The 115,343-nt window shown below is 68.5% G+C and carries 104 protein-coding genes and 1 pseudogene (1 of these 105 running past the window's edge); 69 read left to right on the top strand and 36 right to left on the bottom strand.

What is annotated here, in order from left to right:
- The 7 genes and pseudogenes from GC106_RS49950 to GC106_RS07280 form a co-directional block, all read right to left on the bottom strand.
- A pseudogene (locus tag GC106_RS49950) lies at positions 1-429 on the bottom strand (alpha-(1->3)-arabinofuranosyltransferase); its annotated part reaches 2,631 nt to the left of the window's first position; the annotation flags it as partial.
- Positions 430-475: 46 nt separating this feature from the next.
- A complete protein-coding gene (locus GC106_RS07305) occupies positions 476-1,210 on the bottom strand; it encodes a class I SAM-dependent methyltransferase (protein WP_173125800.1) in 735 nt (244 codons plus the stop codon).
- 65 nt (positions 1,211-1,275) lie between these two features.
- Complete coding sequence (locus GC106_RS07300) at positions 1,276-2,997, bottom strand: hypothetical protein (protein WP_173125798.1); 1,722 nt, start codon at positions 2,995-2,997, stop codon at positions 1,276-1,278.
- Positions 2,994-4,505, bottom strand: coding sequence for a substrate-binding and VWA domain-containing protein (locus tag GC106_RS07295; protein WP_173125795.1), 1,512 nt, complete (start codon positions 4,503-4,505; stop codon positions 2,994-2,996). The genes GC106_RS07300 and GC106_RS07295 overlap by 4 nt, the downstream gene beginning before the upstream one ends.
- A gap of 54 nt (positions 4,506-4,559) precedes the next feature.
- On the bottom strand, positions 4,560-5,669 hold the full coding sequence (locus GC106_RS07290) for an HNH endonuclease signature motif containing protein (RefSeq protein ID WP_173125793.1): 1,110 nt from the start codon (positions 5,667-5,669) through the stop codon (positions 4,560-4,562).
- A gap of 141 nt (positions 5,670-5,810) precedes the next feature.
- Positions 5,811-6,209, bottom strand: a complete 399-nt coding sequence (locus GC106_RS07285) for a rhodanese-like domain-containing protein (RefSeq protein ID WP_173125791.1) — start codon at positions 6,207-6,209, stop codon at positions 5,811-5,813.
- Positions 6,206-6,736 carry a cysteine dioxygenase gene (locus GC106_RS07280; protein ID WP_173125789.1) on the bottom strand — a complete coding sequence of 177 codons (531 nt, stop codon included), beginning with the start codon at positions 6,734-6,736 and terminating at the stop codon, positions 6,206-6,208. Before GC106_RS07280 ends, GC106_RS07285 begins: the two co-directional genes overlap by 4 nt.
- Before the next feature lie 173 nt (positions 6,737-6,909).
- Here GC106_RS07280 and GC106_RS07275 point away from each other — a divergent pair, with 173 nt between their 5' ends.
- On the top strand, positions 6,910-7,293 hold the full coding sequence (locus GC106_RS07275; protein WP_173125787.1) for a Na-translocating system protein MpsC family protein: 384 nt from the start codon (positions 6,910-6,912) through the stop codon (positions 7,291-7,293).
- Here the strand turns inward: GC106_RS07275 and GC106_RS07270 are convergent, their stop codons facing one another.
- Both GC106_RS07270 and GC106_RS07265 read right to left on the bottom strand, forming a co-directional pair.
- Positions 7,294-9,126, bottom strand: a complete 1,833-nt coding sequence (locus GC106_RS07270) for a tetratricopeptide repeat protein (RefSeq protein WP_173125785.1) — start codon at positions 9,124-9,126, stop codon at positions 7,294-7,296.
- Positions 9,127-9,614: 488 nt separating this feature from the next.
- A complete protein-coding gene (locus tag GC106_RS07265) occupies positions 9,615-10,775 on the bottom strand; it encodes a cyclase family protein (RefSeq protein ID WP_173125783.1) in 1,161 nt (386 codons plus the stop codon).
- Positions 10,776-10,857: 82 nt separating this feature from the next.
- Here GC106_RS07265 and GC106_RS07260 point away from each other — a divergent pair, with 82 nt between their 5' ends.
- On the top strand, positions 10,858-11,814 hold the full coding sequence (locus tag GC106_RS07260) for a GNAT family N-acetyltransferase (protein ID WP_173125781.1): 957 nt from the start codon (positions 10,858-10,860) through the stop codon (positions 11,812-11,814).
- Here the strand turns inward: GC106_RS07260 and GC106_RS07255 are convergent.
- Complete coding sequence (locus tag GC106_RS07255) at positions 11,745-15,089, bottom strand: EAL domain-containing protein (protein ID WP_173125779.1); 3,345 nt, start codon at positions 15,087-15,089, stop codon at positions 11,745-11,747. The genes GC106_RS07260 and GC106_RS07255 overlap by 70 nt on opposite strands.
- A 184-nt stretch (positions 15,090-15,273) precedes the next feature.
- On the opposite strand from GC106_RS07255, the gene GC106_RS07250 reads away from it, so the two are divergent.
- Positions 15,274-15,768: an SMI1/KNR4 family protein gene (locus GC106_RS07250; RefSeq protein ID WP_173125777.1), complete on the top strand. Its 495-nt coding sequence runs from the start codon at positions 15,274-15,276 to the stop codon at positions 15,766-15,768.
- 11 nt (positions 15,769-15,779) lie between these two features.
- The gene (locus GC106_RS07245) at positions 15,780-16,172 is read left to right on the top strand and encodes an NUDIX hydrolase (RefSeq protein WP_173125775.1); all 393 of its coding nucleotides are present in this window, start codon (positions 15,780-15,782) and stop codon (positions 16,170-16,172) included.
- Between the two features lie 16 nt (positions 16,173-16,188).
- On the opposite strand, the gene ykgO is transcribed toward GC106_RS07245, so the two are convergent.
- A complete protein-coding gene (ykgO, locus tag GC106_RS07240) occupies positions 16,189-16,311 on the bottom strand; it encodes a type B 50S ribosomal protein L36 (RefSeq protein ID WP_173125773.1) in 123 nt (40 codons plus the stop codon).
- A gap of 53 nt (positions 16,312-16,364) precedes the next feature.
- Positions 16,365-16,655 (bottom strand): UBP-type zinc finger domain-containing protein, encoded by a 291-nt coding sequence (locus tag GC106_RS07235; RefSeq protein ID WP_312872513.1) that lies wholly within the window; start codon positions 16,653-16,655, stop codon positions 16,365-16,367.
- A 75-nt stretch (positions 16,656-16,730) separates the two neighbouring features.
- On the opposite strand from GC106_RS07235, the gene GC106_RS07230 reads away from it, so the two are divergent.
- The 3 genes from GC106_RS07230 (at position 16,731) to GC106_RS49230 (ending at position 20,499) form a co-directional block, all read left to right on the top strand.
- Positions 16,731-18,425, top strand: a complete 1,695-nt coding sequence (locus tag GC106_RS07230) for an NAD(P)/FAD-dependent oxidoreductase (protein ID WP_217280182.1) — start codon at positions 16,731-16,733, stop codon at positions 18,423-18,425.
- Positions 18,426-18,427: 2 nt separating this feature from the next.
- Positions 18,428-19,873 carry an ATP-binding protein gene (locus GC106_RS07225; RefSeq protein WP_217280181.1) on the top strand — a complete coding sequence of 482 codons (1,446 nt, stop codon included), beginning with the start codon at positions 18,428-18,430 and terminating at the stop codon, positions 19,871-19,873.
- A gap of 140 nt (positions 19,874-20,013) precedes the next feature.
- On the top strand, positions 20,014-20,499 hold the full coding sequence (locus GC106_RS49230) for a helix-turn-helix transcriptional regulator (protein ID WP_217280180.1): 486 nt from the start codon (positions 20,014-20,016) through the stop codon (positions 20,497-20,499).
- A gap of 345 nt (positions 20,500-20,844) precedes the next feature.
- Here GC106_RS49230 and GC106_RS07215 read toward each other — a convergent pair whose 3' ends face one another.
- The gene (locus GC106_RS07215) at positions 20,845-21,027 is read right to left on the bottom strand and encodes a hypothetical protein (RefSeq protein ID WP_173125768.1); all 183 of its coding nucleotides are present in this window, start codon (positions 21,025-21,027) and stop codon (positions 20,845-20,847) included.
- Positions 21,028-21,044: 17 nt separating this feature from the next.
- Complete coding sequence (locus GC106_RS07210; protein WP_173125766.1) at positions 21,045-21,209, bottom strand: hypothetical protein; 165 nt, start codon at positions 21,207-21,209, stop codon at positions 21,045-21,047.
- A gap of 152 nt (positions 21,210-21,361) precedes the next feature.
- On the opposite strand from GC106_RS07210, the gene GC106_RS07205 reads away from it, so the two are divergent.
- The 5 genes from GC106_RS07205 (at position 21,362) to GC106_RS07185 (ending at position 28,743) form a co-directional block, all read left to right on the top strand.
- A complete protein-coding gene (locus GC106_RS07205; protein WP_173125765.1) occupies positions 21,362-22,750 on the top strand; it encodes a S41 family peptidase in 1,389 nt (462 codons plus the stop codon).
- A 97-nt stretch (positions 22,751-22,847) separates the two neighbouring features.
- Positions 22,848-23,501 carry a response regulator transcription factor gene (locus GC106_RS07200; RefSeq protein WP_173125764.1) on the top strand — a complete coding sequence of 218 codons (654 nt, stop codon included), beginning with the start codon at positions 22,848-22,850 and terminating at the stop codon, positions 23,499-23,501.
- Complete coding sequence (locus tag GC106_RS07195; RefSeq protein ID WP_217280179.1) at positions 23,498-24,619, top strand: HAMP domain-containing sensor histidine kinase; 1,122 nt, start codon at positions 23,498-23,500, stop codon at positions 24,617-24,619. The genes GC106_RS07200 and GC106_RS07195 overlap by 4 nt, the downstream gene beginning before the upstream one ends.
- A gap of 102 nt (positions 24,620-24,721) precedes the next feature.
- A complete protein-coding gene (locus GC106_RS07190) occupies positions 24,722-27,289 on the top strand; it encodes a glycosyltransferase (protein ID WP_173125763.1) in 2,568 nt (855 codons plus the stop codon).
- A complete protein-coding gene (locus tag GC106_RS07185; protein ID WP_173125762.1) occupies positions 27,289-28,743 on the top strand; it encodes a coproporphyrinogen-III oxidase family protein in 1,455 nt (484 codons plus the stop codon). Before GC106_RS07190 ends, GC106_RS07185 begins: the two co-directional genes overlap by 1 nt.
- A gap of 42 nt (positions 28,744-28,785) precedes the next feature.
- Here the strand turns inward: GC106_RS07185 and GC106_RS07180 are convergent, their stop codons facing one another.
- Positions 28,786-30,156 carry an alpha/beta hydrolase gene (locus GC106_RS07180; RefSeq protein ID WP_173125761.1) on the bottom strand — a complete coding sequence of 457 codons (1,371 nt, stop codon included), beginning with the start codon at positions 30,154-30,156 and terminating at the stop codon, positions 28,786-28,788.
- Between the two features lie 96 nt (positions 30,157-30,252).
- On the opposite strand from GC106_RS07180, the gene GC106_RS07175 reads away from it, so the two are divergent.
- On the top strand, positions 30,253-30,642 hold the full coding sequence (locus tag GC106_RS07175; RefSeq protein ID WP_173125760.1) for a CesT family type III secretion system chaperone: 390 nt from the start codon (positions 30,253-30,255) through the stop codon (positions 30,640-30,642).
- A gap of 2 nt (positions 30,643-30,644) precedes the next feature.
- Here GC106_RS07175 and GC106_RS07170 read toward each other — a convergent pair whose 3' ends face one another.
- Positions 30,645-31,385, bottom strand: coding sequence for an ABC transporter permease (locus GC106_RS07170; protein WP_376777717.1), 741 nt, complete (start codon positions 31,383-31,385; stop codon positions 30,645-30,647).
- Between the two features lie 204 nt (positions 31,386-31,589).
- Here GC106_RS07170 and GC106_RS07165 point away from each other — a divergent pair, with 204 nt between their 5' ends.
- The 3 genes from GC106_RS07165 (at position 31,590) to GC106_RS07155 (ending at position 35,430) form a co-directional block, all read left to right on the top strand.
- Positions 31,590-32,333 (top strand): carbonic anhydrase family protein, encoded by a 744-nt coding sequence (locus GC106_RS07165; RefSeq protein ID WP_173125758.1) that lies wholly within the window; start codon positions 31,590-31,592, stop codon positions 32,331-32,333.
- Between the two features lie 173 nt (positions 32,334-32,506).
- A complete protein-coding gene (locus tag GC106_RS07160) occupies positions 32,507-33,184 on the top strand; it encodes an ABC transporter ATP-binding protein (protein WP_312872507.1) in 678 nt (225 codons plus the stop codon).
- The gene (locus GC106_RS07155; protein ID WP_173125756.1) at positions 33,181-35,430 is read left to right on the top strand and encodes an FtsX-like permease family protein; all 2,250 of its coding nucleotides are present in this window, start codon (positions 33,181-33,183) and stop codon (positions 35,428-35,430) included. The genes GC106_RS07160 and GC106_RS07155 overlap by 4 nt, the downstream gene beginning before the upstream one ends.
- 58 nt (positions 35,431-35,488) lie before the next feature.
- On the opposite strand, the gene GC106_RS07150 is transcribed toward GC106_RS07155, so the two are convergent.
- Positions 35,489-36,526 (bottom strand): LacI family DNA-binding transcriptional regulator, encoded by a 1,038-nt coding sequence (locus GC106_RS07150; protein WP_173125754.1) that lies wholly within the window; start codon positions 36,524-36,526, stop codon positions 35,489-35,491.
- A 128-nt stretch (positions 36,527-36,654) separates the two neighbouring features.
- Here GC106_RS07150 and GC106_RS07145 point away from each other — a divergent pair, with 128 nt between their 5' ends.
- Complete coding sequence (locus GC106_RS07145) at positions 36,655-39,408, top strand: AfsR/SARP family transcriptional regulator (RefSeq protein ID WP_173125751.1); 2,754 nt, start codon at positions 36,655-36,657, stop codon at positions 39,406-39,408.
- 114 nt (positions 39,409-39,522) lie between these two features.
- Here the strand turns inward: GC106_RS07145 and GC106_RS07140 are convergent, their stop codons facing one another.
- Positions 39,523-40,212 (bottom strand): TetR/AcrR family transcriptional regulator, encoded by a 690-nt coding sequence (locus tag GC106_RS07140; protein WP_173125749.1) that lies wholly within the window; start codon positions 40,210-40,212, stop codon positions 39,523-39,525.
- A gap of 148 nt (positions 40,213-40,360) precedes the next feature.
- Between GC106_RS07140 and GC106_RS07135 the strand changes: the two genes are divergently transcribed.
- The 11 genes from GC106_RS07135 to GC106_RS07085 all read left to right on the top strand — a co-directional run bounded on the left by GC106_RS07135 (position 40,361) and on the right by GC106_RS07085 (position 53,841).
- Entirely contained in the window at positions 40,361-41,089 is a 729-nt protein-coding gene (locus GC106_RS07135; RefSeq protein ID WP_173125747.1) for an SDR family oxidoreductase, read from the top strand.
- 30 nt (positions 41,090-41,119) lie between these two features.
- Entirely contained in the window at positions 41,120-41,998 is an 879-nt protein-coding gene (locus GC106_RS07130; RefSeq protein WP_173125745.1) for an SDR family oxidoreductase, read from the top strand.
- A gap of 19 nt (positions 41,999-42,017) precedes the next feature.
- On the top strand, positions 42,018-42,602 hold the full coding sequence (locus GC106_RS07125; RefSeq protein ID WP_173125743.1) for a DUF1707 SHOCT-like domain-containing protein: 585 nt from the start codon (positions 42,018-42,020) through the stop codon (positions 42,600-42,602).
- 91 nt (positions 42,603-42,693) lie between these two features.
- Complete coding sequence (locus GC106_RS07120) at positions 42,694-45,639, top strand: DEAD/DEAH box helicase (protein WP_173125741.1); 2,946 nt, start codon at positions 42,694-42,696, stop codon at positions 45,637-45,639.
- On the top strand, positions 45,639-46,433 hold the full coding sequence (locus GC106_RS07115; RefSeq protein ID WP_173125739.1) for an SWIM zinc finger family protein: 795 nt from the start codon (positions 45,639-45,641) through the stop codon (positions 46,431-46,433). The genes GC106_RS07120 and GC106_RS07115 overlap by 1 nt, the downstream gene beginning before the upstream one ends.
- A gap of 237 nt (positions 46,434-46,670) precedes the next feature.
- Positions 46,671-47,159: a DUF1062 domain-containing protein gene (locus GC106_RS07110; RefSeq protein ID WP_312872504.1), complete on the top strand. Its 489-nt coding sequence runs from the start codon at positions 46,671-46,673 to the stop codon at positions 47,157-47,159.
- A 51-nt stretch (positions 47,160-47,210) separates the two neighbouring features.
- Positions 47,211-47,831 (top strand): phosphatase PAP2 family protein, encoded by a 621-nt coding sequence (locus tag GC106_RS07105; RefSeq protein WP_312872503.1) that lies wholly within the window; start codon positions 47,211-47,213, stop codon positions 47,829-47,831.
- Positions 47,832-47,911: 80 nt separating this feature from the next.
- Positions 47,912-51,160 carry a fused isobutyryl-CoA mutase/GTPase IcmF gene (gene icmF / locus GC106_RS07100; protein WP_173125735.1) on the top strand — a complete coding sequence of 1,083 codons (3,249 nt, stop codon included), beginning with the start codon at positions 47,912-47,914 and terminating at the stop codon, positions 51,158-51,160.
- Between the two features lie 57 nt (positions 51,161-51,217).
- Positions 51,218-52,075 carry a 3-hydroxybutyryl-CoA dehydrogenase gene (locus tag GC106_RS07095; RefSeq protein ID WP_173126554.1) on the top strand — a complete coding sequence of 286 codons (858 nt, stop codon included), beginning with the start codon at positions 51,218-51,220 and terminating at the stop codon, positions 52,073-52,075.
- Between the two features lie 79 nt (positions 52,076-52,154).
- The gene (locus GC106_RS07090; RefSeq protein ID WP_217280175.1) at positions 52,155-52,805 is read left to right on the top strand and encodes a TetR/AcrR family transcriptional regulator; all 651 of its coding nucleotides are present in this window, start codon (positions 52,155-52,157) and stop codon (positions 52,803-52,805) included.
- Positions 52,806-52,869: 64 nt separating this feature from the next.
- Complete coding sequence (locus GC106_RS07085) at positions 52,870-53,841, top strand: beta-ketoacyl-ACP synthase III (protein WP_312872501.1); 972 nt, start codon at positions 52,870-52,872, stop codon at positions 53,839-53,841.
- On the opposite strand, the gene GC106_RS07080 is transcribed toward GC106_RS07085, so the two are convergent.
- From GC106_RS07080 to GC106_RS07065, 4 genes are all read right to left on the bottom strand, one after another.
- Positions 53,828-54,442, bottom strand: a complete 615-nt coding sequence (locus tag GC106_RS07080; protein WP_173125731.1) for a TetR/AcrR family transcriptional regulator — start codon at positions 54,440-54,442, stop codon at positions 53,828-53,830. The two genes, GC106_RS07085 and GC106_RS07080, sit on opposite strands and share 14 nt — an antisense overlap.
- Before the next feature lie 64 nt (positions 54,443-54,506).
- Positions 54,507-55,346, bottom strand: coding sequence for a non-homologous end joining protein Ku (ku, locus tag GC106_RS07075; protein ID WP_173125729.1), 840 nt, complete (start codon positions 55,344-55,346; stop codon positions 54,507-54,509).
- A gap of 60 nt (positions 55,347-55,406) precedes the next feature.
- Positions 55,407-56,174: an RNA polymerase sigma factor SigF gene (locus tag GC106_RS07070; RefSeq protein WP_173125727.1), complete on the bottom strand. Its 768-nt coding sequence runs from the start codon at positions 56,172-56,174 to the stop codon at positions 55,407-55,409.
- Complete coding sequence (locus tag GC106_RS07065; protein ID WP_173125725.1) at positions 56,171-56,593, bottom strand: ATP-binding protein; 423 nt, start codon at positions 56,591-56,593, stop codon at positions 56,171-56,173. Before GC106_RS07065 ends, GC106_RS07070 begins: the two co-directional genes overlap by 4 nt.
- A 41-nt stretch (positions 56,594-56,634) precedes the next feature.
- Here GC106_RS07065 and GC106_RS07060 point away from each other — a divergent pair, with 41 nt between their 5' ends.
- From GC106_RS07060 to GC106_RS07015, 10 genes are all read left to right on the top strand, one after another.
- Complete coding sequence (locus tag GC106_RS07060) at positions 56,635-57,294, top strand: TetR/AcrR family transcriptional regulator (protein WP_173125723.1); 660 nt, start codon at positions 56,635-56,637, stop codon at positions 57,292-57,294.
- A 375-nt stretch (positions 57,295-57,669) separates the two neighbouring features.
- Positions 57,670-58,527, top strand: coding sequence for a fumarylacetoacetate hydrolase family protein (locus GC106_RS07055; protein WP_173125721.1), 858 nt, complete (start codon positions 57,670-57,672; stop codon positions 58,525-58,527).
- A gap of 1 nt (position 58,528) precedes the next feature.
- The gene (locus GC106_RS07050; protein ID WP_173125719.1) at positions 58,529-59,830 is read left to right on the top strand and encodes an enolase C-terminal domain-like protein; all 1,302 of its coding nucleotides are present in this window, start codon (positions 58,529-58,531) and stop codon (positions 59,828-59,830) included.
- Entirely contained in the window at positions 59,827-60,588 is a 762-nt protein-coding gene (locus GC106_RS07045; protein WP_173125717.1) for an SDR family NAD(P)-dependent oxidoreductase, read from the top strand. The genes GC106_RS07050 and GC106_RS07045 overlap by 4 nt, the downstream gene beginning before the upstream one ends.
- 48 nt (positions 60,589-60,636) lie before the next feature.
- A complete protein-coding gene (locus tag GC106_RS07040) occupies positions 60,637-61,692 on the top strand; it encodes a sugar ABC transporter substrate-binding protein (protein WP_312872498.1) in 1,056 nt (351 codons plus the stop codon).
- Complete coding sequence (locus tag GC106_RS07035) at positions 61,692-63,209, top strand: sugar ABC transporter ATP-binding protein (protein ID WP_173125715.1); 1,518 nt, start codon at positions 61,692-61,694, stop codon at positions 63,207-63,209. The genes GC106_RS07040 and GC106_RS07035 overlap by 1 nt, the downstream gene beginning before the upstream one ends.
- Entirely contained in the window at positions 63,209-64,240 is a 1,032-nt protein-coding gene (locus GC106_RS07030) for an ABC transporter permease (protein WP_173125713.1), read from the top strand. The genes GC106_RS07035 and GC106_RS07030 overlap by 1 nt, the downstream gene beginning before the upstream one ends.
- Positions 64,241-64,247: 7 nt before the next feature.
- Positions 64,248-64,559: an L-rhamnose mutarotase gene (locus GC106_RS07025; RefSeq protein WP_173125711.1), complete on the top strand. Its 312-nt coding sequence runs from the start codon at positions 64,248-64,250 to the stop codon at positions 64,557-64,559.
- On the top strand, positions 64,556-65,500 hold the full coding sequence (locus tag GC106_RS07020) for an aldo/keto reductase (protein ID WP_173125709.1): 945 nt from the start codon (positions 64,556-64,558) through the stop codon (positions 65,498-65,500). The genes GC106_RS07025 and GC106_RS07020 overlap by 4 nt, the downstream gene beginning before the upstream one ends.
- Positions 65,497-66,330 (top strand): amidohydrolase family protein, encoded by an 834-nt coding sequence (locus tag GC106_RS07015; protein ID WP_173125707.1) that lies wholly within the window; start codon positions 65,497-65,499, stop codon positions 66,328-66,330. The genes GC106_RS07020 and GC106_RS07015 overlap by 4 nt, the downstream gene beginning before the upstream one ends.
- On the opposite strand, the gene GC106_RS07010 is transcribed toward GC106_RS07015, so the two are convergent.
- The 3 genes from GC106_RS07010 to GC106_RS07000 all read right to left on the bottom strand — a co-directional run bounded on the left by GC106_RS07010 (position 66,318) and on the right by GC106_RS07000 (position 68,645).
- Entirely contained in the window at positions 66,318-67,484 is a 1,167-nt protein-coding gene (locus GC106_RS07010) for an MFS transporter (protein ID WP_173125705.1), read from the bottom strand. The two genes, GC106_RS07015 and GC106_RS07010, sit on opposite strands and share 13 nt — an antisense overlap.
- 162 nt (positions 67,485-67,646) lie before the next feature.
- Positions 67,647-67,829: a DUF397 domain-containing protein gene (locus GC106_RS07005; RefSeq protein ID WP_173125703.1), complete on the bottom strand. Its 183-nt coding sequence runs from the start codon at positions 67,827-67,829 to the stop codon at positions 67,647-67,649.
- 18 nt (positions 67,830-67,847) lie between these two features.
- On the bottom strand, positions 67,848-68,645 hold the full coding sequence (locus GC106_RS07000; RefSeq protein WP_173125701.1) for a helix-turn-helix domain-containing protein: 798 nt from the start codon (positions 68,643-68,645) through the stop codon (positions 67,848-67,850).
- 100 nt (positions 68,646-68,745) lie between these two features.
- Between GC106_RS07000 and GC106_RS06995 the strand changes: the two genes are divergently transcribed.
- Both GC106_RS06995 and GC106_RS06990 read left to right on the top strand, forming a co-directional pair.
- Positions 68,746-69,009, top strand: a complete 264-nt coding sequence (locus GC106_RS06995) for a hypothetical protein (protein ID WP_173125698.1) — start codon at positions 68,746-68,748, stop codon at positions 69,007-69,009.
- A gap of 212 nt (positions 69,010-69,221) precedes the next feature.
- Positions 69,222-69,680 carry a MarR family winged helix-turn-helix transcriptional regulator gene (locus tag GC106_RS06990; protein ID WP_173126546.1) on the top strand — a complete coding sequence of 153 codons (459 nt, stop codon included), beginning with the start codon at positions 69,222-69,224 and terminating at the stop codon, positions 69,678-69,680.
- A gap of 10 nt (positions 69,681-69,690) precedes the next feature.
- Here the strand turns inward: GC106_RS06990 and GC106_RS06985 are convergent, their stop codons facing one another.
- On the bottom strand, positions 69,691-70,299 hold the full coding sequence (locus GC106_RS06985; RefSeq protein WP_173125696.1) for a nitroreductase family protein: 609 nt from the start codon (positions 70,297-70,299) through the stop codon (positions 69,691-69,693).
- Between the two features lie 42 nt (positions 70,300-70,341).
- On the opposite strand from GC106_RS06985, the gene GC106_RS06980 reads away from it, so the two are divergent.
- From GC106_RS06980 to GC106_RS06970, 4 genes are all read left to right on the top strand, one after another.
- Entirely contained in the window at positions 70,342-70,497 is a 156-nt protein-coding gene (locus GC106_RS06980; RefSeq protein WP_173125694.1) for a hypothetical protein, read from the top strand.
- 76 nt (positions 70,498-70,573) lie between these two features.
- Positions 70,574-70,696 (top strand): hypothetical protein, encoded by a 123-nt coding sequence (locus tag GC106_RS48700; protein WP_281368395.1) that lies wholly within the window; start codon positions 70,574-70,576, stop codon positions 70,694-70,696.
- Positions 70,693-71,322 carry a UdgX family uracil-DNA binding protein gene (locus GC106_RS06975; RefSeq protein WP_173125692.1) on the top strand — a complete coding sequence of 210 codons (630 nt, stop codon included), beginning with the start codon at positions 70,693-70,695 and terminating at the stop codon, positions 71,320-71,322. The genes GC106_RS48700 and GC106_RS06975 overlap by 4 nt, the downstream gene beginning before the upstream one ends.
- Before the next feature lie 600 nt (positions 71,323-71,922).
- Complete coding sequence (locus tag GC106_RS06970; RefSeq protein ID WP_173125690.1) at positions 71,923-72,414, top strand: DUF4383 domain-containing protein; 492 nt, start codon at positions 71,923-71,925, stop codon at positions 72,412-72,414.
- A gap of 107 nt (positions 72,415-72,521) precedes the next feature.
- On the opposite strand, the gene GC106_RS06965 is transcribed toward GC106_RS06970, so the two are convergent.
- Genes GC106_RS06965 through GC106_RS06955 form a run of 3 tightly spaced genes read right to left on the bottom strand, consistent with a single transcriptional unit; the run spans position 72,522 to position 76,187 of the window.
- Positions 72,522-74,378: a CheR family methyltransferase gene (locus tag GC106_RS06965; protein WP_173126543.1), complete on the bottom strand. Its 1,857-nt coding sequence runs from the start codon at positions 74,376-74,378 to the stop codon at positions 72,522-72,524.
- 49 nt (positions 74,379-74,427) lie between these two features.
- On the bottom strand, positions 74,428-75,174 hold the full coding sequence (locus tag GC106_RS06960; protein WP_173125688.1) for a hypothetical protein: 747 nt from the start codon (positions 75,172-75,174) through the stop codon (positions 74,428-74,430).
- Positions 75,171-76,187 (bottom strand): chemotaxis protein CheB, encoded by a 1,017-nt coding sequence (locus tag GC106_RS06955; protein WP_173125686.1) that lies wholly within the window; start codon positions 76,185-76,187, stop codon positions 75,171-75,173. Before GC106_RS06955 ends, GC106_RS06960 begins: the two co-directional genes overlap by 4 nt.
- 186 nt (positions 76,188-76,373) lie before the next feature.
- Here GC106_RS06955 and GC106_RS06950 point away from each other — a divergent pair, with 186 nt between their 5' ends.
- The 3 genes from GC106_RS06950 (at position 76,374) to GC106_RS06940 (ending at position 80,733) form a co-directional block, all read left to right on the top strand.
- Positions 76,374-77,966: a DUF4331 domain-containing protein gene (locus GC106_RS06950; RefSeq protein ID WP_173125684.1), complete on the top strand. Its 1,593-nt coding sequence runs from the start codon at positions 76,374-76,376 to the stop codon at positions 77,964-77,966.
- Positions 77,967-78,031: 65 nt separating this feature from the next.
- A complete protein-coding gene (locus GC106_RS49225) occupies positions 78,032-79,354 on the top strand; it encodes a tetratricopeptide repeat protein (protein ID WP_173125682.1) in 1,323 nt (440 codons plus the stop codon).
- Complete coding sequence (locus tag GC106_RS06940) at positions 79,351-80,733, top strand: nickel/cobalt transporter (RefSeq protein WP_173125680.1); 1,383 nt, start codon at positions 79,351-79,353, stop codon at positions 80,731-80,733. The genes GC106_RS49225 and GC106_RS06940 overlap by 4 nt, the downstream gene beginning before the upstream one ends.
- On the opposite strand, the gene GC106_RS06935 is transcribed toward GC106_RS06940, so the two are convergent.
- Together GC106_RS06935 and GC106_RS06930 are read right to left on the bottom strand one after the other, a co-directional pair.
- Positions 80,734-81,864, bottom strand: coding sequence for a cytochrome P450 (locus GC106_RS06935; protein WP_173125678.1), 1,131 nt, complete (start codon positions 81,862-81,864; stop codon positions 80,734-80,736).
- A 68-nt stretch (positions 81,865-81,932) separates the two neighbouring features.
- Positions 81,933-82,751, bottom strand: coding sequence for an SAM-dependent methyltransferase (locus tag GC106_RS06930; RefSeq protein ID WP_173125676.1), 819 nt, complete (start codon positions 82,749-82,751; stop codon positions 81,933-81,935).
- 189 nt (positions 82,752-82,940) lie between these two features.
- Between GC106_RS06930 and GC106_RS06925 the strand changes: the two genes are divergently transcribed.
- The 20 genes from GC106_RS06925 (at position 82,941) to GC106_RS06835 (ending at position 102,643) form a co-directional block, all read left to right on the top strand.
- Positions 82,941-83,846 (top strand): Sco1979 family transcriptional regulator, encoded by a 906-nt coding sequence (locus tag GC106_RS06925; RefSeq protein WP_173125674.1) that lies wholly within the window; start codon positions 82,941-82,943, stop codon positions 83,844-83,846.
- A gap of 101 nt (positions 83,847-83,947) precedes the next feature.
- A complete protein-coding gene (locus tag GC106_RS06920) occupies positions 83,948-84,154 on the top strand; it encodes a DUF397 domain-containing protein (protein WP_173125672.1) in 207 nt (68 codons plus the stop codon).
- Positions 84,154-84,528, top strand: coding sequence for a hypothetical protein (locus GC106_RS06915; RefSeq protein WP_173125670.1), 375 nt, complete (start codon positions 84,154-84,156; stop codon positions 84,526-84,528). The genes GC106_RS06920 and GC106_RS06915 overlap by 1 nt, the downstream gene beginning before the upstream one ends.
- 147 nt (positions 84,529-84,675) lie before the next feature.
- On the top strand, positions 84,676-85,494 hold the full coding sequence (locus GC106_RS06910) for a class I SAM-dependent methyltransferase (protein ID WP_312872494.1): 819 nt from the start codon (positions 84,676-84,678) through the stop codon (positions 85,492-85,494).
- 124 nt (positions 85,495-85,618) lie between these two features.
- Positions 85,619-86,314: a helix-turn-helix transcriptional regulator gene (locus GC106_RS06905; RefSeq protein ID WP_173125668.1), complete on the top strand. Its 696-nt coding sequence runs from the start codon at positions 85,619-85,621 to the stop codon at positions 86,312-86,314.
- Positions 86,315-86,415: 101 nt separating this feature from the next.
- Positions 86,416-86,955 (top strand): DUF6228 family protein, encoded by a 540-nt coding sequence (locus tag GC106_RS06900; protein ID WP_217280174.1) that lies wholly within the window; start codon positions 86,416-86,418, stop codon positions 86,953-86,955.
- A 369-nt stretch (positions 86,956-87,324) separates the two neighbouring features.
- The gene (locus GC106_RS06895; protein WP_173125666.1) at positions 87,325-87,675 is read left to right on the top strand and encodes a hypothetical protein; all 351 of its coding nucleotides are present in this window, start codon (positions 87,325-87,327) and stop codon (positions 87,673-87,675) included.
- A gap of 8 nt (positions 87,676-87,683) precedes the next feature.
- Positions 87,684-91,568, top strand: coding sequence for a hypothetical protein (locus GC106_RS06890; protein ID WP_173125664.1), 3,885 nt, complete (start codon positions 87,684-87,686; stop codon positions 91,566-91,568).
- Between the two features lie 122 nt (positions 91,569-91,690).
- Positions 91,691-93,280: a phage tail sheath family protein gene (locus GC106_RS06885; protein ID WP_173125662.1), complete on the top strand. Its 1,590-nt coding sequence runs from the start codon at positions 91,691-91,693 to the stop codon at positions 93,278-93,280.
- Between the two features lie 32 nt (positions 93,281-93,312).
- Positions 93,313-93,744, top strand: a complete 432-nt coding sequence (locus GC106_RS06880) for a phage tail protein (RefSeq protein ID WP_033380928.1) — start codon at positions 93,313-93,315, stop codon at positions 93,742-93,744.
- Positions 93,741-94,097, top strand: coding sequence for a hypothetical protein (locus GC106_RS06875; protein WP_173125660.1), 357 nt, complete (start codon positions 93,741-93,743; stop codon positions 94,095-94,097). The genes GC106_RS06880 and GC106_RS06875 overlap by 4 nt, the downstream gene beginning before the upstream one ends.
- A 20-nt stretch (positions 94,098-94,117) precedes the next feature.
- Complete coding sequence (locus tag GC106_RS49220) at positions 94,118-94,270, top strand: DUF6760 family protein (protein ID WP_312872493.1); 153 nt, start codon at positions 94,118-94,120, stop codon at positions 94,268-94,270.
- Complete coding sequence (locus tag GC106_RS06870) at positions 94,260-94,724, top strand: phage tail protein (RefSeq protein ID WP_173125658.1); 465 nt, start codon at positions 94,260-94,262, stop codon at positions 94,722-94,724. The genes GC106_RS49220 and GC106_RS06870 overlap by 11 nt, the downstream gene beginning before the upstream one ends.
- Positions 94,702-96,831, top strand: coding sequence for an eCIS core domain-containing protein (locus GC106_RS49215; RefSeq protein WP_173125656.1), 2,130 nt, complete (start codon positions 94,702-94,704; stop codon positions 96,829-96,831). Before GC106_RS06870 ends, GC106_RS49215 begins: the two co-directional genes overlap by 23 nt.
- The gene (locus GC106_RS06860) at positions 96,832-97,506 is read left to right on the top strand and encodes a CIS tube protein (protein WP_173125654.1); all 675 of its coding nucleotides are present in this window, start codon (positions 96,832-96,834) and stop codon (positions 97,504-97,506) included.
- Positions 97,499-99,154, top strand: coding sequence for a VgrG-related protein (locus tag GC106_RS06855; protein WP_173125652.1), 1,656 nt, complete (start codon positions 97,499-97,501; stop codon positions 99,152-99,154). Before GC106_RS06860 ends, GC106_RS06855 begins: the two co-directional genes overlap by 8 nt.
- Positions 99,155-99,170: 16 nt before the next feature.
- Positions 99,171-99,587: a gp25 family contractile injection system sheath assembly initiator gene (locus GC106_RS06850; RefSeq protein WP_173125650.1), complete on the top strand. Its 417-nt coding sequence runs from the start codon at positions 99,171-99,173 to the stop codon at positions 99,585-99,587.
- Between the two features lie 76 nt (positions 99,588-99,663).
- A complete protein-coding gene (locus tag GC106_RS06845; protein WP_173125648.1) occupies positions 99,664-101,625 on the top strand; it encodes a putative baseplate assembly protein in 1,962 nt (653 codons plus the stop codon).
- Positions 101,622-102,152: a hypothetical protein gene (locus tag GC106_RS06840; protein WP_173125646.1), complete on the top strand. Its 531-nt coding sequence runs from the start codon at positions 101,622-101,624 to the stop codon at positions 102,150-102,152. The genes GC106_RS06845 and GC106_RS06840 overlap by 4 nt, the downstream gene beginning before the upstream one ends.
- Positions 102,152-102,643, top strand: a complete 492-nt coding sequence (locus tag GC106_RS06835) for a zinc-ribbon domain-containing protein (protein WP_173125643.1) — start codon at positions 102,152-102,154, stop codon at positions 102,641-102,643. The genes GC106_RS06840 and GC106_RS06835 overlap by 1 nt, the downstream gene beginning before the upstream one ends.
- Before the next feature lie 87 nt (positions 102,644-102,730).
- Here GC106_RS06835 and GC106_RS06830 read toward each other — a convergent pair whose 3' ends face one another.
- From GC106_RS06830 to GC106_RS06810, 5 genes are read right to left on the bottom strand one after another with little or no spacing between them, the layout of a single operon-like run.
- A complete protein-coding gene (locus GC106_RS06830) occupies positions 102,731-104,242 on the bottom strand; it encodes a COG1470 family protein (protein WP_173125641.1) in 1,512 nt (503 codons plus the stop codon).
- A gap of 6 nt (positions 104,243-104,248) precedes the next feature.
- On the bottom strand, positions 104,249-106,594 hold the full coding sequence (locus tag GC106_RS06825) for a PASTA domain-containing protein (protein WP_173125639.1): 2,346 nt from the start codon (positions 106,592-106,594) through the stop codon (positions 104,249-104,251).
- 13 nt (positions 106,595-106,607) lie between these two features.
- A complete protein-coding gene (locus GC106_RS06820; protein ID WP_173125637.1) occupies positions 106,608-108,995 on the bottom strand; it encodes a transglutaminase TgpA family protein in 2,388 nt (795 codons plus the stop codon).
- A complete protein-coding gene (locus GC106_RS06815; protein ID WP_173125635.1) occupies positions 108,992-110,137 on the bottom strand; it encodes a DUF58 domain-containing protein in 1,146 nt (381 codons plus the stop codon). Before GC106_RS06815 ends, GC106_RS06820 begins: the two co-directional genes overlap by 4 nt.
- 1 nt (position 110,138) lies before the next feature.
- The gene (locus tag GC106_RS06810) at positions 110,139-111,119 is read right to left on the bottom strand and encodes an AAA family ATPase (RefSeq protein WP_173125633.1); all 981 of its coding nucleotides are present in this window, start codon (positions 111,117-111,119) and stop codon (positions 110,139-110,141) included.
- 165 nt (positions 111,120-111,284) lie between these two features.
- On the opposite strand from GC106_RS06810, the gene GC106_RS06805 reads away from it, so the two are divergent.
- Positions 111,285-113,795, top strand: a complete 2,511-nt coding sequence (locus tag GC106_RS06805) for an Hsp70 family protein (RefSeq protein ID WP_173125631.1) — start codon at positions 111,285-111,287, stop codon at positions 113,793-113,795.
- A gap of 146 nt (positions 113,796-113,941) precedes the next feature.
- Entirely contained in the window at positions 113,942-115,324 is a 1,383-nt protein-coding gene (locus GC106_RS06800) for an IS1380 family transposase (protein WP_312872492.1), read from the top strand.
- Positions 115,325-115,343: the final 19 nt, after the last annotated feature.

Raw genomic sequence — 115,343 nt, 5'->3', positions numbered from 1 at the left:
CGGGAGAAGCACCCACGGCAACATCGTCGGCGCGAGCATCTCCGCGGACAGCGGGCCGATCTCGGTGAGCATGCGCGGCGCGAGCGCGTACGCCACCGCACCGGTGTACTGCGCGGGCTGATTCCCGATCCTCAGCGTGCGCGCGATGGCCAGAACACCGTAGAACGCCAGGCACAGCAACAAGGCGCACCACAGCCGCTGTGCGATCCACGGCGGGACTCCGAGCAGCTGGCACGCCGCGAAGTACGGCCCCATCGGGAAGAGGTAGCCGTACGCCTGGTTCTGCAGCTCGCCGCCGGTCGCCTCCGGATTCCACAGATGCAGTGCGCGGCCGAGGAACGCGAGCGGGTCGACCGCGAGGTCGAGCTTGGTGTCGAAAGTGGTCCGGCCGGGCCGCTGCAGGAACGAGACCAGGGTGAGGCCGAGCATCACCCAGGGGGTGGGGCTCCGCAGCTTGGTCGGCACGCCGATGACATTAACCCTTGCGTACGACATATCGTGTCGACTGCCAGTGTGCCTCCGGGATGTCCTCGGTCCTGCTGTCCACGACCTCGCCGCCATGCGCGGCGATCACCGATCTGAAATGGTGCGGCGACACGGCTGTCATCCGCATGGGAGCGGGATAACGCAACACAACCCGCTGTCCCAGCGCGAGCAGCCGGTATGGGGCGAACCGCCACAACGTGCCCTTGACAGTCCACAATGGACGAGTGGTGCACTGGAGCACGCCGACGCCGCCGGAATTCAGCACACGCATGAACTCGGCCAGATACCGGTCGATCAGGTCGGCGGGCAGGTGTTGCAGCACGAGTTCGGTGTAGACCAGGTCGAAGTACCCGTCGTCGAACTGGCTCAGATCAGGGCTGTCGTTGTGCACGAACCGGCACTTCCCAGCCGTCCGGTCGAGCCTGCGGGCGGTGTCGAGCATCGGCTCGGACACGTCGACGCCCGTCACCTCGTCGGCGTACTCGGCCAGTGCCTGTGACAGCCGGCCGGCGCCGCAGCCGAAGTCCAGCACCCGTTTCCACGTGACCGGCAGGGCGAGGCGGCCGAGCCAGGCCCGCGCCCTGGCCACGTCCGCACGACCCAGGTCGAGGAACTGGTCGACGTCCCACTTGCCGCCGCGCTTGTCCGGCGCCATGTGCACCGCCCAGAGCGGATCCTGCTCGCCGAGCGTCGTCCAGTCCCGCCGTACCTCGTCGAAACTCACCCGAGCCATCCTAGAGAAGTATGAACGATTTTCAGGTTGCCTGTTATCGCAGTGGTATGCGCAGGTCAGGTGACCGGAGTGCCGATCCGGACGTCGACCACACACATCGGGTCGACCTGGGTGGCGCGGTTGATGTCGACCCGGTCGAAACTGCCGTCCACCACCAGGTAGAGCACGTGCAGGCCGTCGTCCAGCAGGACTTCGTGCGTCGTTCGGCCCAGCCGGATGGTGACCGGGCCCTTGCCGGACGTGTAGTACTCCATTCGCAGCAACCGCCTGCCGTCGACCCGCCCGCTCAGCGGGATCGTCGCGGTGTCGTAGCCGACGGCGTATCCGCACTTCGGGTACGGGCCCGGACGGCCGACCACCGCGTCACGGACGTTCTCGATCTTGCGGGGCGAGCCGTTGTCGTCCAGCAGGTACATGTGCTCGGCCGGCTGATCGAACTTCGGCGGCCCGGGCAACAGGCCGATCACCCGCGATGCCTTGCCGTCCTGGAAGAACCACGTGTTCATGATCGGGTCCGGCACGCGCGTGTCGTACAGGACGATCGACGGGTCCGCCTGCAACGCGGCCCGCGCCGTGGCCACGTACTGCCGGGACTTCTCGAACCGCAGGCCCGGGGCCAGCCACAGGTAACTGAGTGTCGCGCTGGCCCCCAGCAGGACCACCAGCAGACCGGCCGCGGCCCGTTGCAGCCGCAGTGACGAGTACGCGAAAGCCCCGCACAGCACCGTGATCGGCACGGCGTCCGCTGTGTACCGAGGGTCGTTACCAATCAGGGGACCGATTTCCGGCAGCCGGGTGACGATCACCAGCGCCAGGTCGACCACCACATAGGCGCCGAGCAGGCCCCACGCCAGCACGGCCTTCCGGCCGCCGACCAGGACGCCGCCGACAACGACCGCCACGGCGACCACGGCGGCGGCGACGCGCAGGCCCAACGGCGGTGTGGCGATCGCCGCGCCCATCGCGGGATCGGTCCAGGGCCCGCCGAACAGGCCCGGCAGGAAGACGTCCACCACGGATCGCCGGAGGAACTCCAGCATCACGTCCCCGGACGGCAGGCCTTCCTTGACCCGGCTGACCGTCAGACCCACGTACAGCCCGACGAACCCGGCAAGCAGAGCCCCGTGCGCCAGCCAGACGCGCCACGGCACACGTTCGCCGAGCAGCAACGTGAAACCGAACAGCAGCGGCAAGAACAACGCGGCCTTCTCGTAGAACGCCATGCCTGCGACTGTCCACAGCAAGGTGGTCACGACGTGCTTGGGCGCTCGTGTCCGCAGATAGGTCAGGTGCGTGTTGAACGCACCGAACATCGTCAGCAGCAACGGGAACAGCTGCACGCTGTACGCCCACCACATGGTGGAGAACAGGATCAGCGACGAGAACGTGTACATCGCGTACGGCAGCAACAAACCCCAGCGGTGCCCGAAAACCCGGACCAGCAGGCGCCACAACAGGATCGACGTCCCGGCCTGCATCAGCAACGCGGGAATCACCGCGACCGGGTAGCTCAACGGCGCCAAGGCCGTGACGAACCAGGCGAGCAGGAACATCCCGGGCGCGATGTGACCGCTGTAGTCCTGGAACAGGTAACCCGGGTCGAACGGGCCGCTCTGCCCGGCCCGGTACAGGATCACGAAGTCGTCCTGGCCGAAGTAGCCCCCGAACGTGGCGACGGCGTGCACGACGAACGGGATGGCCGCGACCAGCGCCGCGGCGATGGTCAGCGATTTGGGTATCGCCAGCGTCGGAGCCGGTCTGGTGGCGGTGGCTGTCACTGCTCCAGCAACCTGCCTAACGCGGCGTAGAACGTGTCGACGATCTTGGTCGGATCCGGCGTCGGGTACGCCTCGCCGCCGGTCGCGTGGCTGATCGTGCGCAACTCGGCCGCGTCGACGTCCGGGCCGATACCGATCGCGATGATCTGCAGCGGCCGCTTGGGGTCCTGCAGTTTGCCGAGTTCGGCGAGCAGTTGCCGCTGGTTCAGCCCGCGGCCGTCGTCGTCGTTGCGGCCGTCGGTCAGCAGCACCACCAGGTTGATCCGGCCGGGTTCCCAGTTCTGCCGCGCCGACTGGTACGCCGCGAGCAAGCTGTCGTACAGCCCGGTTCCGCCGTTGCTGATCGCCTTGACCGACCGCAGCCGCTCCAGCCCGCCGTTGGCCAGTTGCTCGCTGACCGGCCGCACGGGCAGCACTTCCTGGTAGTCCTTGTCGCCGTCGAGCTTGGTGGAGAACCGCCACAGCCCGATCTTCGTGATCGGTTTGAACAGCCTGATCCCCAGCTCCGCGGCCCGGATGGTGAGCGTCATCCGGTCCGCCCGCGCCTTGGGCACCGCGGCGGCCATCGAGCCGGACACGTCCAGCAGCACCTGGATCCGCGCGCTGCGGTTGACCGCGGCCCACTCGTTGAGCAGCTGGTCAGGGTCGTCGGGCAGGCCAGCGAGCGTGCCCTGCGGTGACCGGAACCCGGCCGCGGTCAGCACCGCGGACCCGGACGGCTCAAGCAGTTTGCCCAGGAACTGTTGGGCCACCGCGCGTTGGGCGTCCGATGTTCCCGGAAGCACCACATAGGGGTAGTCCAGCGACGGGATCGCCGGATCGGCGTACACGCCCACGAGGTTGTGCGCCTTCAACGACACCTCGGAGGTGATCGCGCCGTCCAGTTCCGGGTCGAACAGAGCCGATTGCTCCTGGACGGTGTGCTTGGTGAGCTTGCGCAGCGTCAAGGCGTAGGCACCGGCCGGATCCCGCGCGGTCTTGCTCAGCTCACCCGTCCCGACCAACGCCGCCAGCCCGACCGGGTCGACGGCGGGGTCGACGAAGGCGATCGCGGGATCACCCCGGAAGACGTCCGCCCATGTCGGCGTTTTGTCCGGCCAGCCGTACCTGCGCGCCGCGGTTTCGGTCAGGCCGACGACGATCGGCGACGAGGCCACCGAAGTCCCGCTCACCGGCAGGTTCCACTGGCCGCGTTCCTGCGCCCGCCGCAACCATAACGAGGATTCGGGCAGCCACACGTCCGGCTTCGTGATGCCCAGGGTCTCCATCGCCTTGCCGGACTCGACCGGGATCGCCTCGACCCGGTAACACGCCGACGTGTCCTGGTGGGAGACCGCTGCCAGCGACGACGCGATGTCCGGCGCCGCCGAGATCCGCAAGGTGGTGACGGTGTCACAGCTGGACGCGGCCAAGCGGGTGCGTAGGTAGTCGTAACCGAACCAGCCCGCGAGCGTCAGCACGAGCAGGACGCTCAGGATCACCACGGGCGAGCCGGACCGCCTTGCCATCCGCCTGAACCTCCCGTCGCTGGGGGCAGTTGGGCCTCAGCGTAGGCGAAAAGGCTACTGAGCGGTAATAGGCTCGTAGGGCTCGGGCTTCGTGACGACGATGCGCTTTGTCGGCGTGGTGAAGACGAGCGTGCCTGGTTCCGGTTGCCGGAGTCGCCACTTCGTCCGCTGCCGCATGAGGTTGTGCCGCTTGCAGAACATGGCGATGTTGCCAGGGCTGGTGGGGCCGCCTGTCACGTAGCTCTTGGTGTGGTCGGTCTCGCAGCGGTGGGCGGGGACGTTGCAGCCCGGTTGGCGGCAGGTACGGTCGCGCAACTGGAGGTGGCGCCGCAACGCCGGTGAGGCGAACCGGCGCCTGCTGACTTCGAGCACCTGCCCGGTGGGGTCGGTGATGAGGCGGCGCCAGGTGGCGTGCCGCGCCAGTTCGCGGGCGTGCTCCGCGGTGATCGGGCCGACGCCGCTGATCTCGCCGGGTTCACGGTTGAGGCCCAGGAGCGTGGTCATCGGCACGACGACGTGCACCGCCGCCGGTGTTCGCTCGGACTTCTTGCCGCACACCAGGTCCATGAACACGTCGGCGCGGTTGACCTTGGCTTGCCTGGCGAGCAGGTCGATGTGGTTGTAGGCCTGTTCGGCTTCGTCCGGTCGCAGGGTGACGCTCAGCTTCGCCGTGCCGTCGGGTTTGTGCCATTTGGTCACGCCCCGCCGGGCCTTGGCGAGGCGGCGGCGTTCCTCGGCGGCTTCGGGGTCGACCCGGATGACTTCGCGGTTGAGGGCGTACTTGAACTTCGTCAGGCTTTCGCGGGGTCCGCCAGCCAGGATACGTTTCTCCACTTCCGCGACCTGGTCGCCGGCCAGGTCCTTGGTGTAGTCACGCACGGCTTTGGCGCGCATGTAGTCGATCTCGCCCGCTTCCAGCGCGTTTACCGTCATCGGCAGGCGCGAGACCATATCCTGGGCTTCGGCCAGGTGCTTGGCTGTGGTCGCCGGGCTCAGGTGGAGTTCCAGCGCGACTTCTTCCGCCACGCCGTCACCGACACTGATGCCGTCGCGATCCGGTGGATGACCGGCGGCATAGCCGGCCAAGCCACGAATGTATTGCGCTTCGGCTCGGCTCCGGGCTTGGTAGAGCTCCCTGATGTGATCGAGTGCTGATTCGCTCATATGTTCAAGATAGCGGCATCTCTCTGTCGTGACGTCACTCGATCGTGTGGTGTTTTGCGTTTCTGTCGCGCTGGTTGCCCTGTGTAGGTTATGGTCCCAGCCATTGCCACAGGGCAACTTCCAGCGTCTCCCTGGTCCTTTTCAGTTCGCCAGCCGCTTCATCACGGGGTATCCGGCTTCTTTCCACGCGGCGAACCCGCCCAGCACGTCGCTGACCCTGGTCAGGCCCAGCTGGGTCATCACCTGGTGTGCGGCCAGGCTTGACGTGTAACCCTCGTTGCAGATCAGGATGATCTCCTGGTCCGGGTCTCCGTGCCGCAGTTCCTTGATGTGCCACGGGCTTGTCACGTCCAGGCGCCATTCCAGGACGTGCCTCGACACCGGGACCGCGCCGGGGATCTCGCCGAAGCGCCAGCGGTACTCGGTCGGCCTGAGGTCCACCAGGGTCGCACCTGCGCGCAGTGCCTCCGCTGCTTGTGCCGGGGTGTGGCGCACGATTGTCCGCCGTGCCTCTGCCAGCAGGCGTGCGATCGTGTTCATGATCGTGCCACGCGGAGTGCGATGGCTTCGGATTCCAGCGCGCTGGTGTCCGGTTCCGGGGTGTCACACGGTATCGCTCTCAGGTGGTGTGTTCCGGAAGGGAGCCAGCAGTAGAAGTTCATCACCTTCAGCGGTGGTGAATAGGCGTGGATCGAGACCGTCGGTTCCATTCCGACGTTGACCAGATTGTGCAGGTAGTCCGCGCCGAATGCGACCGATGTGCCTGCGTTGTGCCTTCTCGTCCGCAGTTGTGGGTGGGTGGTCGTGCCGTAGTCCTCCACCAGGGAGCCCTTGGCCACCGCGAAGGCTCCGACGCTTCCGCCGTGGTCGTGCAGGAGGGTGTCCTGGCCGATGTCCCAGCAGATCAGCCACACTTCGTGGTCTTCTTCGCGGTGCAGCCGGGTGCAATACCTGTTCGTCAGGTCGAAGTGGACTTGCGGCCGCCAGTGTTCCGGTGAATTCGCGATTCTTTCGACGATTTCTCGCAACTGCCCGACGGGCAGCACGGCGTCGCTTGTGAACTCCACGAGACATGCCCTTTCGCCATGAACCACGGTGTCCTGGTCCGCCGGGTCGGGGGTCCCGTCGCTCCAGGCCAGCGTGGATCGGTATCTCGCTCGAGCCGCTGCCGCCGTCGACCACGCCGCTGTCCGGTGTGGTCACCACGGCACAGCCCGAAAAGCCACTATATGGTGGCCAAGTGCGGATAACCAGAGCACAGCGCAACGCGGTGGCCGAGAAGATCACCAGCCTTGAGCGGTCGTTCTACGGGCGCGGTCCGCGCAACGTCAAGGTGTCGGTCAGCGACGACGACCCGATCAGCCTCGTGGTGTTGTCGGTCGACAGCCTGACTGTCGCGGACTCCGTGCTCAGCGCGCGCGGGCACAAAGAGGACGTGATCCGGCACCACGAGGCGTTGCACGAGGCCACGAAGGCGGACTTCCTCGAGGCGATCGAGGAGATCGTGGGCAGCCCGGTGTCCGCGTACCTCGCCCAGGTCCACCCCAGCACCGGGTACGCCGTGCGGGTCTTCGTCTTCTCCGACCTCGGCGACTTCGACGACCCCGACACGGACGGTTCGTGATCACAACACCGGCGGGATCTTCGGGTGCACGCCGAGTTCGGCGAACACCGCCGCGGCGGCCGACCAGGTCTGCTCCGCGGCTTCCTGGTCACCGCGGGTGCGCTGGACGTGCGCGAGCACGAGCAGCGCGCGGGCTTCGACAAGGCGCTGTTTGCCCTTACGCGCCAAGGCAAGCGCTTGTTCAACGCTGGTCGCCGCGTCATCCGTCCGGCCCGCCTGGACCTGGCAGAGCGCGAGCACGGTGACGACCTGGGCCTCCAGCACCCGCATCCCGGTGTCCTGGATCCTGGCGAGTGCTTCGCCGATGTGCCTCAGGCCGTTCTCCGGCTCGCCGAGACCGGCGTACGCCTGCGCCAGGCCGATCAGGATGGAAATCTCGCCGTAGCCGAAGTCGATCCGGCGCGCCAGGGCGAGCGCCTTGGTGTAGCCGCGGATCGCGCCTTCGTGGTCGCCGAGCCGTTGCCGGACCGTCGCGGCGAGCTCGATGCCGCTGGCCTCGTTGCGGCGCTCGCCCAGCTGCAGGCTCAGGGCGAGCGCGTCCTGGGCGATCTCGGCGGCCTCGGCGTATCGCTCCGCGTCGCAGTACGTCTCCGCCAGACACACCATGGAGATCAGTTCACCGTGCCGGTACCCGAGCCGCCGGCAGGCTTGGACGTTCTCCCGGTGGTGCCGGGCGGCGTCGGCCAGCCTGCCGAGGGTCCAGCACGCGAGGCCCAGGCCGTTGATCGCGCGCAGCTCGGTGGACCGGTTGCCGATCCGCCTGCTGAGGTCCCTGGCCCGCTCGTGCCAGTCGATCGCTTCGACGGCCTCGCCGAACGACAGGTACGCGGCGCCGACGTAGTTCAGCGCCAACGCTTCCGCGTTCTGGTTGCCGGACGCACGGCTGATCTCCAGCGCCTGCTTGTGGTGACGCATCGCCGGTCCGGGCCGGCCGAGTTGCGCGTAGACGCGGCCGAGGTTGTGCAGTGAGTCGGCGATGGCGTCCTTGTCACCGGTCCGCTCGGCGACTTCGAGCGCGGCCGTGTGCTCGGTGATCGCCTTCCGGTAGTCGCTGAGGTTGAAGTAGATGACGCCGCGCAGGTCGACAATGGACGCCTCGGCGAGCGCGTCCCCCGACTGGCGGGCGGCCTCCAACGCGGCCACGCAGACGGCCAGGCCGTCGGTGGCGTACCCCTGCGCCTGGAAGTAACCGCGCAGCGCGTCGGCGAGCTGGCAGGCGTACAGGTGGTAGTCGGCCGCGGCGTACTTCACCGCGGTCAGCAGATTGGCTCGCTCCTGATCCAGCCATCGCAGGGCGGCCGCGTCGGTCTCGAACGGGTCGGCGGGCACGGCCGCGGGCACCGGCCTCAACCGTCGGGTCGACGGGTACAGCGTGGTCGCGGCCTGGTCGGCGGTCTGCAGGTAGTGGTCCAACAGCGCGAGGTCGGACGTGCGCCGGTCCGCCCATGAGTCCTCATCATCGGACTGCCTCGCGGCGAACTCCCTGATCAGGTCATGGAAGTGGTACCGGTTGCCGCGTTGCGTCAGCAGGTTCGCCGTGACCAGCCGGTCGAGCGACCGCCGGGTCTCACGCACGGGCAGGCCCGCCGCCGAGGCCGCCGACCTCGCCGTGAAATCCAGCCCGGGAGCGCCGCCGAGCAGCCGGAACACCCGCGCGGTGACGGCGTCCAAGGCCCGGTAGGACAGGTGGAAGGTGGCACGGACCGCGACGCTGGGATCGCCTTCGATGGCCAGTTCGGTCATCCGGTCGCCCTCGCACAAGGCGGTGACGTAGTCCCGCACGCCGGCGTGCCCACCGCCCAGCAGGTTCGCCGCGGCGATCCGTAGCGCCAACGGCAGGTAACCGCACAGGCGCGCCAGTTCGTCGATGGTGTCCGGCTCGGCGTCGCCGAGCAGCTCAGCCAGCAGGTCGTGTGCCTGTCGGCATCGCTTTTGACTTCGAGCGGCCCCAGCACCCGGTACCGCATGCCCGCGCCCCCCGTATGCCCAGTCGGCCGGATGGCCGCCAGGAATGATACCTGTCGCCTCTTTGTCTGAAATGTCCGATCGGTTGCCGGTGTGGGCCGGTGACTTCGGACTTCGGTGGTTTTCGTGCACAAGCTTGTAGGGCGTTTTGTGTAGCGCGGCGGGTCAGGATGTTCTTCGTGGGGGAACGTCCCCGGCAAGGCGGTGGGGACGTCGCCGGGGCCGGGCTGGGGGCCGGCTCCGGCGGCAACGGTGGGCGCGGTGATCCACGACTCGTGGGGTGTCGTGGCGAAGCGGAACGCCAGGTGCCGCACTGCTGGGCACGGCACCTGGCACCGTTGACGCGATGCGGCGTGTCAGGGCTGGCCGAGTGCGGCCGGAGGCGTGTTGCCGCACGTCGCGCCCTCGACGTACTGGGGCGTCACGATGAACACGAACTCGTGCACGCCGTCGGCCGCCAACTGGTCCAGCGCGTAGGATTCCGCGATCCGGATACCGTGCCGCATGAGCAGTTCCTGGTGCACGGGGATGACCGACCCGTCGTTGTTGACCGGATTGCCCATCACTTCGAGAGTCCACGTGTCGCTGCCGATCAGCACCGGCCGGAACTTGGCGAGGAACCGGGCCTCTCGCAGGTAGATCCCGGGTACGCCACCGGATCCGCCCCACCGGGCGATGTCGCCGGGATCGCGTCGCGCGAGCAGCTGGTTCCAGCCGGTCCGCAGCAGGACCGCGTCGCCCGGGTCGATCCGGTCGATCCGGCCGAACTCCATGGCCTGCTTGATGTCCTCGACCGTGACCCGGTAGTTCTCCTTCAGCACCGGCCCGCCGCCGGACGCGGGCGCGCCGAGGTCGTCGTGCTGCCCGGTGGCCACCTTGACGCCGACGATGTCCAGCAGGACACCCCTGGTGACGATCGGCCCGACGTGTTCGGCGCCGAGCTTCGCGGTGCCGTGGTCACGCGCGATGTCCGGGCCGCGCAGGCCGTTGTAGAAGAACTCGGCCGCGCCGACGTGGTTCAGACCGTCCAGCTGGGACCCGATCTGGAACGTCGTCGACCCGGCGAACCGTTCCTCGTGCACGCTGAGTTTGTTGGCGCCGAACGGATCGGTGAACGCGACGTGGCCACCGAAACCGGCGGGCGCGGGGTAGCCGCCGAGCAGCAGCCGCAGCTCGTGCCGTCGCTCCGGCGGATACGGCTGGATCGCCGGGAACCCGTTCCACATCAGGGCACCGAGGTTGTACGTCCGCACGGGACGGTTCGGATCCAAGGTCTGCCGCAGCACCCGGGCGGTCTTGGCCGGAGTCACCTCGTTGAGCGTGCCGCGTTGATCGTGCGGGCCGTACCGGCTCGGCGCCCAGTCGCGCAGGTTGGCCGGGTCGGCGTAGTCGAACGGCACATCATCCGGCGCGGCGGCGTGCCCTGGCGCGGGGAGTGTGGCCAGCAGAGTGCCGGCGGCGCCGGCCGTCAGCACACCTCGGCGGGACAGGAAAACACGCAACAGGTCGACGTTCATGCTTGTACTGACCCGTTCGGGGCCCGGAAGTCATCGGAAACTGCTCGACGGCTTCGGGCGGTCCCTGACACAGTGGCCCACCATGGCGAACGTCGAGCTTCTGACCGCCGCGGACGTGCGGCTCATGCGGGATCTGGCGCAGCGGGTCACCGCCACCCGTCCGGAGCTGGTGAACAGCGACGCGTCGTTCGGTGAGCTGGCCTGGAACTGGGGCAAGGGACACGCCGCCGAAGGCGCCGGCTGGCCGCGCCGGTTGTGGTTCTCGGGCGGGGATCTGGTGGCGTGGGGCTGGGCGCAGCTTCCGCACCGGGTGCGCCGGAGCGACGGGTCGGTGAAGGACGTCACCGGCGCCTACCTGGCGTACCAGGTCCATCCCGGCCACGCCGGGCTGATCGACGAGGTGATCGACTGGTTCGACGACACGGCGGGCGACGTCGACCGACGGGTGACGCCGGGCGCCGCCGACGGGTTCGCCCTGAGGCGGTGGGCGGCGCACGGCTACGAGACCGACCCGGCCTCGCTCGGCGACACCGGGTACTGGACCCAGCTCAACGAGCGCGACCTCACCGACGTGGAAAATCCGGTGCTGCCACCCGGATTCCGGTTCCGCACCGCCGACGAGGCCGGGCCCGGGGCCGCCGTCCAGGCTCATGTGGACGCGTGGGCGCCCTCGACGTACACGGCCGAGGCCTACGAGGGCGTCCGGCAGACGCCGGGGTACCGCGGTGACCTGCACCTGCTGGTGGAGGCGCCGGACGGGACGATGGCGTCCTCGACGATCATGTGGCTCGACGAGGTGAACAAGACCGCGGAGTTCGAGCCGGTCGGGACGCATCCTGGTTACCGGCGCCGGGGTTTGGCCAGGGCGATGCTGCTGCACGGGATGCGGCTGGCGCGGGCGGCGGGGGCCGCTCACATGACGGTCGCCTGCCTGGGTGCGCCGGGGCACCCCCAGGCGCGCGAGCTGTACTACAGCGTCGGGTTCCGGGAGCTGTCGCGGGACGTGCCGCTCATCAGGACCGAGACCGTGGGCGGCTGAGCCTGCGGACGGCCGAGCAGGTAGCCCTGCGCCTGGTCGCAGCCCAGTTCCTGGAGCATGGAGAACTGTTCGGCGTCCTCGACGCCTTCGGCGATGGTGGTCAGGCCGAGCGCCTGGCCGAGGCGGATCACCGCGGTCACGATCTCCCGGTCGGACGGGTCGGTGACCAGCCCGGCCACAAACGAGCGGTCCACCTTGATGATGCTGACCGGCAGCCGTTTGAGATAGCTCAGCGACGAGTAGCCGGTGCCGAAGTCGTCGATGCCCAGTTCGACGCCCATCTCCCTGAGCTCCTCGAACTGCCGCAGGGTGGACGTGTCCGCGTCCATCAGCACGGTCTCGGTCAGCTCCAGCGCCAGCGCGGCCGGCTCGATCCCGGCGCGGGCCAGCGCCCGGCCGACCGTCTTGGCCAGATCCGGCTGCGTGGCCTGACGGGCCGAAAGGTTGACCGCGGCCCGGAAGTCCGGCGGCACGATCCCCGCCGCACGCCAGGCCGCGAGCCGGCGGCACGCCTCCTGCAGCACGTAGGTGCCGATCGGCACGATCAGCCCGCTGTCCTCGGCGACCTGGATGAACGCGGCGGGCGGCAGCAGGCCGTAGTGCGGGTCGTCCAGCCGGACCAGCGACTCGACCGCGACCGCTTTGCCGGTGCCCAGGTCGATCACCGGCTGGAAGTGCAGGACGAACCGGTCGTCGCGTAACGCCTGGCGCAGGGTGGCGGCCACCGCGACCCGGTCGACGGCCCGTGCCCTGCGGTTCTCGTCAAAGATCTCCCAGCGGTTCTTGCCCTGTGTCTTGGCGCCGTACATCGCCGCGTCGGCGTTGCGCAGCATGTCCTCCGGCGTCAGCGAGTCGTTGTCGGACAACGCGATCCCGATGCTCGCGGTGACCTCGACCTCGACCGCGTAGCCGGGCAGTGCCACGGGTCTGCCCACCGCCGCGGTCAGCCGTTCGGCGATCTCCACCGCGTTCTGCTCGGTCCGCAGGTCCGAACACAGCACGACGAACTCGTCACCGCCCAGCCGCGCCACCGTGTCGGACGGCCGGACCTGGGCGCTGATCCGGTGCGCGATCTCCCGCAGGACCTGGTCGCCGATGTCGTGGCCGAGGCTGTCGTTGATGTCCTTGAACCCGTCGAGGTCGAGGAACATCACGGCGGTCAGCGTGGGATGGCGGTCGGCGCGAGCGAGCACCTGCTTGAGCCGGTCCATCAGCAGCGCGCGGTTGGGCAGGCCGGTCAGCGAGTCGTGCAAGGCCTGGTGCACCAGGCGGGCCTCGGCCTCCCGGCGTTCGGTGATGTCCTCGATCTGCGTGACCAGGTAGACCGGTGCGTCGCCGCCGGGCCGGACCGGCGACACGGTGACCTGGCCCCACACGATCCGGCCGTCGGCGTGGAAGTACCGCTTGACGCCATGGAACGGCTCGTTGCTGCCCGCCTTCATCGCCGCGATCGCCGCGCCGCCGACCGCGAAGTCGTCGGGGTGCGTGACGTCGGACATCCGCATGGCCAGCAGTTCGGCCTCGGTCCGCCCGAGCATCTCGCACAGCGCCTTGTTGACCTGCAGGAAGGTCGCGCCCTCGCCGACCAGGCACATTCCGATGGACGCGTGGTCGAACGCCTGCCGGAACCGTTCCTCGGCGTCCCGCAGATCCCGTTCGGCGGCTCGGCGCGCGGTCACGTCGATGCCGGTCGAGATCACGTGCGTGACCTCGCCGTGCTCGTCCACCATCGCGCCGTTGGACCAGGACACCTCGAACCGCACGCCGTCGCGGCGAACCCACGTGTGCTCGTAGTAGGAGGGCAGGTCGGACGGTTTGAGCTCGCGGTAGTACTCCTGGGTGGCCGCCCGTTCCTCCTCGGGCAGGAAGAGGTCCCAGAACGGCTTGCCCGCCACCTCGGCGAACGTGTACCCGGTGACGACCTCGCAGGCCCGGTTGAACCGGACGATCCGGCCGCCGCGGTCGAACACCACGATCAGGCTGCCCGCGACGTTGAGCACCGCGTCGACGAAGTCGTGCTCGTTGCGCAGCCGCAGCTCCGAGCGCTGCTGCTCCTCGACCATCTCCTGGAGGCGCTGGGCCATCCCGTTGAACGCTGTCGCCATGTCACCGATCTCGTCACGGCTGCGCACCCGTACGCGCTCCGCCAGGTTGCCTTTCGCGAGGCTGGTCGCTCCCCGGGCGACCGCCCCGACGTCCGTACTCATCCGCCGCGCCAGCCACACCGTGAGCACCATTGTGATCGCGAACGCCACGAGCACGCCCAGCAGTGCGAAGGTGCGGTCCTCCACGTCGCCGGCCTGCCGGGTGTGCAGCATCCGGCTTTCCTGATCCAGGATCGTCGCCCAGAGGGTCGCCATCGCCGCCGCCGCGTCGTCGACCGCGCGGGCGTACGCGGTCCGGTCGACCCTAACGGTGGTCGCCTCGACGAAGTCGCGTGTGGTCATGGTGGCCAGGTCGGTCACCGCCTGGTACGCCGTGCGTAGCTGGGGCGCGAGTTCATCGCGCATCGCCCGCCCGTCGGCCGTGCCGCCGGTGGCGCGGAACGCGGTGAACAGGCTGTCCTGCAGCACGTCCGCGTGCCGTAACAGCATCGCCACGTCGCCGGCCACCTTGGTCCGGTCCGGTAACGAGTTCTGGCCGCTGGTCAGCAGGTCGTCGACGGTGTTGCCGAGTCTGCTGACGCGGATCACCAGTTCTGGCGAGCACACCACCATGGCGTCGGCGAGGTGGTACGTGCCCAGCTCCGGGTCGAGGACCAGGTTGGACGTCGCGCCGACGTACCCGATCAGCGTGCGGACGTCGCCGATCAGCATCGCGTGCGCCGCGTCGGTGCCCGCCTGGTCGTACTGCCCGGACCGGACGGTTCGCCAGTTCTGGATCTGTGTCGCCGGCAACGCGCTGACGTTGAGGTCCGAGCCGGTGGTCCGCAGATCGTCCCGCAGCCGGCCGTCCACTTCGGCCAGCGTGGCGTATCCGCTGTCGATCCGGTCCTGGAGCGGTTTCAGGTCGGCGGCGGGCCGGACACCGGCATCAACCTGACGGACGTACGTTTTGTGCGCCGCCAGGTCGGGCAACAGTGTGGTGAGCGGACGCAGATATTCCAGGCCGCGTAGTTCGTTGGCGGTCAGGTCGATCCGCCGTGAGTTCGCGTCGAGCAACAGATATGTGGCACCGGCGAGCAGCGCGGTGAACGCCAGGCTGACAATCGCGAGCTTGTGCCATATCCGCCAACGTCTCCCAGTGTTCGCGTGCCCGTCGGCCGGCGCGTACATCGGCAGGGCCACCACCCAGGAGTCGCCAGTTGTCAGCTGTGCTCGGCAATCATCTGCCGCGCTCGTTCCATAACGCAACCATCACTATGCGAAGGGCGCGAAGCGTTCCGTGGGAAATGTGAAACCGTGATCAGTTCGAAAGACATCCGATGATGGCTGTCGGCCGCGGGCTGTAGGCTGCGGCGTGGACTTGGCGAACCTCGAGACCCGGTTCCGGGCCATCGCACGGGCGGTGGTGGCGAACGCCCAGTGGCCACCCGGCACCAACGAAGTCGTGAAGTCGGCCGGGATCGGTGAGGTGACCGCGCGGTTCGGCGGCCGGCTGCCCGCGGAGGTGGCCGGGTTCTTCTCCGTGATCGGCGAAGTCAGCCTGCCCGATCTGTGGAACGGCTACTTCATCGGTCCGCTGGGCTGGTCGGCCGACCTGTACCGCGACAGTTCGCCGCGTGAGGTACGCGGCCACGGCGAAGTCGTGGTGGTCGCGAGCAACGGCGGCGGGACCCTGTACGCCATCCCGAACACTGGCGAAGTCCTTGCCCTGCCCCCTGGTGGCATCGACGACGGGGTCTACACCGGACCGGCACGCGAAGTCGCGGAGTCGTTCGGCGAGTTCCTCGAACGCCTGACGCTCGCCGCGACATCCGGCGAACGCGACCCGTTCGACCCGTACAAGTCCTAGCATCACTTCGCATGACTGCCGAGAAGAACCTCGCGTACGGCTGGATCACCCGGGCCGGCCGAATCCTGTTCATCCGGCGTGAGCCGGGCACGTTCCTCGGTGGACGGTGGGAACTGCCCGGCGGGACAGTCGAACCGGGGGAGCCGTCGGCCGAGACGGCGGTCCGGGAGATCGCCGAGGAGACCGGCCTGACGGTCCGGGTGACCGGCGAGCGGGCCACGTCGAGCTGGCCGGACATCACCGGGAAACCGGTGACGATCAACGCGACCGTGTTCGATGTCGTGGAGGACGGCCAGGGCGAGGTGACCCTCAACCCTGGCGAGCACGACGGGTACGCGTGGCTGACCCCGGCCGAGGCGGCGGAGCGGGACCTGCCGGATCACGTCCGGCGGATCCTGTCCTAGAGACGGCGGAGAGCGCTCAGCCCTGGCGGGCCTTGGCCCGGGGGTCCCTCTTGTTCAGGACGAACACCCGGCCGTCCCGCCGGACCACCTGGGCGCCCGGCTTGGATTTCAACGACCTCAACGAGTTCCTGACCTTCATGTCCGCTTCAACCACCTCGGCCGGTGGTTGATTCCCGGTGCGCGCGTGAGCGTTCAGGCGGCGGTCCGGTGCACGAAGCACCAGCGCCACGACTCACCCGGCTCGAACGACCGGATCACCGGGTGCCCGGTCTCGGCGGCGTGCCTGCCGGCGTGCTTCGCGGGCGACGAGTCACAACAGCCGACGTGGCCGCAGGCCAAGCACAGGCGCAGGTGCACCCAGGTGCCGCCGTCGGCCAGGCAGTCCTCACAGCCCTCCCGGGTGTGCGGCTCCGGGTCGGGCCCCAGATCGGCGATGTCCTGGCAAACGCTCACGGTGTCGTCCTTCACGGTGCCGTCCTTCACGCTGCTAACTCCCTGCTCGGCGACTGTCAGACGTGAAAGTACGCCTCCGTGCGAACGGGTGCTTCACTATGCACCATGACAACAGCTCTGCCTGATTCCAGCCGAGCCGCACGCCCGTCGATCCTCACTGTGGACGACGACCCAGGCGTGTCCCGGGCGGTCGCACGCGACCTGCGCAGGCAGTACGGCGAGTCCTACCGGATCGTGCGTGCCGAGTCCGGCGCGCAGGCCCTGGAGGCGTTACGGGAGATCAAGTTGCGCGGCGAGGAAGTCGCGGCGCTGCTGGCGGACTACCGGATGCCGGAGATGAGCGGGATCGAGTTCCTCGAGCAGGCGATGGACCTCTTCCCGGTGGCCAAGCGGGTGCTGCTGACCGCGTACGCCGACACCGACGCCGCGATCCAGGCGATCAACGTGGTGGACCTGGACCACTACCTGCTCAAACCGTGGGACCCGCCGGAGGAGAAGCTCTACCCGGTGCTGGACGAGCTGCTCACGTCCTGGGAGGCGGCCGACCGGCAACCGGTGCGGCAGGTCAAGGTCGTCGGGCACCGATGGTCGGCACGGTCCTATGAGGTCCGTGACTTCCTGGCCCGCAACGCGGTCCCGTTCCGCTGGTACGAGCTCGACGAGACCGACTGCGAGGCCAAGCGCCTGCTCACCGCGTCGGGATGTGCGGATGCCGACATCCCCGTCGTGGTGACGACCAGCGGCGAGGCCCTGGTCCAGCCGACCGACGCCGAACTCGCCGCCCGGGTAGGCCTGACAACGACACCCTCCACGGACTTCTACGACCTGATCGTGATCGGAGCGGGCCCGGCCGGGCTGGGCGCGGCCGTCTACGGCGGTTCCGAGGGACTGCGGACCGTGCTGGTCGAGCGGCTGGCCGCGGGTGGCCAGGCGGGGACGAGCAGCAGGATCGAGAACTACCTCGGTTTCCCGGACGGGGTGTCGGGCGAGCAGCTCACCGAGCGGGCCCGCAGGCAGGCGTTGAAGTTCGACGTCGAGATGCTGACCACCAGGAAGGTGGTGTCGCTCGAACCGAGGGGAGCGGCGCGGGTGGTCCGGTTCGACGACGGCTCCGAACTCTCGGCGCACACGGTGATCCTCGCGACCGGTGTCTCGTACCGGACGCTCGAGGCCCCGGGCCTCGGGGAGCTGACCGGCCGTGGCGTGTACTACGGGGCGTCCACGACGGAGGGACCGAGCTGTGCGGGTCAGGACGTGTATCTGGTCGGCGGCGCGAACTCGGCGGGCCAGGCCGCGATGTACTTCTCGAAGCACGCCAAGCGGGTCGTGCTGATCGTGCGGGGTGATTCGCTGGAGCGCTCGATGTCGCGCTATTTGATCGACCAGCTGCCTGGTCCCGGCAACATCGAGGTGCTGACGTGCACCGAGGTCGTCGGCGGGTCCGGGAAGGACCATCTGGAGACGTTGACGCTGCGGCACAACAAGACGGGCGAGACGACCACCGTCGAGGCCTCGTGGCTGTTCGCGTTCATCGGCGCGGCACCGCGCACGGAGTGGCTGGACGGCACCCTCGCGCGGGACGACCGGGGGTTCGTCCTGGCCGGCCCGGACCTGCTGACCGACGGCGCCACACCGGCGGGCTGGCAGCTCGACCGGCCGCCGTACCACCTGGAGACCAGTCTTCCCGGTGTGTTCGTGGCCGGGGACGTGCGTTCGGACTCGGTGAAACGGGTGGCGTCGGCGGTCGGTGAAGGCGCGATGGCCGTGACCCTGGTCCACCGGTACTTGGAAAGGTCATGACGATGGCTGACAAGCCGACCGCCGAGAAGCTGACCGCCGAGGAACTGCGTGAACTGTTCCTGTTCGAGCGCCTGGACGACTCGCAGCTGGCGTGGCTGGTCGAGCACGGGCACGTGGAGCACCGGACCGCGGGCACGCCGATCCTGACCGAGGGTGAACCGGCGACGTGTTTTTTCGTCCTGCTGGACGGCACGGTGGCGTTGAGCCGCAACATCGGCGGGGAGATCGTCGAGACGAACCGGACGGACCACCGGGGCTCGTACTTCGGGGCGACCCAGTCGTACCTGGAAGCGGACACCCCGTCGAAGACGCACTACCAGATGACGGTGCGGTCGATCACCGACACGCGGATGTTCCAGTTGCCCGCGGAGGATTTCGGGCCGATCGTGCGTGAGTGGTTCCCGATGGCGCTGCACCTGCTCGAAGGCCTGTTCTTCGGTCTGCAGAACACGCAGCGGGCGACCAGCCAACGGGAACGTCTGCTCGCGCTCGGTTCGTTGTCCGCGGGGCTGACCCACGAACTGAACAACCCGGCCGCGGCCGCGGTCCGTGCGACGGCCGCGTTGCGGGAACGCGTCGCGGGCATGCGGCACAAGCTGGCCATGCTCGCCAGCGGCGCGATCGACCCGGTGACCCTGCCGTCCTTGGTGCTGCTGCAGGAGGAAGCGGTGGAACGGGTCGCCAAGGCCCCGAAGCTGGCGCCGATGCAGGCCAGCGACCGTGAGGACGAGGTCGCGGACTGGCTGGCCGAGCGGGGAATCCAGGCAAGCTGGGACCTCGCGCCGGTGCTGGTGGCCGGTGGCCTGGACGTGGAGTGGCTGTCCGGAGCGGTCGCGAAATGTCCACAAGCGACAACCGAGGCGGCGATCCGCTGGATCGCCTACACGGTCGAGACCGAGTCGCTGATGAACGAGATCGAGGACGCGACCACCCGGGTGTCCACTTTGGTGGGAGCGGCCAAGCAGTACTCCCAGATGGACCGCGCGCCCTTCCAGGTGGTCGACGTCCACGAACTGCTCGACTCGACCCTGGTGATGCTCAACAGCAAGTTCGGCGACGGTGTCCAGGTCGTGAAGGACTACGACCGTTCCCTGCCGCTCATCTCCGCGTACGCGGCGGAGCTGAACCAGGTGTGGACGAATTTGATCGACAACGCCATCGCGGCGATGAACGGCAAGGGCACGCTGACGGTCCGCACGTACCGGGACGACGTGTGCGTGGTCGTGGAGATCACCGACACCGGCGTGGGCGTCCCGCCCGAGATCAGGGACCGCATCTTCGAACCGTTCTTCACGACCAAGGCCGTGGGGGAGGGAACCGGCCTCGGCCTCGACATCACGTGGCGGATCGTGGTGAACAAGCATCACGGTGACGTGCGCGTGGAATCCCGGCCGGGCAGGACGACCTTCCAGGTCCGGATCCCGCTGAACCCGCTGAAGGCTCAGTAGCGCGCTCGGCGAACCCACTCAAAAGCACGGCAAGCAACACCGCTCCACGCCGGAACCCTTGCGAAGCCACACGGCCGTGGTTAGTCTCGGCCGTGGACGTGCGGAGGGACCTGGTCTCGGGGGTGGAGGTGGGTCGTCCTGTGGACAACGATGTTTTCCGGAGTTTCACCACGGTTCCGGGCGTGTATGCCGCGCAGGTGGACGCCCGGGGTGTGCTGGTGCGGGCCAGTCAGCAGCTCTACCGGCGACTCGGCTGTCAGCCTGACGACCTGCACGGACGCTACCTGCACGACGTGGTCCAGCGGGACGGGCTGCGCGGCGAGACGATCATCGTGATGGTCGCGCCCGACCAGCAGCGGACCCAGCGGCCGGACGCGATCAAGTACCGCAAGATCCTCACCAAGATGGATTCCCGGATCCTCGAGGGCGTGGCCGCGGGCGTGCCCACCGCGAAACTCGCCGGCATGGTCGAGCTGAGCCGCGGTGGGGTGGAGTACCACGTCACGAACCTGCTGCGGAAGTTGCGCGCGCCCAACAGGACTTCGCTGGTGTCCAAGGCCTACGCGGAAGGCATCCTCGCGGCCGGGACGTGGCCGCCGAAGGTGGTACCCGACTTCGTGAAGTAGGGTCCGCGGTTTGCCGTGACCTGTTGCGGTGACGGTGAATCAGTGCGTCGAGGTCCGGTCGTCGAGCTCCGCGTAGCGGCACCCGGGTTGACCGTAGTTGTGCACGGCGCGGCCACCGGAGAACGCACGGCAGGTGCACGCCCCCGGATACTCGAAGTCACCGCCGGCACGTCGCCGTCGTCGTCCGGCTGTAGGGTGAACCAATCGGCGAGTCATGGCGCAACACTCCCTTCGGCGACGAGGTGGATAGCGGTGCCTATTACCTGCCCGTGCCAACCGGTCCGGAAACACGAATCCGCTGGTAGTCCCCCGATTGGCCTACGCTGTCCGGTCAGGCGGCGGTCGTCATCGCGCACCCCGCGACGACGCGAGCAACCGAAGTGCTTGCGCATGCACGGTTTCCGCGTTCCGGCGGTACTTCGTCGCGCGTGCGATCCCCGGTATCGCCAGTGCGAGGAGACCGGCGAACAGCAGGCATACCCGGGTGATCAGCGGTTCGTCGTCGATGGCGAAGATGACGGCCGCCAAGAGCAGCGTTGTGATCGTCAGGCCGAGCGCCTTCGCGCGCGGGCGAATCCACCGATCACGAGCACCGCCACGGACGGCCGGAATCCGCCCTCGTCGATCACGTCAACCGCCACCACGACGATCGGCATGAGCAGGCCGGTCACCACTGCCGTCCGCGCCGGATGGGCGATCTGTTGGCTCATCGGCCATTCCGTCATCGCGACTCGTCCCCCTGCCGTGTCCCGTGACACCACCATCCGGAGCACGGTCGACAGGCGTTACCGGGTCACGGTTTACACGGGCGTTAACGACAACGTTCGCGCCCTCGCAACACCGGGCCGAGCACAGTCGGCTCGTGAAATCCTTGAAGCTGCTCGCCATCGTCGCCGTCGCCGCGACGTTCGCGGGCACCGCGACAGTCAGCGCCAGTCCGGAGAGCTCAAGACCGGCTTCCTGCCAGCGGCCCCCGGAGGAACCACCGCCGCTGAAGCCGACCACGGTCACCACGATCGGCCAGGTGTATCACTGCGTTTTCGACAACTACTTCAGCGGTCCGGTCCTGGACAGCCGGGCCCTCCTGCAGCCGGCGTTCGCCGCGCTCACCCAGGAACTGCAGCGCCGCGGACTGGACCAGGCGACCGCGGGCGCACCCGTGCTGACCGGCAAACGGGACGCGGACTGGCGTTCCTTCAGCCGGGCGTACCAGGACATCATCGCCAAGCTGCCGCAGGACGTGCACCAGGCCATCGCCGAGGTGACTATCAACGCGATGGTGGGCAGCCTCAACGACAACCACGCGCGGTGGATGCGTCCGACGGAACGCGACACCGTCCCGGTCGGGTTCATGCCCTCGCACGCCCGCGGCCCGGGCCGGACAGATCCGGCGACGAGCGGACCGGCGTTCGTGGTCGATGTGCTGCCGGGCAGCGCCGCGGCGAACGCGGGCATCAAGCTGGGGGACGAGATCCTCGCGGTCAACGACGTGCCGTTGTTCATCAACGGTGTCGCGGTGCCGCAGGTGGTCGAGTGGCTGATGGAGGCCCGGGACGGGCAGCAGGTCAAGCTGACCACGCGCAGGCCGTCCACGGGCGAGACCAAGACCTACACCGTGACCGCGACCAAACCGGCCGGGCCGCCGCCGCAGCGCGAGGTGGTCGAGTCGAAGCTGCTGCCCGGTGACGTGGCCTACGTGCGGCTGCGCGGCTTCGAACCCGGCTCGGCCGACAAGGTGCTCAAGGCCATCGCGGACCTGGGCGAGGACCGCGAACTGCGCGGCGTCGTGCTCGATCTGCGGGGCAACGGCGGCGGCTCGCCGGACGAGGTCAAGAAGCTGGTCAGCTCGTGGGTGCACAACAAGACGTACAGTTACTGGTGCGACGTGAAGGACAAGTGCACGCCCAACAAGACCGACGACTCGGTGCCTCTGGTCGGCCTGCCGCTGGTCACGCTCACCGATCGCGGATGTGCCTCGGCGTGCGACGCGTTCTCCAGTGCCGTCAAGGACCTGAAGTTCGGCACGCTGGTCGGTGCCCGGACCGCGGGTGCGGTGTCCGGCCCCGGCTCGGGGTGGGTGCTGGACGACGGCAGCATGATCGGCCTGCCGAAGATCCACGAGATCGGTCCCAACCGTCAGAAGGTCGACACCGTCGGTGTGCCGCCCGACCACTTCGCGCCGATCACCGCCGCGGACCTCTCCGCCGGGCGCGACCCGGGTGTCGGCAAGGCCCTCGCCTTGCTGCGCTGAAGACTCTGCGCTGAAGATTCTGCGCTGAGGATCCTGGGCCGAAGATCCTGGGCCGACGTTCACGTGGGGGCAACGTCCGATCCGCTAGGACCGATGGATGCGAGTACTGGTGGCTGAGGACGAACGGGACCTGGCAGATCTGGTCGCCACGGGGTTGCGCAGGCACGCGATGGCCGTCGACGTGGCCTACGACGGGGCAACCGCGTCCGAGCGGTTGGCGGTCAACGACTACGACGTGCTGGTGCTGGATCGGGACTTACCCGAGGTGCACGGCGACGAGATCTGCCAGGACCTGGTCACGGCCGGGGCCCGGACCAGAATCCTGATGCTCACCGCGGCCGCGTCGGTGCCCGAACGGGTCGCCGGTCTCGGCCTCGGCGCGGACGACTACCTGCCGAAACCTTTCGACTACAGCGAACTGGTGGCACGGGTGCAAGCGCTGGGCAGGCGCAGTCAGGCGCCCGTGCCGCCGACGTTGCGGCGGCACGGGATCGTGATGGACACGCAGCGCATGCAGGTGACGCGGGACGGCCGGTTCCTCCGCCTGTCACTGAAGGAATACGCGGTCCTGGAGGTGCTGATGCGGGCCGATGGGGCGGTCGTCAGCGCCGAACGGCTGCTGGAGTCGGCCTGGGACGAGCACACCGATCCGTTCACGACCGTCGTGCGTGTGATCATCAGCAGACTGCGGGCCAAACTCGGTGACCCGGCGTGCATCCAGACCGTGCCGGGCGCTGGATACGTGCTGTGAGGCGACGGACGATGCGGGTCCGGCTGACCGTGCTCTACACCGGTATCTTCCTGGTCACCTCCACGGTCCTGGTGATCGTGGTGAACATGGTGTTCAGCGACAGGCTGAACACCGAGGTCGCGCAGATCGCGCCGGACCGGCCGGTGCGCCTGGAATTCCCCCCGCCGCCACCACCGGGACTGCGGGTCGAGAACGTCCGGGAGCTGCCGGAGGAGGTGCTGCGGGACCAGTGGATCGCGACCCTGATCACCATCGCCGTTCTCGCGGCGCTGTCGATCGCCGCCGGGTGGTGGATGGCGGGCCGGATGCTGCGGCCGCTGCGCCGGATCACCGCGACCGCGCAGCGGCTCTCGTTCTCCAACCTGGACGAGCGGATCGCGTTGACCGGACCGAACGACGAGCTGAAAGACCTCGCCGACACGTTCGACGCGATGCTGGAACGGCTGGAGCGCTCCGCGGAGAGCCAGCGTCAGTTCATCGCCAACGCCGCACACGAGCTGCGAACGCCGCTGGCCACCCAGCGCGCCGCGATCCAAATAGGACTCGAAGACGCCGGTGACCTGCCCGCGGTCCGGGCGAAACTGCTCACCCACAACCGGCGTACCGAACAGATCATCGATTCGCTGCTGGTGCTCGCCGAGGCCGAGCACGGCCTGGACGCCATGCGGCCGGTGGAACTGGCGACCCTGGTGCGGCAGACGGCCACGGAGTCCACAACGGACGGAATCACCATCACGGTCGCCACCGAACCGGTCATGGTGCGTGGTGATCCAGTACTACTGCACCGGCTGCTTGTCAACGTGGTGAGCAATGCCGTGCGGTACAACCACCCGGGTGGATCAGTGCACATCGGACTCAGCGCGTCCGGGGTGCTGACCGTCCGCAACACCGGGCCGCACGTCGCCCCGGAACGGATTCCCGAGCTGTTCCAGCCGTTCCGCCGGTTGCACACGCGGACCCGCACGGACGGCGCCGGCCTCGGGCTGTCCATAGCGGCTTCGATCGCGCGGGCGCACCATGCCGAGATCACGGCGCGGCCCAACCCGGACGGCGGCTTGGAACTGACCGTCGTGTTCGGTATCCCGTCACCGTCACTGGTGTCACTGCCGCGCCGATGAGGTGCCGATGAGGTGCCGGTGGCGACAACTTGCCACTTCTCACGTCGGCAAATGGTCGTTCTCGTCACCCGCGCCACAGGTTCAGGCGTTAACTTCGGAAGAATGACGGCGCTTTGGGGCATCTCCTTCGACGCCACGCCGATCTCCGGTGTCGTTGTGGAGTTCGTGAAGACGGCGAGGCACTTCGCCGACCGGGGCACGCGGGTCGTGCTGGACCTCGGCTACGACATCAAGGCCGACAAGGACGCGTTCTTCCGGCCGTACGAGCACGAATCCCGGCTGCTGCCGGACTGGGTCCGGCTCGGCCGGATCGCGGGCATCGAGGGGATTGCCGGATACGACAGGCAGTTCGTCGCCGACGTGCTGCGCGAAGTGGTCGGTCGCGGCGAGGGAACACATCTGCTGCCCAGGATCGACGCGATCGCGCACACGCTGAGCGAGCTCATCGTCGCCACCTGGGAAGCGCACGACGTGGCGTATGTGCTGGTCGAGAACGGAACGCTGCCCGAGAACATCACGTACACCAAGGCTTTGCACCTCGCCATCGACAAGTACGGTGCCCGCCGCGGCCTGGGCCGGTACGTCCTGTGGCGTGACCACGACCTGATGTGGCAAAGTGAACCGAGCTCGGGGAAGTACGGCGAGTATCCCTACCCGGCGACCCCCAAACCGCCGAACTCCCCGCACATCCACTACCTGGCGCTGCACGACCAGGCCCGCCGCAGGACCCTGGAATGGGCGCCGCACCTGCGTACGATCGACGTCCTGCCGAACACGTTCACGCACCGCAAGGCGATCGTCCACTCCGGTAACGCCGATTTCCGCCGTGAGCACGGCATTCCGGCCGGCGCCCCGCTGATCGCCCGGTGCACGCGGATCATCAGGCAGAAGCGCATCGACCGGGATCTGCACCTGCTGGCCGGAATCCCGGAGGCGTACCTGTTCGTGGCGGGTGACACCGGCGAGTCGCCGGAGGAGTACCGCAGGCTCACCGCACTGGCGCAGGAGCTGGGCGTCACCGATCGGGTCGTGTTCGGCGGCTGGCTCGCCCCGCACGAGGACGACATCGGCCGCTCGACAGGCTGCCGGTACTCGGTGCGGGATCTGCTGGCCCACGCGGACTTGGTGTCGTTCTTGACATCGTATGACTACGAGAGTTATGGAAACCCGGTGGGGGAGGCCATCGCTTCCGGTGTGCCTTACGTGGCCACCCGGTACGAGCTGTACGACACGGTGTACGGCAGCAAGGGCTTCCGTGCGCCGCTGCTCACCGAGGACATCCCTGACCCTGGTTTCGTCCGGCGGGTACGGGACCTGCTCACCGACGAGGAGAAGCGAGCGGCGATGGCGGAGCACAACTTCAGGCTGGGCGAGCGTGATTTCAGCACGGCACGGGACCTGCTGGACCGGTTGGTGCTCACGCCGATGGACGAGCGGATCCGGCTCAGCGTGGTGCTGCCCGTGTACAACGAGGCCGCGAACCTGCCCGCCGTCCTCGATTCGCTCTACCACCAGCGCGGAATGGACCGATCGACCTACGAAGTCGTCCTGGTGGACAACAACTCCACCGACGACACCGTGGACATCGCCGAGAAGTTCGCCTCGGACCACCCCGACCTGGCGATCCACGTCGTTCCCGAGCCTGAGCAAGGCGTGTCGTGCGCACGCCGGACCGGCATGCGGTTCGCCAGCGTGCGCAGCCGGGGCCGGGTCAACGCGGAGGAGCGTTTCTACCTCGTGTCCGCGGACGCCGACTGCCGCGTCGACCAGGACTGGTTGTCCGAGTTGTTCGTGGCCATGGAATCCGGCAAGGCGGCGATCGGGGTGTGCGACTACTACTACTCCGCCGAACACTTCGCCGGACGGCCCCGGCTGTGGGACGCGATCACCAGAACCTTGCGCTGCCGGGCGGTGACGTTCGCGTTGTTCGGCGGATTCCCGGACGGCAAGGGGTTCGCCGTCGACCGCGACGTGCACGACCGGGTCGGCGGCATCGAGATCTTCTACCAGTTGCAGGACGGGAGGTTCGTCAACCACCTGTCCGACGACTGGGACTTCGGCATCAAGGTCCGGGGCAGCGGCGAGGACATCGGCTACGTTCCCCGGTCACGGGTGGAGATCAACCCGCGCAGGGTCGACCACGCGATCGACGAGGTGATCGCCGGCCGTGCGTACGGTTCGGACGGCATCATCGTGATGCGGGACATCCGGCCGGAGTCCACAGCGGTGAGCGAGGACCTGACCGAGGAGCAGGCACAGCAGGCGTGGGAGTACTCCATCAAGGACTTCACCCCGAAGAACACCATCCTCCCGGTCCTGCTCACGCCGTCCTTGCTGGACGACGACGCGGTGATCGAGTTCTTCACCCCGGCACTGGCCGAACGGCTCGGCAGGCGGATCGCGGAGATCAAGGACGAGATGCGGATGACGGACTTCACGCCGATCCACTCGTACAAGACTCCGTCCTACCGGCTCTACTTCGAGTTCGCCGACGAGATCTTCGCCCGGCTGCGGGCGACCGTGGGGCAGGACATCGGCCACCCGCCGCCACTCCCGCCGTGCTTCGAGGACGTGCCGCCGGACCGCTTTGTCGAGTTCGTCAAGTACTACTGCGAGGACAGGGAATCCGGCGAGGCACACAACTACTTCGGCAACGGAGGCGTGTTCTGATGGACTACGCGTCAGCGCTGGCGTCCCTGCGCGTGCTCGACCCGTCCCACCCCAAGCCCGCGGTGGCGGATGTCCTTGCCGCACCGGAGAACCGGCACCTGCTGGAGTACGTCGTCGAGGACCCGTTCGGCGCCCATGTGTTCCCCGGCAACGAAGTCGGCTACGCGGTGCCGGACTTCCTGGCCGACCTCAACACGCAACTGGAAGACACCGCGCCGATCCACCTGTGGTCCTACATTCCGACCTGCGCGTACCGCTGCCGCTTCTGCCAGTATCCCGTCGTGCTGGCCAAGGGCGAGAACGCCGACGCCAAGGCGAACCAGTGGGTGGACTGGAACATCAGGGAAGCCCGGTCGTGGCTGCGCGAAGTGCCCGCCCTGCGGACCGCGCCGATCGGCGAGTTCAACGTTTTCGGGGGCACGCCTTCGCTGCTGCCGCCCGACGCGATCCGCAGGCTGCTGGACTTCTACCGGGAGAACTTCGCGTTCGGCCCGGACACGGCGATCCGCTTCGAGGGCGACCCGAGCACGTTCACCCCGCCGAAGCTGGAACTGCTGGCGTCGCTGGGCGTCACCAAGCTTTCCAGCGGGGTCCAGTCCTTCGACGACAAGGTCCTGGCCGAGTGCGGCCGTGAACACAGCGCCGAGATGTGCGTGGCCTTCGTGCGCGAAGCGCAACGCGCCGGGTTCCCGTGGATCAGCATCGACCTGATGTACGGCTTGCTCGACCAGACCCTCGACAGCGTCCGCCGCGACCTCGACACGGTGCTCGACCTGGAGCTGACGGCCGTCGTCTGTACGAAGCTGCACCTCAAGTCCTACTCGGACACCCGGACCGGCGTGGCGGGTGTGCAGCCCGCGGCGTGGCAGATTCCCTCCTATCGGGACAAGCTGGTGCGGGACGGGCATCGGTGGCCCACGCTGGGGGAGCAGTACCAGATGCGCGAGATCCTCACCGAGGGTCTGCGTTCCGCGGGCTATACCGAGCATCCGACGATGTACTTCGCCCGGGACGGCCAGGGGCCCGAGGAGTGGAAGTCCATCATGGTGGATCAGCACCGCCAGGAGGCCGAGGTGGCCATCGGGCTGGGCGGCAGTTCCAGCTGCCGCCGGTCCGAGGCGATCACCGACGTGCACTGGCAGCGGTACGCCGAGGCGGTGGACGCCGGGCGGGTTCCGCTGGGTTCCGCGACGCGGTTCTCGCCCGAGGCCCAGGAGGAGCGGGCGATCAAGATGGCGTTGTCGACGCTCCAGCCCGTCCGGGAGTCCGTTCATCGCGAGCGGTTCGGGCGGTCTCTGGTGGATGGCGCCTGGCGGGCCACTTTCGAGTCCCTGGTCGCGCGCGGTCTGCTGCTGACGGATGCGGACGGGCTTCGGTTGACGCCTGCGGGAGAGGTCCTGGTGGAAGCCGTCATCAACGCCGACTTCGACGTTTCCGCAGCTCACCCCTCGTGAGTGGTTGTCAGGGTTCTAACCCTGACAAACACTCACGAGGGCCTAGCAGTCCCGGTCGGCGCGGGTGCCGTGCACGAGGAACGCTGTGACGGCGTCATTCCCGCAGGCGTTGCCGTTCGCGAAATAAGCACCATGGCCGCCGGCGTCGACGGACACCAGAGGTGCACGCAGAGCGTCGCGCATCTTCAGGCCCGCGGAGTACGGCGTCGCCGGGTCCCGACGGTTCTGGATCATCAGGACCTTCGACGACGGAGCGATCCGTGTGGCGGGTTCGGCCTGACGGTAGGGCCAGAACGCACACGCGGTGATGTTCTGCGGCATGCCAGCGGTCAACGGGTACGTCAGGCGGTCCCGGGCCACGGCCCGTGCGTAGTGGCCGGCCGAACGGGGCCAGGCGACATCGTTGCAGCCGGTGGCGGTCAGGACGGCGACCGCGTTCTGGTGCTGGTCCGGCGGCGGCAGCGGGATCGTCGGCAACGGGTCGCCCGCCCGCAGGGCCCGCATGTACTCGGCGAGCAGTGGGAAGGTCGAGTCGGAGTACAGCCCTTGGAACATGTACGCCCGTAGATCGGGGTGTGTCTCCGTGAGGGCGAGGTAGGTCGCACGGACGTCACCAAGGCCATATGTGCTCTCACGGGCAGTGGCCCAGGCGGCGAAGTCAGGGAAGCGGTCCTCGACACCGACGGCGAAGTTGTTCAGCCAACCCCGCGCCACCCGGCGTGGATCGGGGTCATCACTGCTGTCGAGCACAGCGCGGTCCGTACGGGACGGGAACATGGTCGTGTACACGGCGCCGACGTACGTGCCGTACGAGACGCCCCAGTACGACAGCTTCCGCTCGCCCAGGGCCTGACGGATCTGGTCGATGTCCCTGGCTTCGTTGCGGGTCGTGATGTGCCGCGCCAATTCCACACGCGTACATGCCTCGGCGACCCGGCGAGCACGCGCGACGTTCGCCGTGATGTCACCACCGGGACCGGGCCACGGGTGGAAGTTGCGCAGATGGGCGTCGTCGCTGCTCAGCCCGCAGGTGATGGGTGTGCTCGCACCGACGCCTCGTGGGTCGAAGCCGACGAGGTCGTACCGGTCGAGCACTTCACGGGGCAGGCGCATGCCGTGGGTGAGCGGCCGGGACAGACCGGAGTTCCCGGGCCCGCCGGGGATCAGCAGCAGCACTCCCCGGCGGGTTTCCGGTTTCGCCGTCCGGATTCTGGAGATCGCCAGCGAGACGTGGCCTTTCGCCGGGTCTTGGTAGTCCATCGGCACCTGGATCGTGGCGCATTCCTGACGCGGGTCGGCCGGGCACGCGGTCCAGCCGGGGCCTGTCTGGCCCGTCTCGGCCATCGCGGGGGACGCCGACAGGCACCCCGTGAGCACAGTCGTGAGCGCAGTGACGCATAAGAGTCGTCTCATGCCGGAAAGCGTCGTGGTTCAGCCGGTCGTGAACCATCCGGCCGGCCTGACACGTCTCGGTAGTGCCACCCCCACCGACGTGAGATGCTCACCCGCGTGAGCAGTTGGACCGAAGTGATCAACTACGTTCGAACCCGGTACGAGGTGCTGGAGGAGAGCGACACCTGGCTGCGGTTCCGGATGGACACCGACGGCTCGCGCAGCCAGCAGGTCTCGGTGCACCACGTGCCCGACGACGACGGCGAGTGGCTCGAGATCTCCTCCCCGGTCGGCTGGGCCGACCAGGTCGACCTGCGCAGGCTCCTCGAACTGGCCGGCAGCGCGACCGTCGGCGGGGTCGCGGTGGTCGACGGCGTCGCGCTGCTCAAGCACACCGTGCCGGTCGAGGACCTGAGCGTGCGTGAGGAGTTCGAACGCCCGCTCAAGCTGGTGGTCGCGCATGCCGACAGCTTCGAGCGCGAACTGGCCGGCACGGACCACTTCTAGCGTCAAGCCGAGCCGTCCGGCCGCCGGACCCGCTCGGCCGCGATCAGCTCGACGATGACGAGCACGCCGACCGCCTCGACGAGCAGCAGGCTGATCAGCACCACCAACTGGGTCGCCCCGGCCTGGAGCGGCGACGCGCCACCGAGCAGGACGCCGACGAACGCGCCGGGCAGTGTCACCAGGCCGACGGTCCTGGTCTGATCCAGCGCGGGAACGAGCGCTTGCCCGGCTGTCGGGCGCAGGATCAGCAGTGCCGCGTCCCGGGGCATGAGGCCCAGCGCCAGTGCTGCCTCGTACTCGCCTCGGCGGGTTTTCAGCTCGTCGAGCGCACGGCGGCCGGCTAGTGTCGTCCCGGTCATCGCGCCGCCGATGAGGATGCCCGCGATCGGCACGATCGCCACCGGGTGCGCCGGGACCAGACCGGACAGGATCAGGACGGCCAACGGCGGCGAGACCCCGGCGGCGATGGCGGCGGCCGTCCAGACCGCGTCCGGCCAGTCGCCGAAGCGCCGGGCCGAGGTGACGCTGGCGACCGTGAACATCATCAGCACGAACCCGGCGGTCAGCCACCCCGAGTGCAGGACGGCCGTGATCAACAGGGACACCGCCGCGAGCTGGACGGCCGCGCGGACCGCGGCCGTCAGGACCGAATGCCACGCACCGAGACGTCCCAGCCAGACCAGCACCGCCGTCGCGGCGGCGAACAGCGTCAGTACGACGGCGAGCAACGGGCCGATGTGGATCACGAGGTCAGCTTATGGGGCTTCGTCAGATGGTCCCGCGTCTGCCCGAATGGGCGGATTGTTCGTATTCGCGTACAAGAAAAACGGACGTACGGTGGCGCATGTCGCATGGCGGAAAATGGCCGGTGATGTGATCGAATAAATGTCCGAAAACCGACCTTCGTAGGTTGTAGGCAATCTTTTGCCATCTGCAGGATCGCGCATATGGCAAGAATGAGAAAAGCCACCGCAATTGTCGTACCATTAGCCCTTTCGGTCGCTGTTGTCGCTTTCGCCGGGCCTGCCGAGTCGAAGCTGCCGCAGCAGAGCCCGATCGACGTCACCCTGGAATCGCTCCGGTACGACCCGCACCTGCCGCCGCTGAACGTCTCCTACGGCCACTCCGACATCGAGCTGACCTACATCCGCAAGGACCAGGACAGCCCGACCGGCTGCACCACGCGCGACCACGAGGAGACCGAGGAGGCGGAGGTCGAGCCGGGCGCCGGGCACGTGACCCTGTCCGGCGTGCGGTACGACCTGGTCCAGTTCCACTTCCACACGCCGTCCGAGCACCGGTTCCACGGCCAGTCCACCCCGCTGGAGATGCACCTGGTGCACCGCAACGCGGCCCAGGAACTGCTGGTCATCGGCATCCCGCTGACGGTCGGCCCGGCCTCCACAGTGGACAAGGTGCTCGCCGACCTCGCGCCGGAGTGCGGTGCGAACGTGCACGTCGGCGAGATCGACCTGAACACCCTGCTGCCGCACGACCGTACGACGGCCCGCTACAACGGCTCGCTGACGACGTACCCGTTCAGTGAGAACGTGAAATGGTTCCTGATGCGGGAGAAGACCGTCACCCAGGCCACGATCACCCGTTTCCAGCAGTTGTTCACCAGCGGAAACGCTCGCGCGACCCAGCCGCTGAACGGACGCACCGTCACCGTGGGCCGCCCGCACATCTGAGGCGACATCCCGCGCGCACAGTGACGTGCACAGTGATCTGACCGACTGACCGACCGGCGCATCAGCCATCTGGCCGATGCGCCGATCCGTTTCCCCGGCTCCCAGGCCGAAGCGGCGACCCATTCGGCCCCGGCATTCTCCTTCCCGTTCGCAGCGACCGAGGAGGAGAAACGGTGACAGAGCCGATTCTGGCCGGACGTGGCGTGGTCAAACGCTACGGTGACGTGATCGCGCTCGCGGGGGTGGACATCACCATCGGGGCGGGTGAGGTGGTCGCGATCGTCGGCCCGTCCGGGTCGGGCAAGTCGACCCTGCTGCACGTGCTCGCCGGGATTCTGCCCGCCGACGGCGGTGAGGTGTTCCTCGGCCGTCAGCCGATCACCCGGATGTCGGAGACCGAGCGCAGCAAGCTCCGCCGTTCGGCCTTCGGGTTCGTGTTCCAGTCCGGCATGCTCGTCGCCGAGCTCACCGCCGAGGAGAACGTCGCCCTGCCGATGCTGCTGGCCGGCACGCCCCGCGACAAGGGCATCGCCGCGGCGCGGGAGTGGCTGGTGCGCCTGGGCCTCGGCGGCCTGGCCACCCGCAGGCCCGGTGAGGTCTCGGGCGGACAGTTGCAGCGGATGGCGATCGCCCGCGCGCTGGCGCACCGGCCGCAGGTGATCTTCGCGGACGAGCCGACCGGGGCGCTGGACACCAAGACCGGTGAGGAGACGATCAGCGCGTTGCTGACCGTCGCACAGGAGACCAACGCGGCCGTTGTCATCGTCACGCACGATGTCTCCGTTGCGAATCGGGCGCAACGGGTCATCGAGATGCGCGACGGCCGTGTCGCGGTGCGGGCGGCGGCATGAATCCGCTGCAGCTCGCATGGCGGGTGCTGCGGGGCGATTCCCGGAGCCGGATGTCAGCCCTCTTCACAGCCATCGGTGTCGCGGTCGGGGTGACACTGGTGCTGTGGCTGGCCACGGTTCCGGGAGCCCTGCAGTCCAGGGCGGACCGGGAGAGCTGGCGCAACCCGACGTTCTCCAGCCAGGAGCGGTTCGACCAGCAGTCGGCCGACGCCGCCGTCCTGGTCGCGAAAACCCGGGACAACGTCGGGCAGCGGGAGATCCAGCGGTTCGACGTCGCCGGCCTGAAGCCGGACGTGCCGGTCGCGGCGGGCATTCCGGGACTGCCGGGGCCCGGCGAGGTCCTGCTGTCGCCCGCGCTGGCCGACTTGGCCGGGACCAAACCGGCCGACCAGCTGGCCGATCGGTTCAAGGGCACGGTGGTCGGGCGGATCGGGCCCGAGGCGCTGATGTTCCCCGACGAACTGGTCGCGATCGTCGGGCACGATCCCAGTGAGATGCCCAACGCGATGCCGCGCGACGGCCTGACCGGAACCGGTTCACCGGGTTCGGTGAACAAGCTCCTGGTGTTCCTCAGCCAGATCGGCATCGTCGTGCTGATCGCGCCTTGCCTCGTGCTGGTCGCGTCGGCGGCCCGGCTGACCGCGGCTCGCCGTGAACGCCGTCTGGCCGCGTTGCGGCTGGCCGGGGCGACGCCGCAGCAGGTCATCGCCATGACCGCCGCGGAGACCGCGATCGCTTCGATCGTCGGCGCCGTGCTGGGGGTGGCGTTGACGTTCCCGATGCGGGAACTGACCGCGCTGATCCCGTGGGACGGCGGCGACTGGTTCCCGTCGGACTGGACACCGTCCGGCCTGCTGATCGGGTTTGTCCTCGTGGTGGCCCCGCTGCTGGTGGTCGGTGCGGCCGTGCTCGGCCTGCGGCGTGCGGTGAACCGGCCGTTGGGTGCCGCGCAGCAGCAGACCAAGCGTCAGCCCAACGCCGCCCGCCTGCTGTGGCTCGTCGGTGCCGCCGTGGCCTTCGTCGTCGCGATCAGCGTCGCGCAGACCAGCAGGGACGGCGGGATGACGTTCGTCCTGATCGGACTGTCCGCGGTCGCGGTGTCGCTGGTGTTCGTCGGGCCGCTCGTGACGTCCTTGCTGGGCAAGATGTTCACGGCCCGCTGGCGCTCGCCCGCCACGCTGCTGGCCGGCCGCAGGCTGATGGACGACCCGAAGGCGGCCTTCCGGGCGTCCGCGGGTGTCGTGCTCGCCGTGTTCGCGGGTTCCATGGCGCTGGCCATGTTTCCGAGTATCGAGGAGCGGATCGGCTACAGCACAGGGGAATGGCGCGACGGTGTGTACGTCGCACAGGGCTCCGGGTACACCAGCGAGCAGATCGACGACCTGAAGGCAGACCTGGCGTCCCGCAAGGTCGACGCGCCCGTCGTGGAGATCCAGGAGGGTGCTCTCCAGGTGCCCGGTGCCCGGGGCACCATGTCCGGCACGGTGCTCGGGTGCGCCGACGCGGGCAAGGTGCTGGGCGCGCGGTTCGACGCGTGCCATCCCGGCCCGGCGATCTACGTGCCCCAGGGCATGGTTCTCGATCCGGGCAAGCTGGAGTTCATGCCGTACACGGGCAAGGTCTCGGAGCCGCTGTCGCTGCCGCAGGGCGTGCCCGTCCGGGAGTACAACCCGGCCGGCTGGCACGGGGTCCTGATCGACCCCGCCGTCTTCGGGTCCGCTCTGCAGGGCGGGCTGGGCACGGTCGCCGTGGCGACGACGCCTGCCAACCAGGACATCGTGCACACCATGCTCGTCCGGAACATGCCAGGCGTTTCCTTGTACAGCAACGAACGCTATGACGGCCGGGCCGACACGCTCGCCGGTGACCTCCAGCGGGCCACGCTGATCGGGTTGAGCATCGCCACCGTGCTCGGCGGGGTGAGCGCGGGTGTCGCCGCGGCGGGCTCGGTCGTGGACCGGCGCCGGACGTTCGGTGCGCTGATCGCCGCCGGTACCCCGGTCAACGTGCTGACCAGGGCCTTGCGCCGGGAGGCCATGCTTCCGGCACTCGTCGCCACGCTCGGCGCCGGTGTCGCCGGGGTGCTGGTCGGTTCGGGACTGCTCACCCTGATCAAGGGCGAGCTGGACCTCAACCCGTGGATCGTCACGCCCGCCGTGCTCGGGCTCGTCGTGGCTCTGATGGCCGCCGCCGCTTGCGGACCCGTGCTCCGCCGGGTGTCGGCAAGGGACTATTCGGACGAATAGCAGCGGCCATCCCCAGGGGAGAACGCCGGAGGGGGTATCGGGGCTTCCTCCGGCGTTCTCACGCCGATTCGCGGATCACCAGGGTCGGGTCGAAGATCACCGAGCGGGGTGCCTGGCCGGGCGACTCGATCCGTTCCAGCAGGATTCTGGCCATCTCGGCGGCCATCTCCTCGATCGGCTGCACGACCGTGGTCAGCCGGGGCCGCGACGCCAGCGCGGGCGGGCTGTTGTCGAAGCCGACCAGCGCGACGTCCTCCGGCACACGGCGTCCGTTCTTCTGCAGCACCAGCAAAGCGCCGTGCGCCATCAGGTCGTTGGCGGCGAACACACCGTCCAGGTCCGGGTGTTCGGCCAGCAGCCGCGACATCGCCGCCTCCCCGCTCTGCTGGGTGAAGTTGCCCTCCGCGATCGGGATGTACGGATATCCGTGCCGGGCCATGGCCTCCCGGAAACCGGCCAGCCGGTCCTGCGCCGCGGGCACGTCGAGCGGCCCGCAGATGGTGACGACCCTCGTGCGGCCGCGGGCGACGAGGTGGTCGGCGGCCAGCGCCGCGCCCGCCTGGTGGGCCAGGTCGACGTAACTGATCGGCACGGGACGAGCGGGCCGGGCGAACAGCACCGCCGCGAGCCCGGCCTCGGTCAGCGACCGGGGCAGCGGGTCCTCGGGATGCGTCGAGACCAGCAGTGCGCCGTCGGCGTTTCCGCGTTTGAGGAAGTCCACCACCTCGGCGCGGGCCTTGTCCGTCTCGCCGAGCATCAGCACCGGGTGGACGCCGTGGTTGCGCAGGAAGCCCACCACGCCACCGGCCACCCGGCCGAAGAACGGGTCGGCGAAGATCTGCGTGGCGAACTCGTCGCCCTGCCCCGGTGCGCCCGCCATGACCAGGGCGATCGTGCCGGCACGCCGCGTGACCAACGACCGCGCCGCCTGGTTGGGCGCGTACCCGGTCGCCTGGATCGCCTCGCGGACGGCCTGCTGGATCTCCACGTCCACGTTGCGGATGCCGTTGATCACCCGGGACACCGTCGCCCGGGACACGCCGGCGACCCGGGCGACGTCCTCGAGGGTCGGGGTGCGGGCAGCCGGCTTGCTCATATCAGTATTTCTACAACGAACGGACTCGGGCGTTACCGTCGTGGAGTGTTCCGCACCGCGAACTTGACCGGACCACCGGACCGTCGACACACTGCGCGAATGCGGCGAATTCCGGTTCAGCGAGTGCCATGAGGTTCCGGCTGCTGGGGCCACTGGAGATCCGCACCAGCCCGATCGCCGCGGACAAACAACGCACCGTGCTGGCGATGCTGCTGGTCAACGCCGGCCGGACGGTCCCGGCGAGCGCGCTGGTCGCCGAGGTGTGGGGTGACCGTCCGCCGCGTTCGGCCGCCCCGAACCTGCGCGGTTACGTGATGCGGCTGCGCCGGTTGCTCACCGACGAGGACCAGCTCGTCACCCTTCGTTCGGGTTATCGGCTGGACGTCGATCCGGACGATTTCGACGTCCCCCGGTTCGAGGAACTCGCCGAGGCCGGCAGGCAGGCGCTGGCCCGGTCCGATCTGCCGGCCGCGGGCGAGGCCTTCGACGAGGCGTTGCGGCTGTGGCGCGGCCCGGTCGCCGAGGACGTGCCGCTCGGCCCGCGGCTGAGCGAGTTCGCCGCGCGGATGACCGAGCGGTACCTGGCCACGGTCGAGGACTACGTCGAGGTCGAGCTGGCCACCGGCAGGCACGCGGACGTCACGGCCCGATTACGGGGCTGGATCCGGCAGCACCCGTTGCGGGAGAAGCTGCACAGCCAGTTGGTCCTGGCGCTGTACCGCTCCGGGGACGTGCCGGGCGCGCTGGAGGCGTACCGGTCGGCCCGCCGGACGCTCGTCGACGAGCTGGGCATCGACCCCGGCCCGGAGCTGAGCCGCCTGCACGACCAGGTGCTGCGGCGGGACCCGGCGTTGTCGCCCGTCCGGGCCGGACCGGCGGTGGTGCCCCGGCAGTTGCCGCCGGAGCCCGCGGTGTTCGTCGGCAGGCAGCAGGAGCTCGCCGCCGCCTCGGCCGGGGGCGTGGTGGCGTTCCACGGGCCCGGCGGCGTGGGCAAGTCCACGCTCGCGTTGAAGGTCGCGCACACCGTCGCAGGCCGGTACCCGGACGGCCAGTTGTACGTGGACCTGCAGGGATCGAGCCCTGGTCTGCGGCCGCTGGACCCGCCGGAGGTGATCGGCCGGTTCCTGCGGGCACTCGGTGTGCCCGCCGGTGAGCTGACGGTCGAGCCCGGTGAGGCGGCGGCCCGGTACCAGTCGCTGCTGGCGTCCCGGAAGGTCCTCGTGGTCCTGGACAACGCGGCGGACGCGGGCCAGGTGGCACCGGTGCTGCCGGCCAACCGGGACTGCGCGGTGCTGATCACCAGCCGGATCGCATTGACCACTGTGGACGCCAGGCACATCCGGGTCGACGTGCTCGACGGTGCGGATTCCGTGCGGTTGCTGGGAAAGATCGCCGGGGACGACCGGGTCGCGGCCGAGGACACCGCGGCGGCGGAGATCACCCGGTGGTGCGGCGGGCATCCGCTGGCGCTGCGCATCGCGGGTGCTCGGCTGGCGAGCCGGCCGGACTGGTCGCTCGCGCGGTTCGGCGCGCGGCTGGCCGACCGGCGGCGTCGGCTGGACGAGTTGCGTGTCGCGGATCTGGGCGTGCGCGCGTGTTTCGCCGTCGGTTACGAGTCGCTCGGCGCGGATGCCATGGCGGCCAAGGCTTTCCGGCTGCTGGGTGTGCTCGGTGTGCCGGAGGTCGGGGTCGAGCTGGTCGCCGTCCTGCTCGAGGTGGACGACCTGCGCGCGGAACGGGCGCTGGACCGGCTGGTGGAGGTCCGCCTGCTCGACCCGGTCGCGGGCGGCCGGTTCCGGACCCACGACCTGCTCCGGCTCTACGCGGCCGAACTCGCCGCCGAGGTCGACCCGGCGGCCGAGCGCACGTGCGCCTTGCAGCGTGCGCTGGACTGGTATGTGACGATGTGCGGGCGTGCCGAGGTGGAAGAGTTCGACGCGGAGATGCCGTGCCTCGTGGCGGTCGCGGCCCAGGCCGCGGAGCGTGAGCCCGGGATCGCCCGGTTCACCATCGACGTCGTCACCGCGGTCCGCGCGTACGCGTCGAAACGCAGCCACTGGCGTGAGCTGGCGACGCTGGCCGAACTGGCGCTCGGCGTGGCGCGGCGTGACGACGACCGGCGCGGCGAGGCGGCGACGCTCGCGATCCACAGCACGATCGAGTACCGGGCCGGGCGGGTCGAGTCCGCGCGGGCGGGCCTGACCCGTGCCCTGCGGATCTGGCGCGACCTGGGTGACCGGGAAGGCGAAGGACTCGCCCTGCACAACCTGGGCTGGCTGTGCATGTGGACGCAGGACCTGCGCCTGGCGCTGGACCACTTCACCGAAAGCATCCGGCTGCTGTCGGCGGAGGGCTCGGCCAAGGTGCTCATCGCCCAGCACAACCTCGGTGAGGTCCTGCTGCGGATGGGCAAGCACACGGAGGCCGTGGACAGCCTGCACGAGTGCCTCGCCATGCGCAGGCGGTACGACGACCGGATGGGTGAGAGCATCACGCTGGTCGCGCTGGGCCGCGCGTACTGCCTGATGGATCAGCGAACGGACGCGTTGCGGACCCTGGACGAGGCCGTGACCTGCTGCCATGAGATGGGCAACCGGGACGACGAGTGGGAAGCGTTGCTGTGCCGCTCGGAGATCTGGCTGCGGGAGGGCAAAGTCCGTGCGGCGCTGCATGACGCGTTGCGAGCCAAGGAACTGACTGCTCGGATCGAGCACGACTACGGTCAGGCCGCCTCGGCCAGGCAGGTGGCTCGCGCACGGACCGCGTTGGGCGAGGCCTGGGCCGCCGGAGTGGAACGGCGTCGGGCCTACGAACTGTTCGCCGCGCCGAGCATCCGCCGTGATCCCGTACTCGAGGAGTTACTGGCCGGCAGCGTCCAGTGACCGTCAAACTCGCTGTACGCACCGCTGTACGGCCGGTCCCTACCCTCATTGCCGCAGCTGTCGCGTGGTCCGGCGGCTTGCTGGAGGTGTCGCCGGCCCACGCCCTTTCACGCGTCAGGCCTTCGCCAGCCGGTCCAGCCAGTGCTGGAGCAGGTGCACCTCGGGTTCGACCAGCTCGGTGCCCGGATCGGCCGCCAGTATCGCCTTGAGCTGCAGCGACGTGGTCGCGAGGCTCGCCGGCGGCTCCGGCTCGGCCGGCTTGTCCACGAAGACCGACGAGAACACCGCGTCCCGGACCCGCGCCGGCAGTCCTTCGTCGGTGTACACATCCGGCTGCGTGACCACGCTCAACGCGACGCCGACGCTCGCGGACATGATCGTCTGTGCGGCGGCGTCCACCGGGACGCGCAGCCGCCCGGCCTCGGCACATCGCTCCAGCAGGCCGCGGAGCAGCTCGAACGCCTCGTGCGCGGCCTTCGGCACCGCGCTGAGGGCAGGGGAGTACATCATCCGGTACACCGTGGGGTGCTGCTGCGCGAAGGCGACATGGTTGTCCCAGCCCGCTGCCACGTCGGCGACCGGGTCCTCCGACGGCCGGGTCACCCGCTTGACCGTCAGGTACTTCTCGAACCCGTGGTCGACGACCGCGCTGAGCAGCCCGTTCTTGTCACCGAACAACCGGTAGAGCACGGGCGCCCCGACACCGACCGCCTCGCAGACCGCCCGGGTGGAGATGTCCCGGTCCGGCGAGGAGTCCAGCAGTTCGGACGCCGCCTCCAGCATGCGTGTCCTGAGATCGTCCATGCCCCGATGTTATCAGTGATACGCGGCTCGGGTAGCGATGTTACCCACGTCATAGCGTTGATATCGAATTTGGGGTAGCGCTGCTACGAACACCGGCGTAGCGTTGCTATCGAACGAGCGGAACAACGCTAACAAGAGAGGGAGAACAATGACTCGGGTTGCGATCGTCACCGGTGCTTCCGGCGGAATCGGCCGTGAGGTCGCGCAGCGGCTGGCCACGGACGGGATGACCGTGCTGGTGCACTACTCGGGCAACAAGGGCCGGGCCGACGAGACCGTCGAGAAGATCACCGAGGCGGGCGGAACGGCCAGCGCGTTCCAGGCGGACGTCGCCGACGAGACCCAGATCGCCGCGCTGTTCGACGAGGTGGAGCGGCTGTACGGCGGAGTGGACGTCGTGGTGAACACCGCGGGCATCATGCTGCTGTCGCCGTTGACCGAGCTGAAGCTCGAGGACCTCGACCGGATGCACCGCACCAACATCCGCGGCACGTTCGTGGTGTCCCAGCAGGCGGCCCGCCGGGTGCGCCAGGGCGGCGCCATCATCAACTTCTCCACCACGGTCACCAAACTGGCCGTCCCGGGCTACACCGCGTACGCGGCCAGCAAAGGCGCCGTCGACGGGATGACGCTGACCCTCGCCAAGGAGATGCGCGGCCGCGACGTCACGGTCAACGCCGTCGCCCCTGGGCCGACCGCCACCCCGCTGTACTTCGAAGGCAAGCCGCAGGAGGTCATCGACGCCGCGTCGAAGGCCGCCCCGCTGGAGCGTCTCGGCCTGCCCTCGGACGTCGCCGAGGTCGTGTCGTTCCTCGCCGGCCCGGCCCGCTGGATCAACGGCCAGGTCATCTACACCAACGGCGGCGTGGCCGCCTGACCCGTCCCATCACCTTGTGAGGAAAGAACAATGTCGAAGATCGTCATCATCTCCGGTGCCTCGAGCGGATTCGGTGCCCTGACGGCCCGTGCGCTCGTCGACGCGGGCCACACCGTCTACGCCGGAATGCGGGACATCGCGGGCCGCAACGCCGTCCCGGCGGCGCAGGCCAGGGCGTACAGCGACAACCTGCGTCCCGTCCAGATGGAAATGTCCGACCAGCGCTCGGTCGACGCGGCCGTCGCCACGGTGCTCGCCGAAGAAGGACGGCTGGATGTCGTCGTGCACAACGCCGGGCACATGGTGCTCGGCGCGGCCGAAGCCTTCACACCCGAGCAGTACGCCAGCGTCTACGACACGAATGTGCTGTCGACGCAACGGCTCAACCGGGCCGCGTTGCCCCAGCTGCGCAAGCAGGGCGACGGTCTGGTGGTGTGGGTCGGCTCGTCCAGCACACGCGGTGGCACGCCGCCGTTCCTCGCCCCGTACTTCGCCGCGAAGGCGGCCATGGACGCACTGGCGGTGAGCTACGCGACCGAGCTGACGCGGTTCGGCATCGAGTCGACCATCATCGTGCCCGGCGCCTTCACCCGGGGCACCAACCACTTCGCCAACGCGGGGCACGCGGACGATCCGGCGGTCGTGGCCGCGTACGACGAGAAGTACGCCGGTTTCTCGGAGGAAGTCGCACGGCGGCTGGCGGACCTGTTGCCGCCCGACGCCGACCCCGCCGAGGTGGCACGTGCGATCGTGCGAGTGGTCGGCCTGCCCAGGGGACAGCGGCCGTTCCGCGTGCACATCGACCCGGCCGAGGACGGCGCGGAGCTGGTCAACGCGGTCGGCGACGCGGTGCGGCAGCAGTTCTACCGCCGTATCGGTTACCCGGAGCTGCTCACTGTTGTCCAGTAGTTGGCGATACGGTGAGCGCGTGGGTGAGAATCAGCTTGAGCCGCAGCCGTTCGACCCGAAGAACCTCCGGGTGTCCGACGCCGACCGTGAGCACGTCCTGGGCCTGCTGCAGAAGGCGGTCGGGCAGGGCATGCTCTCGCTGGACGAGTTCACCAAACGCACCGACCGCGCGTTGGCGTCGAGCACCCGGGGCGAGCTGAACAGCCTGCTGATCGACCTGCCCGGCCTCGTGCACGCCGACGTCGCGCCCGTCAGGGAAGAGCCGTTGCTGCTCAGGACCGGCGCGGGCACGGTGAAGCAGAAGGGCGAGTGGACGGTGCCGGGCACCATCACCGCGCAGTGCACGATGGGCACCATCCACATCGACTTCACCCGGGCACGGTGTGCGCACAAGAACGTCACCCTGCACGCGACCTGCGGGTCGGGCAACATCGTGGTGATCGTGCCGCGCGGATGGCTGGTCCGGATGGAGTCGGTGTCCACCGGCATGGGCAACGCGGTGAACAAGGCGACCGACCCCGCCGACCCGGCCATGCCGGTCCTGCACGTGCACGCCAAGGTCGGGATGGGCAACTTCAAGGTCAAGCACCCCTGGGGCCGCTGACCCGGCCCCAACCCCTCGTGAGTGTTTAGCCGTGTTCTAACCCTGATAACCACTCACGAGGGCTGAGCTGGGTGCCTATATCGTTTCCGGCATGCTTGTTGTCCACGCTGCCTGGTCGTCGACCGGCGGGGTGTGCGTATGGGCCGAGGACGCCACGGTGCCCGCCGCCGACGTCCGGCCGGGGGCCAGGCCGAAGAAGCATCCTTTCGGCGCGTCAGCCGAGACACTGCGCAAGGTCTTCGGCACCGGCGACGAGTTCTCGTTCACGCTTCTGCTGCCGTCGTCGGGCACGGGCCCGGTCGCGGCGCCGGAGTTGGTCCGTGCCACGGCCGGCAGGCCGAAGAAGCTGAAACTCGCCCCGTGGACCGTGAACGCCCTGGCGTTGACCCCCGCCGAAGCCATGCGGGTGCTGGGCGAGGAACCGCCGGAGACGCCGAGCGGGTCGTGGCGGTGGATGGCCTCGGTGGCCCGCTTCGCCCGATCACTGGCCGACCGTGGTCAGGTCCTGCCGGGCCTGGTCGACGGGCACGCGCGCTGGATTCCCCAGCTGATCGGTGCCGACGCCGACCACACCCGGGCGCTGCACCAAGCGATGCCGTCGGCGGTCCGCGCCGAGAACGCGGTTCTGCCCGGCGATCTCGTCCCGGTGGTGCTGACCGCGTTGACCGACGCGACGGTGCGCGACCGCCTTGCGGAAAGCCCGCCGGGAAAGACTCCCGCTGAGCGGTGGCTGCGGGCGTTGACCACGCCGGACGGCCGGGTCGACGGCGATCTGGGTGATCTCGGCGAGACTCTGCGCGCGTGGCACCGTTCCGCGGCGCCGCCGGCCGGTCCGCTGCGGACGTGTTTCCGGCTGGCCCTGCCCGACGAGGACGACGACGACTGGCGCGTCGAGTTCTTCCTGCAGGCCACCGCCGATCCGAGTCTGACCGCGAGCGCCGCGGAGGTCTGGCGGGGCACGGGGGCGGCCAAGCTGCTGGCCCGGCACGCCCAGCACCCCGAGGAGGTCCTGCTCGCCGGGCTCGGCCGGGCCAGCAGGGTCTATCCGGAGCTGGACGCGGCGCTGCGGGTCAGTGCGCCCGCCGAGCTGAAGACCGATCCGCAAGGGGCGTACCGGTTTCTGCGTCAGTCGGCGAACGCGTTGACGCTGGCCGGGTTCGGCGTCCAGCTGCCGTCGGCGTTGCAGCGCGCCCCGGAGCTCGGGCTGAAACTCAAGGCGAGTTCGTCCGCCAAGGGCCAGAGCGCGGTGGTCAGCGGCGGCATGGGGCTCGACGAGATCCTGAACTACCAGTGGAAACTGGCGGTCGGCGAGAACGAGCTCACCGAGGACGAGATCGCCGAGCTGGCCAGGGCGAAGGCGCCGCTGGTCCGGCTGCGCGGCAAATGGGTCGAGCTGGACAACGCCCGGCTGCGGCGCGCGCTGACGTTCCTCGAACGGGCGGGCGAAGGCGAGATGACCGCCCGTGACCTGCTGCAGGCGGATTCCGCGCTGGCCGAGCAGGGCGTGGACGTCCCGGTCACCGACGTGGCCGCCGACGGCTGGCTCGGTGACGTGCTGGCCGGGACCATCGAGGACCGGCTCGCCCCGGTGTCCACACCGGACAGTTTCACCGCGACGCTGCGGCCGTACCAGCAACGCGGCCTGGCGTGGCTGAGTTTCCTGTCCCGGCTCGGGCTCGGCGGCTGCCTGGCCGACGACATGGGCCTGGGCAAGACCGTCCAGCTGCTCGCGTTGATCGCCGCCGAGGGCACCGGGCCGAACCTGTTGGTGTGCCCGATGTCCGTGGTCGGCAACTGGCAACGGGAAGCCGCGCGGTTCACCCCTGACCTGCGGGTGTACGTCCACCACGGCAGCGGCCGGGTCTCCGGTGACGACCTGGCCGCGAAGGTCGCCGAATCGGACCTGGTGATCACCACCTACGGCGTGGTCTCCCGGCAGAACGAGGAGCTGGCCGCGCTCGGCTGGCACCGGGTCGTGCTCGACGAAGCCCAGAACATCAAGAACTCCGCGTCGAAACAGGCCAGGGCCGTGCGTGCCCTGCCCGCCGCGCACCGGGTCGCGCTGACCGGCACGCCCGTGGAGAACCGGCTGGCCGAGCTGTGGTCGGTGATGGAGTTCGCCAACCCGGGACTGCTCGGCCCGGCGAGCACCTTCCGCAGCAAGTTCGCCGTGCCGATCGAGCGGGACAAGAACCCCACCGTCACGGCGGCGCTGCGGCGCCGGACCCAGCCGTTCATCCTGCGCCGGGTCAAGACCGACAAACAGATCATCTCGGACCTGCCCGACAAGATCGAGATGACCGAGGTCTGCCAGCTGACCGCCGAGCAGGGATCGCTGTACCAGGCCGTGGTCAGCGACATGATGCAGCGCATCGAGAACAGCGAGGGCATGGAACGCCGCGGGCTCGTGCTGTCCACGTTGTCCCGGCTCAAACAGGTCTGCAACCACCCGGCGCACCTGCTCAAGGACGGGTCCCGGATACCCGGCCGGTCGGGCAAAGTGGCCAGGCTGGAGGAGATCCTCGACGAGGCACTGTCCGAAGGGGACAAGGTGCTGTGCTTCACGCAGTTCGCCGAGTTCGGTGAGATGCTGCGGGCGCACCTGACGGCCAGGTTCGAGCAGCCGGTGCTGTTCCTGCACGGCGGCGTGACCAAGTCCCAGCGCGATGCGATGGTCGAACGGTTCCAGTCCGACGCCGGACCGCCGATCTTCGTGCTGTCGCTCAAGGCCGGCGGCGTGGGACTGAATCTCACCGCGGCGAGCCATGTCGTGCACGTCGACCGGTGGTGGAACCCGGCGGTGGAGGACCAGGCGACCGACCGGGCGTTCCGCATCGGCCAGCGCCGCAACGTGCAGGTCCGCAAGTTCGTCTGCGCGGGAACGGTCGAGGACCGCATCGACGCGATGATCAGACAGAAGAAGGCCCTGGCGGAGATGGTCGTCGGCACCGGCGAGGACTGGCTGACCGAGCTGTCCACCGACGCGTTGCGGGAGATGTTCGAGCTGACTCCCGACGCGGTGGGGGAGGCGGCGTGATGGCGCGCGACGACAACTGGTGGCAGGACTACCCGTCATCCGGGCCGATCAAGGTCGAGAACGGCATCAAGGCCCGCCGGGCGCGCGGCAGGATCGCGACCAGCTGGTGGTCACAGCGCTTCATCACCGTGCTCGAGGACCTGCAACTCGGCGGGCGGATGAGCCGGGGCAAGAACTACGCGCGCTCCGGGCAGGTGATGTCGCTGGACATCTCCCCGGGCAAGGTGATCGCGAAGGTGCAGGGGTCACGCCCGCAGCCGTACGCGGTGAAGCTGATCTCCAAGCCGCTGACCGCGGAGCAGTGGGACCTGGTCACCGGCAAACTCGCGAGCAAGGCGCTGTTCGCGGCGAAACTGCTGGCCGGTGAGATGCCGCCGGAGATCGAAGAGGTCTTCGCCGAGGTGGACGTGCCGCTGTTCCCGGCGGCCGCCCGGGACCTGCCGATGCACTGCAGCTGCCCGGACTGGGCGGTGCCGTGCAAACACGTCGCGGCGGTGTGTTTCCTGCTCGCCGAACGGTTCGACGACGACCCGTTCCTGATCTTCGAGTGGCGCGGCCGGTCCAAGGCCGAACTGCTGCGCGAACTGCGCGGCAACCGCGCCGGGGAAACCCCGGCACCACCGCGGGCCGCCCTCGACGTCGAGAACTTCTTCGCCGCGGGCCCGCTGCCGCCCGAACCGGAACCGCAGGACGCCGGCCTGGTTCTGCTCCGGGTGGACGCGCCCGCGGTCACGGTGCACGGCAAGCCGCTGATCGACGTGTTGACGCCGCTGTACCACCGCTTCACCCGGTGACTTGGCGAAAACCACTGGAACAGCGCCGCCGCGCGCCATTACCTTGCTGCCGAACCTAGGCAAGGACGTGCCGTTGTACACCCTGTGAGACCTCCCGAGCGCTGATTCGTCGCGCGTCGCGCATTTCGCGCCGCGCTTCTTCCTGCTGCGGACTTCTCACAGAAACGGTGTACTTCTGTGCTCTCCATCTGGGTGGTCGTACCCACCTGCCTGCCTCTCGTTGTTCGCCGTTGCCACGTGTGCGCGTCCGGGCGTTTCCGGGCCGGCGGCAAATTCCGCGTCAACGCGAACCACAAGCTCATCGACGCCTGGCTGCTCGGGCTCTGCACCGGCTGCGGGGACACGGCGAAGTTCACGGTCCTGGAGCGGGTGAACGTGCGGTCGGTCCGGCCTGAGCTGCTGGACCGCCTGCACGGCAACGATCCTGGCCTGGCGGCCGAGCTGCTCCAGGATCCGGTCGTGCGGCGCCGTAACCGCATCGCGCTCGACTGGGACGACGCCTGGCGCCTCGACACCGGCGGATCGGATCACCTGGACCGCGAGGTGATCGACGTTTCGGTCCGCTTCGCGGCACGGATTCCCGTCCGGCCGGTCCGGCTGATCGCCGACGGGTGCGGCCTGCCGCGGGCCGAGGTCGAAAGACTGGTCAGGGACGGCAAACTCGTTTCGGCGGTCCGGCTGGGCGGCAGGCTCTCCGGCGACTTCACGTTCACGCTCAAGCGCTGATTCCCGGGGTCTGTCCGGCTCGCGCCGCCGGCGTCCTGCCAGGATTGCCGCGTGGTCACCGAGAAGGACGACGCCCCCGTAGCCCCGGGCACGGGCCTGCGGCTCGCCAGGATCGTCACCGAAGTGCTCTCGCCCGCGACGATCGTCGTCCTGTTGCCGTTCGCGGTGGCGTGGAACGCCACCGGGCACCGGGTTCTCGCGACAATCCTGTGGTCGCTGGTCGTGGCGGTGTTCTTCAGCGTGCTGCCGATGGCGTTCATCATCCTGGGCGCCCGGCGGGGCAAGTGGGACGGCCACTGGGTGCGGGAGCGGGAACGCCGGTTCGTGCCGTTGACGATGTGCCTGCTGTCCGCCCTCGCCGGGCTGGCGATCCTGCTGGTCTGGGACGCGCCGGCCGATGTGGTGGCGCTGGCGTGGTCGATGGTGACCGTGCTGATCGTGTGCGTGATCATCACCAAATGGTGGAAGGTGTCGCTGCACGCCACGGTCGCGGGCGGCGCCGTCGCGACGGTCGTCCTGATCTACGGCTGGGTGATGGCGCTGCTCGCGCCGTTGGTCGCGCTGGTCGCGTGGGCACGGGTCAAGGTGCGCGACCACACCGCCGCCCAGGTCGTCGTCGGTGCACTGCTCGGTCCCGTCGTGGGCGGCGTGGTGTTCCTTCTGTTGCGCTGATCAGCAGGTAGAGGCCGGTTTACCGGAGACCCGGGCCACATCGGGTTGTCTGTCAGAAGGTTGGACGTCAAACTATTCCCATGACCACTCAGGCGCCTCTGCACCGGCCGGTGAACCCGGTCCGGTTCGTCACGGCGGCCAGCTTGTTCGACGGCCACGACGCCGCGATCAACATCATGCGGCGGATCCTGCAGTCCCAGGGTGCCGAGGTGATCCACCTCGGGCACAACCGCTCGGTGCGGGAGGTCGTCGCGGCGGCCATCCAGGAAGACGTCCAGGGCGTGGCGATCAGCGCCTACCAGGGCGGGCACGTCGAGTACTTCTCGTACCTGGTCGAGCTGCTGAACGAGCGCGGCGCCGGGCACATCAAGGTCTTCGGCGGCGGGGGCGGCGTGATCGTGCCCGCCGAGATCGAGCTGCTGCACTCGCGGGGCGTGGCGCGCATCTTCTCGCCCGCCGACGGGCAGCGGATGGGCCTCGCCCGGATGATCAACTCGATGGTCGAGGCCTGTGACCACCCGCTCGCCGAGCGGGCGCCTGAGTCGTGGGACGGGCTGTTCACCGGCCGGCAGGACGTGCTGGCGCGGGCGATCACCCAGATCGAGGCCGGTGTCTTCGACAAGGACCTGCTCAGCACCAGCCGTCAGGTGCCCGTCCTGGGCATCACCGGCACGGGCGGCTCCGGCAAGTCGTCGCTGACCGACGAACTGGTCCGCAGGTTCCGGCAGGACCAGCAGGACAAGGTCCGCATCGCGGTGCTGGCCATCGACCCGACCCGCCGCCGGGGCGGTGGGGCGCTGCTGGGCGACCGCATCCGGATGAACAGCGTCGGAATCAACACGGTCGACGGTTCTGCCGACGACACCGTGTACTTCCGGTCGCTGGCAACGCGCCGGGCCGGTGCGGAGGTCCCGGACGGGCTCGCCGACGTGATCACCGCGTGCAAGGCCGCGGGCTACGACCTGATCATCGTGGAGACGCCCGGTATCGGCCAGGGTGACGCGGCGATCGTGCCGTTCGTCGACGTCTCGCTGTACGTGATGACGCCGGAGTTCGGCGCCGCGTCGCAGCTGGAGAAGATCGACATGCTGGACTTCGCCGACGCGGTGGCGATCAACAAGTTCGAGCGCCGCGGCGCCGAGGACGCCCGCCGCGACGTCGGCAGGCAGATGGTGCGCAACCGGGAGGCGTTCGGCCAGTCCTGGGAGGACATGCCGGTCTTCGGCACCAGCGCCGCCACGTTCAACGACGACGGTGTCACCGCGCTGTACCAGTACCTGCGCGACCAGCTGGTGGCGCGGGGCCTTTCGGTCAGCGAGGGCACGTTGCCGGTCGTGGACCACAAGACGTCCACGTCCGCGGCGACCGTCATCCCGGCGTCCAAGGCGCGTTATCTGTCGGACATCGCCGAGACGATCCGCGCCTACCACGCCCGGACCGAGCAGCAGGTCGCCGCGGTCCGCGAGCTGAAGCACTTCGAGGCCACCCGGGAAGCGCTCGCCGGGGCCGGTCTGGCCACCAAGGACGTCGGCGAACTGGTCGCGGGCGCGGCCGGGAAGGTCGACCGGGAATCCGGCGAGCTGCTGGCGGAGTGGTCGAAGACCAAGGAGGACTACACCGGCGACGAGCTCGTGGTGCGGATCAGGGACAAGGAACTGCACACGCCCCTGGTCCGGGAGACGTTGTCCGGCAGCAAGATCCGGCGTGTGGCGTTGCCGTCGTTCGACGACGACGGCGAGGTCCTGCGGTTCCTGCGCAAGGAGAACCTGCCCGGCAGGTTCCCGTTCACCGCGGGCGTGTTCCCGTTCAAGCGGGAGGGCGAGGACCCGGCGCGGATGTTCGCCGGTGAGGGCGACGCGTTCCGCACCAACCGCCGCTTCAAGTACCTGTCGCAGGGTTCGGAGGCGACGCGCCTGTCGACCGCGTTCGACTCGGTCACGTTGTACGGCCGCGACCCGGACACCCCGCCGGACGTCTACGGCAAGATCGGCACGTCCGGTGTGTCGATCGCGTCGCTGGACGACATGAAGGCGCTCTACGACGGGTTCGACCTGACCGCGCCGGCCACGTCGGTGTCGATGACGATCAACGGCCCGGCGCCCACGATCCTGGCGTACTTCCTGAACACCGCGATCGACCAGCGGATCGACAAGTTCCGCGCCGAGCACGGCCGGGAGCCCGGCGCCGGGGAGCGCGAGGAGCTGGTCGCGTGGGCGTTGGCGAACGTGCGCGGCACGGTGCAGGCCGACATCCTCAAGGAGGACCAGGGCCAGAACACCTGCATCTTCTCCACCGAGTTCTCGCTGCGGATGATGGCCGACGTCCAGGAGTGGTTCATCCAGAACAAGGTCCGCAACTTCTACTCGGTGTCGATCTCCGGCTACCACATCGCCGAGGCCGGGGCGAACCCGATCAGCCAGCTGGCGTTCACCCTCGCCAACGGCTTCACGTACGTGGAGTCGTATCTGGCCCGCGGCATGCACATCGACGACTTCGCGCCGAACCTGTCGTTCTTCTTCTCCAACGGGATGGACGCCGAGTACAGCGTGATCGGCCGGGTCGCCCGGCGGATCTGGGCGATCGCGATGCGCGAGCGGTACGGCGCCAACGAGCGGTCGCAGAAGTTCAAGTACCACGTGCAGACCTCGGGCCGTTCGCTGCACGCGCAGGAGATGAGCTTCAACGACATCCGCACCACGCTGCAGGCGCTGTGCGCGTTGTACGACAACTGCAACTCCTTGCACACCAACGCCTACGACGAGGCCATCACCACGCCGACGGAGGCGTCGGTGCGCCGGGCGATGGCGATCCAGCTGATCATCAACAAGGAGTGGGGCCTGTCGAAGAACGAGAACCCGTTGCAGGGCTCGTTCGTCATCGACGAGCTGACCGACCTGGTCGAAGAGGCCGTGCTGGCCGAGTTCGACCGGCTGTCCGACCGTGGCGGTGTGCTCGGTGCGATGGAGACGGGCTACCAGCGTGGGCGCATCCAGGACGAGTCGATGCTCTACGAGACCCGCAAGCACGACGGGTCGCTGCCGCTGATCGGCGTGAACACCTTCCTGCCGGACGACGGCTCGGCGGAGCCGATCGAGATCGAGCTGGCTCGGGCGACCGAGGAGGAGAAGCGCTCGCAGGTCGAGCGGACCAGGGCGTTCCAGGCCAAGCATCGCGACGAGGCCCAGGAGGCGTTGCGCCGGCTGCGTGCGGCGGCGACGTCGGGCGGGAACGTGTTCGCCGAACTGATGTCCGCGGCGCGGGTCTGCACGCTCGGCCAGATCACCGAGGCGTTCTTCGAAGTGGGCGGTCAGTACCGCCGTAATGTGTGAGCCATGAGGACAGAAGATCTGCTCGCAGGATCGAGCATCGACACTGAAGGGACGGGCGTGAGCGAGATCCGCCGCGTGGGTGTGATCGGGTGTGGGCTGATGGGCTCGGGCATCGCGGAGGTGTGCGCCCGGGCGGGCCTGGACGTCAAGGTCACCGAGGCGTCCGCGGACGCGCTGGCCGCGGGCAGGGGCCGGATCGAGAAGTCGCTCGACCGGGGTGTGCGCAACGGCAAGCTCACCGCCGGGGACCGGGAGGCCGCGTTCGGCCGGATCACGTTCTCGACCGACATCGGTGACCTGGCCGACCGGCAGTTCACCGTCGAGGCGGTCGCCGAGAACGAGCAGGTCAAGACGGACGTCTTCACGGCACTGGACAAGGTCGTGGAGGACCCGGCGGCGATCTTCGCGTCGAACACGTCCTCGATTCCGATCATGAAGCTGGGCATGGCGACGTCGCGGCCCGAGCAGGTCATCGGGGTGCACTTCTTCAATCCGGTTCCGGTGCTGCGGCTGGTCGAGCTGGTGCCGTCGCTGCTGACCGGGCAGGAAACGCAGTCGCGGGCGGACGCGTTCGTGACGTCCGTGCTGGGCAAGCAGGTCATCAGGTCGCAGGACCGGGCGGGCTTCGTGGTGAACGCGTTGCTGGTCCCGTACCTGTTGTCGGCGATCCGGATGCTGGAGTCCGGGTTCGCCTCCCCGGAGGACATCGACAACGGCATGGTCCTGGGCTGTGCCCACCCGATGGGGCCGTTGCACCTGACGGACCTGATCGGCCTGGACACCACGAAGGCCATCGCGGAGTCGATGTACGCCGAGTTCAAGGAGCCGCTGTACTCCCCGCCGCCGTTGCTGCTGCGCATGGTGGACGCGGGTCTGCTGGGCAAGAAGAGCGGCCGCGGTTTCTTCCAGTACTGAAACCCCCTCGTGAGTGTTTATCGGTGTTCTAACCCTGATAACCACTCACGAGGTTTTGGCTGGGCATAGGCTGGGCGGTGTGAAGCCCGCTGAGCCGAATGCGTTGCTCGAGCTCGTGCTGGCGGCTGGGCGTGCACCCGATCCGGTCGGCGAATCCATTCTGGACGCCGCGCTCGCCGAGTTCCTCGACTACGGCCTGCGCCGCGCGAGCGTCGACTCGGTCGCCAGGCGCGCCGGGGTCTCCCGGGCCACCGTCTACCGTCGTTTCGAGAACAAGGACGTTCTTGTCCAGGCTGTTCTCGTCCGTGAGTGCCGCCGGTTCTTCGGCAGTGTCGCCGACGCCGTCGCCCAGTTGCCGACGGCGCGGGAACGGCTGGTCGAAGGCTTTGTGGTGGGCATGCGGTATACCCGTCGTGACCCGTTGTTGTCCCGGCTTCTGTCCACCGACCCGGAAGCGTTGTTGCCGTATCTCACGGTCAATGGCGGGCTCGTGGTCGCCGTGGCCCGCGATTTCCTGGTCGGTCAGGCGCAGGCGCTGCCGGATGGTGACAAGCCGGTTGCCGGGCGGGAGCCTGCCGGTGTCGCGGAGCTTTTCGTCCGGCTGGCCATCTCGTTCACGCTCACTCCGGACAGTTGCATTCCGTTGGACGACGACGAGTCGGTTCGCGCATTCGCGATAAGTTACCTGGCAGTATTGATGGGGCCAGGTGGAGTGTCGCCGGAAACATAGACCTGAGGATGATCTCTTACTCATTGGTAGCCATCAGGATGTGCCCATGGGTGGAGTTTCCGCAGTGAAAATTTCTCGTCTTCGGCAGGCCACGCCGGTGGCCGGTGCCCGGATCATCGGGTTCGGCGCCTACCAACCGTCGACTGTGGTCACGAGCGAGGAGACGGCCAAGCGGTTCGGCCGTACGGGGGAGTGGGTCCGGGGACGCACCGGCATCGTGTCGCTGCGCAAGGCCAGCGAGTCCGAGACTGTGCAGCAGATGGCCGTCGCGGCCGGGCGCCAGGCGCTGGACAACGCCGGTGTCCAGGCGTCCCGGATCGGTCTGGTGATCGTCGCCAGTTGCAGCGCCGAACGGCGGGCGCCGGACGTCGCGTCGGAGGTGGCACACGGAATCGGTGCGCGGACGGCGGGCGCGTTCGACCTGAACGCGGCGTGCGCGGGTTTCTGTTACGCGCTGACAGTCGCGGCGGACGCGGTGCGCAACGGTTCCGCCGAATACGTTCTCGTCGTCGGAACCGAAAGGATGACGGCATGGGTCGATCCGGCCGATCTCGGTACCTCGATCATTTTCGGGGACGGCGCGGGCGCGGCCGTGGTGGGCCCGTCACCCCAGCCGGGGATCGGCCCGGTGGTCTGGGGCAGTGACGGTCAGGGCGCCGACCTGATCCGCATCCCCGATTTCGCCCGCCGGATGCACATGGAAGGCCAGGCCGTCTTCCGGTGGGCCACTTCCGAGGTCCACCCGATCGCCCTGGCGGCGTGTGAACGGGCCGGGGTGACACCCGGCGACCTGGCCGCGATCGTGCCGCACCAGGCCAACCTGCGGATCATCCACGCGATGGCCAAGAAGATCGGCGCGCCGGAGGCCATCGTGGCCCAGGATGTCGTGCGGTCGGGCAACACGTCGGCCGCGTCGATCCCGCTCGCCCTGCAACGGCTGATCGAGGCCAAGGCGGTCGACAAGGACTCGTTAGCCCTGCTGGTCGGCTTCGGCGCGGGGCTCAGCTACGCGGCCCAGGTGGTCACTTTGCCCTGACCTGCGGGAACGTTTCCCGCACCAGGGTGCGCAGCGTGTGGGTGAGCAGCAGGTGGACCTGGTCGCGGCTGAGGTGGTTGCGCATCACCCACTCCCGTCCGGCTGCTTTCACCATGGCCGCGTACGCCCTGACCATCGCGCGCAACTGCTCGCGGTGTTCGTGGACGTCGGTGAGGCCGACGAATTCCAGCACCCGGTCGGCGGCGTGCTCGTCGGCCTCGGCCAGGATCCGCTCGACGTCCGGGTCATGCCCGACGCCGCCGACCGCGACCAGCCACGTTTTGCTGTGCCGCAGTACCCGGTCCAGGAACCAGCTCACGCTCGCGTCGATCCGCTCCTCCAAAGTGCCCTGCGCCAACGCCTGCGGCGCCGAACTGGGAATGGTCACCATTCGGCGGACGACTTCCAGATAAAGATCGCGTTTCGTGCCGAAATAGTGGTTGATCAGGCCTCGGGCGACGCCCGCTTCCTGTGCGATGTCGGTTGTCGACACGGACGGGTACGGGCGTTCACCGAATAGGCGGATAGCACAGACGAGGATCTGTTCCCGACGAGCGTCTGGTTCGAGTCGTCGCCAGCGTGGTTCGGAAGCAGAACTCATGCCTTTACTCTTCCATGCCGAGGTACTCGGCGCGGAATGGGGCTCGCACTCAATTAGGTCGATGTCAGGCTGTTCGCTTACCGGACTTGCTCTTCGAAGTGCTCTTCTTCTTCGCGGGCTCGGGCGTGGCGGTCTTCGCGCGGGTCTGTTCGACGCTGCGTTCCAATGCCGTCATCAGGTCGATCACGTCGCCCTGGTCTTCCTCTTCCGGCCGTTCCGGCAGCTCGGCGCCGTCGGCCTTGGCCGCGACCAGTTCGGCCATCGCGTCCCGGTATTCGTCGGTGAACTGCTCCGGTTTGAACGAACCCGCCATGTTGTCGATCAACGAGGTGGCCATCTTCAGCTCCTGCGGCCGCACCTCGAGATCTTGATCAAGGAATCCGAAATCGGGTTTCCTGATCTCGTCCGGCCAGAAGATCGTGTGCAGAACGAGCACGTCGTCCCGGGCCCGCAGGATCGCCAGCGACTCACGCTGCCGGACGGTGATCTTCACGACCGCGTGCCGGTCGGTGTCCTCGAGGGCCTGGCGAAGCAGCACGTACGGGCGGCCCGCGGTTTTGTCGGGCTCGAGGTAGTACGTCTTCTGGAAGAAGATCGGGTCGACCTCCTGGGTCGGCACGAACTCCAGGACCTGGATCGACTTGTCGGTGGAGACCGGCAGTTTGTCGAAATCCTCGTCCGTGAGGATGACGACCCGGCCGTCCTCCAGCTCGTACCCCTTGGCGATGTCGCGGTATTCGATCTCGTTGCCGCAGATCTCGCACACGCGCTTGTACCGGATCCGGCCCCCGTCCTCGGGGTGGACCTGGTGGAACCGGAAGTCGTGCTCCTCGGTCGAGCCGAACATCCGGACGGCGATGGTCACCAGCCCGAATGAGATGGCACCTCGCCAGACGGGTCTCATAGTGGCTTGGTACCGATCTTCAGCCCGTTTCGCAACCCCAATGGACTAAATAGCCGCAGGTCAGCCGTCGCTGGACAGGCTTGCCCGCAGGGTGTCGAGGCTCTTGGCGAGCAGCCGCGACACGTGCATCTGGCTGATCCCGAGCCGGTCGGCGATCTGCGTCTGGGTGAGGTTGCCGAAGAAGCGCAGCGTGATGATCTTCTGCTGGCGTTCCGGCAGGCGCTTGATCAGCGGATACAGCGCCTCACGGGCGTCCACCACGCTCAGTTCCGGGTCGTCCGCGCCGAGCGTGTCCGCCAGCGATGCCGAGTCCGGGTCGTCGGTGAGCAGGTAGTCCAGCGACAGCGAGTGGTGCGCGTTGGTCGCTTCCAGGCCTTCGAACACCTCCTCCCGGCTGAGGCCCAGGTGCTCGGCGATCTGGCTGGGTGTCGGCGCACGGCCGAGCCGCTGCGACAGTTCGGTCACCGCGCCGCCGATCGACAGCCGCAGCTCCTTGAGCCGGCGCGGGACGTGCACCGCCCAGCTGGTGTCCCGGATGTGCCTGCGGACCTCGCCCATGATCGTGGGCACCGCGTACGACATGAAGTCCGACCCGTGTGCCGGGTCGAACCGGTCGACCGCGTTGATCAGGCCGATCCTGGCGACCTGCGCCAGGTCCTCCAGCGGGGCGCCCTGGTGGCTGAACCGGCGCGCGATGTGCTCGGCGACCGGCAGGTGCTCGGTGACGAGCCGCTCCCGCAGCTGGGCGTGCTCGGGGCTGTCCTTCGGCAGGGAGGCGAACTGTTCGAACAGCGGAGCGAGGTGGTCGTAGCCGCCGCGCGGGTTCACTCGTCACCCAGTGCGTTGCGTTTGGTGAGTTCGATCCACAGCACGTGACCGCCGGGGTCCGCGGCGCCCTGGGACACGCCCGCCTCGAGCGAGTCGGTCAGCGTGGACAGCACGTGCCACGAGAACGCGCCGGTGTCCGGCCAGTCGTCGCTGTCCGACAGCACGGTGGCGACCACCCTGATCTCGGACTTCGGGGTGAAGCGCACGGTCAGGAGCGAGCCCGTGATGGCCCGCAGCACGAGCATCGAACAGGCCTCGTCGACCGCCATCTTCAGGTCCGCGATCGAGTCGAGGTCGTAGTCCTGCCGCATGGCCACCGCTGAGGTGATCGCGCGCAGCATCGGCAGCTGCGCGGCGTCGGCCGCGATCCGGACCTCGATCTCGTCGCCGGACGGATCTGGCTGCTCAGGCTTCGTCACGCCACAACAGTAGTACTCCGGCCGTTTGCGACAATGTCGGCATGACGGTCCGTCGCCGCCCTGACGTCACTGGAGCGGGCGAATGTGATGAGGCCCGCAGGCCGGGCAAGGGCGACCTGACCTCGCAGGCCATTCTGGACACCGCGGAACGGCTGCTGGCCGAGCGGTCCCTGCGCGAGATCGGCATCGACGAACTGGCCGCGGGCGCGGGCGTGTCCCGGTCGACCTTCTACTTCCACTTCGAATCCCGTGACGCGGTTCTGTACGCGTTGTCCGAACGGGTGCTGCGGGAGATCTACGCCTCGGGGAGCGTCTGGTTCCGTCGCAGTGACGAGCCGCCCGGCGTCGCGGTCCGCCGTGCGTTGACCGCGGCAGTGGCGTTGTGGCGCAAGCACGGTCCGGTGATGCGGGCGACGGTACGTGGCCGGGAGACCGACCCGCGGCTGGCTGAGTTGTGGGAAGAGGCCGCTCGGCGGTTCGTTCGGTCGACGGCCGTGCAGATCGAGAGCGAGCGCCGGGCCGGGCTGGCCCTGCCGGGCCCGCCGTCGGCGAGGGCGCTGGCCCGGGTGCTGGTGCTGATGAACGAGAACACCTGCTACCACCAGTCGATGGCCGCCAGCTCGGACCTCTGGGACGCGGAGATCGTGGACGCGCTGACCACGATCTGGCTGCGCTCGATCTACGGTCCAGCCGTCGACTAGGTCGTGTTTCGAATGTCCCGGTCGATGAGAGTCGGGATCGGGGCGGTTCCTGGCGTCGCCGCGGGATCGCCGCGAATACTGGTTGTCTTTGGGCGGTCCCGCGGTGGCGCCAGGGACCGCATCCGGCCCGGCTATCGCGATCGGGCATTTGAAACACGACCTAGCGACGGAGACATCTCTTTCCGCAGCGCAATGGGCCGAGCCGGCCCCTGGAGCCGCGCATCGACAGCTCGTGTTCGTTCCCCGCAGGAAGCCTGTATCCCCAGGCAGTCATCGGACTTCTCAACTTTCGATGCGATCACACCTCTGGACGGGACTGCCTTCCAGGCGCTATACATCGGATGTCTTGCCGTGCGGGGACGAAGGGAAACCGACATGCACCTGATGCGCCTCGGCGCGATCGGCGAGGAGAGGCCCGCCGTGCGCGCCGACGATGGAACGCTGTACGACATCAGTGGGCTGACCGGCGACATCGATGGTGCTTTTCTTGCCGGCGACGGAATCCAGCGAGTCGCTGACGCACTGGACACCGCGAGCCTGCCGGTGATCGACGGTACCGGGCTGCGCGTCGGCGCGCCGGTCGCGCTGCCCACCAAGGTCGTCTGTATCGGCATGAACTACCGCGCGCACGCCGCGGAGTCCGGTGCGGAGCCCCCGTCCGAGCCTGTCGTCTTCATGAAGGCCCCGGACTGCGTGGTCGGACCGTACGACGACGTGCTCGTCCCCAGGAAGTCGACCAAGACCGACTGGGAAGTGGAACTCGCCATCGTAATCGGCAAGACCGCACGTTACGTCGACTCGCCGCAGGACGCGATCAAGCACGTCGCCGGGTACACGATTTCCAATGACGTCTCCGAGCGCGCGTGGCAGCTCGAACGGCCCGGCGGCCAGTGGGACAAGGGCAAGTCGTGTGAGACGTTCAACCCGCTCGGCCCGTGGCTGCGGCCCGCGAGCGAGGTGCCGGACCCGCAGAATCTGGCGCTCAGGCTCTGGGTCAACGGCGAACTCAAGCAGGACTCCAGCACCAAGGACATGATCTTCCCGGTCGCCGCGATCGTGCACCACCTCAGCCAGTACATGGTGCTGCGCCCCGGCGACGTCATCAACACCGGCACACCGCAGGGGGTCGCGCTCGGCCAGCCGGAGCCCAAGCCGTACCTGCGGGCGGGGGACGTGGTCGACCTCGAGATCGAAGGTCTGGGCCGCCAGCGGCAGACCGTCGGGCAGGCCTGACATGGCTCATATCGTCGGTATGGACGTCCTCGACGTCCGGTTCCCCACATCCCGTGAGCTGGACGGCTCGGACGCGATGAACCCGGACCCGGACTACTCGGCCGCCTACGTCGTGCTGCACGCCGACGAAGGCCCGGACGGGTACGGCTTCGCGTTCACCATCGGCCGCGGCAACGACGTCCAGGCCGCCGCCATCCGGGCTTTGGAAGGTCACGTCGTAGGGTTACGAGTTCCCGAGGACGCCGCGGCACTGGCGGACCTGAGCAGGCAGTTGGTCGGTGACTCGCAACTGCGCTGGCTCGGCCCGGAGAAGGGCGTCGCGCACATGGCGGTCGGCGCGGTCGTCAACGCGGCATGGGACCTGGCCGCGCGGCGTGCGGACAAGCCGGTCTGGCAGTTCCTGAGCGACATGACGCCCGAGGAGATCGTCGGGCTCGTCGACTTCCGGTACCTGACGGACGCGATCACGCCGGACGAGGCGTACGAGATCCTGGTCAAAGCCCAGGAAGGCAAGGCCGAGCGCGTGCAGAACGTGCTGGCGAACGGATACCGCGCGTACACGACGTCGCCCGGCTGGCTCGGCTACTCCGACGACAAGCTGGTCCGGCTGGCCAAGCAGGCCGTCGCGGACGGCTTCGACATGATCAAGCTCAAGGTCGGCGGCGACCTCGACGACGACATCCGGCGGCTGCGGCTGGCCCGGGCCGCGGTCGGCGACGAGATCCGGATCGCGGTGGACGCCAACCAGCGCTGGGACGTCTCGGTCGCGGTCGAGTGGATGCGGGCGCTGGCGCCGTTCGACCCGTACTGGATCGAGGAGCCGACGTCACCGGACGACGTGCTCGGCCACCAGGCGATCGCCCGCCGGATCGCGCCGATCAAGGTCGCGTCCGGTGAGCACGTGCAGAACCGGGTGGTGTTCAAGCAGATGCTGCAGGCCGAGGCGATCTCGGTGCTGCAACTGGACGCCGCCAGGGTCGGCGGCGTCAACGAGAACGTGGCGATCCTGTTGCTGGCGGCCAAGTTCGGCGTCCCGGTCTGCCCGCACGCCGGCGGCGTGGGACTGTGCGAACTGGTCCGGCACCTGTCGATGTTCGACTACGTCTCGGTGTCCGGCAGTCAGGCCGGCCGGGCCATCGAGTGGGTCGATCACCTGCACGAGCACTTCACCGACCCGGCGGTGGTGCGGGGCGGGTACTACCTCGCGCCCCGCAAACCCGGCTTCTCGGCGCGCATGCACGACGCCACACTGCGCCGTTACCGCTTCCCTGACGGTCCGGAGTGGACAGGAGAGAACTCGTGAGCGGGGACTTCGACGGACTGGTCGCGATCGTCACCGGCGGTTCCTCGGGAATCGGCCTGGCCACCGCGAAACTGCTGACCAGCCGGGGCGCCCAGGTCGCGTCCCTGGATCGCAGGCCCGAGGGCCTGCCTGGCGACATCGCCGGCTTCGAGGCCGACGTCACCGACGACGCCCAGGTCCGCTCGGCAATCGACGCGGTCGTCGAGCGCTTCGGCCGGTTGGACGTCGTGGTGAACAACGCCGGAATCGGCGCGATCGGGGATGTCGCGGCGAACGGTGACGACGAGTGGCTGCGGGTGCTGGACGTGAACGTGGTCGGCATGGCCCGTGTCGCCCGGCATGCCCTGCCGCACCTGCGTAAGTCCCCGTCGGCCGCGATCGTCAACACGTGCTCGGTCGCCGCGTGGGCGGGCCTGCCGCAGCGCGCGTTGTATTCGGCCAGCAAGGGAGCGGTGTACGCGCTCACGCTGGCCATGGCGGCCGATCATGTGCGTGAGGGCATCCGGGTCAACTGCGTAGCCCCCGGCACCGCGGACACGCCATGGGTGAACAGGTTGCTCGACCAGGCAGAGGATCCCGCGGCCGAACGGGCCGCACTGAACGCGCGTCAACCCACGGGCCGGCTGGTGTCGGCCGACGAGGTCGCGAACGCGATCGCCTACCTGGCCAGCCCGTTGTCGGGCGCGACGGTGGGAACGGTGCTTGCCGTGGACGGCGGCATGCACGGCTTGCGGCTGCGGCCGCCCGCCCAGCAGTAGAACCGACGAACGCTCCCAAGTAGACACCGCCGTCAAGGAGGACCTGTGGTGCCCGTCCGCAGATCAGTCAAGACCATCGCCGTCGCGGCCGCGGTGGTGCTGGCCGCCAGCGCGTGCGGCGAGTCGTCACCCGGCTCGGCCCCGGGCGGGGCGGCAGGTGACCCGAACGCCAAGGTGGGCGTGGACTTCCCGCGTGCCGACTCGGACTTCTGGAACTCGTACATCCAGTACGTCCCACGGTTCGCCAAAGAGCTGAACGTCAACATGATGGACCCGACCAACTCGCAGAACAAGGTCGAGACCCTCGTGGCGAACGTGCAGACGCTGACCGGCCAGGGCGCCAAGGCGATCGTGATGGCGCCGCAGGACACCGGCGCGATCGCCACCACGCTGCAACGCCTGGAACAGCAGAAGATCCCCGTGGTCACTGTGGACACCCGGCCGGACAACGGCAAGGTGTACATGGTCGTGCGCGCGGACAACAAGGCGTACGGCGAGAAGGCCTGCAAGTTCCTCGGGGACAAGCTCGGCGGCAAGGGCAAGGTCGTCGAGTTCCAGGGTGCGCTGTCCAGCATCAACGGCCGGGACCGTTCCGAGGCGTTCGCGTCCTGCATGAAGCAGAACTACCCGGGCGTCACGGTGTTCGAGGAGCCGACCGACTGGGAGGGCGGCAAGGCCAGCGCGGCCCTGCAGACCCGGCTCAACCAGCACCCGGACATCAAGGGCATCTACATGCAGGCCGGCGGCGCGTTCCTGGCGCCGACCCTGCAGGTGCTGCGGTCGACCAACCACCTGCTGCCGCCGGACGACCCGAACCACATCTTCATCGTCTCCAACGACGGCATCCCGCAGGAGTTGGCGTCGATCCGCAAGGGCGAGATCGACGCGACCGTCTCCCAGCCCGCGGACATGTACGCCAAGTGGGCGCTGTACTACGCCAAGGCGGCGCTGGAGGGCAAGACGTTCCAGCCCGGCCCGACCGACCACGGTTCGACCATTGTGGACGTGGGCAACGGCAACCTCGAGGACCAGCTGCCCGCACCGCTCGTGACCAAGGACAACGTCGATGACAAGGCGTTGTGGGGCAACCAGATCGGGCAATGATGAGTGCTCAGGCTCAGCCGGCGGCGGGTGTGCGGCTCGCCGCCGTGGCGCGCGACGTCACCAAGCGCTTCGGCAGGACGGTGGCACTCGACGACGTGGGCATCGAGATCCGCGACGGTGAGTCGCATGCCCTGGTGGGCCGCAACGGCGCCGGCAAGTCCACTTTGGTGTCCATCCTCACCGGACTGCAGGCGGCCGACAGCGGCGAGGTCAGCTTCTTCGGCGAGCCGGCGCCCGCGCTGAGCGACCGGGAAGCGTGGCGCCGCAACGTGGCCTGCGTGTACCAGCGGTCGACGATCATGCCCGCGTTGTCGGTGGCGGAGAACCTGTTCATCAACCGCCAGGGCAAGGGGCTGATCAGCTGGCCGAAGCTGCGCAGGCAGGCGAACGAGCTGCTGGAGTCGTTCGGCGTGGACGTCGACGTCACCAAGCCCGCCTCGGACCTGACGGTGGAGCAGCGCCAGCTGGTCGAGATCGCCCGCGCGTTGTCGGTCGGCGCCAAGTTCATCATCCTCGACGAGCCGACCGCGCAGCTGGACGGCCCGGCGATCGAGCGCTTGTTCGATCGGCTGCGGGCGTTGCAGGACAACGGAATCGCGTTCATGTTCATCTCGCACCACCTGGAAGAGATCTACGAGGTGTGCCAGACCGTCACGGTCTTCCGCGACGCCAGGCACATCCTCACCGCGCCGGTGGCCGAGCTCGGCCGGGCCGAACTGGTGGACGCGATGACCGGCGAACCGGGCGGCCTGTCCGTGCCGGGCGCCGCGGACCGCCCCGACGTCGGCGAGGACTCGGAAGTCGCGCTGAGCGTCGAGAACCTGACCGGGGACTCGTTCCGCGACGTGACCCTGCGCGTGCGCAAGGGCGAGGTGATCGGCCTCGCGGGCAGTGCCTCCAGCGGCAAGCACCAGCTCGCGGAAACCGTCTACGGCCTGCGCAAAGCGTCGGCCGGCACGATCCGGGTGAGCGGCGAGAAGCTCAAGCCGGGCTCGGTGCTCGACGCGCTCAGGCACGGGATCGGGTGCGTGCCAAGGGATCGCCACCACCAAGGGCTGGTGCTCGGCTTGAGCGTCGCGGAGAACGCCGCGATGACCGTCATGAACAGGCTCGGCCCCGCCGGTCTGGTCGCGCCGGGGCGGCTGGCGCAGGTCGGCCGCACGGCGATCGAGTCCTACGACATCGTCACGTCCGGCGCCGGCCAGCCGGTGTCGGACCTGTCCGGCGGCAACCAGCAGAAGGTCGTGATGGCACGGGCACTGGCCGGCGACCCGGACGTGCTGGTGCTGATCAACCCGACCGCGGGTGTCGACGTGAAGTCGAAGGAGTCGCTGCTCGGCGTGGTCGACCGGGTGGCACGGGCGGGCACGGCGGTGATCGTGGTGTCCGACGAACTGGACGACCTGCGGGTGTGCGACCGCGTGCTGGTGATGTTCCACGGCCAGGTGGCCGCGCAGTTCGGCCGGGACTGGAGCGAGCAGGAGCTCGTCGCGTCCATCGAGGGAGTGACCGAGTGATGACCAAGACGCTCTCGCCGGAGACGGCCACGACGCCGGCTCCCGCCTCCGGACGGCGCCAGCCGATCCGGTTCGCCAGATTCCGGGACCTGGCACTGGTTCCGGCGATCATCGTGCTGATCATCATCGGCGCGATCGTCAGCCCGACGTTCCTGACCATCGGCAACCTGACCGACGTGCTTCAGCAGCAGAGCGCGTTGGCGCTGCTGGTGCTGGCCGAGGCGATGATCCTGATCGCCGGCAAGTTCGACCTGTCGCTGGAGTCCACCATCGGGTTCGCGCCGGTGCTGGCGATCGCGCTGGTCGTCCCGGCCACCGACCAGGCGCACGGCCTGGGCACCGAGTGGCCGCAGTGGATGGCGATCCCGCTGTGCCTGCTGATCGGTGCCGCGATCGGCGGGCTGAACGGCCTGCTGATCCTGAAGTTCCAGCTGTCGGCGTTCATCGTGACCCTGGGCATGCTGATCACCGTGCGCGGTCTGCACGTCGGCGTGTCCGGCGGCAGCAGCCTGTTCCAGCTGCCGCCGTCGTTCATGTACCTCGGGTTCGAGAAGTGGGGTGGCCTCGCGGCTTCCGTGTGGATCGCGCTGATCGCCTTTGTCATCGGCATCATCGTGCTGTCGTACTTCCGCCAGGGCCGCTCGCTGTACGCCATCGGCGGCAACGTGGACGCCGCGAAGGCGGCCGGTATCCGGACCAACGCGGTGGTCTGGACCGTGCTGGTGCTCGGCGGCGTGCTCGCCGCGCTGGCGGGCATCCTGGAGACCGGACGGCTCGGTGCGATCGGCGCGAACATGGGTGAGGGCATGATCTTCACGGTGTTCGCGGCCGCGGTGATCGGCGGGATCAGCCTGAACGGCGGCAAGGGCACGCTGTTCGGCGCCCTGTGCGGCGTGCTGATGCTCGGCCTGATCCAGAACCTGCTGACCCTGATGAGCGTGGACGGCCACTGGTTCGGCGCGATCAACGGTGTCATCATCCTCATCGCGCTTGTGCTGTCCCGACTGACGACCGGCAAGGCTCAGGAGTAACCGCCTTATGGAGACGGTGGCGTTGCACACCCGGCTCAAACCGGGCAAGGAAGCCGACTACGACCGGGAGCACGCGGTGATCCCGGCCGAATTGGACACCGCGCTGCGGGAGGCCGGGGTGCACTCGTGGCGGATCTGGCGCAGCGGCCGGGATCTGTTCCACCTGGTCGAGGTCGACGACTACGGCCGGATGCGCGAGCGGTTACGGGACCACCCGGCCAACATCCCGTGGCAGGCCCGGATGGCGGACCTGCTGGAGGCCGGGGACGACTACTCCGGCGCGCGACCGGACGTGCGGAAGGTCTGGGAGCTGCCATGAACGGTGTCACAGTGACGAAGTTCGGGTTCGGCGCGGCCGGGATCGGCAACCTGTACACCGAAGTGTCCGACGCGGACGCCGAAGCGGCGTTGCAGGCGGCCTGGGACGCCGGTGTCCGGTACTTCGACACGGCACCGCACTACGGACTGGGCCTGTCCGAGCGCCGGTTGGGCAAGTTCCTCGCCGGGCTGCCGCGCGACGAGTACGTCGTATCGACAAAAGTGGGACGGCTTCTCGAACCGGATGACGAGGAAGGGCTGGACCTGGACAACGGCTTCGCCGTGCCGAAGAAGTACCGGCGCGTCTGGGACTTCAGTGCGGACGGCGTCCGCCGCTCGGTCGAGTCCTCTTTGGAACGCCTCGGCCTCGACCGGGTCGACATCCTGTTGCTGCACGACCCGGACGACCACTGGGAACAGGCTTCGCGGGAGGGTTTCCCGGCGCTGGACGAGTTGCGCTCGCAGGGTGCGGCCGGGGCGATCGGCGTCGGGATGAACCAGTGGCAGATGCCCGCGCGGTTCGTCCGGGAGACGTCGATCGACGTGGTGATGCTGGCGGGCCGGTACACCCTGCTGGAGCAAACCGCGGCCAGCGAGTTCCTGCCGCTGTGCGAGCAGCGCGGGGTGTCCGTTTTCGCGGCGGGCGTTTTCAACTCCGGCCTGCTCGCGCGTGCCCGAGTTCCTGACGATGCGAAGTACAACTACGAATCAGCGCCGCGTGAACTGATCGTACGTGCGCAACGGATCGCGTGGGTCTGCGAGCGGCACGGTGCGACCTTGCCGCAGGCAGCCGTACAGTTCGTTCTGCGTCATCCGGCCGTGACGTCGGTCGTGCTCGGCGTGAAGTCGGCTGAGCAGGCGGTCCGCAACGCGGGCCTGTTCGCCGAGCCGGTGCCGGACGAGCTCTGGGACGACCTGCGTGCGGAGGGCTTGCTCGGATGAGGGTCGACGCGCACCACCACCTCTGGGACCTGTCGGTCCGGGCCCAGGACTGGATAGACGCGGCGACGATGTCCGCGATCCGGCGGGACTTCGACGTCACGGACCTGCGTGCGGCGGCCACCGGGTTCGACCGGACCGTGCTCGTGCAGACGATCACCGTGCCGGAGGAGACCCCGGAGTTCCTGGCGATCGCGTCGCAGACGGACCTGATCGGCGCGGTCGTCGGCTGGGTCGACCTGACCGCGCCGTCGGTCGTGGACGACCTGGCCGAGCTGCGGTCGGGTCCGGGTGGAACGTGGTTGCGCGGAATCCGGCACCAGGTCCAGGGCGAAGCCGATCCACGGTGGCTGTGTCGTGACGACGTGCGGCGCGGGCTGCGAGCGGTGTTCGACGCGGGCCTGGTGTACGACCTGCTGGTGCTGCCGCACCAGCTTGAAGCGTCGATCGAGACCGTGGCGGCGTTCCCGGACGAACCGTTCGTCCTGGACCACTGCGCGAAACCGCCGATCGCCAGTGGTTCGCTGGAGCCCTGGGCGTCGTCGATCCGGGAGCTCGCGGGCTTCGGCAACGTGACGTGCAAGCTGTCCGGCCTGGTCACCGAGGCTGACTGGGCACAGTGGACAGTGGAGGATCTGCGCCCGTACGCCGACGTCGTGCTCGAGGCGTTCGGGCCCTCGCGGGTGATGTTCGGGTCCGACTGGCCGGTGTGCCTGCTGGCCGGGTCGTACGCGGAGGTGGTCGGCGCGGCCGAAGACCTGACCTCGGGCCTTTCGCCAGCGGACCGGGATCAGGTCTTCGGGGGTACGGCGGTCAGGGCCTACCGGCTCTGAACAAGCACCCGCTTCCTGCGGTCGAGCAGTCCGGAGTAGACGGCCACGCCGAGACCGGCGATCGCCAGCACCGCGCCGATCCAGTTCGGCGCGGTGTAGCCGAGGCCGTGTTCGATGGCCAGGCCGCCCAGCCAGGCGCCACCGGCGTTGCCCAGGTTGAACGCGGCGATGTTGGCGGCTGAGGCCAGTGCGGGCGCGCCTTCGGCCTTGTCCATCACGCGGGCCTGCAACGGGGCGACGGTGGCGAACCCGGCCGCGCCGAACAGCAGGATCGTGATCGCGGCGGCGATCTGGCTGTGCGCTGTGAACGTGAAGACGAAGAGGACGGCCGCGAGCGCCGCCAGGATGCCGTAGAGGCTGGGCATCAGGGACTTGTCGGCCGCCTTGCCGCCGAACAGGTTCCCGGCGACCAGGCCGACGCCGAACAGCACGAGCAGCCAGGTGACCATGCCGGACGAGAACCCGGCGACCTCGGTCATCATCGGCGCGATGTAGGTGAACGACGCGAACACGCCCGCGAAGCCGAGCGCGGTCATCGCCAGTGCCAGCCAGACCTGCGGACGCTTGAACACCGCCAGTTCGTGCCGCAGGTCGGTCTGGGTGTCCCTGGGCAGTTCGGGGACGAGCGCGATGATGCCGACCAGGCCGATCACGCCGAGGACGGCGACGGCCCAGAACGTCGAACGCCACCCCAGCGCCTGGCCCAGAGCCGTGCCCAGGGGAACGCCGAGCACGTTGGCGACGGTCAGTCCGGTGAACATCATGGCGATCGCGCTGGCCTGTTTGGCGGGTGCGACCAGGCTCGCGGCGACAACGGCGCCGACGCCGAAGAACGCGCCGTGGGACAGAGCGGCGACGATCCGGCCGGTCATCAGCAGGCCGTAGGTCGGGGCGATCGCACCGAGCACGTTGCCTGCGATGAAAAGCGCCATCAACGCGATCAACAAGCGCTTGCGCGACCAGCGGGACCCGACCGCGGTCAGCAGCGGTGCGCCGACCACGACGCCGAGGGCGTAACCGGAGATCAGCAACCCGGCCGAGGGGATGGTGACGGAGTAGGTGGCGGCGACTTCGGGCAGCAGCCCCATGATGACGAACTCGGTCGTCCCGATCCCGAAGGCACCGATTGCCAGCGCCAGAAGCGCAGCAGGCATGGTGTTCACCCCAGATAGTTGCACACGCGGGTAATTGCTCGTGCCTAATACTGCGGTGTGCATGGAGTGGAGGCAAGCGGTTCGGCGGTGAACCCGATCACGCCGGCCGGTACGACGACGGCCCCGGCATCACGGGTGATGCCGGGGCCGTCGGAAGTAGCGCTACTGGGATTTCAGGACGACGGTGAAGTACCGCCAGCTGGTAGTGGGGATGGTGAAGGAGGAGTCCGGGTTCTTGGAGTCGCGGACCTCGCCCCAGGGGGCGACCTCAACGCACTCGCTCTGGCCCGCGCCGCTGAAACTCGACTTCCGCCATGTCGACCACGGCCTTAAGTGAAGATTCATGTGCCTCCCGTCTACCGTCTACATCAACTCCTTGATGTAGCGGATGCTCTCGGCCGCCGACATCGCCGACTCGCGCAGCGTGGCGAACGACGCGGCCACCTCGCTGACGATCCTGGCATCGTCGACGAAGTCTCCGGCTACCACGTTCTCAAAGTAGACGGCCGGAAGCGAGATTTCCGGGTCGAAGTCGAGCAGGACAAAACCGCCCATCACCGCGGGATGGAGACCCGCGTCGAAGGGAAGGATTTGCACGGTCACGTTCGGCTGCAGGCTCATCGCCATCAGGTGGGCGAGCTGGGCTTCGGCGTAGGGCGCGGACGCGAGTCGTTGCAGCGCCGCTGCCGAGCAGATCGCATGGAGGGTCAGGGGGTCATCGTCGAGGAGGCGATGCTGACGCCGCGTGCGGACCTTGATGATGTTGTCGACGTCGGTGATGCCGAAGACTCTGTTGAGATCGCGCGTGTAGTCCTCGATCTGGAGCAGGCCGGGGATGAGTTCGAGGGTGAACACGCTCATTGACCTGGCGTCGGACTCCGCTCCCACGTAGGTCTGCATGTACGGCGGTAGCTTGGCGGTCGACCACCATCCCGGCTTCGACGCCTCCCGCCGGATCTCTTCCAGGACCGGCAGCCTGTCGTCGGCCCGGTAGAGCCGGACCAGGGCGGAAAGTTCGGTTTTCTTGACGACATTGCGACCACCTTCGATGTGTCTGACCTTCGCCACTGAGCAGTCGAGTTCCTCGGCCGCGGTTTCCACCCGCACGTTGGCGGCCTCGCGCAGCTTGCGGAGTTCCTTGCCGAGGGCTCGTTTTCGCATTGTCGGACTGGACGGTTTTGGCATACGGCTATCGTACCGTCACAATGTGTCACCCAATCGTGTAGGGTTATTTGGTAACAATACGTTGTATGTTTCAACCATGACTGATCAAACCGAACTGGAAGAGCGCGCCGCTGCCCTGGTCGCGGGCCAGGCGCCCCGGCTGTTCGCCGCCGTGGTCCACAAGAACGTCCACAGCACGGTCATCGGCTGGGGCATGCAGTTCGAGGACAGCGCGTACATGGTCTCGGCCGACGGCAGGAACCAGTACTTCCTCGCGGCGGCCGAGAACGCGCTGAACTACGTCCGCGACGAGCCGGACGTCGTCAAGGACATCGTTTGGGTCGGTCCATCAACGCGATGAGGAGCGCGTCACGGCGGCCGTGAGGTTGCGCGAGCCTGGCAGGTGCCTGCCAGTCCGCTGGTACGGCGGCACGCCAGGCGTAGCGTGCGCGTGACGCGGTGGTGTCGGGTTCAGAGGGAAGGTTCCGCACTCCAGTACAGTTGTTGCCAGCAGTTGCAATTATCTGCTTCCGCGAAAATTGCAGCCGCCGCGTAAACGGAGGAGTGGTGACCATGTCACTGGACGACGACGCCGCCGAGGCTCGCGCACAGGGATGGCGCACACTCGCGGCTCTGCACGCGTCCCTGGAAGACGCGCTCGAACGCGCACTGCAGCGCGAACACGACCTGTCCGTCAGTGAGTACAGCGTCCTTGACGTGCTGGCCCGGCAAGACGGCTGGCACATGCGGATGAATCAGCTGTCGAGGGCGGTCGTGCTCAGCCAGTCGGCGACCACACGGTTGGTCACGCGCATGGAGAACCGCGGACTGCTGCAACGCTATCTCTGCCCGACCGACCGCCGCGGCATCTACACCGAAGTCACGCAGGCCGGACACGACCTGTTGGCGAAGGCCCGGCCGCTACACGACGTGACGCTGGCCGAGGCGCTCCGGCAGGCACAGAAGCTCCCCGAGCTCGCGCCGCTGGTGGACGCGTTGGCGCGGCTGCCGATCAGCCCGGCCCAGGCCTGATCCGCCGCGCTCACGGAGTGAGCCTGCCCCACTGGCCGTGGTGGACGACCTCGTCCGTGCCCCGGCGTTTCCTGGTCGCGGCCGAACCTTCGACGGGTTGCTCCTCGGCGCGGTAGCCGACGACCACGGCGCCGATCGGGGTGTACTCCTCCGGCACCGCGAACTCCGCCCGGAATCCGCCGAGGTACTCCGGGGCGATGCCGAAGAAGAATCCGCCCAGGCCTTCGTCGACAGCTGTCAGCAACATCAGCAACGCGGCCATGCCGGTGTCGATGTGCCAGTACGGCACCGGCCACCGTGCCTCCGCGCGGTCCTCCCAGCCCTTGTCGTCCTCGGCGTATCGCTCCAAGTACGCCTTCTTGTGCGACAGGGGCACGACGATCAGGGGCGCCTGGGCCACTGACTGCCAGTTCTCGGTGACCCAGGGCGCGGCGACCGGCCAGAACCGGGCCCGGTCCGCCGAAGCGGTCAACGACAGGAACGCCCAGCCCTGGGAGAAGCCCGCGGATGGTGCGCGCAACGCGCTCCTCAGGACCTTCCCGACCATCTCCGGCGCGAGCGGCCGGTCGGTGAAATGCCTGACCATCCGGCGGCGCCTGATCACCTCGGAGTACTCCATCCCGCGGATCTTATTGGCGGTGATTCTGGGTAGCCACCGGTCATGAGCACACCTGAGATCGACCCGCAGACCGCCAGGAGCATGGAAGAGGACAGCGACTTCGCCGAGGAGCACACCAAGCCGACGTACGCCGACGAGGACCCGCAGGGCGAGGACGAATCCGTCCCGGATGGACTGAGCGGGATGGACCCCGCCTGAGTTTGCCGCCCTGCCCGCCGGGTATGCGATGGAGGACACGTTTGCGCGCCCGCGACGCGGGGACAGGAGACACGCAATGCCCACCACACAGGAAGAACAACTTCTCGACAAGCAGGACGAACAACTGCCCGCTCCGCGTGAAGCCACCGAGGAGACCGAGTTCGAGTTCGAGCCGACGATCGTGCGAGGGCTTGAATGACGGCTGACCCACCTGACAACGCCGATCTGGACCAGTTGCGCGAAGCGGCCTGCCAGTGCCATGGATGTGACCTCTACCAGGACGCCACGCAGACCGTTTTCGGTGCCGGACCGTCCAATGCGGCCGTGATGATGGTCGGCGAGCAGCCAGGCGACCAGGAGGACCGGGCGGGTGAGCCGTTCGTCGGCCCGGCAGGCCGGTTGCTGGACAAAGCGTTGGCGGACGCCGGGATCGACCGGCAGGACGTCTACATGACCAACGCCGTCAAGCACTTCAAGTTCAAACCGGCCGAACGCGGCAAGCGCCGGATCCACCAGACGCCGTCCCGTACCGAAGTGGTCGCCTGCAAGCCATGGCTACTGGCCGAACTCGATCGAGTACAGCCGGAACTTGTTGTCTGCCTTGGTGCGACGGCCGCGAAGTCGTTACTGGGACCGTCCTTCAGGCTGACCCGGCACCGCGGCGAAATCTTGGAATTTCCTGAGAACACCGGGAAAAGCGGTGTCGCGCGAATCACGGCGACGGTGCATCCCTCGGCGATCCTGCGCGCGCCGGACAGGGACGCGGCGTACTCCGCGTTCGTCGCCGACCTGAAGACGGCATCCGGTGCCGTGAAAGGGAAGTAAAGCACCCCTGCCTCGCCTGGGGGTACGCGAGCCAGGGGTGCGAGCGGCGTCGGGGTCGCCGCTCATCCATGGGGATCGAGGCACCCCTGGCCGCAGCGCGGGAAATACGAGCCAGGGGTGCGGGTGACACTCCGGGCGGGTCACCCATTCGTGGTGGACAGTCAGGCTTTGCCGCACCTCTGGCCCGCCTGAGGGGGGATACACGGGCCAGAGGTGCGAGGGCGGCCGTTGCGGCGGCTCACCCTTTTCAGCCGACCCCTGGCCGGTGGAGGGGGGAACGCCGGCCAGAGGTCGCCGGGCGGCCCTGGGGGTCGGCCGCCCGTGGGGGACAGGTCTCTTTCGTTCGCTCAGGCCACCCCCGGCTCGCGGAGGGGGGAGTACGCGAGCCGAGGGGTGGGCTGACCGGTGCGGCGGTCGCCTCGCGGCGAGTGGCGCATGGGGGCTCCGGCTTGACCCGGTATTCCCCGATGGCTTTGGGTGAGGCCCGGGGACTCGTTCCGCACCAGTCACTGAGATTAACTCGCCGGACGGCCGTGGTGTTCCGGACACGGGTGTGACGTGGCTCGCCCGAGGGTAGTCCCCAGTCGGAAGGGAGAACTCATGTCTGCCCGTAAAATGGTACGGCTGCTGGTCCTGGCGATCGGTGTCTTCTACGTCGTGCTGGCGATCTCCGGGTTCGCGTCGATCAGTGACGACACCAACGTCGGTGGTGGCCTGAGGGGCGGCAACGACCCCGACTTGTTGTGGAACCTGTTCGGCGTGACGACCGTGTTGAACTTCATCCATTTCCTGTTCGGTGCGTTGACGATCATCGCCGGATTCCTGATCGACCGCTCCAAACTGGTGTCGTGGACCATGGCGGGCGCGTTCGTCGCGTTGTTCGCCTACGACATCATCTCGATGATGGTGCGGCAGGGCACCGATCCGTTGGCGGTCAACACCGCCGACGCGTGGCTGCACGCCATCACGGCCGTGGTCCTGATCGCCGCCTCGGCGTTGCCGATCGCGAATCCCGCGGAACACCAGGGCGAACGGGCCAGGGACCCGCGGACGAGCCGGGCCCACCGGCCGACGCGGCCGCGTACCCCGTAGGTCCGCCGCCGGGTCCGCGCCGGTTGACCGCGCCGAATGCGAGAACGTCCACGAAGGACGCCTCGAACGACGCGCGATGAACCGGCGCTTTCGTCTGTCCGGTGGAGTCAGCCCGAGTCGCCGGCCGGTTCCATCGTCAGGATCGCGCCCTCGGTGTTTGCGCCGTTCGGACCGTGCAGGGCGCTGACGATGACGCGGACCTTGGTTTTCCTGCCGCGCCGGTTGACCGCGTCGAGCAGGAGGACTTCCTCGAACGACGCGTCGGACATCGCGTTGCGCACGGACGTGCGCAGATCCGCGACCGGCAGGCCGATGTCGAGGTTGAGCAGGTGCTCGCTGGAGGCCTCGTCCCGCCGCAGGCCCCAGAGGTCTTCGGCGCCACGGTTCCACACCAGGATCCGCATCTCCTGGTCCACCACGATCACGCCGTACCGCACCGACGTCATGATCGATTCGAGGAAGTCGTTCACGTCGTTGAGCTCGGCGCTGCGCTCGCGCAGCGTGTCGTTGATCGTCTGCAGTTCGTCGTTGGTGGACTGGAGTTCCTCGTTCATCGTCTCCAGTTCCTCGTTGGTGGACTGGAGTTCCTCGTTCGTGGTCTCCAGTTCCTCCACGGTGGATTGCAGTTCCTCGTTGGTCGTCTCGAGTTCCTCGTTGGTGGATTGCAGTTCCTCGTAGGCCGACTCCAGCTGGCGGTTGGTGTGCTCGAGTTCGTCGAGCAGCTTGCGGGCCGCGCTGACGTCGTGGAACACGATCGACACGCCCAGCAGTCCGTTGTCGTTGCTGACCAACGGGTTGACGTGGATCTCGAACCACGCCGAGTCGCCCGGGAGCCGTTGCCACTCCACCTCCTTGATCCGCAGCGCCCTGCGTTCGACTCTCGCCTGCTCGACGTAGGACCGCAGTTCCACCGGCCGGTAGGCGATCTCCAGGTCCCGCAGTGGCCTGCCGACGTCGCGGGCGGAGAGGCCGAAGACCACCTCGGCATGCTGGTTGACCAGTGCCACGATGTCCTCGCCGGTCACCACCACCTGGGCGACCGGGCTGGTGGAGAAGGCGTGCTCGCGCAGCTCGTCCAGGCCGCCGACCTCACTGTGGCGGTGCGCGTACGCGTGCGAGACCAGGTTGCCGAGGCCGGTCGGGTTACCCGGTGTCTTGCGGAAGAACCGCCGTTTGAAATCGACCGGGTCGAAGATCCTGCTGTGCGACAGCAGCATCTCGGCCTTGCCGAGGAACAGCACGCCGCGCGGGGCGAGGGCGAAGTGGAACCGGCCGAGGACCTTGGCCTGCGTCTCGGCGTTGAAGTACATCAGCGTGTTGCGGCACGCCAGCAGGTCGATCCGGGAGATCGGTGCGTCCTGCACCAGGTCGTTGCGGCCGAAGATGACCGAGCGGCGCAGGTCCTTGCGGAACACGTACTTGTTGCCGTGCTGCTCGAAGTACTGCCTGATCTGGTCCTCGGCGAGGTTGTCCAGTTCCGCGCCGCTGTAGGCGGCGTGCCTGGCTTGGTTCAGGGCTTCGTCGTCCACATCGGTCGCGTAGATCTTGACGCGCTGGCGGAATCGCTCGGCGCCGAGTGCGTCGGCGAACACCATGGCCAGGCTGTAGGCCTCCTGGCCGGAGGCGCAGCCCGCGCTCCAGATCCGCACCGGGTCGTCCGGGCCGCGTTCGGCCAGTATCGTCGGCACGATGTCGCTGCGCAGGTAGTCCCAGGTCTCCCGGTCGCGCAGGAAGCTGGTGACGTTGATCAGGATCGTGGTGAACAGCGCGCCGAACTCCTCGGAGTCGACCTGCAGCAGGTCGATGTACTCGCCGAAGTCCTCGACGCCCACCTGGCTCATCCGCCGCCGGACCCGCCTGGCCAGGCTCGTCCGCTTGTAGCCGGTGAAGTCGAACCCCCGGGATTCCCTCAGGTACGTCAGCACGGCTTCGAACTGGCCGTTCGGTTCGGCCGGCGGAGTCACGTCCACAATCCGGCACGGTACTCCGTGCCCAGCCCGGTCAGCCGAAATGTCACACGCCGTGCGGCACCTTCAGCACCGCCCAGACGGTCTTGCCGCCGGTCATGGCCGGCGTGCACCCCCACACCTTCGTGATCCCCGAAACGAGCAACAACCCGGACGGCGACACACCACCTTCGGCGCGTTCATGCAGCACCGCGGGGCGCGGGTCGTCGTCGGTCACCGCGATGGTGAGCATGCCCTGGCGCATCTCCAACCGCAGGAACGCGGCCGAACTGGTATGCGAGAGAGTGTTCTCCACGAACGCGGTGGCCACGGTCATCGCGTCGGTGATCAGCTCGTCGACGCGCCACCGTGTGCAGTTCATCCGAACGAAGTACCGGGCGCGGCGCGTGCTCATCGGCGAAGGCGGCAGCTCCATGATCGCGCGCTGCCGGATCGGGGGCTTGGCCATGGCCGACACGGCGGTGTCGACCGAGTCGTGCACCGTGACGAACCGGCTGATCGTGCTCGCCGCGAGCATGCACCGCTTCTCCTGGCCGGTCGCGACGAGCATGAACGGCAGGCCGGGCCAGTCCGCGACCCGCATCGACACCAGTGAGAACACCGAGAGGGTCGGTGCGATCGGCATGGTGAGCTCGTCCAGTTCGACCACCAGCCCGTCAGGTTGCTCCGCCGCGTGCTTGAGCAGCGTGTCCCGTAAGACGGGGTACGTTGTCACGTCCAGCGTGCCGACCGGATGGGCGATGGCTATCCCGCCGATGTAGCGCACCGGGACGCGCAGCTCGGAGATCCTCATGGCCCGGCCTCGTGCTCAGCTCGCAGCGGTATCGTGGTCAGACGGCCGCGCAGCAGGTCAGCCGCCTCACGCGCCTCGTCCGCCATCCTGGTGTACCGCTCGACGACACGGTCGTTGCCCCCACGTTCGGCGTGACGACGCATCCGGTCGGCCATGGTCGCCCGCTCGTCCAGCGCGCGCACCGCGGTCCACATCGCCCGCTCGATGCTGTCACCCTGCGCCTCCAGCAGGGCCTCGGCCGACCACGCGTGCCCGACCTGGCACCGGAAACGTCCTTCGTCCGGGGATATCTCGGTCAGCACGCCCTGGCAGTCCGGGCACGAGAAGGTGCTCGGGACCCCCATGCCGTCCGACTGGTAGTCCATCGCCGTCCGCCGATCGCGCGCTATCTCGTTCTCCAGCGCCAGCAGGGGCGGTGTGGGCAGGGCCGGCCCGATCTCCCGTTCCGCCGTCAGCTTCGCCAGCAGCGGGCCGATGTCCGCCGCCGGCAGGACGTGATCGGCCTGGACGTGCCGCAAGGCGTTCTCCGGCATCTCCGGGTAGAGGGCGTCGGCGGGGTCCTGCACGACGACCAGGCCGCCTTGGGCCTTGACCGCGACCAGCCCGGCGACACCGTCGTCCAGCACCCCGGAGAGCTGCACGCCGATCACCCGCGGCCCCCTGCTCTGCGCGGCGGACCGGAACAGGGCGTCGATCGCCGGCCGGTGGCCGTTCTCGGTCGGTCCGTGGGACAGGGCGAGCTGGTCCTCGATGATCAGCAGGTGGTGATCCGGCGGCGCGGTGTGGATCACACCCCGGCGCAGCGGCATGCCACTGGCGGCGGTGACCGTGGGAAGGGTGCCGACGCGGCGCAGGATCTGTGACAGCGCACTGGTTCCGCCCGCCGGCAGGTGCAGCACCACGGCCACGGCGGCGTCCAGGTCCGGCGGCATGCCGGCCACCAGCGTCCGAAGAGTCTCGACCCCGCCCGCCGAAGCGCCCACCACGATCACGTCGCGGTGCCGCGGTGCCATCGAGACCACTTCCCTCGTTCCGGGTGCCCCACGGTAACCCTCCCGCAGGCGCGGAAGCGCTCCTCCCGGACGTGTACCCCCGTTCGGCGGAAAAAATCCGATCGGCCACCGATCCGGATCTTCGGCGGCTCCGTATAGAAGATGTCCAGGGAGGACGAGGCGCATGACCGACCCGAAGGATTGGTTATGCCACAACCCCATACCGTGCGTGCTCCACGCAGGTCACGTGCTACCGCGGCGCTGTTGGCGGTGGGCGCGGCGCTGGCCGGAGGGTTGGTGCCCGGCCCGGCCACCGCCTCCAGCCACCGCGAAGCGCCGCTGATCGCCGCCGACCCGACCGTGGACAACACGGATCTGTACGCGTTCGTCAGCCCGGACCGGCCGGACACCGTGACGATCGTGGCCAACTACTTCGGGTTCCAGGAACCCACCGGCGGCCCGAACTTCTACCCGTGGGCCGAGAACGCCCGGTACGACATCAACATCGACAACGACGGCGACGCCAAGGCGGACCTGACCTTCCGGTACACCTTCGCCACCGACGACCGGCGCAGGAACGCTACGTTCTTGTACAACAACGGTGCGGTGACGTCGATCAACGACGAGAACCTGTTGTTCCGGCAGAACTACAAGCTCGAACTGATCGACCGGCACGGCGGCGGCAAGGTGCTGATCAGGAACGCCCGCTCGGCGCCGTCGAACACCGGCGCGGCGTCGATGCCGGACTTCCGCACCATCCGCGACCAGGCGATCGCCCAGATCCCCGGTGGCGGGCTGAGCTACGCCGGCCCCGCCGAGGACTCGTTCTTCGCCGACCTGCGGGTGTTCGACCTGCTCTACGGCGGCGACCTCAGTGAGACCGGCCAGGACACGTTGCGTGGTTTCAACGTCAACACCATCGCGTTGCAGATCCCCACGCACCTGCTGGCGCTGAAGGGGGACGCCAAGCGCAACCCGGTGGTCGGCATCTGGGCCGACACCGAACGCCAGTCGATCAAGCTCTCGCCCGGCAAGGCCAAGGCCGAGGGGGACTTCGTGCAGGTGTCCCGGCTGGGCAACCCGCTGGTCAACGAGGTGGTCGCGCCCGCGGGCCTGAAGGACGCGTTCAACGGCCTGACCCCGGACCAGGACGGCAAGGTCAAGGCCCTGCTCGACCGGGTGACCGACCCGGAACTGCCCAAGCTGATCGAGCAGATCTACCAGATCAAGGCACCCGCCGGTCCGCGGCAGGACCTCGTGGAGATCTTCCTGACCGGCGTCACCACCAAGGCCGGTGGCCCGATCAAGGCCGATCTGAACTCGCAGCTGAACAACGCCGACGTGATGGCGCACATGTTCGTCCCGTCCGAGATGCTGCGGCTGAACATGGCGGTCCCGCCGACGGCCGAACCCAACCGGCTCGGTGTGCTCGGCGGTGACCTGCAGGGCTTCCCGAACGGCCGCAGGCTGACCGACGACGTCATCGACATCTCCATCCAGGCCGTCGAAGGCGCCGCGCAGTCCGGTGCGCTGGTCGAGGCCCTTGCCGCCGGCGACAAGGTCGACGCCAACGACGTCGCGTTCGAGCAGCGGTTCCCGTACGTGGCGGTGCCCAGCGACGCCGCGGTGAACTCGGCGGTCGCCGAGAAGGTGGAGACCAAGTCGAGTGTCCTCGGCGACCTGCCCGCCGGTGCGCTGATCGGTGGCGCGATCGGCGCGCTCGTCCTGCTCGGCGGCACGGTCTACCTGTGGCGCAAGCGGCCGACCAAAGCCCGTCACCGCAGTACCCGTCCCTGGTGAGTGTCCGCATCGATGCCCGGAGGCGCGACCGTGATCGCGCCTCCGGCGATCCGGGAGGCATTGGCGTGCAGTCATTTCTCGAACCCGAACAGCCAGAAGTCCTGCGCTGGTGGCCGTTGGCGGCACTGGTCGTCGGGCTGGCCGTTGTGCTGTCGGTGTTCACCGGCTACTCCGAGCCGGTCACTGCTGCCGCGTCACCGAATCCGACGCAGCAGAGCCGGATTCAGCAGACGGTGACGTCGTTGCAGGGCAGGCTGCACCGGTTGCCCGACGACGCGCTGGGCTGGGCACAGCTCGGAACGTCCTATGTGGAACTGGCCAGGATCACGGCCGACGCTTCGTACTACGCCAAAGCACAGGGCGCGTTGGACAAGTCGCTGGCCCTGCGGCCCGCCGGCAACGGGCCCGCGATGCTCGGTATGGGCGCGCTGGCCAACGCGCGGCACGACTTCGCCGCCGCGAAGGACTGGGGATTGAAGGCGCTGGCCGTCCAGCCACGCTCCGCTGAGGTGTACGGCGTGCTGGCCGACGCGTACACGCAACTGGGCGACGAGGTCGGAGCCATGGATGCCGTGCAGAACATGCTCGACCTGAAGCCGAACGTGGCCTCGTTCACGCGTGCTTCCTACTTCTTCGAGACACACGGCCGTCCGGACGACGCCCGGATGGCACTGGACCGGGCGCTCGCGGCGGCCGGAGCGCCCGACGAGATCGCGTTCTGCCGGTACCACCTGGGGGAGCTCGCGTTCGGCTCCGGCGATCTGGACGAGGCGGAAAAGCAGTACTCACAAGGGCTTGCCGTGGTGCAGGACCAGACCTTGCTGCAGGGCCAGGCCAAGGTGGCCGCCGCGCGAGGTGACGTGGACAAGGCGTTGGACGGGTACCGGAAACTCGTCACGCGGGCACCGTTGCCGCAGTACATCATGGAATACGGCGAGTTGCTCGACGCCGCGGGACGGGCAGACGAGGCCGCGGCGCAGTTCGAAATCCTCGCCCGGCAACACAAGCTGATGGAGGCGCAGGGCGCCACCGACGACCTCGCCGCGGCGCTGATGCTGGCCGACCACGGCGACAAGGCCGAGGCGCTGCGCCGGGCCGAGGCCGAATGGGGGCGTCGGCGGAACGTCCTGGTCGCCGACGCGCTGGCGTGGGCGTTGCACGTCAACGGCAGGCACGCCGAGGCGTTGCCGTACATGGAGAAAGCGATGGCATCCGGGTGGGACAACGCGATGTTCGCCTACCACCGTGGAATGATCCACTTGGCGCTGGGGCAGCTCACCGACGCCGAGAAGTACCTGGCGCGGGCGGTGCGGACCAATCCGCACTTCTCCGTGCGGCACGCGCCGATCGCGGTCAGGAAGCTGGCCGAACTGCGGAGCGGCCGATGAAGGCGTTGGTCAGGGCCGGTCTGGTCGTCGTTGCCGCTGTGCCTGCCTTCCTGCTGGCAACGGGACACGCGGACGCGCATCCGCTCGGCAACTTCAGCGTCAACCACTACAACGGGCTGCACCTGCATCCCGACCGGGTCGACCTGAAGTCCGTCGTGGACCTCGCGGAGATCCCGACGTTGCAGGAGAAGTCGATGGACGCCGCCCGCGAGTGCGGAGCGCTCGCGGCGTCCGTTCGGTCTACTGTGGACTCGGAGGAGCTGGTTTGGTCGGTCCGCTCGTCGCACGTGGAGTATCCGAAGGGACAGGCGGATCTGGCCACGACCCGGCTGACGTGCGAGCTGTCCGCGCCCGCGCGGATCCGCGGCCCGGTCACGGTGTCGTTCAGCGACTCGTTCCGGCCCGACCGGCTCGGCTGGCGGGAGATCACCGCGGCCGGCTCGGGGATCGCACTGGATTCGCCCGTGCCGGCGCGGAGCGTCAGCGACGAGTTGCGGCAGTATCCCGAGGATCTGCTGGCCAGGCCGTTGGACGTGCGGACGGTCAGCCTCAAGGCGCGGCCAGGGGAGGGGACGCCGGTCACGGCACCAGCTCCGACCGGCGGTGATGTCGGGGTGCTCGACCGCGCTTCGCTTGCGCTGGCGGACTTCGTCGGCAGGCAGGAGCTGACTCCGTTGATCGGCCTGCTCGCTGTGCTTCTGTCGCTCGTGCTTGGAGCGTCGCATGCCGCCCTGCCTGGGCACGGCAAGACGGTGATCGCCGCGTACCTGGTCGGGCGGCGGGGGACCGCCCGGGACGCTGTTGTCGTTGGGGCGACAGTGACGTTGACGCACACTGCCGGTGTTCTGGTGCTGGGGCTGTTGTTGAGTCTTTCCAGTGCGCTGGCGGGGGAGAGCGTGTTGCGCTGGCTGGGGATCGCCAGTGGGCTGCTGATCGCCGGGATCGGTGTGGTGTTGCTGCGTTCAGCCGCGCGGAACCGTGAGCCTGCCCTCGCCGGGCACGGTCACGGACATGGGCACAGCCACGGGCACGGTCATGGACATGGGCACGGTCACGGCCCGCGTTTCGGCAAAGGCAGTCTGATCGGGATGGGGGTGGCCGGTGGCCTGGTGCCCAGCCCGTCCGCCCTCATTGTCCTGCTCGGTGCGGTCGCCTTGGGACGCACGTGGTTCGGCGTTCTGCTGGTGCTGGCCTACGGGCTGGGGATGGCCGCGATGCTGACCGCTGCCGGGTTGCTGCTCGTCAGGTTCTCCGGCCGGCTCGAAGGCTGGTCCGAGCGGTTCGGGATGCGACGGGTGATCGCGGCCGCCCCCGCGATCACCGCCGGGATGGTGCTGGTGGTGGGGATGGGACTGACCGTCCGAGCGGTGCTCGGCTGATCACCACGTGACGGGAAGGCTTGCCACGCCGTAGATCCCGCGTTCGACGTTCAGCGGGACCTCGTCCGGTGCCACGGCGAGGTCCAGCCCCGGGAACCGGGCGAACAGCTGCGAGAAGCCGATGCGCATCTCGATCCGGGCCAGCTGCTGGCCGAGGCACTGGTGCACGCCGTGGCCGAACGCCAGGTGTCCCGCGGTCGGCCGGGTGACGTCCAGCTCGTCCGGCCGGTCGAACCTGTCCCGGTTGGCCGCGGGCAGCGACACCAGCACGGTCTCGCCCTGCTTGATCACCTCGCCGCCGAGTTCGACGTCCTCCAGCGCGGTCCGGTTGACCTCGAACTGGACGACGCTGAGGTACCGCAACAGTTCCTCGACGCCGTTCTCGACGTCGCCGAGGAACTTCGCCAACTGCTCGGGGTGCCGCAGCAGCGCGAACGTGCCCAGCGCCAGCATGTTCGCGGTCGTCTCGTGCCCGGCGAACAACAGCATGATCGCGATCCCGGTGATCTCGACCTCTTCGAGGCCGGTTTCGGTGAGACCACGGATCAGGTTGTCGCCCTCGGCGAAACGCCTGCTCTGCACCAGGTCGTACAGGTATCCGAACAGCGAGTCACCGGCTGCGGCCCGGACCTCCGGGGTGGTCGTGGGGTCGACCATGTCGTGCGAATGCCGTTCGAAGAACTCGTGGTGCGAGTACGGCACACCGAGCAGCTCGCAGATCACCCGGGACGCCAGCGGAAGCGCGAACGCGTGCACCAGATCGGCCGGTGGCGTCATGGCGTCGAGCAGCTCCTTCGCGATCTGCTCGATCCTCGGTTCCAGCAGCCGCATCCGCCGGACGGTGAACTGGCCGGTCAGCAGCTTGCGGTAGCGCGTGTGCTCCGGCGGGTCGGTGAAGGCGAACGCACCGGGCGCGGCGGGTTGCGTGGTCGGCCGGATCGGTGACCGCACGAGCTCCCCGCGGGCGCTGAACCGCGGATCGGCCAGCAGTTGCCTGCTTTCCGCGTGTGTGGTCACCATCCAGCCGAGTGTGCCGTCGGCGAACCGCAACCTGCTGACCGCCGGGCGGTCCCGCAACTCGGCGGGCGGGCTGAACGGACAGGTCCTCGCGATCGGAAGCGCATCAGTCATGCGTACATCGTACGCGAAATCCTTTGCCTGAAGTGTCCTACGTTTCCCGCCTAGTGCACTAGTGCGTTTTACGGCTTGCGGCCGACAGCGCCGCAGATGCAGTACGAGACCTGGGTGGGCGGCTTGATCCTCGGGCCGTCCGGCCACCAGTCGGTGCACAGCACCAGGCCGGGGTCGACCAGTTCGAGACCGGGGAACATGCCCATGATCTCGTCGCGGGTGCGGAACAGGCCGGTGCCCATCGGACTGTGCAGGAACATGTCCTCCATCCGCCTGGCCAGCTCGCTGTGTTCCTCGGTCTGCGGGTCGAGGAAGTGACTGATGCCCACGTACGAGCCGGAAGGAAGGGCGTCGATGTACTCCCGCATGATCGACTGTGGTGGGCGTTCGCCGTCGTAGTGGTGGATCGTGCCCAGCTGGAACAGTGCGATCGGTTCGGAGAAGTCCAACTGCTGCTGGACGATCGGGTCGTTGAGCACCTCGCGCGGGTCGAAGATGTCGGCGCCGGCCAGGAAGGTCTGCTCGTTCTCCTCGAGCAGGGCGCGGCCGTGGGCGAGGACCACCGGGTCGTTGTCCACGTAGACGACCCGCGAGTCCGGCTGGATGCGTTGCGCCACTTGATGGGTGTTCTCCGCGGTGGGCAGGCCGGAGCCGAGGTCGAGGTACTGCGTCACGCCGGTCTCCATCGCGATGAAGCGGGTGACGCGGATCAGGAAGGCGCGGTTGTCGATCGCCAGTTGGGTGGCCTCGGGCGCCACGCTCTGTACCCGGCGCAGGACCTCGCGGTCGACCTCGTAGTTGTCCTTCCCGTTCAGAAAGGCGTCGTAGACCCGGGCGATGCTCGCCTTTGTCGTGTCGATATGTGTGGGCACTACCTTCTGAGACATTCGATCCTCTCAGCCGGAAAGAGACGAAGTCGGGGGTTGCGCGTCTCGGCACCCCACTTTGTCATCGGCATGTCCGGCTGGCTATCGTGTCGTTCTGGTCCGATCAGGTGACGCAGGCGTCTTTTTTGATCTGGTGACGATTACCATGAGTCGATTTCGAAAACTGCATCGGGTGAGGGGAGCGTTGGATTGCCCGCAGAAGGCCGTCCCGGTGGTGATCGCGCGAGTTCCGACGGCGGCGCCGCTCGTCCGGCCGGGCCCACCGCATTGCGGATCATTCTCGGGATCCAGTTGCGCAGGTTGCGCGAGGCCGCCGAAATCTCACCGGTCCAGGCCAGTCAGGCCATCCGGGGATCGACTTCGAAGATCAGCAGACTGGAACTCGGCCGGGTCGGGCTCAAGGAACGAGATGTAGCCGACCTACTCACACTTTACGGTGTCACCGATTCGAGTGACCGTGAGCAGTTTCTGTCGATGGTGCGGCAGTCGAACGAGCCGGGCTGGTGGTACCGCTTCGCCGATCTGATGCCCGAGTGGTTCCAGGACTTCGTCGGCCTGGAGGAGGCCGCGTCGCGCATCCTGACGTGTGAGGTGCAGTTCGTGCCGGGTCTGATGCAGACCGAACAGTACGCCCGCGCGATCGCCACGAGCGGCCACCCGGAACTGGCCACAGAGGACGCCGAGTGGCGGGTGACCCTGCGGATGCGCAGGCAGAAAGTGCTGCACCGGCCGTCGCCGCCGAAGCTGTGGGCGGTGATCGACGAGTCCGTGCTGCACCGTCCACTCGGCGGCCGGGACGTCCTGCTCGACCAGGTCGACCACCTGCTGGAACTGACCACGCTGCCGCACGTGACACTGCAGGTGATGCCGTTGTCACTGAGCGGATACGCCGCCGAGGGCGCGTTCACGATGCTGCGGTTCGCCGAACCGGAACTGCCCGACATCGTCTACATCGAACACCTCACCGGTGCGTTCTACCTCGACAAGCGCGACGACTTCGAGCGATACAGCCGGGTTTTCGATCAGGTGACCGTGGACGCGTACACACCTCGGGAGACCCGGCAGTTATTGATGAAGGCCCGCGCGGCGCTCTGACGTCACCCTGTTAGCCCTAGCTCTCGGAGTCGCGCGTGCTACGGTTGACCGCAATCTCGGATGCAATTGCATTTGCGTCAAGGTCGACAGGAGGATCGGCGATGCTGACAACCGCGTCCTTGGCCGCTGATCTGTCGTGGCGAAAGAGCAGTCGCAGTGGAAAGAACGGCAACTGCGTGGAACTCGCCTGGCTGGAGGACGGCACAGTGGCGGTGCGTAACTCCCGTAGTCCCCAAGGCGCGGTGTTGATCTGTCCGCCGAGCGTGCTCACCTCACTGGTCGCCCGGATAAAACAGCGGAGCGTGTGATGAACGCCGCCGAAGTCACCGAAGAACGACTGAGAGAACTGATCGCGCGCGGATTCAAATTCGTCCATCCCCGCGACGAATCCGGTCACATCACCGCGATCGTCGGTGTCCGCCCGCACCACAACGTGATCGACGTCGTCCAGCTGCGCACCGAGGACGACGCGGTGGCGCTGCGCCTGGCAGGCGACACCGCGGACGTGCTGGCCCCCCAGCGACACAGCTGGCGTTCGGCGGGCCCGGCGCCGCGCGTGCTGGACGACATGCTCAACCTGCCCGATGTCACCGCGGAGATGATCGAGATGCCGTCGGCCAACGGCCACTGGATCCACACCGGCCGCAACCGTGCCAAGTGGGTCCCCGCCAACTCCGGGTGAGTCCCCAGGTCCCGGGCGTGCGTCTGCTGCCCCCGCGTCCGCACGCCCCTCCTCTTCCTGCCCCCGGCACGCGCGAATGGCGTTAAAAATCCGTAGTGACGGGGGTGGCACCGGTTTCGTCGGGGGAACCGGTGCCACGATGGAGCCGTGGAGCGGGAGAAGATCACGCTGACCGGTGCGCCGGAGACCATGCTCGCCACGCTCTACGGACGGGCGCTGGACAGTCGCAGGCCGAACTCCGTGCTGAACGACGTCGAGGCGGCCCGTGCGGTGTCGCGGATCGACTACGACTTCCGCAAGACCAGGATGAAAGGCACCAGCGCGGTCGGCGTGGCCATCCGTGCCAAGGTCCTCGACGACTGGACGCGGGAGTTCATCGCGGCCTATCCCTCCGCGACCGTCCTGCACCTCGCGTGCGGCCTGGACACGCGCGCACAACGGATCGCGCCGCCCGGCACCGTGCGCTGGGTGGACCTGGATCTTCCCGACGTGGTGGCGTTGCGCTCGCGGCTGATCATCCCGCCGGGCGGCGACTACCGCTTGGTCGGCGCGTCGGTCACGTCCGGCTCGTGGCTCGACGAGGTCCCTGCCGACCGGCCCACTGTCGCCGTGTTCGAAGGCCTGTCGATGTACCTCCATAAAGAGGACGGCAAGCGCCTGATCGAACGGATCACTGGTCGCTTCCCCACGGGGCAGCTGCTGTTCGACTGCTACGGGTCGACGGGGATCAAGCTGCAGAAGCTCGTGCCCGCCGTCCGCAACGCGGGGGCGACCCTGCACTGGGGACTCGACGACCCGCGTGAGGTGGAGGGCTGGCATCCGGGGCTGAAGTGCCTGGACGCGCTGCGCAGCGTCGACATGCCCGGCCTGGAGAAGCTGCCGCTCGGCGGCCGACTGGGCCTGAAGGTCATCTCGAAGATCCCGGGCCTGCGGGACGCCGGACGGATCCTGCGCTACCGCTTCTAGAAAAAATTCGAACAAATGTTCGAAGCTGTGACCAGGGTTTTTGTCGCTCCAGTACGCCGAACGGGTGACGAACAGCCGTGCGACGACCTCAAAAATGTCGGACCCCTTCGGTAGCTTGCTCGGTATGAACAGAACCGATCGACAGTTCGCCCTGGTGGAGGAGCTTCGCGCGGCCGCGCCCGAACCGCGCGCGGCACGGTGGCTGGCAGATCGTCTCAACGTCTCGATCCGCACGATCGAGCGTGACCTGGCTGCGCTGCAGGAGTCAGGCCTCCCGGTGTACGGAGACCGGGGACGACGTGGGGGCTACGTACTGGACAAGGACCGCACCTTGCCCATGTTGACCATGACGACCGAGGAGGCCATGGCCGTCTCCGTCGCCCTGCGGGAGTTACGTGGTGCTCCCTTCGAGGCGGCGGCACGCTCGGCACTGGCGAAGCTGAAATCCATGATGCCGGAACAGGATCTGGCCCGCGCCGAACAGCTCGTCGACCGGGTCCGCCCGGTCAGCGCACCGCCCGGGCCACGTTCGACGGTGCCGCGGCCGATCCAGCGCGCCCTCGAAGCGGGCCGCGTCCTGCACATCCGCTACCGCGACGGCAACGACAAGATGACCGACCGCACCGTCGAACCCATGGGCCTCTTACACGGTCCACGCGGCTGGTACCTGCTCGCCTGGTGCCGGCTGCGCGACGCACCTCGCGGGTTCCTGCTCGACCGTGTCCACAACGCCGAAGTCGGGGAGGAATCCGTGGTCGACCGCAGCGTCGACCTCAACCCACCGGGGGCCGACGCCCCCACCCTGCGCGCCGCGGGCTGACCCACGGCCTCGATGGACGGCCAACGTCGTCCGTCCATCGAGCACCCCGCGCCGTACGTGAACCGGCTGGCGGTGAGCAGGTGTGCCTGGTGGGGCCTGGTGTGCTGACCTTGCGCGACAGCGCCCACGTCGAACTGTCGCTTGCCAACGCCATCGGTTCGGCCAGGCACGGAAATGGGATGGCAGGAGTGGTCGCTCGATCTAGCATGCGGAGGGTGAGGGAAGACGGTACTGAGGTTGTCGTGCGATGCCAGGAAGATCCCGGTGTCTTCGTGCGGCTCACCGACTGCCATCCGCTGGACGAGTACCGCCTCGCGTTCCGTGTCGAGGTTCAGGCAGAAGGCCTGTGCGCCCGAACCGACACGGTCGTCGCGGAGTGGTACGACGACCTCACGCACTTCGTCGAAGGTCTGGCGGCTGATTTCCGTGGCTGGGAAGGTGCACGCGTCTGGCAGGCGAACCGCGTCGAACTCAGTGCGGTGTTCCGTTCCCGCGGCCATGTCTGTCTCAAATGGACGTTGCGGGGCGCCACGCTCGCGGACGCATGGGAAGTCTCGATCGAGACCTGGCAGGAAGCAGGCGAGCAGATGAAGGCGCTCGCCGCGGACATCCGCGACTTCCTCCACCGGCCGCCCGCCTGAATCCCGGCGCGTGTCCACAGCGGCGGCACCCCAGACACCACCGGAAGGCCCTTCCTGCGAAGTGGCAGCTGATTGTCTGATGTGGAGCGGTACACGTGTCGCAGGTAAGTCGGCCACGTGGCGATGTCGGCAGGTTCATCCAGCCACCGGTCAATTCGCCAACGCCCCTAAGGAAAACGTCGCCGCGAAGGCCAGTGGACGATGTTGGGAGAGTGCGCGGGCCTGGGGTCACTCGGCATTCGCGGACTGTCTGCCGCACCCAGCGCCGGCCCGGAATCTGGCCGTAGATCCACCATGGGCGGCCGGCCCTGGGGCATAATCTGCGTCGATACCCCACGTGCGTCCGCCGAAAGCCGGGTGGGTGCGACAATGTTCGGCGTGAACGCCGGGCGGATCGTCCTGATCGTCAGTTGCTTGCTGGTCGCCGGGCTCGGGGTGTGGTTCGCGGTGGTCCGGTGGGAGGACGCGAACAAGATCGCGACGGCCGCCTCGGCGCTGGGAGCGGTCGCGGCGGTCGGCGTCGCGGTCTGGGCGGCCCTGCGGACGCCACCAGCTCGGAAGTCCGTGAAGGTCTCGAACACCGGTGACGCGACCGCGGATTCCGGCGGCCGGGCCATCACGGGAGTCGTCGGCAACGCGGGCCACGTGCGCGTCACGCGAACGGGTGACGCGAAGGCGTCGGGCGGGGGAGACGCCGTGTCGGGCGCTCAACTGGACTGAGCACGGGAATGAAGGAACGGATCCGGAGGCTCACGAACGCCGGCAGCGGCGCGGCGAGCGCGCCGGCCGGAGTCGCCGTCTCGGGTGTCGTCCTCGGTGATGTCAACCTGCACACCGGAACACCCGTCACCACGCGGTATCGCCAGCAGGTGCAGCGGATCGCGCCGGCTGAACTGCTCGACCGCGACGTCGAACTCGCCGAGCTGGCGGAGTTCTGCATATCGCCCTCGACCGCTGGGCAGTACCAGTGGTGGCGAGCCGGAGCGTGGTCGGGCAAGTCGGCGTTGTTGTCCTGGTTCGTGTTGCACCCGCCCGCCGGGGTGCGAGTGGTCTCGTTCTTCATCACCGCGCGACTGGCCAGCCAGAACGACCGCGTCGCCTTCATCGACAACCTCCTGGAGCAGTTACTCGCGCTGCTGGGTCGGCAACTGCCGCCGTTCCTCACCGAAACGACCCGCGAAGCGCACCTGCTGGGCCTGCTGTCCGAAGCCGCCGAGGCTTGCCGGGACCGCGGTGAGCAGTTCGTGCTGCTGGTGGACGGACTGGACGAAGATCGCGGTGTCCACGACGGCCCAGACTCACACAGCATCGCCGCGCTCCTGCCTGTGGCGCCCCCAGCCGGGATGCGGGTGATCGTCGCAGGCCGCCCGAACCCGCCCGTCCCGGCGGACGTACCCGCCCACCATCCCTTGCTGCGCGGGGAAAACGTGCGAACGTTGACGCCCTTCGCCGGAGCGCAGCTGGTCCGGGCGCAGATGGAGCGCGAGCTCCGGCGGCTGGTCGGCGGGAGCGCTGACGAGCAGGACCTGCTCGGTCTGGTGGCCGCGGCGGGCGGCGGGTTGTCGGCCGGGGACCTGGCCGAACTGACCGGGTTGTCCCGCTGGCAGGTCAACGACCACCTGCGAACCGTGGCCGGACGCAGCTTCTCGACCCGCGGCAGTCACTTCCGGCCCGACGGACCGGAGGTCTACCTCCTCGGCCACGAGGAACTCCAACTGGCCGCACTGGACATGCTCGGCCCGAGCCGGTTGGCCGGGTACCGCGAGCGGCTGCACGACTGGTTCCAGCGCCACCAGCAGCGGCAATGGCCGCCCGGCACTCCGGAATACCTGCTGCGAGGGTACTTCCGGATGCTCATGGCGACCGGTGAGGTACAGCGAATGGTCGCTTGCGCCACGGACCCGGCCCGGCAGGACCGGTTGCTTGACCTGTCCGGCGGCGATGGCGCCGCGTTGGCGGAGATCACCGCCGCGCAGGCGGTGATCGCGGCCCAGAAGCGGCCTGACCTGACCGCGATGGTGCGGCTGGCCGTCCATCGTGATCATCTCGCCGACCGCAATCGTCATATCCCCGTCGAACTGCCCGCGGTGTGGGTGCGGGCGGGCCGGATCAACCGGGCGAGATCGATCGCCGAGTCGATCACCGATCCGGTGAACCGCGTCCAGGCGCTGGCACGGATCGCCGAAGCAGTGGACGACGCCGGGCAAACAGTCACGATCGTCGGCCGTGCCGAGGAGACAGCACATTCCATCGCCGACCGAAGCAAGCGGGCCACCGCGATGGTGATGGTCGCCGAAGCCGCTGTCGCGGCAGGTCAGTTCGACCGTGCGGAGCAACTGGCTCGTGCCGTCAGCGACCTTGACCGGAGAGGGCCTGCCCTGGCGAAGGTGGCCCGCGCCATCGCGGAAACCGGTCAGTTCGACCGTGCCGAGACAACAGCCCGTTCGATCCTCGACGGATTCCACCGGGTGTCCGCGTTGGCAGGGATCGCCGTGGTGGCCGCCGGCGCTGGTCACCCGGACCGGGCAAGCAGCCTCATCGACCGGGCCGAGCAGGTGGCTGGTTCCTGCACCGACCACCGGCAGCGGATATCGGCACTGGTGGAGATCGCTGGGGCGGCCATCAGCGCCGGCCGGATGGACAGAGCGGACAGAGCCATCGAGGATGCCGAGCACGCCGCGAACCTGCTCCGTCCTTGGCAGGAGCCGGAGAGTGCATGGGCGGCGATCGTCGTTGTCGCGGCAAAGGCCGGTCACTTCGATCGCGCTGAGAAGCTGGCCCATTCTGTTCCCGGCGAGTACCGGTCATCCGCGGTGCGGACGATCGCCGAAGTGGCCGCGGCAACCGGGCACTACGATCACGCCGAGAAGCTGACCCACTCCATCACCGACCCGGACGAGCGGGCATGGGCGCTGGTGATGCTCTGCGCCGCCCTCGCCAAGGCCGGACAGGTCGACCGCGCCGAACGACTGGCTCACACCATCACGACCTACCATGAGCGCCAGAATGTGCTCGCTCTGATCGCCGGTGAGTTGGCCTCGGCGGGCGAGAGTGAGCGCGCCGAGACGCTCGCGCGTTCCATCCAGGACGTGTCCATGCGACAGGCAGCACTGTCCTACGTTTTCAGAGCCGCTGCCAAAGCTGGCCAGTTCGACCACGCCGAACAGGTCGCTCGCTCCATCACCGACGCCTCCGCGCAGGCGGCAGCGCTGGTGACGATCGCCGAGGCGGCGATCGCAGCGGGTGACGTGGACCGTGCCGTGACCTTCATCGAGGACAGCGAGAAAACAGCTCGATCCACAGTAGACTTCGAGCGAAGGGTGCGTGCGCTCGTAGCGGTTGCCGACGCTGCCATCGAAGCAGGCGACGCGGATCGCGCCGCCTCCATCGTCGACCGCGCGGCAACGGTTGCTCACTCCATCACAGACGAGTACACGCGACAGCAAGCATTGACGGCAGTGGCCAAGGTCGCGGCGAGAATCGGTCATATCGACCGTGCGGAGCGCATCGCCCGTTCCATCGCGGACCAGCGCCGGCAGGACCATGCGCTGATGGAGGTCGGCGCGGCGGCCGCACAGTTCGGCCACATCGACGATGCCGAGCGTGTCGTCCGGCGCGTCACCGACGTCAACACCCAGGCGTGGGCACTGGTGGCGGTCGCCAGAGCAGCCGTTGAAGCGGGCGAGGTGCGGCGGGCCATCGCCCTCACCGGCCACGCCGGGAAAGCCAGCGAGTCGATACCAGACTCTGATCGAAAGGCGAATGCGCTCGCCGCGGTCGCCAAGATGGCCATCGAAGCACGTGACATGGATCGTGCCGCCGCCGTCATCGACCGAGCCGAAGTGACGGCTCGCTCTGTCCCTGATGTTCTCAGTCAGGTGTACGCGCTGGTGGCGGTCGCGGAAGCAGCCGCCCAGGCCGGTTGCCGGGACCGGGTGCTCGCCCTCTTCGACCGTGCCGAGAAAGCGGCTCGCTCGACGACGGAGGCGTTCACGCGCCTTCTGGCGCTGGATGAGGTCGCCCGGGCTGTCGCGGTGACGGGCGAATGGGATCGAGCCGAAAGGATCATCGATTTCGGCGGACCGGAGGCTTCGCACGGGGGTGCGCTGACAGCCGTCGCCAGGGCCGCCGCGCAGGCGGGCCACTTCGACCACGCCGTGCTGGTCGCCCGGTCCATCAGCGATGCCGAAGAACGACAAGCCGATGCGGTGCTGGCCGTTGCCGAATACGCCGTGGCAGCCGGTCAACTGGAACGCGCCGCGGAACTCGCCGGTTCCCTCGGTGACAGCGCCAGGCAGGCCGATGCGTTGGTGGCGGTCGCCAACGCGGCCATCGCGACAGGCTGCGACGACTGGGCCGTCGCCATGATCGACCGTGCCGAGGACGTGGCCCGTTCGATCGCCGACCCCGCCGGACGGGCGAAGGCGTTGGTGGCGATCGCCGACACGATGGGCGACCTACCCGGCGATCTTGCCGAGCGCACGACGAGAACCGTGGCCGAGGCGCTCAGGCTTGGTGAGTGGCACCTTTCCGTGCGCCCGCTGATCCGGACGGTACCGGAAGCGACTTCGGTGATCCTGACCGAACTGGACACCGTGCTCCGAGCCGGTTGAGTCCGGCGTTCGCCCGTGCAACCCGCAGGTCCGCACCGATAGTCGCCCGAAAGGGCGGTGTTGATCTGTAGCGCGCGCGAGAACCTAAAGGCCGAGCCAAGCCGAGGCAGAAGGAGCACTTCATGGCGGCGACTTACGGCGCCCCAGGCGTCTACATCGAGGAGCGACCCAGCGGTTCGATGCCGCTGCAAGGTGTGGGCACGGCCGTCGCGGCGTTCGTGGGTTTCACCGCGACCTACAACGCCGACGCGGGCGACCCGACCGACCCGGACGGCGTCAAGCCGCAGCTGGTCACCAGCTGGCCGCAGTACGAACGCATCTACGGCGGCTTCGCGCCGGGCATCCTGTTGCCGCACTCGGTCAAGGGTTTCTTCGAGAACGGCGGCGGCATCGCCTACATCGTGCGGATTCCGAGCGGCAACGGGCAGGGCAAGGCGCAGCGCGCGCTGCCCGCGTCCGGCCGCCAGGAGATCGAGACGCTCAATGTCGAGGCCATCGACCCGTCCGCCACGTATGACGTCGTCGTGGAACCTGTTCCGGCCGCCGAGGGGGAGGCCAGCCAGGAGTTCACGCTCAAGGTCATGGACAACGGCCAGGTCCGCGAGGAGTTCCCGAACGTCCACCTCGGACGCGGCCCGAAGAGCGTCGAGAAGACGATCAACGAGCGCTCCAAGCTGATCCGCGTCGAGGTCAAGAGCGCCCAGGGCCTGTCGGTCGCCGAGCGTGCGCCCGCGCCGGGCCGGTACGCCATCCAGGCCACCGCACCGGCGACGAACTCCGTCTCCGCGACCGAGTTCGAGGGCTCCGAGGTCACCCGTACCGGCTACGAGGGACTCGCCATCGCCGAGGACGTCACCATGGTGGCGATCCCGGACCTGATCACCGTGGCCACCCGCGAGGACGGCACCTTCGACACCGAGAGATACCTTGCCGCGCAGGGCAAACTGGTCGACTGGTGCGAGCGCAGCCACACCAAGATGGCGATCCTCGACTCCCCGCCCGGGCTCAACGCCCAGCAGGCGCTGGAGTGGCGTGCCGCGCTCGGCAAGGACAGTGCCTTCGGTGCCGCGTACTACCCGCATCTCGTCGTGCAGAACCCGTTGGCGCGTCCCGGTGCGACCAATGGCGAGAAGTTCCTGACTGTGCCGCCGTCCGGCCACGTCGCCGGTGTGTGGGCGCGGACCGACGCAGGCCGCGGCGTGTGGAAGGCGCCCGCGAACGAGGTCGTCCGCGGCATCGCGCGGCTCGAGTCCGACGTGACCACCGGCGAGCAGGACCTGCTCAATCCGCAGCAGGTCAACTGCATCCGGTCCTTCGGTGCCAACGGCATCCGTGTCTGGGGCGCCCGCACGCTCGCGGCGACCGACCAGAGCTGGCGCTACATCAACGTCCGGCGGCTGTTCAACTTCATCGAGGAGACCATCCGCCAGGGCACCCAGTGGGTCGTGTTCGAGCCGAACGACGCCGACCTGTGGGCCAGGGTGAAGCGCACCATCAACGCGTTCCTGCGCAACCTGTGGATGCAGGGCGCTCTTGTCGGCAGCACGCCTGAGCAGGCCTTCTACGTCCTGTGCGACGAGAGCAACAACCCGGCGTCCTCTGTGGACGAAGGAAAGCTGATCGTCGACGTCGGGCTCGCGCCGGTCAAGCCGGCCGAGTTCGTGATCTTCCGCCTCAGCCAGTGGCAGGGCGGCGCGGAGACTTCGGACTGAGCAGGGCGACGAGGGAATAGGGAGCAGACGCTATGTCAGACGTGACAGCCACGAACATCTTCGTGATCGAGGCGGACGGCATCGAACTCGGCACGTTCATGAAGTGCAGCGGCGTCGTCAACGAGTCCGAGGTCATCGAGCACAAGGAGCTCAACAAGGAGGGCCGGATGATGATCATCAAGACCATCGGTGCCCTCAAGTGGTCGGACATCACCCTCGAACGCCGGGTCGACAACGACACCGGCCTCTGGGAGTGGCGCAAGGAGATCATCAACGGCGACATCACCAAGGCTCGCCGCAACGGCTCCATCGTGGCCAAGAACTCCAAGATGGAGGAGGTCGCGCGGTGGAACTTCACCAACGCGTGGATCTCCAAGTGGGAGGGCTCGGAGCTGTCCGCCGACGCCAACTCGGTGAGCACCGAGAAGGTCACCATCACGCACGAAGGTCTTGAGCGGGTATGAGTTTGAACACCGAGTACCCCTTCACGTTGCCCAAGGGCTACGTGGACGACGAGGGCGTCATCCATCGCGAAGGCGTGATGCGCCTGGCGACGGCCCGCGACGAGATCGAGCCTCTGCGTGACAACCGCGTCAAGGACAACGAGGCGTACGCGACGGTGATCGTGCTGGCCAGGGTGGTCACCGAGCTCGGCACGTCCGGCCGGGTGACCACCAGGACCATCGAGCGGTTGTTCGCCAGCGACTACCGCTACCTCCAGGACTTCTACCGCGTGATCAACTTCGGGGATCCGTCGATCCTGGAGAACATGGAGCCGGGCAGCCCTTTCCCCGAGGAGGCGGCGGCAGTGGGCTGACCCGTTACGCCGCCGCCACGTTGTGGCGGGAGATCACGTATCTGGCCTACCACTTGCACTGGGGGTTGGACCAGCTACTCGATCTGGAACACGGCGACCGCATCACGTTGCTGGAGGAAGTCAGCACCTTGAACGAACGTTTCTGGCAGGGGATCGGCGGCGATGGCGAGTAATCAGGCACGGACCATGGACCCGCCGTTCTCCGGCCAGTTCGTGTTCACGGTGGACGGTCTGACGATCGGCACGTTCCTCGAGGTTTCCGGGTTGTCGGTGCAGATCGACACCGAGGAAGTCGTCGAGGGCGGGCAGAACCAGTTCACGCACAAACTGCCCAAGCAGATGAAGTGGCCCAATCTCGTGCTCAAGCGCGGGATCACCGACACCGACACGCTGTTCGAGTGGTTCGCCAAGTGCTCGGGTGACGGCCTGGAGTCGGCGGGCAACAAGATCGAACGCAGGCACGGTTCGGTGCAGCTGAAGGACTCGACCGGCAAGGTGGTCCGCCGGTGGGACTTCACCGAGGCCTTCCCGGTCAAGTGGAGCGGCCCCAAGCTGGCCGCCACGTCGAAGGATCTGGCCACCGAGGAGCTGGAGGTGTGCCACTGTGGCTTCAAACCGGCGAAGTAGCATCGGCGGCCGCCTGCGTGGCCTGATCCCGTTCCGCCGCAGGCAGGCGGCGGCCCCGCAGGCTCCTGACGTGGTGCCGGTCAAGTCGCTGGCCGTGCGTCCGCCGTGGTGGCGGATGGCCGTCCAGCGGCTGGTCGGCGGTTTGCTGCCGGGATTCCGTTCCGGCAGCTTCCCGGCCCGTGAGGCGCCCGCCGAGCCGGCGTACCCGCCTGAGCGTCCTTTGTTGACACGGCGGGTTCCGTTGACGGGCAACGCCAAGGGCAAGGTGATCGGCGGGTCGACCGAACACCTGGTGATGGCTCCGTCCCCGGGTGTGGCCGGGAGCCTGGCCGCCGTGGTCCAGCGGGAAGCGGCGTCCATTGTGGTCCCGCCCGCGCGGCCCCTGGTCCGTCCGGCCACCGTGGCCGGTTCCGGTGGCGGTGTCCGCAAAGCCGCTGGCGCACCGGTTTCCGGTCCGGTGGCGAACTCGCCCGGCGCGATCACGGCCGCGGCCCACACGCTGGCGGCCCAGAAGATATCGGTCCAGAAGTTGTCGGCCCAGAAGCTGCCGGCGCAGACGGCGGCGGGTCCGGCATCGGCGGCCGGATCGCCTGCGAGTCCTTTGTCGTCGGGCCTCTGGTCGGCAGGCACAGTGGCGCCCGGTCCGATGTCTCCGGTCTCACCTTCCCCGATCTCACTGCCCGTTGGCTCGCTGTCGGTCGGGCCGCTGTCCGCGGCGCAGAGCCTCGCGGTCGCCGCTCAGTCGACTCCGGCCATCCCTGGCCAGTCCGCTGCTCAACCGGCCAAGGTGCCGTCACCAACCGCACAGCCGTCAGTGATGCAGCCGCTGTTCGCGGCTCGTTCCGTGGCAGGCCGCGCCGCGTCGCCTCAGCCCGGGCCGATGTCATTGCCTGGCAGGCCATTGGCGACCGCTCAGGCATCCGATGCCCTTGGCCAGCCGCCTTTCGCCCACGCGCCGATGTCCATGCCGACGGCCGCACCGCGATCCCTGGCCGCCGCCGAAGTCGCCGAGCGGCCCGCTTCACCGGAACAGCGCTGGCGTGCCGCCATCGCGTCCGTCCCGCTCGAATCGCCGAAGCCGTTCCCGACCAGCATGCGGCCCCTCGTGGCGCAGTTGACGGGCAGCGCGGACGGCGCCTCCTACACGACTGGCCCCGCGACGCGGCGAGCCCTCGCTGAAGTGGGCGCGCTGGGCGCGACCACCGGCAAAGTCGTGCACCTGGCCCAGCAGCCAAGCCAGGACCCGGCTTCGCTCGGCGTGCTGGCCCACGAACTCACCCACGCCCGTTCGCCGGTCACCCGCCCGCGATTCATGCTGCACAGCCACACCGGCTCGATGGATTCCGACGAGCGCCAGGCCAGAACCGTCGGCTCACAGTTCGAATCCGTCGCGCCCATGCGCGTGCAGCGGTTGTTCGGCGGCGGGCTGCCCAGCGTGGGCGGCTTGACCAACCAGGCGACCGGGATGGCCGGTGGCCTGGCGAACAGCGCCACGTCGGCCATCGGCTCCGGCGCGAGCGAGCTGAGCAGCGCGGCCGGCGGCATGAGCGAACGTTTCTCCAGTGCGGCATCGGGTTTCGCCAACCGGATGGGCGAGGAGGCCGGGTCGGTCTCGGCCGGTCTGATCGACAGCCTGCCGGTCGGCGGCGGGGCGAACGGCGTTGTCGGCGCGGTCTCGCAGATCGCCAGAACCGTCGTGGACAACGCGGTCCGTGAGGCGACTCAGGGCGCGATCAGCGAAGCGAACCAGGCCGTCAGCCAGATGAGCCAGGCCGCGCAGGGCATGGTCAGCCAGGCACAGGGAATGGCGACCGACGGCGTGAACGGCCTTGCCGGTCAGGCGAACCAGTGGGTCAACGGTGCGATGACGCAGGCGACAGGTGCCGTGCAGGATCTCGGCAACCAGGCGATGGGCGCGGTCGGCGACGCCCAGAACGCCGTCGGCGGCCTGGCAGGCCAGGCCATGGGCGCGGCCGGCCAGGTGCTCGGCCCCGGAGCCCGGCAGGCACTGTCCGGTGTGGACCTCGACCGGATCGCCGAGGCGTTGGAAGAACGACTGCTCCGCCAGCTCGAACGCCGCGGCGGGCGCTACGCGGGGGTGTTCTAGATGGCGGTGAAGGCGTACCTGCTGACCGAGGGCAAGGACCAGATCGACTGCATGTTCAACCCGGCCGAGCTGACCATCAGCAAGTCCAACAGCTGGCAGGGCGGCGAGGCGAAGGGCAAGAACGCGCCCGAGCTGCGGTTCCAGTCCGGTCAGTCGGCCACCATGTCGATGTCGCTGACGTTCGACACGACCCGCAGCGGCGATCCGGTCACCACCCACACCGACAAGCTGCTCAAGCTGATGAAGGTCGATCCGGCGCTGGCCGGTGCGGACTCGAGCCGCAACAAGGCCCGTCCGCCGTGGGTGGAGTTCCACTGGGGCGAGACGAAGTCGTTCAAGTGCATCGTCGAACGCGTCCAGATCCGGTTCACGTACTTCGCCAGCTCGGGCAAACCGTTGCGGTGCAAGGCGGACCTCACGCTCAAGCAGTGGAAGGACGAGGACCAGCTGCCGTTGCAGAACCCGACGTCCTCGACGCCGACCCTGCACACGGTGCACCAGTTGCGGCCAGGGGAGACCCTCGACCGGGTGGCGGCCGCGCACTACGGCGACTCGACCCGCTGGCGGCAGATCGCCGAGGCCAACGGCATCCTGGACCCGTTGGCGTTGCCCAAGGGCAAGCAGCTGGCGATCCCGGAGCAGGGCACCCGCCGCCGGGACGGCCGGTATGCCTGAGCAGCGGCGTCTTGACAGCGTCATCCTGACCGTGGACGGCTCGCCGCTGCGGACCGAGCTGTACGCCAGGCTGATGCTCGTGCACGTCGAGGAGTCCGTGCAGCTGCCGGACTCCTTCTCGCTGCACTTCGACGACCCGCACTTCGAGCTGTTCGACGAGGACAAGTTCAGGCCGGGCACGAAGATCCAGATCGCGTTCCGCGCCGAGGGCGAGCCCGTGGTCGTGACGTCCGGCGAGGTCACCGCGGTGTCGGTGGAGCCGGGTGTGACCGGACGGCACGAGCTGGTCGTGACCGGTCTGGACCTCACGCACCGGATGGCCCGCGGTGGCAAGTCCCGTGCCTTCACCAACATGACCGACGCGGACATCGCCCGCCGGATCTCCGGGGAGTACGGCCTCGACCCGAACATCGACGGCACCTCCGAGGTCCGGGCGCACATGTTGCAGCACAACGAGACCGACTACGCGTTCCTGCGGCGGATCGCGGCGTCGATCGGCTTCGACTTCTGGATCACGGAGAACAAGTTCCACTTCAAGCGCAAGCCGAGCGGCCGTGGCCAGGCGCCGAAGCTCACGTGGGGCGAGAACCTGCGCAGCTTCAAGGTCCGGTTCGCCTCGGTCGACGCGTGTGACGAAGTCGTGGTCACCGCGTGGGACCCGGTCGACAAGAAGACGATCACCGGCCGGGCCAACACGCCCGACCCGGGCACGGACGCGCCGGCCGCGGCTCAGATGGCCTCGGCGGCCAAGCGTGCGTTCGGTCAGGTGACACGGCGGGCCGGTCAGTTCCCGGCGGCCAGTCAGTCCGAAGCGGACGCTCGCGCGCAGTCGTTGATGGCCAAGGCTTCCGGGGGCGGCGTTGTCATGCGTGGTGAGGCCGTGGGCAATCCGTGGATCGGCGCCGGCAACGACGTGACGCTGGACAAGGTCGGCGCACGGCTCGGCGGTAAGTACCGGGTGACCATGGTCGAGCACATCTACGGCGCCGACCGGCCGTACGTCACGCGATTCACCTGTGGCGCCAAGGAAGCGGAAAGCCTGGTCGACATCATCGGTGGCGGCGGCACGGCGAACCGGCAGGAACACCGGGGCTGGGGAAGCCTGGTCGTCGGCGTGGTGACGAACAACGACGACAAGGAAAGCCAGGCCCGGGTCAAGATCAAGTTCCCGACGCTGTCGGACGACGAGAGCCACTGGGCCAGGGTGGCGACGATCGGCGCGGGCGCGTCGCGTGGCATCGAATGGCTGCCCGAGGTCGGTGACGAGGTGCTCGTCGGGTTCGAGAACGACGACAAGTCGCGGCCGATCGTGCTCGGCGGGTTGTGGGGGCGCAAGGACAAGCCGCCGGAGCCCAACCCGACGCAGGACGGCAAGGTCAAGGACCGGGTGATGGCCAGCCGCAAGAACCACCGGATCGTGCTGACCGACGACCCGAAAAGCAGGATCACGGTCAAGCTCGGCGACGCGGAGTGCGAGCTGACCCTGGAGAAGGACGAGTCCACACTGGCCGGTGAGACCAAGCTGGTGATCAGTGCCAAGGACATCGAAGTCAAGGCGGCCAACTCGTTGAAGCTGGACGCGGCCAAGATCGACATCACGGCCCAGGGCGCGATCACCGCGACCGGCAGGCCGATCAAGCTGAACTAGGGGTGGGGGTAAGGCGATGAGCGAGCCGGGCAACGGCGACCTGATCGGTTCCGGCTGGGCGTTCCCCGGTCAGATCACGCCCGGCGGCAGTGTTCGTCTGGTCGAGGGCGGCGAGGAGATCGACGCCGCGCTGCGGATGATCCTGACCACCGCGCCCGGGGAACGCGTGATGCGCCCCGACTTCGGCTGCGCGATGTGGGAACAGGTCTTCGCGCCGGTCAACGCGAACACGATCGGCCTGATCGAACAGAGCGTGCGGGAGGCGGTGACGCGGTGGGAACCGCGGATCGAGCTCGAAACGGTGCGCGCGCAACCGGAAGGCGACGGCTCGATGATCTCCATCGACATCGCCTACCGGGTGAAGGCGACCAACGACCACCGCAACCTGGTCTACCCGTTCTACGTGATACCTCAGGAGGAACCGGCGCCGTGAGCGAGCTTGCGAGCGAACCATTCACCACAGCGCCCAGGCTGATGCGGCGGGACGCGAGTCACCACGGAGAGCGCTCATGAGCCTTCCCGCGCCGAATCTCGACGACCGCCGGTTCCAGGACATCGTCGACGAGGCCAAACGGCGGATCGCCCGGCACTGTCCGGAATGGACCGACCACAACGTGTCGGACCCCGGCGTCGCGCTGATCGAGTTGTTCGCCTGGATGACCGAGATGATCCTGTACCGGCTCAACCAGGTGCCCGACCGGCTGTACGTGAAGTTCCTCGAGCTGGTCGGGATCGAGCTGGCCTCGGCGTCGCCCGCCCGCACCGACATCCTGTTCACGCTGGCCGCGCCGCCCGAGCAGTCGATCCGTGTGCCCGGCGGCACCCAGGTCGGCACCGAGCGCGGGCACGGCGAGGACCAGATCGTCTTCATGACCGACACGGACCTGATGCTGGTCAGGCCGAAGCTGACCGCGCTGCTGACCAGGACCGACGGCCGGTTCGAGAACAAGACCGAGGAACTCGGCCTGGAGGGCACGCAGATCCCGGTGTTCCCGTCGTTGCACGTGGACGACGCGATGTACCTGGGCTTCGAGGAAAGCCTCGAAGGCAACCTGATCCGGGTCGACATCGAGGTGAGCGGCGCGGCCGGCCGCGGTATCGACCCGCGCAACCCGCCGCGCGTGTGGCAGAGCTGGAACGGCCGGGACTGGTCGAACGCCAAGGTGCTGACCGACACCAGCGACGGCTTCAACACCTCCGGCGAAGTCACGATGTTGCTCAAAGGAAGGCACGAGAACCTGGCGATCGGGCCGGTGCGGGCACATTGGGTGCGTGCCAAGCTGATCGACCCGGCGGTGGAGGGCCAGACCTACGACACGCCGCCGTTGCTGGACTCGGTGAACGTGGTCGGTCTCGGCGGTGCCGTTCCCGCGCATCACGCCGAGCCCGCTCCCCGGGAGCTGATCGGCACCAGCACCGGCGAACCCGGCCAGGTGCACGTGGTGCGCCGCGCGCCGGTGCTGCCTCGTCGTCCTCGCGAGCGTGTCGAGATCGTTCCTCCGCGGCGCGAGCCCGGCGTCGATCCGGATCCCGTGCAGTGGACCGAGGTGGCGGACTTCACCGACGCGACCGAGCACGACCGTGTGTACACATGGAACGGTGCGACCGGCGAGATCCGGTTCGGGCCACGGGTGATCGGCCGCGACGGCCGGATCCGGCAGTACGGCGCCATTCCCGAGGAAGACTCGCAGATCTGGGTGACCGGTTACCGCTACGGCGGCGGCAGGCGCGGCAACGTCGGTGCGGGCAAGCTGACCGTGCCGCTGAGCGCCATCCAGTCGGTCGACTCGGTCCGCAACCTCGAACCGGCGACCGGTGGTGTCGACGCGGAAACCGTGGAGAACGCGAAGGTTCGCGGGCCGTTGTACCTGCGTGGCGGGCACCGTGCGGTGACCGGCAAGGACTTCGAACGGCTCACGTTGGCCGCGGCTCCCGGCGCTGCCCGTGCGCGGTGCCTGCCTCCGCTGAAGGCGGGCGACCCCGTGCGGCTGCTGGTGGTGCCGCGGGTCGACGTGGCACCGGAGACGATGAAGCTGCAGGACCTGGCCCTCAAACCGGACCTGGTCGACCAGATCAAGGGCTACCTCGACGGCCGCAGGCTGTTGACGACCCAGGTTCGTATCGATACGCCGTCGTACCAGGGGATCACGGTCGTCGCCGAGGTGCACGCGGCGCCGACCGTGCGGCCGGAGAAGGTGCGGGAGGACGCCGAGCGGGCGTTGTACGAGTTCGTCAACCCGGTCACGGGAGGCTCGGACGGCCGCGGCTGGCCGTTCGACACCGATCTGTCCATTGGGGACATCTTCTCGGTGTTGCGCGGTGTCGCCGGGGTTTCGCGGGCGGAGACCGTGCACATGTTCCTGGCGGACCTGCGTGGCAGGCAGCAGCCGGAGGAAGTCGGCCAGCGGGTCCGGCTGGCCAAGGAGGAGCTGTTCATGTCGGTGTCGCATCGGGTGGTGGTCCGGCAATGAACCACGGGTGGTTGGTCGACCAGCTTCCGGCGGCGATGCGCCGCGACCGGGTGATCGCCGGTTTCGTGCGGGCGTTCGAGGAGATCGGCGACTCGGTCCGTGAGCAGGTCTCGGACATCGAGTACGAGCTCGACGTGAACCTGGCCTCGCCGGAGATGCTGGCGTACATGGCCTCCTGGATCGGCGTGGATGTCGACGCCGCCATGCTCGGCTCGGAGGACGCCCGGCTGCGCGACGCGCAACGACGTCTGATCCGCGCGGTGGGCGAGGCGCTCGTGTGGCGCGGCACCAGCCGGGGCCTGGAACTGTTGCTCGAGGCACTGACCGACAGCCGGGTCGACGTGATCGACTCGGGCGGCGTGTTCGGGCCTCGGGACGACGTGCCGCAGCCCTCGCATGTGGTCACCGTGGAGCTGGACCACACCGGCCTGCTGACGAAGAAGCAGGTGATGACGTTCCTGGCCGAGGAACTGCCGATCGGCGTCCGGGTGGACCTGATCGTCCGGTCGGAGAAGCAGGAGCAATGATGAACTGCCCCGAGTGCGGCCATCCCGTCCCGCCACAGGGCGCGAAACTCTGTGCGCACTGCGGCTACCCCCTGCTGCTGGACAAACCGGCACAGGTGGAACCCCAGCCGCAGAAGGTCACCCACAAACCGGTGGAAGACGGCATCGTGAGCTACACCGGCCAGATGCCCCACGCCCCGCCGCCACCACGACGCACCTACGCGCCTCCCCGCCAACCACCACCCCAGCCAGTCATGCGGCCCGAACGTCCGCGGGCACTGGGACCGCACTGCCCGCAGTGCCGTCACGTGAATCCTCCGCACCGCAAGCGATGTGAGGTGTGCGGGTGTGAGCTGTGGCCTGGTGCCGCTTTCCCGCCGCGATGGATGCCCGAGCCGCCTCCGGTCGCCCCGGGCCCGAAACGCAAGAGCCAGTGGTGGAAGACGGCACTGCTGATCGGCCTGCCCCTGGTGGCCATGGGCACGGTCTGGGCGTTGGCCTACTTCCTCTGACTCCACCACCGCTGGTCGCCCCTCGTGAGTGGTTATCGGCGTTAGAACGCCGATAACCACTCACGACCCCACCTCGGCGTTGGTCCTCTACTGTGGCACGCGGGTGAAGCCGACGCCCTTGAGCAGGATGTTGGTGCGGCCGCCGATGTCCGGCTGGACGTCCGGGCTCAGGCCGAAGACGACGTCCTTGATCGGCTGCTTTCCCTGCGGCACCTGGAAGGCGATCGGGACGCGTTCGCCGATCTTGGTCGCGGTTCCCTGCACGGCCTGCTGGGTGCCGTCGAGGAACGTCATCGTCGCGGTGTACCGGGTGCCTGGCAGGCCGGTGAAGTAGACGTTCACCGCCGTGATCGGGCGGTCGAACTGCATCCGGACCGGAACGATGTTGCACTCCCGGATCTCCGTCGGGATGCCCGACGTCAGATAGACACCCGCGCCCGCCAGGGGGTTGGTCGAGTTCGGGTTCGCCCGGTTGATCCGCAGCGCCATCTGGGTCGCGTTCTTGCACTGGATCGGCCCGCGGTCGGGCAGGGCGATGACTGTCAGGCCCTTGTCGGCGTAGTGGTTGGCGGCGATCGGCCCGTCCCTGGACACGGACTGGCCGCTCAGGTCCTGTTCGAAGTCGATGTTGTCGGTGACTGCCACCGGTTGCGGCGCACCGGACGGCTGGGCCGGCGGCTGCGAGGGTGCCGGGGAGTTCGGCGGCGGGGGAGCGGCCGCCGAGCTCGCGTTCGGCGGAGCTGGTGCCTGCGAAGGCTGCTGGGCGGGCGGCAGCTGGGGGTTGGGCTGAGGCTGGGGTTGTTGTGCCTGCGGCGGCTGCATGGGTGCTGTGGCAGCGGCATTCTGTGTCTTGATGTCACGCAACAACAGCGCGCCGCCCACGGTCGCGCCACCGAGCACGGCCAACCCCGCGGCGAGGGCGGCGAACTTCATCCAGCCGCCGCGGATCTTCGGCCGTTGCACGAACGAGACCGGCTTCTCCACCACGGTGTCGCCCGCGTTCGCGCGCAGCGTCGCCGAGCGGCGCTTCTCCTGACCGGTCAGCGGTTGGTCCGAGTTCACCGTCACCTGCGCGCCCGCGACCATCCCCGGTTCGAGCCGGAGCTCACGGGGCGCGAACTTGAAGCCGACCCGGTTCTCCGGGTCGCTGCCTGACAGCGTCACAGCCATCGGCATGTTGCCTTCGTTGGCCAGATTGACCACGTAGTTGCCGATCTTGCCGCCGTTCGCCACCTCGGGCTGCACGTTCATCGTCAGCGCGGGAGCCGGCCGTACGTCGAGCGGGAGCTCCTCGCAGCGCGAGACTTCCTGGCTGTACGGCGATTTGACCACGAGGCCCAGGATGTACGGACCCGCCACCAGCCCGCCGCGTTCCGGCACGGTGATCTGCATCCGCAGCGTGCCGACCTCCTTCGGGCGCAGTTTCACCACGTCCGGCTCACAGCGGAACAGGTCGTTGCTCGGCAGCCCGACGATGTGGCCCGCGAAGTGCTCGACCACCTGGCTGGCGTTCTGGACCGTCACCTCGACGTCGGCCGACTCGCCCGGGCCCAGCGAGATCCGCTCCGGGCTGACGGTCACTTTCATCGCGATGGCCATCGGCGATCATCCTTCGATTCGTGGTGCGACCCAGGAAGCCCAGTCCTGGTCCGATTTCGGCCCGGCGTTGAACCGCAGCCGGATCTGGTTGGCACCCGCGTGCGGGGTGAGGTCGACGTTGATCTGCCGCAGCGCCTTGTCCGACGCGGAGTCGGGCACGGTCGCGACCGTCACCGGGGAACCGTTCTTGACCACGCTCACGACGAACGTGCCGCCACCGGCCGACGGCGGGCTGGCGACCGCCATGAAACCGACCGTGGCCTTGAACCGGTCACCGGCCACCACCGCACGCGGCAAGGTGTACGTGCCTTCGATGAAGCCGTTGCCGACCCACTGCGGATGCGTCTCCAGGAACGAGGGCGCAGATCCGTCTTCCAGCAGCAAACCGCTGCGTGGTTTGACGAAACCTTTTTCGTCGACATCGCTTCCGTTGTACGGCAACGTTCCCGCGCCGCTTCGCCACGAAGCGCCGGAAGCACGGCCGAGCAGGTCGACAGCCGCCGGTCTGCCGCTCGACACCTGGAGGCTCACCATGGTCTTCGGCGCCACGACCTTCCCACCGGCGGGGTTCTGCGAGATCACGAGTCCCGCCGCGACCGAGTGGCTGGCGACCTTCGTGACAGTGGTGCGCAGGTTCGCCTTGGTCAGTTCAGTGGTCGCCGCGGCCTCGGTCTTGCCGATCACCGAAGGCACTGTGGTGTCCGGCTCCTCGGTGACCTCCAGCGAGCGTGACGTCGTCGCGGTCTGTCCATCCGGCATCGTCACCTGCACGCTGACCTGGTACATCCCGGTCTTCGTCCACGCGTGGCCGACCATGGCGCCGCTGCCGCTCTGCGAGTCCCCGAAGGACCAGTGCGCCTGCGTGGGCGCGGTGCCCTTGCTGTCGTCGACCTTCAGCGTGATGCGTTCGTTCACCACCGGGCTCGACTTCGACGGCGTGATCTTGATGACCGGCTTCTCCGGCGTGGGAGGAGGTTGCTGCGACGACGGCGGAGGTGCGGGCGCCGGTGGTGGCGGAGGAGGGGGCGGTGGTGGTGGCGGAGGTGCGGGTTGCTGATACGGCGGATTCGGCTGGTTGGGCGGAAGCGGCGGTTGGCTGCCCTGTGTCGGCGGGTTCTGCGCCGGGGGAACGGGCGCCTGCGTCGGATCGTGCTGCCCGGGTTGCCGCCCGGGTTGCTGCGGAGCGTCCGGCTGTGGGGGAACGCCCCTGATCGGGGTGTTGAGGCCCTTGTCCGGGTCCTTGGCGTCGTACTTCGCGACGTTCAGCACGGTCCCGTCCAGTGTGATCACACCGGCCTGGTCGGATTCCGGGTCGTTGAAGAAGACCACGCCGTCCCGGGACACCAGTTGGAACTGCCGTGCGGGCTTGAGCACCTGCGGTTGCGCGAGCACGGTTCGCTTGTCCAGGTTCACGATCCGGACCTGGCCGGTGGTGTAGTCCGGCACGAACAAGTGGTTGTGCGCCTCGACCGCCGCACCGAGTTCGCCTCCGGTCAACGGCACCGGGCCGGCGCAGGTGTCGTCGTCGAGCCCGCAGATCGTCAGCACGCCGCGCGGCGCGACAAGGTAGAGCCGGTCGCCGTACGGCGAGCCACTGACCTGGATTTCCTCGTTCTCCCGCAGGTCGAGGTCGATGGTGTTCTCGACCGACCTCGTCACGGGATTGAGCACGTTGGCCCTGCGGGCGGCGACGTCCACGACCACGGGCCTGCCGTTGACGATGGTCAACATGCTGCGCCCCGGCCCAGTCACCTTCTCGACCACGTCCGACTCGTCGTCGGCGACGACGCGCACGTCACCGGTGGCGTTGTCGGAGATCCACAGCCGTCCGTCGTTGTCGATGCCGGTGGTGCCCGGCGCGAGCTGCGGCGCCAGGCTCTTCGGCTCGCTCAACGCCCGTCCGGTGCGCGGGTCGGCGTTGGTGAACAGCCCGCGTTGCGTGTCCACGATGTACAGCTTGCCGGAGCCGGCGAACGCGGTGAGGCCGCCACGAGTGCCTGGTATGGGCGACTCCGGCGCGCTGACCTCGAACGTTGCCCCGTCGATCCGCCTGATGGTCCCCGATGTCTGATCCACCGCGTACGCGTTCGGCCCGGCCTGCACCACGTCGAGGACCGCGCCCGTCGCCGACACCTGGACCTGCGCGGAGACCTCGGTCGACGGCCCGTCCAGCAGGCTGAGCTGGCCGACCCGCCCGGACGCCAGCCAGGCCGCGCCGGACAGCAGTCTGACGTCCTGCGCCTGGTGCCCACCGTCCACACCGGCCAGAGCGACGCCGCCGACGGCCACCACGGCGCCTGCCGTGGCGATCCCGTTGCGCATCCACGACTTTCGCAGGGACAACCGTGTCATATCCCCACCTCCGTCATCCTCTGGTCAGCTTGTCCAGCGCGCGCCTGCGCCGTCGCTCGTCACGCCAGCGTGCGTACAGCGGCCTCGGGTCCAGCCATGCCCGGACAGTCGACAGTGGACTGTGCGCTTTGCGCAGCTCCCTGCGCAGTTGGGTTTCCAGATCCCACGCTTGCCGCACGACTTCGTCGTCCGGCTCGGCCGGTTCGAACATCGCCCTGGTGACGAGCGGGGCGAGGACCGCGAGTGATCCGGTGCCCTCTTCGCCGATCCGGTCCCGTGCCTGGTCACTGACCTCCTGCACGGTCGACGACGCCGTTACCGCGACGCCGTGCTCGATCAGCCGGTCCGCGGCTTGCTGCCATGCGCCGATGACCCGGGCCGCACGGCTGCCGGAACGCCGTTGCCTGCGCCTGCGGAACTTCTCGGTCGCCACGGCGACCGGCGTGAGCACGACGAGAACGCCGAGTCCGATGAGGACGTACAGGGCCCAGTCGAGCACGGTGAGCCCGCCTTCGCCGAGCCGGGGCAGATTCGGGTCCTCGGCGGGCTGGGAGGCGGACGCGTTCTCCTCCGGCCGGTTCTCGTCCGCGGGCGTCTCGGCGTCCCGGGGCTTCGGCGCGGTGGCCGGGCGCCGCTGCGGATCGGTCGGCTCGAACGCGACCCAGCCGTACCCCGCCAGGTTCACCTCGGGCCAGGCGTGCGCGTCGCCCGACTTGACCTGATAGGTGTCACCGTTGCGGCGGTCCTCGTCCAGCAGATAGCCGACGGCGACCCTGGTCGGGAAGCCCTGGGTGCGGGCCAGCACCGCGAACGCGGAGGCGAACTGCTCGGCGTACCCGACCTGCTCGGTGATGTTCGGTCCGAACAACCGGCTCAGCGCGTCGTAGGAGTGCCCGGGCCGAGTGTCCAGATTGTACGGGAAGGACTGCATGTACTTCTGGATCGCCATGAGTTTGGCGTACGGCTCGGCCACCCCCGCGGCCAGCTCGTTGCCCTTGGCCAGGATGACGTCCGGGATTCGCGGATCGTCCCGGGGCAGCTCGGTGTACCTGCCGGAGTCCGAGACGTGCGGAACGCTCTTCTGCACTCCCTCGCGCCTGCCGACCTCGGCGACGAGCCGGTAGTTCCAGCCGGTCGTCGCCTGGTCGGTGGCCAGCGTGCCGGAGTTCCTGCTGAACCCGACCCTGGGCGCGCCGGTGATCGACACCGGCGCGCCGACCTCGGGCAGATGCTGGCCCGGCAGGCCGGTGATCCGGACATCCAGGGTGACCCGGCGCGGCGCGACCAGCGACTCGTCCTCCGGCAACGTGCTGCCGGCGAGCAGGAACTGGTCCTGCGTGGTCCACATCGCGCCGTCGAACTTGTCCAGCGCCACCGTCCTGATCCGGTCGACGCCCTCGGTGTCGCCGGTCAGCCGCACCGTGAACACGTCCGCGTCCGGCTTGCGGAGCTGGGTTTTCACCCGTGCCAACGGGTTGATCACGTCTTCGACGTTCAGCGGCGGTTCGACCACCTCCCGCAGGTCGAACCGCCTGTCGCCGTCAGCGAGCGGAACGAACCGCATTCCGGCCAGTCCGGCGGCGACAGCGACGATGATGACAGGCACGCCGAAGAGGAAGCGGCCCCACGCGGCCCGGGCGTTGATGGTGCGGGCCATCGGGTCGGACGCGCCCGCACGGATCAACGTCAGCAGCAGCACCAGGACCAGAAGCACGCCGACGGGCACCAGGCCGCCGGCGGACCGGGGCGCGGTGATCGGCAGCGCGAACAGGAACACCAGCACCGGCGGCAGAATCGGGGCGAGCAGGTACTTGGTGCGCAGGATCAGGCCCGCCGAGACGACCGCGGCGGCGAAACACACCAGCGCGGGCGTGAGCTCCAGCTCGCCACTGGGATCGGCGGGCAGGTTCACCGACAGCATCTTCACCCAGCCGGAGATCAGGCTGGACCCCAGTGACTTCAGTGTCGTCCACGTGGGAATGCCCCGGCTGAGCGTGCCGCGGAACACCGCGAAGATCGCGACGAGCAGAAACCCGGGCACGCTGGCGCCGAGTGTCACGAGCAACGGCCATCGCCGGACAGCCGCGACCGTCCCGATCAGCATGCCGGCCGCGGTGGCGGCCAGGACCGAGATCAGAAAGCTCAGCCCACTGTAGTAGCGCAAGTACAACAGACTCGACACGGCGATCGCGGCCCCGGCGAGCACAAGCTGCGAATACGCCGGGAAGCCCATCTTCAGCCGTGGCTGCGCCTGGGGAATGTGCTGTCGCGCGCGCTTGGTCTTCTTCGGTGGTGGATCCGGGCTGAGCAAGGCCGACCGCGTGACGCTGACGGTGTGCGTGACATCGCCACCGGCGCTGGCGGGCCCGGCGGGCGGGGACTGCGGACGGATGGCTGTCACGTGCGCACCAGCTTGTTCCAGGCGTCGGCGAACTCGTCCGCTGTCCGGACGGTCAGCGACACGACACCGTTCAACGGTGCCGGCGGGGTGTTGAGCCGGCCGGAGAACTGGATCAGGCTGACCATGAGGAAGTGCCTGCGGATCGTCGGCAACACGGACAGCACCCGTGGATCTGGCGTTCCGGTCACGACACCCAAGGCCACACTGTCATCCGTCGACACCATGCTCGGCAAGGCCGTCAGGCCAGGGTCTTCGCGCGTCGCCTCGGCCGCCGCCAGCAGGTCCAACGCGGCCACGGCACCGTCATAAGCCCGATCGCTGGCAGCGACTCCACCGCTGGTCGTGCGCAGTTCCAGCGGAAAGCCGCCGCGAATCGCCGCCATCGCCAGCGAGGCGGCCGCGCTCACCGCGGACTCGAACGTCTCCTCGGAGTAGCCGAGGGAGTTGGCGTCCAGCACGACCATGAGCCGCGGCTGATTGGGAACGACGTTGTGCCGCACCATCATCTGGCCGGTGCGGGCGGTGGACTTCCAGTGGATGAGCCGCCAGTCGTCGCCGGGGACGTACTCACGCAGGCTGTGGAACGCCACCCCGCCCTGCGGCGAGTAGCTGGACGTCGGCCCGTCCATGTCCCTGGTCTGCCCGGTCGGCACAGGTTCGACGTCCCGCAGCCGCGGATGCACGTACAACGTCGAGAACGCGGAGAAAACCGTGCCGACGCGCATGAGCCGCAAGGGATCGGTGTGCCCGACGGACATCGGCCCGACCTGGAAGACACCGCGCCGGTTCGTCGGCAGGTAGTACGTCGTGGTGTGGTCACTGCCGCCGGCCAGGCTCGGGATGGGCACCTGGACCTGCCGGTTGGCCATCTGCTCGGTGGCCAGGATGGGCGGGCTGCGCCGTTTCGACTCGTTGGTCAGGGTGATCACCCCCATCGCCTTCTCGCCTTCGGCGACCCGCTGGGGGCGGACCTCACGGACGGCGGAGAGGTCCGGGCGCAGGGCCATCCACCCGCCCGCGACGGCCAGCGCGGCCAGCGCCGCGAAGCCGAGCGCGATCAGTTCGGGGTAGTCCGCGAGCCGGCCCAGCGCGAGCAGGACGACCGCCGAGACGGCCGTCGCCACACCGGACCTGGTCGGCATCTCACGCCCCGACGGGTGCCTGGGGCACCGGAACCGCCGCGAGGATGCGGTCCACGATCCCCTCCGGCTTGAACTCCTGCACCGCGGCCTCGGGAGTGAGCACCAGCCGGTGCGCCAGCACAGGCTTGGCCATCTGCTTGACGTCGTCGGCGGTGACGAACGCGCGCCCGTCCACCGCGGCCCGTGCCTGCGCGGCGTTGGCCAGCGCGTTGCTGGCACGCGGGCTGGCGCCGAGCTTGAGCTGCGGGATCGTCCTGGTGGCGTTGGTGATCGTGACGATGAAGGCCTGCAGCGCCGGGGCGACGTAGATCCCGCGCACGACCTCGATCATCTGCTGCAGGTCGTCGATCGTGCAGACCGGCTGCAACTGCTCGGGCAGCCTGCGGGCGATCGCGTCACCGACGATGCGCACCTCGTGCTCCGGCGTGGGGTAACCGATCCGCAGCAGCATCATGAACCGGTCCAGTTGGGCTTCCGGCAACGAGTACGTGCCCTGCTGGTCGACCGGGTTCTGGGTGGCGATCACGAAGTTGGGCCGCGGCAGCGGGTACGTCACACCGTCCACAGTGACCTGACGCTCGGCCATCGCCTCGAGCAGCGCCGACTGCGTCTTCGGCGAGGCGCGGTTGATCTCGTCACCGAGGACGATGTTGGCGAACACCGGCCCTTCCTTGAAGGAGAACTCGCCCTTGTGCGTGTCGTAGATCTGCACACCGACCACATCGGACGGCAACAGGTCGGGGGTGAACTGGATCCGGCGCATCGAGCCGCCGATCGAGTGCGCGATCGCCTTGGCCAGCGAGGTCTTGGCCACGCCGGGGACGTCCTCGATCAGGAGGTGCCCTTCGGCGAGCAGTCCGACAACGGCGTTCCAGATCACGTTGGTCTTGCCGTGGATGAAGTGCTCGACGTTGCGGACCAGGTCGTTGCAGCGCCGCTGCACCCAGCCGACGCGCTCGGCGAGCTGAGTGCCGTAGGTCATCGCCGCTCCCAGTCGAGTACGCAGTCCTGTGGCGGAAACACTATTGCGATTGGCCGGGCGCGGCCTGCCCGAAAGTGCAGCGATACGGGCGTCCCGCTGTGACGAGAAGTGTGCGGGCATGGGGATCGACGCCAAGCGTCACACTGTGACCACTATGTTTGGTGAGTGACCTATCCGCTGGGTGTCGACATCGGGACCACATACACCGCGGCGGCGTTGTGGCGTGACGGCCGGGTGCAGACCGTGCCGCTGGGCAATCGCGCCAACGCCGTGCCGTCTGTGCTGTTCCTGCGTGACGACGGCACCTTCCTGGTCGGCGAGGCCGCCGCCCGGCGGGGGATCACCGATCCGGACAAGATGGCCCGCGAGTTCAAACGGCGGATGGGTGACGACGTCCCGATCCTGGTCGGTGGCCGGGGGTACACCGCGCACCAGCTGACCGGCGAGGTGCTGAAGTGGTCGCTGGCCCGGGTGGCCGAACTACAGGGCGGGCAACCGAACCACGTGGTGCTGACCCATCCGGCGGCATGGGGTGACTACCGCAAGAACCTGCTCGTGCAGGCCGCGACACAGGCCGGGCTGCGGGAGATCGGGCTGTTGCCCGAACCGGTCGCGGCGGCCACCTGGTACGCCGCGCAGGAGCGCATCGAAGCGGGGTCGTTGATCGGGATCTACGACTTCGGCGGCGGCACGTTCGACGCCAGCGTGGTGCGCAAGACCGCGACCGGCGTGGAGATCTACGGCGAGGCCGGCGGTGACGACTCGATCGGCGGCATCGACTTCGACCACGCCTTGTTCCGGCACGTCGGCACCGCGGCGGGAGTGGACGTCACCCAGCTCGACTTCACCGATCCGGTGATGTCCAGCGCGATGGCGCAGCTGTTCAGCTCGGTCGTGGAGGCCAAGGAGGCACTGTCCGCCGACGTTGAGGTGGTCGTGCCGGTCGTGCTGCCCGGCGTGAGCCGTCAGGTGCTGATCACGCGCGCGGAGTTCGAGGACCTGATCAAGGAGCGTGTGCTCGGCACGGTCGGCGTGTTCGGCCAGGTGGTCCGGCGTGCCGGAGTGGATCCGGCGAAGCTGCACGGAGTGCTGCTGGTCGGCGGGTCGAGCCGGATTCCGTTGGTGCGTCAGCTCTTGTCCGCCGAACTGGGCATCCGGGTGGCGGTGGACGCGCACCCGAAGTACACCGTCAGCCTCGGGGCCGCGATCGCAGCGGCCCCGCGTTTTGTCGGCACCCGGTCGTCCGGTGGGTTCACGCCGCCCGCGCGTCCGCCGCACCCGCTGTACAACCCCACGGGCTCGCGGCCGATGGCTCCGCCGTCCGCCTACCAACCCGGTCAGCGGTCCCAGCCCGCGTTCCCCGGACCGGGGCAGCGCAGCATGGGATCGATCCCGCCGCAGCCGCCCGGACAGCCCGCGCCCGCCGTCGTCGAGAAGGTCGACCTGGCCCGCTCCGGCCTGACCGGCGTCACCGACATCCGTACCGTGCTCAAGTCGATGCAGCCGCTCGAACCGGTGACCATCACACCGCCGCCACGCAGCGGTGAGCAGATCGCCTCGGTGCGGACAGGCGACTCGGCGGGCAAGCGCCGCGGGCGCCTGATCGCGCTGGCGGTCGTGCTCGTCATCGTCGCCGTGGTCGCCGGGCTGATTTTCTACGTGACCAACCAGTCGTCGCAGAACACCGGGCAGCAACCGAACCAGCAGAACACGTCCGAGGCGGCCATCGGGACACCCGCGGTCGGCAGGATCACGCTGACCGGCCGGCCGTTGGTCATCGCACCGGACGGAACAGACGAGATGACCGCGGTGACCGGGCGTCCGAACGGTGACCTGGTCGCCGTGGGGTTCTCCCAGAACCGGCAGCCCCGGGCCTGGCTGAGCAAGGGCGGCAAGGACGATTTCGTCCAGGCCAAGGTGTCCGAGGACGGACAGGGACTGATGCTCGACGTCGTCCCGGCGGGGTCCGGTCTGGTCGCCGTCGGCTGGACGGGCACCGGCCAGAAGAAGCGACCGGCGGTGTGGACGTCAACCGACGGCCTGGACTGGTCTTTGCTGCCGCAGCAGGGGGATTTCACCGCGACGTCCACCGTCAAGGAGCTCAACGCGGTGATCCTGGGGCCGGAGAACAGGTTGCTGGCCTTCGGCCGGGACTTCCGCGACGACCGCAACGACGGCGACGCGGCGGTCTACACCTCGGTGGACGGGGCGACGTGGAATCACGTCAACACGACGGGGTTGTCCGGCACCGGCCCGCAGTACATCGAGAAGGTGACCAAGTCGGCGGGCGGCGGTTACGTGGCCGTGGGCTCGGTGTTGCAGGGCGCCAAGAACGGGCCGGCGATCTGGACGTCCAAGGACGGGGTCCGGTGGGAACTGTCGCCGTACATCCCGGAAGGCGCGCCGAACCTGAAGGGCGTCGCCCGGCTGTCCGACGGGACACTGCTGGTGTGCGGGTCGATCGGCTCGGGGCAGCCGCCGCCGCTGAGCTGCTGGACCCAGGCCGCGGACCAGAAGTGGGAACGGTGGAACATCGCCAGCGCTCCGGGTTCCCCGCGCGGCGTCTTCCTCAACGGGCTGTTCCCCCTGCCGGGCAAGCAGTTCGTTGTCGTCGGGCTCGGCCAGGCAGGCGAGCGGAACACCACCGACGCGGCCACCTGGACCGCCACCTTCTGATTCGTGAGTGGTTATCAGGGTTAGAACCCTGATCCACCGGTGAATGTGTTGGTGGTGGGTATGTCGTAGACGGGCAGGTGCCCTCTGAGCTGGGATGATTGTTCTTGTCTAGGGAACAAGCCATCACAGAAGAGGGCACCTGTTAAGTGAAAGCATCGCATACCCGTGGTGGGATTGACGCGAGGTTCGACCATCCGACGTTGGTGTCGCAGGCCGGGCTGGTGCCGGCGATGCGATTAGCGCAGGATGCGGGCCTGTCTGAGCTGGCCGATAGGCATGTCCGGCTGGGTGGCTCGATCGGCGCCAACGCCGGCGCGAAGATCGCGTCGATCGTGGCGGGCATGGTCTGTGGCGCGGACTCGATCGACGATCTGGACGTGATCCGCCATGGCGGGCTGCCGCTGCTGTTCGACGGTATCAGGGCACCGTCCACGCTGGGCAGCTTCCTGCGGTATTTCGGCATCGGTCACCTGACCCAGTTGCAGCACGTGGCTCACGGGGTGCTGGTCAGGCTGGCCGCCCAGACCCCGCTGCTGCCCGGCGTCGATCAGCTGGCCTTTGTGGACATGGATTCCAAAACCCAGCAGGTGCACAGCAAGAAACAAGGTGCCGCGTACGGGCACAAGAACCTGTTCGGCCTGGACTACCAACTCATCACGCTGGGCACCCCGCTGGCCGCTCCGGTGATCCTCGACAGCCGGCTACGCGGCGGCAACGCCCACTCCGCCCGCAACGCCGCCAGCCTGCTGCGCCGCTCGCTGACCACCGCCCGAGCCTGCGGCGCGACCGGCCCCATCCTGGTACGCATGGACTCGGCGTTCTTCAACGGCGAGGTCATCACCGAGGTGATCACGGCCGGCGCATGGTTTTCCATCACCGCACGCCACAGCGGCAACGTCACCGCCGCCATCCACGACATCCCCGAACCACACTGGCAACCGGTCACCTTCGCCACCCCCATCCGCGACCAGGACACCGGGCAGCTGATCACCCACGCCGAGATCGCCGAGACCAGCCTGACCGTTCTCACCAACATCACCCGGCACCCCACCGGACCAGCCACCCTCCGGCTGATCGTGCGCCGCGTGCCCATCACCACCCCGCACACCGACCAACAACCACTATTCCCCGCTTACCGCTACCACGCCATCCTCACCAACTCCCCACTCGAAAAGACCCAAGCCGAGGCCTGCCACCGCCAACGAGCCGGCAGCATCGAACACGTCCTGGGCCAACTCGCCACCAGCACCCTGACCCACTTCCCGTCACACGCCTTCATCGCCAACGCCGCCTGGCTGATCCTGGCCACCATCACCCACAACCTCCTGCGCGCCACCGGCTGCCTGGCCACCGGACGCTTCGCCCGCGCCCACACCACCACCCTGCGCCGCACCCTGATCACCGTGGCCGCCCAACTCACCCGCCAAGCACGCCGCACCACCCTGCGCCTGCCCACCCACTGGCCCCACCGCAACGCCTGGCTACTGCTGTTCGACCGGGCACACTCCCCACCCCCACTCCAGCATTGACCACCCACCAAGGCACCCC

Source organism: Kibdelosporangium persicum, from assembly GCF_013280595.1.
Taxonomy (GTDB): Bacteria; Actinomycetota; Actinomycetes; order Mycobacteriales; family Pseudonocardiaceae; genus Kibdelosporangium; species Kibdelosporangium persicum.
The sequence above is the reverse complement of the archived record's forward strand: the minus strand, read 5'-3'. Positions and strand labels throughout refer to the sequence as shown.

Bases quoted from the DNA above. Each gene is read 5' to 3' on its own strand.
- GC106_RS07130 (WP_173125745.1), top strand. From the start codon at position 41,120: ATGTCGAAGATCGTCATCATCTCCGGTGCCTCGAGCGGATTCGGTGCC.
- GC106_RS07035 (WP_173125715.1), top strand. From the start codon at position 61,692: ATGAGTGCTCAGGCTCAGCCGGCGGCGGGTGTGCGGCTCGCCGCCGTG.
- GC106_RS07135 (WP_173125747.1), top strand. From the start codon at position 40,361: ATGACTCGGGTTGCGATCGTCACCGGTGCTTCCGGCGGAATCGGCCGT.
- GC106_RS07145 (WP_173125751.1), top strand. From the start codon at position 36,655: ATGAGGTTCCGGCTGCTGGGGCCACTGGAGATCCGCACCAGCCCGATC.
- GC106_RS07050 (WP_173125719.1), top strand. From the start codon at position 58,529: ATGGCTCATATCGTCGGTATGGACGTCCTCGACGTCCGGTTCCCCACA.
- ku (WP_173125729.1), bottom strand. From the start codon at position 55,346: ATGAGACCCGTCTGGCGAGGTGCCATCTCATTCGGGCTGGTGACCATC.
- GC106_RS07015 (WP_173125707.1), top strand. From the start codon at position 65,497: ATGAGGGTCGACGCGCACCACCACCTCTGGGACCTGTCGGTCCGGGCC.
- GC106_RS07020 (WP_173125709.1), top strand. From the start codon at position 64,556: ATGAACGGTGTCACAGTGACGAAGTTCGGGTTCGGCGCGGCCGGGATC.
- GC106_RS07030 (WP_173125713.1), top strand. From the start codon at position 63,209: ATGACCAAGACGCTCTCGCCGGAGACGGCCACGACGCCGGCTCCCGCC.
- GC106_RS06835 (WP_173125643.1), top strand. From the start codon at position 102,152: ATGAACTGCCCCGAGTGCGGCCATCCCGTCCCGCCACAGGGCGCGAAA.
- GC106_RS07080 (WP_173125731.1), bottom strand. From the start codon at position 54,442: ATGAGTTCTGCTTCCGAACCACGCTGGCGACGACTCGAACCAGACGCT.
- GC106_RS07000 (WP_173125701.1), bottom strand. From the start codon at position 68,645: ATGCGAAAACGAGCCCTCGGCAAGGAACTCCGCAAGCTGCGCGAGGCC.
- GC106_RS06890 (WP_173125664.1), top strand. From the start codon at position 87,684: ATGAAGGAACGGATCCGGAGGCTCACGAACGCCGGCAGCGGCGCGGCG.
- GC106_RS48700 (WP_281368395.1), top strand. From the start codon at position 70,574: ATGCCCACCACACAGGAAGAACAACTTCTCGACAAGCAGGACGAACAA.
- GC106_RS06960 (WP_173125688.1), bottom strand. From the start codon at position 75,174: ATGAGGATCTCCGAGCTGCGCGTCCCGGTGCGCTACATCGGCGGGATA.
- ykgO (WP_173125773.1), bottom strand. From the start codon at position 16,311: ATGAAGGTCAGGAACTCGTTGAGGTCGTTGAAATCCAAGCCGGGCGCC.
- GC106_RS06830 (WP_173125641.1), bottom strand. From the start codon at position 104,242: ATGGCCATCGCGATGAAAGTGACCGTCAGCCCGGAGCGGATCTCGCTG.
- GC106_RS06920 (WP_173125672.1), top strand. From the start codon at position 83,948: ATGCTGACAACCGCGTCCTTGGCCGCTGATCTGTCGTGGCGAAAGAGC.
- GC106_RS06980 (WP_173125694.1), top strand. From the start codon at position 70,342: ATGAGCACACCTGAGATCGACCCGCAGACCGCCAGGAGCATGGAAGAG.
- GC106_RS06990 (WP_173126546.1), top strand. From the start codon at position 69,222: ATGTCACTGGACGACGACGCCGCCGAGGCTCGCGCACAGGGATGGCGC.
- GC106_RS06985 (WP_173125696.1), bottom strand. From the start codon at position 70,299: ATGGAGTACTCCGAGGTGATCAGGCGCCGCCGGATGGTCAGGCATTTC.
- GC106_RS07150 (WP_173125754.1), bottom strand. From the start codon at position 36,526: ATGAGCAAGCCGGCTGCCCGCACCCCGACCCTCGAGGACGTCGCCCGG.
- GC106_RS07005 (WP_173125703.1), bottom strand. From the start codon at position 67,829: ATGAATCTTCACTTAAGGCCGTGGTCGACATGGCGGAAGTCGAGTTTC.
- GC106_RS06825 (WP_173125639.1), bottom strand. From the start codon at position 106,594: ATGACACGGTTGTCCCTGCGAAAGTCGTGGATGCGCAACGGGATCGCC.
- GC106_RS06875 (WP_173125660.1), top strand. From the start codon at position 93,741: ATGAGTTTGAACACCGAGTACCCCTTCACGTTGCCCAAGGGCTACGTG.
- GC106_RS07265 (WP_173125783.1), bottom strand. From the start codon at position 10,775: ATGAACGTCGACCTGTTGCGTGTTTTCCTGTCCCGCCGAGGTGTGCTG.
- GC106_RS06915 (WP_173125670.1), top strand. From the start codon at position 84,154: ATGAACGCCGCCGAAGTCACCGAAGAACGACTGAGAGAACTGATCGCG.
- GC106_RS07025 (WP_173125711.1), top strand. From the start codon at position 64,248: ATGGAGACGGTGGCGTTGCACACCCGGCTCAAACCGGGCAAGGAAGCC.
- GC106_RS07225 (WP_217280181.1), top strand. From the start codon at position 18,428: ATGGCTGACAAGCCGACCGCCGAGAAGCTGACCGCCGAGGAACTGCGT.
- GC106_RS06855 (WP_173125652.1), top strand. From the start codon at position 97,499: ATGCCTGAGCAGCGGCGTCTTGACAGCGTCATCCTGACCGTGGACGGC.
- GC106_RS07115 (WP_173125739.1), top strand. From the start codon at position 45,639: ATGGCGCGCGACGACAACTGGTGGCAGGACTACCCGTCATCCGGGCCG.
- GC106_RS06995 (WP_173125698.1), top strand. From the start codon at position 68,746: ATGACTGATCAAACCGAACTGGAAGAGCGCGCCGCTGCCCTGGTCGCG.
- GC106_RS07060 (WP_173125723.1), top strand. From the start codon at position 56,635: ATGACGGTCCGTCGCCGCCCTGACGTCACTGGAGCGGGCGAATGTGAT.
- GC106_RS07010 (WP_173125705.1), bottom strand. From the start codon at position 67,484: ATGCCTGCTGCGCTTCTGGCGCTGGCAATCGGTGCCTTCGGGATCGGG.
- GC106_RS07165 (WP_173125758.1), top strand. From the start codon at position 31,590: ATGGCAAGAATGAGAAAAGCCACCGCAATTGTCGTACCATTAGCCCTT.
- GC106_RS07055 (WP_173125721.1), top strand. From the start codon at position 57,670: ATGCACCTGATGCGCCTCGGCGCGATCGGCGAGGAGAGGCCCGCCGTG.
- GC106_RS07200 (WP_173125764.1), top strand. From the start codon at position 22,848: ATGCGAGTACTGGTGGCTGAGGACGAACGGGACCTGGCAGATCTGGTC.
- GC106_RS06870 (WP_173125658.1), top strand. From the start codon at position 94,260: ATGGCGAGTAATCAGGCACGGACCATGGACCCGCCGTTCTCCGGCCAG.
- GC106_RS06975 (WP_173125692.1), top strand. From the start codon at position 70,693: ATGACGGCTGACCCACCTGACAACGCCGATCTGGACCAGTTGCGCGAA.
- GC106_RS07210 (WP_173125766.1), bottom strand. From the start codon at position 21,209: ATGAGCCAACAGATCGCCCATCCGGCGCGGACGGCAGTGGTGACCGGC.
- GC106_RS06810 (WP_173125633.1), bottom strand. From the start codon at position 111,119: ATGACCTACGGCACTCAGCTCGCCGAGCGCGTCGGCTGGGTGCAGCGG.
- icmF (WP_173125735.1), top strand. From the start codon at position 47,912: ATGACCACTCAGGCGCCTCTGCACCGGCCGGTGAACCCGGTCCGGTTC.
- GC106_RS06930 (WP_173125676.1), bottom strand. From the start codon at position 82,751: ATGTCTCAGAAGGTAGTGCCCACACATATCGACACGACAAAGGCGAGC.
- GC106_RS06940 (WP_173125680.1), top strand. From the start codon at position 79,351: ATGAAGGCGTTGGTCAGGGCCGGTCTGGTCGTCGTTGCCGCTGTGCCT.
- GC106_RS07190 (WP_173125763.1), top strand. From the start codon at position 24,722: ATGACGGCGCTTTGGGGCATCTCCTTCGACGCCACGCCGATCTCCGGT.
- GC106_RS06815 (WP_173125635.1), bottom strand. From the start codon at position 110,137: ATGCCGACCAGGTCCGGTGTGGCGACGGCCGTCTCGGCGGTCGTCCTG.
- GC106_RS07155 (WP_173125756.1), top strand. From the start codon at position 33,181: ATGAATCCGCTGCAGCTCGCATGGCGGGTGCTGCGGGGCGATTCCCGG.
- GC106_RS06935 (WP_173125678.1), bottom strand. From the start codon at position 81,864: ATGACTGATGCGCTTCCGATCGCGAGGACCTGTCCGTTCAGCCCGCCC.
- GC106_RS07230 (WP_217280182.1), top strand. From the start codon at position 16,731: ATGACAACAGCTCTGCCTGATTCCAGCCGAGCCGCACGCCCGTCGATC.
- GC106_RS06885 (WP_173125662.1), top strand. From the start codon at position 91,691: ATGGCGGCGACTTACGGCGCCCCAGGCGTCTACATCGAGGAGCGACCC.
- GC106_RS07140 (WP_173125749.1), bottom strand. From the start codon at position 40,212: ATGGACGATCTCAGGACACGCATGCTGGAGGCGGCGTCCGAACTGCTG.
- GC106_RS07120 (WP_173125741.1), top strand. From the start codon at position 42,694: ATGCTTGTTGTCCACGCTGCCTGGTCGTCGACCGGCGGGGTGTGCGTA.
- GC106_RS06950 (WP_173125684.1), top strand. From the start codon at position 76,374: ATGCCACAACCCCATACCGTGCGTGCTCCACGCAGGTCACGTGCTACC.
- GC106_RS07255 (WP_173125779.1), bottom strand. From the start codon at position 15,089: ATGTACGCGCCGGCCGACGGGCACGCGAACACTGGGAGACGTTGGCGG.
- GC106_RS07180 (WP_173125761.1), bottom strand. From the start codon at position 30,156: ATGAGACGACTCTTATGCGTCACTGCGCTCACGACTGTGCTCACGGGG.
- GC106_RS06970 (WP_173125690.1), top strand. From the start codon at position 71,923: ATGTCTGCCCGTAAAATGGTACGGCTGCTGGTCCTGGCGATCGGTGTC.
- GC106_RS06850 (WP_173125650.1), top strand. From the start codon at position 99,171: ATGAGCGAGCCGGGCAACGGCGACCTGATCGGTTCCGGCTGGGCGTTC.
- GC106_RS07285 (WP_173125791.1), bottom strand. From the start codon at position 6,209: ATGAACACGATCGCACGCCTGCTGGCAGAGGCACGGCGGACAATCGTG.
- GC106_RS06955 (WP_173125686.1), bottom strand. From the start codon at position 76,187: ATGGCACCGCGGCACCGCGACGTGATCGTGGTGGGCGCTTCGGCGGGC.
- GC106_RS07185 (WP_173125762.1), top strand. From the start codon at position 27,289: ATGGACTACGCGTCAGCGCTGGCGTCCCTGCGCGTGCTCGACCCGTCC.
- GC106_RS06840 (WP_173125646.1), top strand. From the start codon at position 101,622: ATGAACCACGGGTGGTTGGTCGACCAGCTTCCGGCGGCGATGCGCCGC.
- GC106_RS06860 (WP_173125654.1), top strand. From the start codon at position 96,832: ATGGCGGTGAAGGCGTACCTGCTGACCGAGGGCAAGGACCAGATCGAC.
- GC106_RS06905 (WP_173125668.1), top strand. From the start codon at position 85,619: ATGAACAGAACCGATCGACAGTTCGCCCTGGTGGAGGAGCTTCGCGCG.
- GC106_RS07260 (WP_173125781.1), top strand. From the start codon at position 10,858: ATGGCGAACGTCGAGCTTCTGACCGCCGCGGACGTGCGGCTCATGCGG.
- GC106_RS06845 (WP_173125648.1), top strand. From the start codon at position 99,664: ATGAGCCTTCCCGCGCCGAATCTCGACGACCGCCGGTTCCAGGACATC.
- GC106_RS07295 (WP_173125795.1), bottom strand. From the start codon at position 4,505: ATGGCAAGGCGGTCCGGCTCGCCCGTGGTGATCCTGAGCGTCCTGCTC.
- GC106_RS07290 (WP_173125793.1), bottom strand. From the start codon at position 5,669: ATGAGCGAATCAGCACTCGATCACATCAGGGAGCTCTACCAAGCCCGG.
- GC106_RS07245 (WP_173125775.1), top strand. From the start codon at position 15,780: ATGACTGCCGAGAAGAACCTCGCGTACGGCTGGATCACCCGGGCCGGC.
- GC106_RS06895 (WP_173125666.1), top strand. From the start codon at position 87,325: ATGTTCGGCGTGAACGCCGGGCGGATCGTCCTGATCGTCAGTTGCTTG.
- GC106_RS06880 (WP_033380928.1), top strand. From the start codon at position 93,313: ATGTCAGACGTGACAGCCACGAACATCTTCGTGATCGAGGCGGACGGC.